This window comes from Pseudomonas pseudonitroreducens, from assembly GCF_021603645.1.
Lineage (GTDB): Bacteria > Pseudomonadota > Gammaproteobacteria > Pseudomonadales > Pseudomonadaceae > Pseudomonas > Pseudomonas pseudonitroreducens.
Genome location: NZ_BQHJ01000006.1, coordinates 1 through 114254, shown reverse-complemented (window position 1 = coordinate 114254; position 114254 = coordinate 1). Strand labels below are relative to the sequence as shown.

The window sequence follows — 114254 nt, the reverse complement described above, 5'->3', positions numbered from 1 at the left end:
CTACCGCTACACCCGTCGTTTCGACGCCCAGCGCGGCGAGAACGGCGGCAGCAAGGACTGCACGGGCGCCAAGGGCGACGATCTCGTCCTGCCCGTGCCGGTCGGTACCACCATCATCGATGCCAATACCCAGGAGATCATCGGCGACCTGACCGTTGCCGGTCAGCGCATCATGGTTGCCCAGGGTGGTTGGCACGGCCTGGGCAATACTCGCTTCAAGTCCAGCACCAATCGCGCGCCGCGCCAGACCACTCCAGGTAAGCCTGGCGATGCGCGTGATCTCAAGCTGGAGCTGAAAGTGCTGGCGGACGTCGGTCTGCTCGGCCTGCCCAACGCCGGCAAGAGCACCTTCATCCGTGCGGTGTCTGCCGCCAAGCCGAAGGTCGCCGATTATCCCTTCACCACCCTGGTGCCGAACCTGGGCGTGGTCAGTGTTGGTCGCTTCAAGAGCTTCGTGGTCGCCGATATTCCTGGCCTGATCGAGGGTGCTGCCGAAGGTGCCGGCCTGGGTATCCGCTTCCTCAAGCACCTGGCGCGTACCCGCCTGCTGCTGCACATCGTCGACATGGCGCCGCTGGACGAAAGTGACCCGGCCGATGCTGCGGAAACCATCGTCCACGAGCTGGAAAAATTCAGCCCGGCGCTGACCGAGCGTGATCGCTGGCTGGTGCTGAACAAGATGGACCAGATCCTCGAGCCCGAGGAGCAGGAGCGTCGCAAGCAGGCTGTGGTCGAGCGCCTCGGTTGGGAGGGGCCGGTCTACGTGATTTCTGCTCTGGAGCGCGAAGGCACCGAGAAGCTGAGCCAGGACATCATGAAATACCTCGACGAACGCACTCTGCGGATCGAGGAAGAGCCGGCCTATGGCGAAGCCCTGGCGGCCCTGGATCAGCGCATCGAAGACGAGGCTCGCGCCCGTCTGCAGGCTCTGGACGACGCCCGTGCACTGCGTCGCTCTGGTCTGAAGAATGTCGACGATGTGGATGACGATGATTTCGAGGATGACGAAGACGACGGCGATGGGCCGGAAATCTTCTACGTGCCTTGATCGGAGCTGCGCCCGCCGGTCCGGATGAAACGTGTGAAGCCTGACTTCTAGAGCCTGTTCAAAGTCTCGCCGAGCGCAGCTCAGGCAAGGCAAAAGCAGGTGAAAAAGCGCAGTTTACGAGTGGTAAATGAGCATTTTGAGCCTGCTTTTAACGCAGCATGGGCAAGCGCAGGCAGACATTGGACAGGTTCTAAGGTTGAGGGTATGCGTGAGAAGGTAACTGGCGCCAAGCGCTGGGTAGTCAAGATTGGCAGTGCGTTGCTGACCGCCGATGGTCGCGGTCTGGATCGCGACGCCATGGCGGTCTGGGTCGAGCAGATGGTCGCGCTGCATTGCGCGGGCGTCGAGCTGGTGCTGGTGTCTTCCGGTGCTGTGGCGGCGGGCATGAGTCGCCTGGGTTGGGTTGCTCGACCTAGTGACATGCACGAGCTGCAGGCGGCCGCCGCGGTGGGGCAGATGGGTCTGGTGCAGGCCTGGGAGTCGAGCTTCGGCGTGCACGGCTTGCAGACCGCTCAGGTGCTGCTGACCCATGATGACCTGTCCGATCGCAAGCGCTACCTGAACGGGCGCAACACCTTGCGCACGCTGGTGGATCTGGGTGTGATTCCGGTGATCAACGAGAACGACACCGTGGTCACCGACGAGATCCGCTTCGGCGACAACGACACCCTGGCGGCGCTGGTGGCCAACCTAGTCGAGGCTGACCTGCTGGTGATCCTCACGGATCGCGATGGCATGTTCGATGCCGATCCGCGCAATAACCCCGATGCCCAGCTGATCTTCGAGGCTCGTGCCGATGATGCGGCGCTGGATGCCGTGGCTGGCGGTACGGGCGGTGCGCTGGGGCGTGGCGGTATGCAGACCAAGCTGCGCGCGGCCCGTCTCGCGGCGCGTTCCGGTGCGCATACGGTCATCGTTGGTGGTCGTATCGAGCGCGTGCTGGATCGCCTGCGTGTGGGTGAGCGTCTCGGTACGCTGCTGACTCCCGAGCAGAGTCGCAAGGCCGCGCGCAAGCAGTGGCTGGCCGGCCACCTGCAGATGCGCGGCACCCTGGTGCTCGACGATGGTGCGGTGAAGGCGCTGTCGCAGGATCACAAAAGCCTGCTGCCGGTCGGTGTGAAGGCTGTGCAGGGCAGTTTCCGGCGCGGTGAGATGGTGGTTTGCGTGGATCAGCAGGGGCGCGAGATCGCCCGTGGGCTGGCCAACTACAGTGCGCTCGAGGCGCAAAAGATCATCGGCCAGCCGACCGACGCGATCGAAGGTCTGTTGGGTTATGTCGATGGTCCGGAGCTGGTGCACCGCGACAACCTGGTTCTGGTCTGAGGAGCGTTCGCATGCGCAAGGGATTGATCGCTGCACTGCTGTTGCTGCCGGCATTGGCCCGCGCCGATGTGGTCGGTGAGGTGTCCACTGTTTTCAAATGGGTCGGGCCTAACGACAAGATCGTCGTTGAGGCTTTCGATGATCCCAAGGTGGAGGGTGTCAGTTGCTACCTGTCGCGAGCCAAGACTGGCGGTGTGAAGGGTGGTCTGGGACTGGCGGAAGATCGTGCCGAGGCATCGATCTCCTGTCGCCAGGTGGGGCCGATCCGCTTTGCAGGTGAGCTCAAGGACGGCGAGGTGGTGTTCCAGCAGCGTACCTCTCTGGTGTTCAAGACCATGCAGGTGGTGCGTTTCTTCGACAAGAAGCGCAATGCGCTGGTCTATCTGGTCTACAGCGACCGGGTGATCGAGGGCAGTCCGCAGAATGCGGTGACGGCGATCCCGATCATGCCGTGGCCTGAGAAGTAAGAAAGAAAAGGGCGGGTTGACCGCCCTTTCTTTTTGCCTGCAGAAAAACAGCCCTGTGGATAAGTGTCCGGCAGGCAAATCGCAGGCAATAAAAAACCGGCCCTGGGGCCGGTTTTTCAAGAACGGAACGCTTACGCGGTGGCCAGGGCCTTCACGTGGGCGTTCAGGCGGCTCTTGTGGCGAGCGGCCTTGTTCTTGTGGATGATGCCTTTGTCAGCCATGCGGTCGATGACCGGTACGGCAGCAACCAGAGCGGCCTGGGCCTTCGGCAGGTCCTTGGCGTCGACTGCTTTGACTACGTTCTTGATGTAGGTACGAACCATGGAACGCAGGCTGGCGTTGTGGCTGCGACGCTTCTCAGCCTGTTTGGCGCGTTTTTTGGCGGAAGGTGTGTTGGCCACCGTCGAGCTCCTCGAAAAAAACTTGGGATGTTGCGAATAAATTAAGGCCGCGAATAATGCCGTTGCATCAAGGCCTTGTCAAGGGTATGGGCAACCTCCGACGAGTGGTGCGACGGGCGCACACTGGCCGGTGGACGGGGTGATTTATTCGCACCGCGGCCCTACACTGCTGCGCTTCGCCTGGCGCTCGAGCAGTCGCTCGAAGCCAGTGCCGCGCCCGGCAGGGGCGGCCATTCTACCTGTTTTGGACGCTATGAACCTACTCAAATCGCTGGCCGCGGTCAGCTCGATGACCATGATCTCGCGGGTGCTCGGCTTCGTGCGTGACACGATCGTCGCGCGCATGTTCGGCGCCGGCATGGCCACCGACGCCTTCTTCGTCGCCTTCAAGCTGCCCAACCTGCTGCGCCGCATATTCGCCGAGGGCGCCTTCTCCCAGGCTTTCGTGCCGATCCTGGCGGAGTACAAAACCCAGCAGGGCGAGGAGGCGACGCGCACCTTCATCGCCTATGTGTCCGGTCTGCTGACGCTGATCCTGGCGCTGGTCACCGCACTGGGAATGCTGGCTGCACCCTGGGTGATCTGGGTGACGGCGCCCGGCTTTGTCGATTCGCCGGAGAAGTTCGAACTCACCAGCTCCCTGCTGCGGGTGACCTTCCCTTATATCCTGCTGATCTCGCTGGCCTCCCTGGCGGGGGCGATCCTCAATACCTGGAACCGCTTCTCGGTGCCGGCCTTCGTGCCGACCCTGCTGAACGTCAGCATGATCCTCTTCGCGCTGTTCCTGACGCCGTACTTCGACCCGCCGATCATGGCGCTAGGCTGGGCGGTACTGGCTGGCGGCCTGGCGCAGCTTCTTTATCAGCTGCCGCACCTGAAGAAGATCGGCATGCTGGTGCTGCCGCGCATCAACCTGCGCGATTCCGGCGTCTGGCGCGTGATGAAACAGATGGGGCCGGCGATCCTCGGTGTCTCGGTCAGCCAGATTTCGCTGATCATCAACACTATCTTCGCCTCGTTCCTGGTTGCCGGTTCCGTGTCCTGGATGTACTACGCGGATCGTCTGATGGAGCTGCCGTCCGGCGTGCTCGGCGTGGCGCTGGGCACCATCCTGCTGCCTTCGCTGGCCAAGACCTACGCCAGCGATGACCGTCACGAGTATTCGCGGCTGATGGACTGGGGCTTGCGCCTGTGCTTCCTGCTGGTGTTGCCGTGCTCCCTGGCGCTGGCCGTGATCGCCGAGCCGCTGACCGTCGCGCTGTTCCAGTACGGCAAGTTCAGCGCCCACGACGCCCTGATGACCCAGCACGCGCTGATCGCTTATGCGGTCGGCCTGCTCGGCATCATCCTGGTGAAGGTGCTGGCGCCGGGCTTTTATGCGCGGCAGAACATCAAGACACCGGTGAAAATCGCGCTGTTCACCCTGGTTTCCACCCAACTGATGAACCTGGTGTTCATTGGCCCGCTCAAGCATGCGGGCCTGGCACTGGCCATCAGCCTGGCGGCCTGCCTGAATGCCGGGCTGCTGTTCTGGCAGTTGCGCAAGCAGCAACTGTTCGAGCCGCAGTCGGGCTGGGGCAAGTTCATCGGTAAATTAGTCGTAGCTGTACTGGTGATGTGCGCGGTGCTGATTGGCATGATGCACTTCATGCCGGCCTGGGATCAGGGCGGCATGCCGATTCGCCTGGTGCGCCTGGGTGCGCTGGTGGTGGCCGGTGTGGTCGCCTATTTCGGTATGCTGGCGCTTCTCGGCTTCCGCCTGCGGGACTTCTCCCGCCGCGCGGTGCTGTAGCCTTCGCCGGGCAAAGCATTGCATCCGTTTGCGGCGACGGCATTTTGCCTGTCGCGCGGCGGCGGGTGCGGGTATAATCGACCACTTTCTGAGCAATACGCGCGCTATGCAGCTGCTTCGAGGCCTTCACAACCTGCGGCCCCTGTCCGGGGGCTGTGTCGCCACCATCGGTAATTTCGACGGCGTCCATCTCGGCCACCAGGCTATCCTGGGGCGTCTGCGCGAGCGTTCGCTGGAGCTGGGCGTGCCCAGCTGCGTGGTGATCTTCGAGCCGCAGCCGCGCGAATATTTCGCGCCCGATGCCGCGCCGGTGCGCCTGAGCCGCCTGCGCGAGAAGCTCGAACTGCTGCGCCAGTACGGCGTCGACTTTGTCCTCTGCCTGGCGTTCAACCGCCGTCTGCGCGAGCTGTCGGCCGCCGAGTTCGTTCGCCAGGTGCTGGTGGAGGGCCTGCGCGTTCGCCATCTGGAAGTGGGCGATGATTTCCGCTTCGGCTGCGACCGTTCCGGCGACTTCGCCTTCCTGGTCAACGCCAGTGCGGAGCAGGGCTTTACCGTCGAAGCCGCGACCACCGTGGAAGTCGACGGCATGCGTGTGAGCAGCTCGCGTATCCGCAAGGATCTGGCCGACGGCGACCTGCACATGGTCGAGCGCCTGCTGGGTCGCCCGTATCGCCTGAGCGGCCGCGTGCTGCACGGACAGAAGCTGGGGCGCACGCTGGGTTCGCCCACCGCGAACATCCAGCTCAAGCGCCGCAAGGCGCCGCTCAATGGCGTTTACCTGGTCAGCACGATGGTGGCTGGCCTGCGCCAGAACGGGGTTGCCAACATCGGCACCCGGCCGTCCGTGAATGGCGACGGTCGGCCCCATCTGGAAGTGCATCTGCTGGATTTCGCCGGCGATCTGTACGGCCAGCACCTGGATATCACGTTCCACCAGACGCTGCGTGATGAGCAGCGTTTTGCCTCGCTCGAGGCACTCAAGGCGGCCATCCTCGCCGACATCGCCGCCGCCCGAGCCTACTGGCTGGGCCAACCGCTTGATTGAAGATCCTGAACAGGCCCTGAGATGACCGATTACAAAGCCACTCTGAACCTTCCCGAAACCGACTTCCCGATGAAAGCCGGCCTGCCGCAGCGCGAGCCGCAGACCCTGAAGCTCTGGAACGACATTGGCCTGTACCAGAAGCTGCGGAAGATTGGCGAAGGTCGCCCGAAATTCATCCTGCACGATGGCCCGCCCTACGCCAACGGCAGCATCCACATCGGTCACGCGGTCAACAAGATCCTCAAGGACATCATCGTCCGCTCCAAGACCCTGGCCGGCTACGACGCCCCTTATGTGCCGGGCTGGGACTGCCACGGCCTGCCGATCGAGCACAAGGTCGAGACCACCCACGGCAAGAACCTGCCGGCGGACAAGACCCGCGAGCTGTGCCGCGAATATGCTGCCGAGCAGATCGAAGGGCAGAAGGCCGACTTCATCCGTCTGGGTGTGCTGGGTGACTGGGACAACCCCTACAAGACTATGAACTTCTCCAACGAGGCTGGCGAAATCCGCGCCCTCGCCGAGATGGTCAAGCAGGGCTTCGTGTTCAAGGGCCTGAAGCCGGTGAACTGGTGCTTCGACTGCGGTTCGGCCCTGGCCGAGGCGGAAGTCGAGTATGCCGACAAGAAGTCCGACGCCATCGACGTCGCCTTCCCGGTGGAAGACGAAGGCAAGCTGGCCGCCGCCTTCGGCCTGGCCAGCCTGCCCAAGCCGGCCGCCATCGTCATCTGGACCACCACCCCCTGGACCATTCCGGCCAACCAGGCGCTGAACGTCCACCCCGAATTCACCTACGCCCTGGTCGATACCGGCGAGCGCCTGCTGGTGCTGGCCGAGGAGCTGGTCGAGTCCTGCCTGCAGCGTTATGGCCTGGAAGGCAAGGTCATCGCTACCGCACAAGGCGAAGCGCTGGACCTGATCCGTTTCCGTCATCCGTTCTACGAGCGCCTGTCGCCGGTCTACCTGGCCGAGTACGTCGAACTGGGCGCCGGCACCGGCGTGGTTCACTCCGCCCCGGCCTACGGTGAGGACGACTTCCGTACCTGCAAGCAGTACGGCATGGTCAACGACGACATCCTCAGCCCGGTGCAGAGCAACGGCGTGTACGTGGCCGACCTGCCGTTCTTCGGCGGCCAGTTCATCTGGAAGGCCAACCCGAATATCGTCGCCAAGCTCGACGAAGTTGGCGCGCTGCTCAAGCACGCGGCCATCAACCACAGCTACATGCACTGCTGGCGCCACAAGACCCCGCTGATCTACCGCGCCACCGCGCAGTGGTTCGTCGGCATGGACAAGCAGCCGCAGACCGGCGCCACCCTGCGCGAGCGCGCGCTGGAAGCCATCACCCAGACCGAATTCGTGCCCAACTGGGGCCAGGCGCGCCTGCACGGCATGATCGCCGGCCGTCCGGACTGGTGCATCTCGCGCCAGCGCAACTGGGGCGTACCGATTCCGTTCTTCCTGCACAAGGCCACCGGCGAGCTGCACCCGCGCACCGTCGAGCTGATGGAAGAAGTGGCCCTGCGCGTCGAGAAAGAGGGCATCGAAGCCTGGTTCAAGCTCGACGCCGCCGAACTGCTGGGCGATGAAGCCGCGCAGTACGACAAGATCAACGACACCCTGGACGTCTGGTTCGACTCCGGCACCACCCACTGGCACGTGCTGCGCGGCTCCCACGCCGAGCTGGGCCATGCCAGCGGTCCGGCCGCCGATCTCTACCTGGAAGGTTCCGACCAGCACCGCGGCTGGTTCCACTCGTCGCTGCTGACCGGCTGCGCGATCGACGGCCATGCGCCGTACCGCCAACTGCTGACCCACGGCTTCACCGTGGACGAGTCCGGCCGCAAGATGTCCAAGTCCCTGGGCAACACCGTGGTGCCGCAGACCGTGATCGACAGCATGGGCGCCGACATCCTGCGCCTGTGGGTTGCGTCCACCGACTACTCCGGTGAGATCGCCGTTTCCCAGCAGATCCTCCAGCGCAGCGCCGACGCCTACCGTCGTATCCGCAATACCACGCGCTTCCTGCTGTCCAACCTGTCCGGCTTCGACCCGGCCAAGGACCTGCTGCCCAACGACCAGCTGCTGGCCCTGGACCGCTGGGCCATCGACCGCGCGCTGCAGCTGCAGCGCGAGCTGGAAGAGGCCTACCGCGACTACCGCTTCTGGAACGTCTACTCCAAGGTGCACAACTTCTGCGTGCAGGAGCTGGGCGGCTTCTACCTGGACATCATCAAGGACCGCCAGTACACCACCCAGGCCAACAGCGTTGCCCGCCGTTCCTGCCAGACCGCGCTGTTCCACATCGCCGAGGCCCTGGTGCGCTGGATCGCGCCGATCATGGCCTTCACGGCCGAGGAAATCTGGAGCTTCATGCCGGGCGAGCGCGCCGAGTCGGTGATGCTGACCACCTGGTACGACGGTCTCGCGGAACTGCCGGCCGACGCCGAGCTGGATCGCGCCTACTGGGATGAAGTCATGGCTGCCAAGGCCGCCGTGAACAAGGAACTGGAGAACCTGCGCAGCGCCAAGACCATCGGCGGCAACCTGCAGGCCGAGATCACCCTCTACGCCGAAGACTCCCTGGCCAAGCGCCTGGAGAAGCTGGGCAACGAGCTGCGCTTCGTGCTGATTACCTCCGCCGCCACCGTCGCGCCGCTGTCCGCCGCGCCCGCCGATGCGGTAGCGAGTGAACTGCCGGGCCTGAAGCTGCAGGTGGTGAAGTCCTCCCACGCCAAGTGCGGCCGTTGCTGGCACTTCCGCGCGGATGTCGGCAGCAATGCCGCTCACCCGGAACTGTGCGGCCGCTGCGTCGAGAACATCGAAGGCGCGGGCGAGGTGCGTCACTATGCCTAACGCCGATCGCTTCGGTCGCCTGCCCTGGCTGTGGATCACCGTGCTGGTGTTCGTCCTGGATCAGGTCTCCAAGGCCTTCTTCCAGGCTGAGCTGACCATGTACCAGCAGATCGTGGTCATCCCCGACCTGTTCAGCTGGACCCTGGCCTACAACACCGGCGCCGCGTTCAGCTTCCTCGCCGACAGCTCCGGCTGGCAGCGCTGGCTGTTTGCCCTGATCGCCATCGTGGTCAGCGTCGTGCTGGTGGTCTGGCTCAAACGCCTCAAGCGCGGCGAGACCTGGCTGGCCATCGCCCTGGCCCTGGTGCTGGGCGGCGCGCTGGGCAACCTGTACGACCGCATGGTCCTGGGCCACGTGGTGGACTTCATCCTCGTCCACTGGCAGGACCGCTGGCGCTTCCCGGCCTTCAACCTGGCCGACAGCGCCATCACCGTCGGCGCCATCATGCTGGCGCTGGACATGTTCAAATCGAAAAATTCCGGAGAGACCGCCAATGGTTGATGTCCGTATTGGTGGTGATTCCCAAGTCACCCTGCATTTCGCCCTGAAACTCGAAGACGGCAACGTCGTCGACAGCACCTTCGACAAGCAACCGGCCACCTTCAAGGTCGGTGACGGCAACCTGCTGCCGGGCTTCGAGCAGGCGCTGTTCGGCCTCAAGGCTGGCGACAAGCGCACCCTGACCATCGAGCCGGAGGCGGGCTTCGGCCAGCCTAACCCGGCCAATGTGCAGGTGATGCCGCGCGACCAGTTCCAGGGCATGGAACTGGCCGAAGGCCTGCTGGTGATCTTCAACGATGCCGCCAAGACCGAGCTGCCGGGCGTCGTCAAAGAGTTCGACGAGCAACACGTCACCATCGACTTCAACCATCCGCTGGCTGGCAAAACGCTCGCCTTCGAAGTCGATATCATTGATGTGAAATCAGCCTGATCGTGCGCCTGGCCCGGATTCAGTGGGCCGTTTCGCATCAGGCGATGTATTCCTACCGGCCCCTCGTGGGCCGGCTTGCGTAGCACCCGAGGCCACCATGCAAATCAAACTCGCCAATCCCCGCGGCTTCTGCGCCGGCGTCGACCGGGCGATCGAGATCGTCAACCGCGCCCTCGACGTCTTCGGCCCGCCGATCTACGTGCGCCATGAAGTGGTGCACAACAAGTTCGTGGTGGAGAACCTGCGCAACCGCGGCGCCGTGTTCGTCGAGGAACTGGACCAGGTACCGGACGACACCATCGTCATCTTCAGTGCCCACGGCGTTTCCCAGGCCGTGCGCAAGGAGGCCGAGAACCGCGGTCTGAAGGTCTTCGACGCGACCTGTCCGCTGGTGACCAAGGTGCACATGGAAGTCGTGCGCTACAGCCGTGACGGCCACGAGTGCATCCTGATCGGCCACGAAGGTCATCCGGAAGTGGAAGGCACCATGGGCCAGTACGACGCCTCCAACGGCGGTGCCATCTACCTGGTGGAAGACGAAGACGACGTCACCGCGCTGGAAGTGCGCAACGCCGAAGCGCTGCATTTCGTCACCCAGACCACCCTGTCGATGGACGACACCTCCAAGGTGATCGACGCACTGCGCGCGAAATTCCCACACATCCAGGGCCCACGCAAGAACGACATATGCTACGCCACCCAGAACCGCCAGGACGCGGTGAAGGAACTGGCCGACCAGTGCGACCTGGTGCTGGTGGTGGGCAGCCCGAACAGCTCCAACTCCAACCGCCTGCGCGAACTGGCCGAGCGCATGGGCACCCCCGGCTACCTGATCGACGGTGCCGAGGACATGCAGAAGGAATGGTTCGATGGCGTGCAGCGCATCGGCATCACCGCCGGCGCCTCGGCTCCGGAAGTGCTGGTGCGTGGCGTGATCCAGCAACTGCGCGACTGGGGTGCGGAGCCTGAAGTGGAGCTCGACGGGCGAGAGGAGAACATTACCTTCTCCATGCCCAAGGAACTGCGCGTCAAGGCGCTCTGAGCGCGGATTAGTCCTGGCAATAAAAAAGCCCGATCAGTTGATCGGGCTTTTTTGTTGGGCACTTACTTCCAGCAGTCTGTGACGCTGGCGCCTGTAGCGCTTACGCCTTTGACTCCAGCACCGTTGAGCGTGAGGTTGCCGCAGGCTGTATCAGCAACCTGGGAGCCTGCTCGAGTGGCTGTCAGGATGTAGCCGCTGTTATCGGTGCCAACGCTCAAGGTGTACTTCCCGGTGTCCGACTTGACTGCCGTCGAGCTACCGGTGCCCGTGGTGTTGCGCATACCGAGCTTGCCCAGATCGGTAGCGCTGACGACATAGGCGTAGTTCTGCGCGTAGTAGCGCTCCTGCCGCGCAGCAGCGTCATTGAGCATTGACTGAGCTTCACTGCGATTCGCGCGCAGAACATAGTTTGCATAGCTTGGGTAGGCGATGCCCGCCAGGACGCCGATAACCGCGACCACGATCATCAACTCCATCAGCGTGAAGCCTGCGGACATGCTTGCAGAGGTTTTCATCGTGCTTCCTCAGGGATGGCTCGCCAAGTCTGGCGCCCGGTGGAGGTCGGGCCAGAGCTGTACATCATGCCGCTGCCCAGACCTGGAGAGGTGTAAATCTCACCATTGTTGGTAGTGAAACCGCCTGCGCCGGGTTTCTTGTAACCCGACACCACGCTGTTACCACTACCGTAGGTGTCACCATCATTAATGGTCTTGTCATTGTTCAAGTCGAACACGTTGTACTTGGTCCGACCACCTGTGTACGGGTCGAGACCATAGATCCACGAGTCGACACCTTCCTTGCATGGGTCGGCATTGGGAGTCAGCGTGTTGACCAGTAGTGTCGTGCCGCGAGTCGACATCGGGTTGATCATCATTTCGCCGCTCAGGGTGCTCGAGCCATCGATCTTCAGGTCCAGGACCCAACCCCACTTGTTCACGCTGCTGTCCGTCGTGTCGGTGGCGTTGGTGGTGTACCACTGGATCGAGTTCTGACTGACTGTGCGAATACCCTCTACGTTGGTATTGCTGGCGAACGGATTGTTCGCAGCTTCCTCGGTGATGGTCTGGGTAACAAGATTGCTGCGCGCCAGTGCCGGGTTCGGGGCCGAAGTGCTTTGCGCGCGGGTCTTGCGGTCCCAGATGCCGTAGATGCTCTGGGCTCGGGTCGAATCGACGTTGCCGTCAGTGGTTTCGAAGTATTTACCGGTTCCGAAGATCACGAGGTAGCCCAGGGTCGTCGGATGCCGTACCAGCGACGGTGCCGCCATGATGGTCTGTGCAGTCGCGCCGGTAGCGCGGCTGTCCTTGGCGGTGTAGAGCGGCTTTCCACCGTAGGAGACGGCGAAGTCATTGGCATTGCTTGTGGAATCCACGATCCCCCCGGTACCGCGCTTGAAGGGATCGGTTCCGCTGTTGTCGCGGGCGCTGGCGGGGAACAGATCGAAGCGCCAGAGGTTGCCTTGCAGGTCGCCCGCGTAGGCGTAGTCGGCCACGCCATCGCTGTTGTTATCGGCCAGCTTCACGCTGGACATGCCGTTGGCCTTGGTATTGTCGCCGGTGACGACCAGCTCCTTGATCATGTCGCCGGTTTGCACGTCCAGGATCATCAGCGATGCCTTGTCGGCGTCGGTTGCGCTCTGGTTTCCGTAGCCGTTGCCGGTGACTACCGCCCATTTGCCGTTGTGCAGGCGGGCAATGGACGGCGTGGGGAAGGTGTAGCCCATGTTGGTGTAGGTGCTGCTGGTATCGAAGCTCTTTTCCCAGAGCAGGGTGATGGCATCCGGATTGGTAATGTCCAGCGCGAACATCGAGCGGCCGCCAGCGCGGAGGGTACCGACCAGCACGGTATGCCAGGCATCGCCGTAATAGACGTCCGATACCACAGGCGTGCCGTCGACAAAGAACTGGTGAGCGCCGCCCTTGTACTTCTTGGCGGGCAGCTTGTAGAGGTTCTCGATCACGGCGCTGGGCACGTAGGAGAAGACTTCGGCCCCGGTGCGGGTGTCGAAACCATGCAGCATGCCGTCGTTACTGCCGACGTAGACCATCGGACGGCGGGCCGGGTTGGCGCCCTCCGCGCTATTGGCGGTACGGAACGCCGCGTATTTGCTGCTTCCATCCGTGGTGGCGCCATCGATTGCGTCGGCAAGGTAGGCCAGATACTTCGGTGTACCGACGAGTACCGGCGACGAGTTGATGATGTCGCCAACGACGCTGCTGCGCTCGCGGAACTGGCCGGAGGCACTGCCTTCGTTGCTCTGGTCGCCACGTACGTAGGCGACGCGCTGGGCACCCTTGGTATCGGCAGTGGAGTTGGTGGTGTCGTAGTCGCGGTTCAGCAAGGTCTGCTGGGCTGTGCTGAGGTTTGCCCAGGTGAAGTCCTTCAGCTTGCTGGTGCCCGAGCTGCTGAACATCTTGATATTGCGGGTCGAGGCCTGCACGCCATTGAGGGTCGTTGCCAGGTCCCAGGATTGCGTGCGAGCCCCATTGCTGTCGATGGTGTATTTGATCAGGTTGCCGGACCAGTCTTCGCTGTTGAACTGGGTCTCGTAGACCTCGCGAGTAATGGTGTCCTCTACCACCGAGGCAGTTACGCCCGGGGCGCTGGCCGATGCAGTGCGGTTACTGATGCGGTTGATGATCGTGCGGAAGGCTTCGACGATCTTGTCCGGGCTGTCGGCGCTGAAGAACTCGCCGCGGGAGTTGATTGCGGTGTGCCAGAGGTCGTAGACGTTGTTGGCGCTGTCCGCACTGGCTGCCGGCCAGGCGGTGCCATTCTTCAGCGCGGTATAGCCTGCGCCACCATAGGTGTCGCCACTCCACGGAATGCCCGGCTTGTCGAGGGCGCTGGTCAGGCCCAGGCCGATGGTGTAGTTCACCAGGTGTTGCCAGGTGGCCGGGTCGTTACGCGGGTCCCAGTACTCGGCGGTCGCATCGCTGGTGTTGGGGGCGACCAGAAGCGGCTTCACATCGTTGTCGAGGCTGGTATTGGCGTCAGTCGCCCAGTAGTGGAAGGCCAGGTCGGCCAGGGTGTTCTGGGTCGCGTCGTTGAACGGCGCCTGCTTGCTGTAGGTCTTGCTGTCGGGCAGGGTCGTGTTGTTCTGGTCAGGCTTGAGGGTGGCGCTGGTGGAGCCGTTGTCGCCGTTCCACATACCGTCAGTCATCATGATCTGATAGCTGGGGCGGCAGGCGTAGGTCGGACTTTGCACCGTGGTGCCGCGGCCGCCACTGGAGGTGAACGGGTTGGGGTCATATGCCCAGGCGTCCGAGGTCTTCAGGAACTCGCCGGCACGGCTCATGGCCAGGCGCAACGAGGTGCCGTCCACGAAGGGAACACCCGCCAGCCAGGTGAAGAAATTGCCCCGGTGCTGATCGGAAAACTTGCGGAAGTAGTTCGTGCCGCAACTGCTGGAGTTCAGAGTGGTGCAGCTGTTCAGTGTCTGCCAGGTCAGGCGGATGCTGGTGGGCAGGCTGTTGAAGGCCAGGTTTGCCGCGCTGAGGGTGGCGAGGGCGCGAGTACGATAGAACGAATACCAGATGGCGAAGTTCTGGCGTTCGTCCGTATTTCCTACACCGGAGGTGGCGGATACCGTAACCAGTCGATAGCAGTTGTCGTCGGCAGTGCTGGAGGTACAGCCAGTCAGGGTCGAGTCATAGACGTAGTAGTACGCCGGTACTCTGCTCTGGGTACGATCTGGGCTGCTGACTGTGGTGGTGGTAGTGGTGGTGGTCGTCGCGTTGACGATGAGTGTGTAACGGTTGCTACTGCCGCTGTTCTTCTTGCAACTGACATAGGCGTAGGTGGTGGTCGTGCTGGTGTCGACCTTGGTGATATTGCCGTCGCTCCCCGTGGTCGAGTTGGAGTTCGTCGAGGTGTCGGGGTCCACCGTGTTGTTGCTGGGGCAGCTACGCAGGTTGGTACTGTAGGTGTAGTTGTTGGTGACTTGCGGATTGCCCGTCGTGGTGGTCTGGCTCAGGACCCTGGGGCCGAAGTCGGCGTCGGGGTTCTGGACATACTGACGCCAGCCGTAAGTGGGGTCGGTGGAGGTGAAGTTGGAGCCGGGGGCGCTGGCTGGGTCGGAGTTGCGTGTGACCCAGTAGGAGGTGCTCAGGTCCGTGGTGCCAGTACTGGTCTTCAGACCGTTGGAATAGGCCGCCGTAAAGGAAGTCGAGTAGCCCGGATTTGCCCGCGAGCCGTCACTGTTCACCTTGGTCGGGATCAGATAGGTCACTGCCGGGTTGTAGTACATCGGGTTGAACACAGCTGCCTTGAAGCGTCGGTAGGCGCCATTGTCACCCATGCTGTCCGGCGCAAAGGCGTAACGCATACTGCCCGAGTCATCCAGGGTGAGGACGAGGTTGGGGGCAACCGATTCGGAAAGGATCAACGGCGATTGCGCGACGTTGAGCAACGTTGCCTGAGCTTGTTGAGTGCCGCCGAACAGTGCCGAGCAGGTCAGCAGGCTGATCGCTGCTTTGCGAGAGAAAGTCGTCAGTTTCATCAACGGTCACCGTTGTCGAAAAGTTTGGCGGTGGTCGAACGCAGGTAAGCGGCATTGCTCGTGGTGGTCGTCGAAGCCTTGGCATTGACTTCGTAACGGAACGTGCCCGTCTGGTTCATCATGTTGCCGTACTCGGGGTTCTCGGCTTCGCCGGATTCCGCACCGCCTGGCGCAGGTAGTGCGTACCAGACGATGGGCATTCTGCTATCGGCTTGCGTACCGTCCTTGGGGTAGTACGCGCGCGACAGACCTGCGGTTGCGAACAGCAGCGAATAGGTGGCGGTGTTATTGCGCAGCTTGAGCAGGCACGGGTCCGGCACGGTGCCGGCGGCGGCTGTTGCGCAGGACGCTGTCGGCTCCAGCGGACGCAAGCGGTTGATCATCGAGTATTCGCCATCGCGCAGACCTGCCTCGGCACCGTTCGACAGGCGCTGCTGTTCCACGAAGTTGGCAGTAATGCGCGACTCCAGCGCCACTTCTCGAGTGCTGGAGAGAGCCAGCAAGGTGACCAGCAGCAGGATAACCAGCGCGATGAACAGCGAGGCGCCGGTTTGCTTGTTCCGCGAGCCGTAAGACTTGCTGAGGGGCTTTGCGGTCATCATGGCGTCAGGTTCCTGAGAGTGACGGTGTTCTGGCTGAATTGATAAAGCTGGCTCTTGTCGGCGTTTTTCAGCGCGGTGACTTCGGCGGCTGTAGCGCCGCTGTAATCCTTCCAGTTCTGCAGGGCGTTGTCGGCAGTGCTGGCATCGCGCACATAGTTGGAGCTGCTGCGAGTCAGCGTGATGAATCGCACAGCAAGAATCGGCTGGGTCGTAGTGGGGCTCGCCGTGTATTGAGTGATGTTGCGCGGGCTGGCGGCGCTGCCGACGCCGAAAACGAAGCGAAGGTCTGCCAGGCCGCTCATCATGATCGCGTCCTTGGTGGTGGTGCCGGCCTGGCGTGTGCACACCAGATTGTTGTTGGCACTGTCGAACCAGATCCGCTCTACGAAGTTCTCGGTCGACTTGGTGTAGGGCGATGTGAAGTCGGCGGCGGTTGCGACTGCGTTGCCCTGGCAGTCTCGATCATTGCTATCGCGCGGCTGGTAGCGGATGCAGACCGAACTGGCGCTGATGCGCATCACGGTCTGGCCGGCGGCGAAGTTGCAGCCTGACAGGTTTTCCGCCTTGAATGCCGAATCGATCGGCTCATCCGGGCGGCGGCGGTAACCTGCCTTCGCCAGCTCCTGCTGCAGGAAGATCAGGGAATAGCGAGACCCTTCCTGATTCTCCGACTGGCTTTGCTGGAAGGTATAGCTGCGCTTGTTATCAATGTAGATCTGAGTAACCCCTACGATGAGAAAGCTGCTGATGGCCAGCGCGACCATCAGTTCGATCATCGAGAGGCCGCGCTGCAGGTGTCGGTTGTTCATCTCGAATTCCTAGATTTCGGTGCGCAGGCGGTAATAACAGGTGGTTGCCGTACTGTTATCCATGCACTCTCCGGGCTTGACGGTCCATGCCAGCTGGATCTCTACGGCCGAGCCGTCGCCACAGCTGTTGGCGTTAAGCGATCGGCACACGTAAAAGTCGCTGGTGAGCAGCGAGCTGGCACCGGGCAGCAGCTTTCCGGCCTTCTGTCCCCAGCAGGCCAACTGTTCTGACGGAACATTGGTGGGGGTGCTGCAACCAGCGGTAGGGGCGTCGGGGAAGGCGCTGTTGGCAGCCTTGTAGAACCCCGAGCTTGCTGGCAGGCCGGTCGGGTTGGCACGAATCATTTCGACCAGATCATTGGCCAGCGCGGCGGCAGTATTGCGCTGCACTGAGTCCTGGGTGTAGCTCACGGTCCGTCCCTGCAGGGCGACCATGCCGAGCACGCCGATGCAGACCAGCACCAACGTGATGAGTACTTCGATCATGCTGAAGCCGCGAATATTCTTCATCGTGGATCTCACGAAGGGGTGCAGGAGCTCAGGGCGGCGCTACCGTCCTTGCCCTGGGCGTTGAGTTTCACGAAACCGCTGGCCTGAATGCTCAGCTTGTAGCCGGACGAGGCCGTGCTGTTCGCGCAGGCGATGAGATCCGCGGAGCCGCTGGCGGTACCATTCGAGCGGAAAGTCAGGCTGGTTACCGATGCCGACACCGTGACGCCGGTGGGTGGGGTAAATGAACGCAGGACAGTTGCACTGGCGTCGGTGCAACTCTTGCGAACGCTCCATACGCCGCTGCTGGCACAGATGTTCATGCTCTGATTGTTCTGTACCGCGGCGCTTCGCGCGTACTGAATCAGACTGGCCAGTTCGTTGCTGGCTGATTGAAGGCGGGAGTTGGTGATGGCGGTGCTGAAGCTTGGTAGTGCAACGGCGACGAAGATCGCCGCGACAAACACCACCATCATCAGCTCGATAACGGTAAACCCCGCCGATGCCTTACGGCGCGACATGGCGCATTCCTCGCTTTTTAGATAGCGGCAATGCTGCCTTGTCTTGTGGGAAATGTCCTTTTTCTATGGATGACCGTTCGCGATAGGGCGATATCCGGTCATGTGCGCCAGGGTTGTGTGAACTGTGTCGCTGGGGGACTGCGAAGTCGATCAGCGGGAGCAGAACTCCTCGGTGCTTCCTGATTCCGTGCGAATGCGCCCCACCTTGTTGAACACGACGCGAAAGCTCGACTGACCCTCACCGCAGATGGTCAGTGTGCTCGAGTGGAACGCGCCATTGGGCTGGATCGCGTTACCGCGTGGGGTGAAGTGAATGTAGCGGCGCGAGGTGTTGTCGGTGCGGATGCTGATGCCGTTCAGTGGGCCGTGGGCGGCGAGCGGTGATAGCGACGACTCTCGTGTTCCGCGGTTGCCGGAATCGGCGAAGACCTCCCAGCCGGCGGCCCAGTCGCCGCTGATTGCGGCGATGCTGGTCGGTTGCCCGCTGTGTGCGGCGGACTCACGGGTGTAGTCCAGGGCGTTGCGCAGCTCCTGGGCAGCAGTAATGGCGCGCTGGTTCTTCAGCATTTCGCTGAATGACGGTGCCGCGATGGACAGGGCGATGGCAAGGATCGCGAGCGTGAAAAGCAGTTCGATGAGGGTGAAGCCTTTTCCCCTGGGCATGGTTCATTTCCGGGCGACCGAGATGGGGGAAGTATTGGCGGCGACCCGGTTGGCGCTTGTCGTCGAGTTGGACACGCTGTGTAGGAGTGGTCCGATGCCGCACCGACTTCTGTCTGGCTCCGTCAGCGACTCATGCCCGGTATAGTGTGCGGCCGGCGATGGGCCGTTGAATTTCCTGTGATGTGGGGCGTGGTATGCCGGACATGATCGTAGTGGGCGGTGGCGTAGTCGGGATGCTGACTGCCTGGACTCTGGGGCAGGCGGGCGCCGAAGTGGTACTGCTGGAAAAAGGCGAGACCGGTCGCGAGGCCTCCTGGGCCGGCGGCGGTATCGTTTCGCCGCTCTATCCGTGGCGTTACAGCGCGGCAGTTGCCAACCTGGCCCACTGGTCGCAGGACTTCTACCCGCGACTGGGCGAACGGCTGCTCGCCGACACCGGGCTTGATCCGGAAGTGCATGTCACCGGCCTCTACTGGCTGGACCTCGATGACCAGGCCGAAGCCCTGGCATGGGCCAAGGCCCATGGCCGCCCGCTTGCGGAAGTGAACATCGGCGCCGTGCGGGAAGCCGTCCCGGTGCTGGGGCAGGGGTTCGAGCGCGCCGTGTACATGTCGGGCGTGGCCAACGTCCGTAACCCGCGCCTGGCCAAGTCGCTGCGCGAGGCGCTGCTGCGACTGCCGAACGTCAGCGTACGCGAGCAGGTCGAGGTGGTCGGCTTCCTCCGCGAGGGTGAACAGGTGAAAGGCGTGCGCACCGAGCAGGGCGATTTCGCTGCTGATGCGGTGGTGCTGGCTGCTGGCGCCTGGAGCGGTGAGCTGCTGGCAAAACTGGGCCTGGTGCTGCCGGTTGAGCCGGTGAAGGGGCAGATGATCCTCTATCGCTGCGCCGCGGATTTCCTCTCCAGCATGGTGCTGGCCAAGGGGCGCTACGCGATTCCGCGCCGCGACGGGCATATCCTGGTGGGCAGCACGCTGGAGCATGCCGGTTTTGACAAGACTCCGACGGGCGATGCCTTGAGCAGCTTGCGCTCCTCGGCGGAAGAACTGATTCCCGCGCTGGCGGGCAGGGAGCCGGTGAATCACTGGGCCGGATTGCGCCCGGGCTCGCCGCAGGGTATTCCGTTCATTGGCGAGGTGCCCGGTCATTCGGGGCTGTGGCTGAACACCGGCCACTACCGTAACGGCCTGGTGCTGGCGCCGGCGTCCTGCCAGTTGCTGGCGGATCTGATGCAGAAGCGCTCGCCGATCATCGAGGCGGCGCCGTACGCGCCCGAAGGGCGCCTGGTGGCGACGCCCATCGTCTAGGGGCGGCTGGGGATCAGTCGATCCCCAGTTTCTTCAGGCGATAGCGCATGGAGCGGAAGGTCAGGCCCAGGCGCTGCGCCGCCGCGGTGCGGTTCCAGCGAGTCTCTTCCAGAGCCTGCATGATCAGCTTGCGCTCGATGTCCTCGAGGTAGTCCTCGAGGTTGTCGATCTGCGCGAGGCTCGCTTCGCCGCCGCTGTCCGCAGTGCTGGTCTCGGCCAGTCGCAGGTCGTGGGGCTGGATGACGTCGTCCTCGCAGAGCGTGTAGGCGCGCTCCAGCATGTTCTCCAGCTCCCGCACGTTGCCTGGGAAGCGATAGCTCTTGAGCTTCTCCAGCGCGTCGGCGCTGACCGAGGCCGCCGCCAGCCCGCTGTCGCCGGCGAGGCGCTTGAGTACGCGATCGGTCAGCAACGGGATGTCTTCCCGGCGCTCGCGCAGGGGCGGAACCCGCAGTTCGATGACGTTCAGGCGATAGTAGAGGTCCTGACGGAAGCGCCCGGCGGCCACTTCGGCGGCCAGGTCCTTGTGGGTCGCGCAGAGGATGCGCACGTCCACCGCGACTTCCTGCTGGCCACCCACGGCGCGCACGGCCTTTTCCTGGATGACCCGCAGCAGCTTGACCTGCATCGGCAGCGGCAGGTCGGCAACCTCGTCGAGGAACAGGGTGCCGCCGTTAGCCGCCTGGAACAGGCCGAGCTTGTCTTCCACGGCACCGGTGAAGCTGCCTTTCTTGTGGCCGAAGAACTCGCTTTCCATCAGCTCGGAGGGAATGGCGCCGCAGTTGACCGGCACGAAGGTCTGCACCTCCCGTGGGCCCTGCTCGTGGATCAGCCGCGCCACCAACTCCTTGCCGCTGCCGGACTCGCCGCTGATGTACACCGGTGCCTGGCTACGGGCCAGCTTGGCCACCTGGTTGCGCAGTGTGCGCATGGGCGGGGAGTCGCCGAGCAGGCGGCTGTCCACCGGGGCTTCCTCGGCTTCCGGCGCGCGCAGGCGCAGGGCGGAGTTCACCAGCTCGCGCAGGCGGGCGAGGTCCACCGGCTTGGTCAGGAAGTCGAAGGCGCCAGCCTTGAGCGCCTGTACGGCGGTGTCCAGGCTGCCGAACGCGGTGATCATCGCCACCGGCATCTGCGGATGGCGCTGCTGGATGTACTGCACCAGGTCCAGGCCGGTGCCATCGGGCAGGCGCATGTCGGTGAGGCAGAAGTCGAACGGCTCGCGGGCCAGGAAGTCGCGGGCTTCCTTGACGTTGCGGGCGCTGCGGGTATCCAGCTTCATGCGGCCGAGGGTGATTTCCAGCAGTTCGCGGATATCGGGTTCGTCGTCGACGATCAGGGCTTTTTGACGGCTCATGTTCTTTGCGTCTTCTTAGCTTTGTTTGCGCGGGTGGGCGAAGGTGATGCGGAAGCAACTACCGCCTTCGTCACGCGTCTTGTAGTCCAGTCGAGCCTGATTGCTTTCGCACAGCTCGCGGGAGATGTACAGGCCAAGGCCCGTGCCCTTGCTTTCGGTGGTGAAGAACGGCTCGAACAGCTTCCCCCGCTGTTCGGCGGCAATGCCGGGGCCGTCATCGAGCACTTCGAGTACCGGCAGGTCGGTCTCGCTGTCGCGGAACAGACGCAGCCAGACCTGTCCGGTGCCGTTTTTCTGAGTGCTGTACCGTAACCCATTCTGCACGAGGTTGGTCAGTACCTGCGTCAACTGGTGGGGGTCCATGCGCGTCTGCACTGTGCCTGAGCCAGTTTCGACATGGATCTGCTGGCCATCGCGCAGGCTCTCGCGCAGTTCTCCGGCGTAACGGTGAAGCCAGTATTTCAGGTCGAGCAACTGCGGCTCGGCCTGGCGCCGGCGCGACAGCTGGAGGACGTTCTCAATGACCAGGTTCATGCGCCGCGACTGGTCCTGGATGATCTGCGTCAGGCGCCGGTCGGGCTTGTCCAGTTCTTCCGATTCCAGCAGCAGTTGCGCTGCGTGGCTGATCGCCCCCAGCGGGTTGCGGATTTCGTGGGCGATGCCGGCGGTCAGCCGGCCGAGGGCGGCGAGCTTGAGCTGTTGCGCCTGCTGGGCGATCTGCGAGATGTCCTCGAGAAACATCAGGATGTGCTGTTCATTGCCCCGGCGCAGCGGGATGAAGCTCGGCTGCACGGTAGGGCCGGATTCCAGCGGTTGCAGGCTTGGCGGGCGCAGGGCGGGGTTCTGTTGCCATTGCTGGAGGCTGGAGACCAGTTGCGGACTGTACTCGGCCAGCGAGTGGCCGGGCAGGTCGTGGCCCCCCAGCAGGGTCGTCGCACTCTGGTTGGCCAGCAGCACGCGGTGACGGTCGCCCAGTACCAGGATGCCGGTGCGCATGCGCTGGAGGATCAGCGCATTGAGCTCTTCGAGGTTGGCTACCGTGGTCGCTCGCTGTTCGGCAATGCTCTCGACGATCTGCTGGCGCCGGGCCAGGGCCTGGATCAGCAGGGCCGAGGCAAAGCTCAGGGCCCCCAGGCCGCCGGCCTGCACGTAGTGGTTGATCGCCGTGGGCTGGCTGAGGCTCAGATAGAAGGTCAGGTAGATCAGGCCGATGGCGGCGATGGCCGCGATGAGCAGGCCGACGCGACCGCGCAGGAGGATATTGGCAATGGCGACGGCGACCACCATCAGGTTGCCGATGCCGCTGGGAATGCCGCCGGCGGTATAGAACAGCGCACTGAGCAGGAGTATGTCCAGTGCCGCCAGGAGGAAGATGGGCAGCAGCTGGCGCGGTGTTGGCATCAGCACCGCGATCAGGATGTTGAGGACCAGGTAGACCCAGCAGCCGATGTGAAAGAGTTCGGGGTGGGCGAGCTTGAGGAGTTCATCGTCCAGGCTGCTGGAGATCAGCAGCACCAGCACCAGCCCGATGGTCAGGCGGTACAGATGGTACAGGCGCAGGACCCGCAGGCCCTGGCCCGTGAGCGAGATGCCTTCAGCGACCACGGTCGGTGTGGTCCTGTTCGAGGTGCGCCCGGCTGCAGTACCACTTGCTCTCATCCTTGAGGGCATGGCTCTGCGGCACATGCACGCCGCACTGTGCGCAGCGAACCATCGGCGCAGCCTGGTCGTCACCCTTGGGTTTCTCCACGGGGCGCGCCGGCCGGGTGGCCTTGCGCCACAACCACCAGCCCAGGGCGAAGAGGGCGATCCAGAACAGCAGACGAGTCATGGCAATCCCTTGAACATAAAGACCGGCAGTTTATCCAAGCCGCGCGATGCCGGACAGTGAGCTTGCGCGCGCACCCTCCGATCCTGGGTGAAAGACCCGCCATGGCCAGCCGGGATGAAAAAAGGGAGGCCGAAGCCTCCCTTTTTCGTCGAGCCCGACGGTATCAGTCGAAGATACCGAAGGTCATGTAGCTGAACCAGGAACGGTCGCTGCCGCCGGCGTTGCCTTCGGACTCGTGCTGTTCCTCTTCCACGTCGCTCTGATTCTCGGGCTTGAGCTCGGCGGGGATCTGCTGTTCGGCGTCCTCGTACTGCTTGATCACGTCCTTGGATGCCTGGGTTTCCATGTGCGGCGGGGCATCGTTGGTCTCGATCAGGCCCAGAGTGGCCTTGGCCAGCCAGGAACGATTGTCGGCTTCGTCTTCACGCGGAACGAACTGGCCATCCTTGAGGCTGGGGTTGTCCGGGTAGTTCGCTTTCAGGGTCTCCAGGCTGGAGTCGGCCAGGTCGTTCAGGCCCAGGCGCTGGTAGGCCTCGACCATGATCGCCAGGCCATCGCCGACGGCCGGGGTTTCCTGGAAGTTCTCGACCACGTAGCGACCACGGTTGGCGGCGGCGACGTAGGCCTGGCGCTTGAGGTAGTAGTGGCCGACGTGCACTTCGTAGGCGGCCAGCAGGTTGCGCAGGTAGATCATGCGCGCCTTGGCGTCCGGGGCGTAGCGGCTGTTCGGGTAGCGGCTGACCAGTTGGGCGAACTCGTTGAAGGAGTCGCGGGCGGCGCCCGGGTCACGCTTGGTCATGTCCAGCGGCAGGAAGCGCGCCAGCAGGCCGCGGTCCTGATCGAAGGACGCCAGGCCCTTGAGGTAATAGGCGTAGTCGACGTTCGGATGCTGCGGGTGCAGGCGGATGAAGCGCTCGGCAGCGGCACGGGCGGCCTCGGGCTCCATGTTCTTGTAGTTGGCGTAGATCAGCTCCAACTGGGCCTGCTCGGCGTAGCGGCCGAACGGATAGCGGGACTCCAGCGCCTTCAGCTTGGCGACGGCGTTGGTATAGCTCTTGTTATTGAGGTCGTCCTGGGCCTGCTGGTACAGCTGGCTTTCGCTCAGGTTCTCATCCACCTTCTCACCCTTGGAGGAGCAAGCGGTGACGAAGGCTAGGATGGCGATCAGCAGCAGGTGTTTCACTTGCATGGCGGCTTGCGTCCCTGGACGGTCGGCTGTCGCGGCCGCAACCGTCTGTTATGATTGGCGCCCCAGGGGTACCCCTGGGACAAAGGCCCCGTATTTAACCACAGCGTGCCGCTGAACCAAAAGGCCGCGCGCCCTTCGTGTCCCGTCATGTCCAATATGATCCAACTCGCGGCAGAAGTGCCGTTCGACCTCGGTGGTCAGCGTCTCGACCAGGTCGCCGCCCAGCTCTTCTCCGACCACTCCCGTTCCCGCCTGGCTGGCTGGATCAAGGACGGCCGTCTCAAGGTCGACGGCGCCGTGCTGCGTCCGCGCGATATCGTCCATGCCGGCTCGCGCCTGGAACTGGATGTCGAGCTGGAGGCCCAGGGTGAATGGGTCGCCCAGGACATCGAGCTGGACATCGTCTACGAAGACGAGCACATCCTGGTCATCGACAAGCCGACCGGCCTGGTGGTTCACCCCGCCGCCGGCCACCAGGACGGTACCCTGCTCAACGCGCTGCTGCACCATGTGCCGCACCTGGCCAACGTGCCGCGCGCCGGCATCGTGCATCGCCTGGACAAGGACACCACCGGCCTGATGGTGGTGGCCAAGACTCTGGAAGCCCACACCAATCTGGTCGCCCAGTTGCAGGCGCGCAGCGTCAGCCGCATCTATGAAGCCATCGTCACCGGCGTGATCGTCGCTGGCGGCACCGTCGATGCGCCCATCGGCCGCCACGGCGTGCAACGGCAGAAAATGGCGGTGATCGAGACCGGCAAGGTCGCCATCAGCCATTACCGCGTACTGGAGCGCTTCCGCGCGCACACCCACACGCGGGTAAAGCTGGAGACTGGGCGTACCCATCAGATCCGCGTCCATATGACGCACATCGGCCACCCGCTGGTGGGCGATCCCACCTACGGCGGGCGCTTCCGGATTCCGCCGGGTGCCAGCCCGACACTCATCGAATCCCTGCGCGACTTCCCCCGCCAGGCCCTGCACGCGCGCTTCCTGGAGCTGGACCACCCGGCTACCAACGTGCGCATGAAATGGGAATCACCGCTGCCGGACGACTTCACCTGGCTGCTGAGCCTGCTGCGGCAGGACAACGAGTCGTTCGTATGAGCCCCTGGCTGACGCCCGACTGGCCGGCTCCGGCGAACGTCCGCTCCTGCGTGACTACCCGTGCCGGCGGCGTCAGCGCCTTGCCTTTCGACAGCTTCAACCTCGGTGACCACGTTGGCGACGCCCCCGCCGCCGTGGCCGAGAACCGTCGCCGCCTGACTGACGAACTGGGCTGCCAGCCGGCCTGGTTGAGCCAGGTGCATGGTATCGAGGTGGTCGAGGCTGACCCGTCCGCCGTCGCTACGGCGGACGCCAGTTGGAGTGAAACCCCCGGCGTCGCCTGCGCCATCATGACCGCCGATTGTTTGCCTGCCTTGTTCTGCGATCGAGCCGGCACTCGCGTCGCCGCCGCTCACGCCGGCTGGCGTGGCCTGGCCAGCGGCGTGCTGGAGGCAACAGTGGATGCCATGGGCGTCGCGCCGGCAGAACTGCTGGTCTGGCTGGGTCCGTCCATCGGCCCGCAGGCCTTTGAAGTCGGCCCGGAAGTGCGTGAGGCATTTCTGGCCGAACATGCCGAGGCCGAACGAGCCTTTGTGCCCAGTGCCAATGCCGGCAAGTACATGGCTGATATCTATGAGCTGGCGCGCATCCGCCTCGCCGCAAAAGGCGTCACCGCGGTCTACGGTGGAGACTTCTGCACCTTCACAGACGCCGAGCGCTTCTATTCCTACCGCCGCAGCTCGCGCACCGGCCGCCTGGCCAGCCTGATCTGGCTCGCCTGACGCCCTATTCGTAGGAGCGGACTCTGTCCGCGATGGTCTCAGGCGCGATGCAGGCCTATCGCGGACAGAGTCCGCTCCTACGATCATTTCGAGAGCATCATCTGACGGGTGTCATGGCCAAATGGCTTGAACCGACCAAAATCGTCCTTATCTATCTGGCATCCCGGCGGGTTAGTCGTGACCAGGGGCACTCATCGCTCCGGCCCGCTCTAGACAGGAAGGACGACCCTCATGCGAATCGACCGTTTGACCAGCAAGCTCCAGCTTGCCCTCTCCGACGCCCAGTCCCTGGCCGTTGGACATGACCACCCGGCCATCGAGCCGGTGCACCTGCTGTCCGCGCTCATCGAGCAGCAGGGCGGCTCCATCAAGCCCCTGCTGATGCAGGTCGGCTTCGATATCCCCGCGCTGCGTTCCTCTCTTAATAAGGAGATGGACACGCTGCCGAAGATCCAGAACCCCACTGGCGACGTAAACCTGTCGCAGGACCTGGCGCGCCTGCTCAACCAGGCCGACCGCCTGGCCCAGCAGAAGGGCGATCAGTTCATCTCCAGCGAACTCGTACTGCTCGCCGCCATGGACGACAGCACCAAGCTGGGCAAACTGCTGACCAGCCAGGGTGTCTCCAAGAAGGCCCTGGAGAACGCCGTGGCCAACCTGCGCGGCGGCGAGGCGGTAAACGATCCCAACGCCGAAGACTCGCGCCAGGCCCTGGACAAGTACACCGTCGACATGACCAAGCGTGCCGAGGACGGCAAGCTTGACCCGGTGATCGGCCGCGACGATGAAATCCGCCGGACCATCCAGGTCCTGCAGCGCCGCACCAAGAACAACCCCGTGCTGATCGGCGAACCGGGCGTCGGCAAGACCGCCATCGTCGAAGGCCTGGCCCAGCGCATCGTCAACGGCGAAGTGCCTGACGGCCTGAAGGACAAGCGCCTGCTGGCGCTGGATATGGGCTCGCTGATCGCCGGCGCCAAGTTCCGCGGCGAGTTCGAGGAGCGCCTGAAAGCCGTGCTCAACGAGCTGTCCAAGCAGGAAGGCCGGATTATCCTGTTCATCGACGAACTGCACACCATGGTCGGCGCCGGCAAGGCCGAGGGCGCCATGGACGCCGGCAACATGCTCAAGCCGGCCCTGGCCCGCGGCGAGCTGCACTGCGTGGGCGCCACCACCCTGGACGAATACCGCCAGTACATCGAGAAGGACGCCGCCCTGGAGCGCCGCTTCCAGAAAGTCCTGGTGGATGAGCCGAGCGAGGAAGACACCATTGCCATCCTGCGTGGACTGAAAGAGCGCTACGAGGTGCACCACGGTGTCACCATCACAGACGGCGCGATCATCGCCGCGGCCAAGCTCAGCCACCGCTACATCACCGACCGCCAGTTGCCGGACAAGGCCATCGACCTGATCGACGAGGCTGCCAGCCGCATCCGCATGGAGATCGACTCCAAGCCGGAAGAGCTCGATCGCCTGGATCGCCGCCTGATCCAGCTGAAGATCGAGCGCGAGGCACTGAAGAAAGAGGATGACGAGGCCACCAAGAAGCGCCTCGCCAAGCTCGAAGAAGACATCGCCAAGCTCGAGCGCGAGTACGCCGACCTCGAGGAAATCTGGAAATCGGAGAAAGCCGAGGTTCAGGGTTCCGCGCAGATTCAGCAGAAGATCGAGCAGGCCAAGCAGGAAATGGAGGCCGCGCGGCGCAAGGGCGACCTGGAAACCATGGCGCGCATCCAGTACCAGACCATTCCGGACCTGGAGCGCAGCCTGCAGATGGTCGACCAGCACGGCCAGACCGAGAAGCAGTTGCTGCGCAACAAGGTGACCGACGAGGAAATCGCCGAAGTCGTCGCCAAGTGGACCGGTATTCCGGTGTCCAAGATGCTTGAGGGTGAACGCGAGAAGCTGCTGCGCATGGAAGACGAGCTGCACAAGCGCGTCATCGGTCAGCACGAAGCCGTGGTGGCCGTCTCCAATGCCGTGCGGCGTTCCCGCGCCGGCCTGGCCGACCCGAACCGCCCCAGCGGCTCGTTCCTCTTCCTCGGCCCGACCGGGGTGGGCAAGACCGAGCTGTGCAAGGCGCTGGCCGAGTTCCTCTTTGACACCGAGGAAGCGCTGGTGCGCATCGACATGTCCGAGTTCATGGAGAAGCACTCGGTGGCCCGCCTGATCGGCGCACCGCCGGGCTACGTGGGTTACGAAGAGGGCGGTTACCTGACCGAAGCCGTGCGCCGCAAGCCTTATTCGGTGGTGTTGCTGGACGAGGTCGAGAAGGCCCATCCGGACGTCTTCAACGTCCTGCTGCAGGTGCTGGAAGACGGCCGCCTGACCGACAGCCATGGGCGTACCGTGGACTTCCGCAACACCGTGGTGGTGATGACCTCCAACCTCGGTTCGGCGCAGATCCAGGAGCTGGTGGGTGACCGCGAGGCGCAACACGCTGCGGTCATGGATGCGGTGAATGCGCACTTCCGTCCGGAATTCATCAACCGGATCGACGAAGTCGTGGTCTTCGAGCCGCTGGCCCGCGAGCAGATCGCCGGTATCGCCCAGATCCAGATGGGGCGTCTGCGCAAGCGCCTGGCCGAGCGCGAGCTGAGCCTGGAGCTGAGCGACGAGGCAATGGACAAGCTGATCGCCGTCGGTTTCGACCCGGTGTATGGCGCGCGACCGCTCAAGCGCGCGATCCAGCGCTGGATCGAGAACCCGCTGGCGCAACTGATCCTGGCCGGCAGGTTCAACCCGGGGGCGAAGATCAGCGCCAAGGTAGAGAACGACGAGATCGTCTTCTCCTGATCGACAAACCAGCAAAAAGCCCGCCAATTGGCGGGCTTTTTCATGGCTCCCTGTAGGAGCGAGCTTGCTCGCGAACACCCCCGCTGCCGGGCCGATAGTTCGCGAGCAAGCTCGCTCCTGCATGAAGAGTCCTGAGCGTCAGCCGGTCTCGCGGGCACCACCGAGCATGACCAGCAGTTGCTCGAGCAGCTCGGCCTGGTCTTCGGCGATATCGATGATGTGGAAACCGGCCCAGCCCAGTTGGCCATCGGTGCCGGCACGGCTCCACAGGCAGTCGGCACCGAGTTGGATTTCGCCGATTTCGTCCAGCGGCGGTGCTGGCACGAGCTGACAGTCCCAGACGGAGTCAGCTTCCGGAACCTCCACGCCGCAGAGCATGAAACCCTCTGCGGACAGATCGGCAAGGCGGCCCAGGCTGCGCCCGGAATGGCGGTCGAAGACTTCCACGGTCAGCCCGGTCTGCTGCCGGCTGTGCTGGCGACGTTCTCCCATCGACTGCTCCTTCAGGTCTGTGCCGGGCTGCGCCCGGAAGTAAAGCGTTGCAGGACCCGGTAGATCGCGTTCAGCGCACGATCCATCAGCGGGGCGGACTGTTCCGTCGGTACCAGGCGGACCTTGCCCGCTTCCATTTCCTGGGCCAACTGCACTATCGGTTTGACCGCTACCCGCTGCCCGGTGTGGTCGACGAACATATAGTTGCGCGTGGTCGGGCTGAACCACGAAAGCTTGAGGCGGCGTGCCGGTGTGGTGTCGCTGAACTCGAACCAAGTGCCGAACTCCAGGTGGCTCAGTTCCTTCATCAGTACCCGCACGCGTTCGGACAGGGGCTCGGCGCTGGGTTTGCTGAGCGTATGGCCTTCGGCGCCGAGCATGGCGCCCAGCGGGCTTTCCGGCAGCTCCTGCTTGAGCTGTGCGGCAATCTGCGGCTGCTGGGCCTGGATCGCGTGCTGGCAGGCGACCAGGTCCTGCAGCAGGCGACGAATGCCGTCCTCGTGGTATCCGCCCAGGACTTCCAGGCCCTTGCGCAGTTCTTCCAGCAGCGCCAGGCGGATGGCCTGCAGGTGCTCACGGCCGGCGGCGTCCAATGGCGTCACGCTCCACGCCAGTTGCTCGCCGACTTCGCAGGCGCGCCGCCATTCATCGCTGTGTTCGCCGCTGCGCAAGACAATAAAGGTGAGAGCATCGCACCAGCTCATTTCGAGGAAGTTACGTACCAGCTCCGGCAGTTCGCGGTCGTGGGTCACCTTGGCGATGGCATCCAGTGCCTGCTCCCGTGCCGCCAGCAGACGGTCACGGCCACGGGCGGCTTCCATGGCGCGTCGTTCGCGCAACTCGACCTTCTGCCGCAGGTTGGTGACGTACTCGTTGAAGTCGCCCAGCAGGTTGTCGAACAGAGCCAGGTCGCCAACGAAGTCCTGGATCACCCGCTCGACCACCCAGTGCATCTTCGCCAGCAGGGCGCGCTCCTCACCTTCTCCGCCGTAAAGCACACCGGCCTGGGCCATGGCGTTGAGCAGCTTGCGCGCGGGATGGTGGTGCTGGGTGAACAATTGCTTGTCCAGCAGCGCCACCTTGAGGAAGGGCGTGTGCAGGTGGGAAAGCGTGGTCTTGCAGCTATCAGGCAGGTTTTCGTCGTCGAGGATGAAGTCGAAGACCATGCCCACCAGGTCGATGACATCGGCTTCCTGGTCGGTCAGCCGGGTGTTGTTCGGTTGCGCGCTGCCGGCTTCCAGCTGGCGCTGCAGATTGGCCTTCAGGGCGTCGACCGGTTGCGGTTGGCGCAGGCGATGTGCCAGCTCCTGGGCGGATTCGCGCTGCAGGCGATTCAGTGCCTCCAGCAGTTCGTTGGCGCTGTAGGTTGTCGTGGCCGAGCTCGGGCCGAAGCTGACGATGCTCTGGGTGTTGCCGAACAGCGTCGCCTTGTTGCCGCGTCGGCGATGCTCGGCGAGCAGCACCGCGAGTCCGCCGAACAGGGCATTGCGGTCGCCGGGGGGCATGTCCGGCAATTCGCCCGCCGTGTAGGGCGCAGATGCCGCTGGCCCGCCCTCGGTCGTCACGGTGTTCTTCTCGGGCGGGGCCGAGCGGGGTGTTGGCGCCGAACGCTGCCCCTGTGGGCGGTATTTCAGGTTTGGCAGGATGCCGCCGTCGGCCAGGCGCTTGTTCAACTGTTCATACAAAGGCAGCAGGTGCTGCATCACCTGCTGGTCGAACAGGACATAAAGGATGGTCTTGATCCGCAGCGGGAAGTCACTGCGTGCCAGGGTGTCGCGGAAGGCCTGGGCAATTGCCTGGGGGCCGAAGGGGTTGCGATCTTCCCCCAGCTTGCTGCCATTGTTGAGCAGCGCCAGGCGCTGATCCAGGGCGAACAGCGGCTGGGCGCAGTGGGCCCGCACCTGGTTGACCATGTTGGTCACCAGCAGCGTCTCTTCATACTCATCGTTGCCGACCAGGGTCAACTGGTCCATGTCGAGATCTTCCAGCGGCGCTGCGAGTGGCAGTTTGCCCTCGAGGAAGTCGCTCAGCCCCTGGGCTATTCGCTGGTGATAGAAGCGCTCGAGATTTGGCCGCTCTCGGCGGACTTCGCGCATGGCGTCGAAGAACAGTGCCTGGACCTGATTGTTCTCGGCCTTCTCGGCGCATTCGAAGAGCGTGTCGTCCACCTGGGCGAAGACATTCCCCAGGAGCTCGGCGAGGTGGTTCATCGCCAATTGGCGGCAGCCCTGTACCAGTTCGCCGAAGCGGGGCTGGATTACCCGGCTGGCGATAGGGGAGGGCGGTGGGGTGTCCTTGTTGCTCATGGCCATCCTGTGCGTGATCGTTCCGTTTACACCCGCGGCGGATCACTTGTGCTTTTCCATGCACATATAGCAACCAGCCCGGCCACCTGCAAAGCAGAGAAAAACTTTTTGGATCAGAGTGTTGACAGGCGTTTCGATATACGTAAAATGGCGCGCCTCTGATACGGGATTCCGGTGAAGCCGGAAGCGAAGTGGAGGAGATTGAAAGGTTCATCGTTCCGCGATAGCTCAGTCGGTAGAGCAAATGACTGTTAATCATTGGGTCCCTGGTTCGAGTCCAGGTCGCGGAGCCAACTTTCAAACGGGGTATAGCGCAGTCCGGTAGCGCGCTTGCTTTGGGAGCAAGATGTCGGGAGTTCGAATCCCCCTACCCCGACCAAATTTTGGGTCGTTAGCTCAGTCGGTAGAGCAGTTGGCTTTTAACCAATTGGTCGTAGGTTCGAATCCTACACGACCCACCATATTCAAGGCATCTACTTGTAGATGCTGGAAGCGGGTTAAACCGTTTCAAAAAAAGCCCACCTGATGGTGGGCTTTTTTTTGCTCTCAATTCTTCACCATTGCACTAATTGTCATGGCGGCTTGGTATCGATTCGCTTCGACTTCCCGGTCGTGGATCCTTTATGAAAGTGGCTCATCCGCCCTGACCTGCTTTCGTCATTCGCCATTCCTGGCGGCCTACGGCGCCGATCAGAAAAGCCAAGTGCTTTGTCAGGACATTCTGATCTGCCGGGCTGTGGCGAAAATTTAAGCTGCTCACCTCACAAAGCGTGTACCCGAGGTGGGTCAAATGGCAATTGAAAATATCGGTGTTATCGCCGCAACCGAGAGCGCGTCGAAGAAAATTGCGCTCAAGTCTGGCGATAAGATCAAGGCAAAAGCAGGCACCAAATACCTGCTCCAGGTCGACAGCAAAGACGTCGCTCCCGAAAACGTCACGGTCAAACGGGTCGGCAAGGACCTGCAGATTTCGTTCGAAGGCAGCGAAAAGCCTGACCTGACCATCGAAGGTTTCTTTGCCGAAGGTATGGACGGCCAGTTGTATGGCGTGTCCGAGGACGGCCAGCTCTACGCGTACGTGCGTACAGACGGCGAGGGCTATGCTGGCCCGCTGCTGATGCTCGATGGCGAGTCCGCCCCGATTGCCCTGGGTGGCGATGGCGTGGCGTACAACGCCGCCCTCGTTGGCGATTCCGACGATGCATTCGGCTTTGCCCTGTGGCCGCTGCTGGCCGGCCTGGCCGGTGTGGGCGCCGCTGCTGCCATCATTCACAACAACCGGGATGATGGCCACAAGAGCACGACCAAGACCAGTCCCGCGCCGACCAATGCCAAGGTTACCGACCACGTCGGCCCGATCCAGGGCGATCTGGCCAATGGCGCAGTCACCGATGACCCCCGCCCGAGCATTTCGGGCGAAGGCGTGCCTGGCGCAATCATCCATATTGCCGATAATGGTGTCGAAATCGGCACCACCACGGTCGGCCCGGATGGCAAGTGGGAGTTCGTTCCCACCAGCGATCTGAGCGACGGTGGTCACAGCATCGATATCACCCAGAACGTCCCCGGCGAAAACCCCAGCGCTCCGGTGCATGTGATCGACTTCGATGTCGATACCATCCCGCCCGCCGTTCCGGTAATCGGCGACATCACCAATGATCTCGACCCGGCGCACCCGATTCACGTCGAGCCTAACGCCCCGACCAACGACAACACCCCGGTGATTTCCGGCGGTGGTGCCGAACCGGGCGACACCATTCATGTGATCGACAACGGCACCGAAATCGGTACTGCCGTGGTGGATCACAACGGTAACTGGAGCTTTACCCCGGATTCGCCGCTGGCCGATGGCGAGCATGACATTACCGTGGTCGCCGAAGACCCGGCGGGTAACTCGAGCGAGCCGTCGGCTCCGTATCCGATCGTTATCGATACTGTCCCGCCTGCCGTTCCGGCGATCAGCGACATCATCAATGATCTCGATCCGTCTAACCCGGTTCACGTCGAGCCTAACGCCCCGACCAACGACAACACCCCGGTGATCTCCGGCGGTGGTGCCGAACCGGGCGACACCATTCATGTGATCGACAACGGCACCGAAATCGGTACTACCGTGGTGGATCCCAACGGTAACTGGAGCTTTACCCCGGACTCTCCGCTGGCCGATGGCGAGCATGACATTACCGTGGTCGCCGAAGACCCGGCGGGTAACTCGAGCGAGCCGTCGGCTCCGTATCCAATCGTCATCGACACAACTCCTGTCGTTGGCGGGCTGACATTTGATGTCGTGGCTGGCGATGACATCGTCAATGCGGCCGAAGCCGCCGCCATGCTGACCATCTCGGGCGGTTCTACCGGCGCGCGCGCCGGGGATGTGGTGACCCTGATCATCAATGGCAACCACTACAGTACAACTGTCGGTGCGGACGGACGCTGGAGCATTGCCAATGTTCCGGGTTCCGATCTTGTCGCTGACACCGCCCATCGTATCGAGGGTGTGCTGGTCGCGACCGACGCGGCGGGCAATCGGGATGTCGTGGTCGCCTACCATCTCTACGACGTGGACACCCAGGCACCTGCCGCGCCGGATGCCTGGCTCGACCCGGACTCCGATACCGGGGTCAAGGGCGACGACATCACCAGCGAGACCAAGCCGACCATCGACGGCAAGACCGAACCGGGCGCTGACGTGGTCGTTACCTTCCCCACTGGCGAAGTGGCAACCACCACCGCCGATGAGAACGGTGATTGGTCGGTAACCCCGACCCAGCCGCTGCCTGAAGGCAATAACGACATCACCGTCGTGGCGACTGAGCCGCCGGTAGCCGGCCTGATCATCAACGTGATCGCTGGTGACGACGTCGTCAACATCGAGGAATCGAAGGTCAACCAGATCATCAGCGGCAAGGCTACCGGCCAGTTCAAGGCCGGGGATCTCGTCAGCTTCAGCCTCAACGGCCATGCTTACAGCGCCGCCGTCAACGCCTCGGGGGACTGGAACGTCTCCGTCAGCGGTGCCGACCTCGCCAAGGGCAGCAGCATCAACGCCACCCTGGTGGCGCACGATGGCGCCGGCAACGCCTCCGAAGTCCCGGCTAGCCGTCCGTACGGTGTCGACCTGACTCCGCCGGTTGCCACCCTCGCCGGGCGCGAAGACATCATGAAGCGCACAACGCTCACTTCGCCCATGAAGGGCATCGTCAAGAACGTCCGCGTGACCACCATCGGCGGTGTGATTCAGCAGGGCCAGGACATCATGGAAATCGTCCCGCTGGAGGATCGCCTGCTGGTCGAGGCGAAGGTCCTGCCATCGGATGTGGCCTTCCTGCGCCCAGGGCTTCCCGCCACGGTGAAGATTTCCGCCTACGACTACGCCATTTACGGCGGCCTGCGCGGCAAGGTCGAGCTGATCAGCCCCGACACCATCAAGGATGACGAGAAGACCCGCCAGGGCAAGCCGGATTCGTATTACCGCGTGCTGATTCGTACCGATGCGGCCGAACTGGTCAAGGGTGACAAGCACTTCCCGATTATCCCGGGCATGACTGCGGTGGCAGACATCCGCACCGGCGAAAAAACCATCCTGGACTACTTACTCAAGCCCGCGCTCAAGGCGCGTGAGGCGTTCCGCGAGAGATGATGAAATGAAAACCCGCAAATTTCCTACGCGTCAAAGCAAACCCTGGAGGTTCTGTCGCTCGGCCCTGGTCATCGCGATGACCTCGCTGTCCGGCCTGGCCAGCGCCGCGTCTTCAGACAACCTGGAAGGAGCGCTGAGCTTCTACTCCAAACCCAAGGGCGCTGCCAATCAGGTGGCCGGCACCGATCCCAATGCCAGTGGCGTGACGGTGACCGCTGCCCCGGCCGTTCCCGCCGCAGCGGTAGCCAGGGCTCCGAAAGTGGAGCTTGCCCCCGTGGCGGCTGCTCCAGTGGTGACCACGCCACCAGTGAAACAGGCTGCGGCACCCAGGCTGGACTTGAGTTTGCCGGCCGGTATGGGCGCCGGTACTTCGTTTGGTGCTGGTAGCGGTGTGGCTGCTTCCAGCCTGGGTGACGCAGAAGCCTCGCTGGCCTACATCCGCCAGATGGTGGGGACCGCGCTGCAGATCAGCCCGGAAATGAAGCAGGCCGACGCCAACTGGCAGGCCGCCAAGGGCGATGTGGACCAGGCCAAGGGCGCTCGTTGGCCGCAGGTCCAGGTCAGTGCCGCGTCGAAGTCCTGGCAGAGCAAGAAGTCCGACGATTACGACAATAGCGGTAGCACTACCGTGCAGATGACCACGCCGATCTACGACTTCGGCGCGATCGGCCATAGCATCGACAGCCGTGAGAAGACGGCGAATGCGCAGGAAGAGGCGATGGCGCAGTCGGAGGTAACGGTTGCCTATAACACGGCTACCTCCGTGGTTGAACTGGCCCACCAGCAGCAATCGCTGGAGATCAGCGATCGCTATGTAGCACGCATGCGCGAGCTGGTAGACATGCTCTCGCAAATTGCCGAAGTTGACCCGGGGCGCAGAAGCGAGGTCACTCAGGCGCGCTCACGCCTGCTGCAGGCGGAGACCGCACGCGACACCGTGCAATCCAAGCTGCAGGAAGTGAGAACGACCCTGGCCAAACTGGTTGGCGAAGATGTAACGGTCCCGGCGAACGCGAAATGGGACTGGGCACCCATGCCGTTGGAAGAGGCGCTGGCACAATTGTCGGATACGCCTTCCATTCGCCAGGCGCGCTGGGAGAAGGATGCGGCACTGGCCAATGCCGACGCGGTGAAGTCCTCGCGCATGCCGAAGCTGAACTGGGTGGTAGGACGCAGCGCAGGCGGCAATATGCTGAACAACGACGTGCCCTGGTCGACCGGCCTGGCCGTGGAGTGGAATGCCTTCTCGGGTGGTTCGGCTTCGGCGGCACAGCGTGCAGCCTATTCGCGAGCCAGTGCGGCCGAGCAGAAGATGGAAGCAACCCGTCGCGAGTCGGAGTACCTGATCCGCAACCTGGCCGAGCAGCGGGACCTGTCGATGGAGCGCGTAGGCGACTACAAGGAGTTGCTGGGCGAATCCGACCGTGTTCGGAAGATGTTCTATGACCAGTGGTACCACCTGGGCAAGCGTACGCTCCTCGACGTGCTGATTGCCGAGAACGAGTACTACACGCACCAGATCGCGGCGTCCGACACCTACTACAGCGCCAAGGCTTCCGACCTGCGTATCCGTGCGGCGACCAGCGGCCTGATGGCCTGGCTGGCTCCGGCCAGCCACTGATTTCACGGTCGGCCGACGATCGTTCCCCCCTGAGATATCTCTGCTCTCCCGGCATGTCCGCTTCGGTGGTCATGGAGGCCTGCCTCGTCCTTCCTCGAGGTGCTCATGCCGGGGCATTTCCCCTGATCGTTGCAAGTACGATCGTCACAATTTGAATGACTTTGCCCCTTGCTAAAGTCGCTGTGCGTCGATGTGTCGCAGGGTGCGCAGGGGGATTTCTCGACTTTCGCAAAGGTTCTTGATCGTCATCATGGCAAGGTCTTTGCCGACGGTTCCTGGCCCTCATGCGCAGCCGTTGAAAGTCTGCTGCAAGCCCCGTTCTTCATGGATTTGACACACTTCCATGGCATGCCCGCGCAAGCCCCTGGCAGGGAGGGAATAACCCTGCACAAGTCCTGTGAATTGGTTGTTTTCTGAGCGATTCTGCCCGGGACTGTTTCTCTGCCTGAGAAAATATCTTGTTAAAAATGAGTGGAATGGGCCTTGAAAGGCGTTTCTGAAATGCTTTGTAATACCCGCCGTCCATTTCCTACCCCCAAATCGCTGAGTCGCACTGACGCAGATCATTGCCAGTGTTCACCCTTCGGTGCAGCGGCATAACAACAGGGGGCTGCCATCGGTGGGCTCCTGTCATAAGACGAGTCGGGCAATCCGCTCGTGCATCCGGTGTGCGACGTGCGCGCTCTAACGGGCCGCCAGTCCAGACACCACACGCTGAATAACACGGAACGAATCAGCTGACGAAATCGGTTTCGCATCGCGAAGACCGGGCGACCTCCCTTTGCCTGGAATCCTTGCGGCCGCGTTCGTGAATCCATGACAGCCCTGGCAGGCGGCTTGGAAAAGTCGCGGGTAACGAGTCGTCGAGCATGCGTGGCGAAGGCTCATGGGCGGTGAAGCGATTTTCATCCACTAAGGCCGCAAGATGAAAAAAGAGCAGTACACAGGAATTTTGAAGAGACTTGCGTGGCTGCCGATGCTGATGCTCGGTGGTTGCAACATGGCGCTGTTCGACCCGAAAGGGCAGGTCGGCGCTGACGAGAAGTCCCTGATCATCACGGCAACCCTGCTGATGCTGATCGTGGTGGTGCCGGTCATCCTGATGACCCTCGGGTTCGCCTGGAAATACCGGGCTTCGAACACCAAGGCCACCTACATGCCGGACTGGTCTCACTCGACCAAGATCGAGCTGGTGGTATGGCTGGTTCCCTGCCTGATCATCGCCGTGCTCGGCTGGATCACCTGGGAGAGCACCCACAAGCTGGACCCTTACCGTCCGCTGGACTCCGAGGTCAAGCCGGTGACCATCCAGGCCATCTCGCTGGACTGGAAGTGGCTGTTCATCTACCCGGAACAGGGTATCGCCACCGTCAACGAAATCGCCTTCCCGAAAGACACTCCGGTGAACTTCCAGATCACCTCGGATTCGGTGATGAACTCGTTCTTCATCCCGCAACTGGGTAGCCAGATCTACTCCATGGCCGGAATGATGACCAAGCTGCACCTGATCGCCAACGAAGAAGGCGTGTTCGACGGTATCTCCGCGAACTACAGCGGCGGCGGCTTCTCGGGCATGAAGTTCAAGGCCATCTCCACCTCCGAGCAGGGCTTCCAGGATTGGGTCGCGAAGGTCAAGGCCTCGCAGCAGACCCTGAACCTGGACCAGTACCCGGAGCTGGTGAAGCCGACCGAGAACGTCCCGGCGACCTACTTCGCAACCGTCAGCCCCGAGCTGTTCTCCCATGTGCTGAACAAGTGGGAACACGCTGGCCACGCGATGGCCAAGGCCCACGAAGCCAAAGAACAGGCCGAGAAGGGCGAGCACGGCGAAGCGCATGAAGAGGCCGCCATGGCGGGCCACGACATGAGCAACATGCAAGGCATGCAGGGCATGCAAATGAATCCGAGCCAGGAGTAACCGCAGATGTTCGGGAAACTGACACTGTCGGCCGTGCCGTATCACGAGCCGATCATCGTCATCACGCTGGCCGTCGTCGCCCTGTTGGGCCTCGGTGTGTTCGGCGCGATCACCTACTACCGCAAGTGGACCTACCTGTGGACCGAGTGGCTGACGTCCATCGACCACAAGAAAATCGGCGTGATGTACATCATCGTCGCCCTGGTCATGCTGCTGCGCGGCTTCGCCGACGCCATCATGATGCGCGGCCAGCTCGCGCTGGCTGAAGGCGCCAACCACGGCTACCTGCCGCCGGAACACTACGACCAGATCTTCACCGCTCACGGCGTGATCATGATCATCTTCATGGCCATGCCCTTCATGACCGGTCTGATGAACCTGGCCGTGCCGCTGCAGATCGGCGCACGCGACGTGGCGTTCCCGTTCCTGAACTCGCTGAGCTTCTGGCTGCTGGTCGTCAGCGCCATGCTGGTGAACGTATCCCTGGGCCTGGGCGAATTCGCCCGTACCGGCTGGGTCGCCTACCCGCCGCTGTCCGAGCTGGCCTACAGCCCGGGCGTGGGTGTGGACTACTACATCTGGGCTCTACAGATATCGGGTATGGGTACCTTGCTCACGGGTATCAACTTCCTGGTGACCGTGTTCAAGATGCGCACCCCCGGCATGAAGCTGATGCAGATGCCGATCTTCACCTGGACCTGCACCTTCGCCAACATCCTGATCGTTGCGTCGTTCCCGATCCTGACCGCGGCCCTGGGCCTGCTGTCGCTGGACCGCTACTTCGACATGCACTTCTTCACCAACGAGCTGGGCGGCAACGCCATGATGTACATCAACCTCTTCTGGGCCTGGGGCCATCCTGAGGTGTACATCCTGATCCTGCCGGCTTTCGGTATCTTCTCCGAAGTCACCGCGACCTTCGCCGGCAAGCGCATGTTCGGCTACACCTCGATGGTGTGGGCGAGCGCCGCGATCACCTTCCTCGGCTTCACCGTGTGGCTGCACCACTTCTTCACCATGGGTTCGGGCGGCGACGTCAACGGCTTCTTCGGCGTTGCGACCATGCTGATCTCCATTCCGACCGGGGTGAAGCTGTTCAACTGGCTGTTCACCATCTACCGTGGCCGCCTGCGCTTCGATACCCCGATCCTGTGGACCCTGGGCTTCATCATCACCTTCACCATCGGTGGCATGACCGGCGTTCTGCTGGCCATTCCGGGTGCTGACTACCTGCTGCACAACAGCCTGTTCCTGATCGCCCACTTCCATAACACCATCATCGGTGGTGCGGTGTTCGGCTACCTGGCCGGCTTCGTCTTCTGGTTCCCGAAAGCCTTCGGCTTCAAGCTGGACGAGAAGTGGGGCAAGCGTTCCTTCTGGTGCTGGCTGGTCGGCTTCTACATGGCCTTCATGCCGCTGTACGTCCTCGGCTTCATGGGCATGACCCGTCGCCTGAACCACTATGAAAACCCGATGTGGCAGCCGTACATGGTGGTGGCTTTCTGCGGCGCCGTGCTGATCTTCTTCGGCATCGCCTGCCAGCTGATCCAGCTGCTGGTGTCGATCAAGAACCGCAAGGCCCTGGCAGACGAGACTGGCGACCCGTGGGGTGGCCGTACCCTGGAGTGGTCCACTTCCTCGCCGCCGCCGTACTACAACTTCGCCGAACTGCCGAAGGTCAACGACATCGACGCGTTCCACGAGATGAAGCAGACCGGTACCGCGTACCGCAAGCTGCCGGCCTATGCACCGATCCACATGCCGAAGAACACTGCCGCTGGCTTCTCCATCGCCGTGTTCGCCTTCCTCTTCGGCTTCGCCGCCATCTGGCACATCTGGTGGCTGGTGGGTGTTGGCTTCGTCGGCATGATCGCTTCGGTCATCGTGCGCAGCTACATCACTGACGTGGACTACTACGTCCAGCCGGATGAGATCGAGCGCATCGAGAACGCCAACTTCCAGAAACTCGCCTCCGCGCAGCAGGTATAAAACCATGTCGACGGCAGTACTGAATCAACACCTGGTCGATACGCACGAAGCGGCGCACGACCACGACCACGCCCACGACAGCGGCGGCATGACGGTCTTCGGCTTCTGGCTGTACCTGATGACCGACTGCATCCTGTTCGCGAGCGTCTTCGCCACCTACGCCGTGCTGGTCAACCACACGGCCGGCGGCCCGAGCGGCAAGGACATCTTCGAGCTGCCCTACGTGGCCGTCGAAACCGCGATCCTGCTGATCTCCTCCTGCACCTACGGCCTGGCCATGCTGGCCGCGCACAAGGGTGCCAAGGGCAAGGCCATCGCCTGGCTGGGCGTGACCTTCCTGTGTGGCGCCGCGTTCATCGGCATGGAGCTCAACGAGTTCCATCACCTGATCGTCGAAGGCTTCGGCCCGAGCCGCAGCGCCTTCCTGTCGTCCTTCTTCACCCTGGTCGGCATGCACGGCCTGCACGTATCGGCTGGCCTGCTGTGGATGCTGGTGCTGATGGCGCAGATCGGCACCCGTGGCCTGACCGCGCAGAACAACACCCGCATGATGTGCCTGAGCCTGTTCTGGCACTTCCTGGACATCGTCTGGATCTGCGTCTTCACCGTCGTCTACCTGATGGGGGCTCTGTAATGTCCGCTGCTGCACATCATCACGACTCCCACGGCGCCCACGGCCACGATTCCCACGGTGCCGGCCACGGCAGCCTGGGTTCGTACGCCATCGGCTTCGTGCTCTCGGTGATCCTCACCGCGATCCCGTTCTACATGGTCATCGACGGCGGCTTCTCGCGTCACGCCACCCTGCTGACCATGGTGATCCTGGGCCTGGTTCAGGTCGTCGTGCACCTGATCTGCTTCCTGCACATGAACTTCAGTTCCGAAGGCCGCTGGAACGTCATGGCATTCATCTTCACCGCCATCATCATCCTGCTGGTGGTCGGTCTGTCGCTGTGGATCATCTACACCGCAGACACCCTGATGATGCCGATGCCCTGAGGGCCGATGCCGTGAAACTCAAGCGTTATCTCCTGGTCGCCAAGCCGGGCATCATCTTCGGAAACCTGATCGCGGTGGCGGGGGGATACTTCCTCGCCGCTCGCGGCAGCGTTGACCCGATGCTGCTGCTGGCCACCGTGATCGGCCTGTCCCTGGTCGTTGCCAGCGGTTGTGTGTTCAACAACTGCATCGACCGCGACATCGATCGCTTCATGGAGCGTACCCGCAGCCGCGTCACCGTGACCGGGCAGATCTCGCTGAAGGCCGCCCTGGCCCACGGTGTGGTCCTCGGCGCGGCGGGCTTCGGCCTGCTGGCGTGGAAGACCAACGTGCAGGCGACCCTGCTCGCTGCGTTCGGCTTCTTCGTCTACGTCGTGCTCTACAGCCTCTGGCTCAAGCGCAGTTCGGTCTACGGCACGCTGGTTGGCAGTCTCTCCGGAGCCATGCCGCCGGTGGTGGGCTACTGCGCTGCCAGCGGTCACTTCGACATGGGCGCGGCGGTGCTGCTGCTGATCTTCTGCCTCTGGCAGATGCCGCACAGCTACGCCATCGCGATCTTCCGCCTCAACGACTACCGCGCCGCCGGGATTCCCGTGCTGCCGGTGGAGCGGGGCATCGAAGCGACCAAGAAGCAGATCCTCTACTACGTCGTGGCCTTCGGCCTGGCGACCCTGCTGCTGACCGTGACCGGCTTCGCCGGCTACGGTTACCTGGTGGTGGCGCTGGCCGTCAGCGCCTGGTGGCTGTTCATCGCGGTGAAAGGCTTCAGTGCCGAAGACGATCGCCGCTGGGCCCGCCAGTTGTTTGCCTTCTCCATCATCGCGATCAGCGTGCTGAGCCTGATGATGTCCATCGACTTCCAGGCCATCCCGGCCCAGTCGATGCTGGCGGCGCTGTAAGGCTGCTCTGCTGCAACGAAAAAGCCGCCCCTCGGGGCGGCTTTTTTGTGCCTGGGATTTCTCAGCGACGGTTTTTGTAGGAGCGAGCTTGCTCGCGAACCGCCCCAGCGTTGGATCTGACCGGAAGAGCGTTCGCGAGCAAGCTCGCTCCTACAATGGGGTGGCTCCCTCGCAGAAGCAACTGTCTTTCCCGGGAAGCCCGTGCCGATGCTTTCCCCTCACCCCAGCCCTCTCCCGGGGGAGAGGGAGCAGTCCGTACGGGCTGACACCCGGGATTCATCCTGCACCGAACGTTCCCCTCTCCCCTTGGGAGAGGGCTAGGGTGAGGGACGGCCCAAGCGCAGAGGCATCTCGCTGGAGCGGGCCCCGTCCGCGATGCTGGTGTAAACGACCCAATGAAAAAAGGCGGCCACCTTTCGGTGGCCGCCTTTCTCTATCCCGCTGGATCAATGCAGCTTCAAGCGCGGCTCCGTACTGCGCCCGATCCGATCGGCAATCATCAGCAACGCCGTGCGAAACGGCCCGTACAGCGCCATCTGGTGCATGCGGTAGAGCGATACATAGAACATCCGCGCCAGCCAGCCTTCCAGCTTCACGCTGCCCATCAGGTTACCCATCAGGTTGCCCACCGCGCTGAAGCGCGACAGCGAGATCAGCGAGCCGTAGTCGGTATAGCGGTACTCCGGCAGCGGCTTGCCATCGAGCTTCGCGACCAGTGCCTTGGCCAACAACGAAGCTTGCTGGTGAGCGGCCTGGGCGCGCGGCGGCACGGTGCGCTCGCTGCCATCGCCCAGCGGGCAGGCGGCGCAGTCACCGAAGGCGAAGATGTTGTCGTCGCGGGTGGTTTGCAGGGTAGGGCGCACCACCAACTGGTTGATGCGATTGGTCTCCAGGCCGTCGATGTCCTTGAGCAGGCTTGGTGCGCGGATGCCTGCTGCCCAGACCTTCAGGCTCGCCGGAATGAACTCGCCTGCTGCCGTGCGCAAGCCGTCGGCCGTCACTTCCTGTACCGCCGAACCAGTGGCTACGCGTACGCCGAGCTTCTCCAGCGTCTGGTGCACCGGCTGGCTGATGCGTTCGGGCAGCGCCGGCAGCACACGCGGGCCGGCCTCGATCAGGGTAATGCGCATGTTCTGCGGCTGGATGCCGGTCAGCCCGTAGGCCGCCAGTTCCTGCGCCGCGTGGTGCAGTTCGGCGGACAGCTCGACACCGGTGGCGCCGGCACCGACGATGGCAACGCTGATCTGGTCGTCCTTGTCCTGCCCGGCGTGGGCGCGCAGGTAATGAGTGAGCAACTGCTTGTGGAAGCGTTCGGCCTGCTCGCGCGTGTCGAGGAAGATGCAGTGATCCGCGGCGCCTGTGGTGCCGAAGTCGTTGGTGGTGCTGCCGATGGACACGACCAGTGTGTCGTATTCCAGGCTGCGCGCCGGCACCAGTTCCTCGCCCTGCTCATCGAGCGTGGCGGCGAGCTGAATGCGCTTGCTCGCGCGATCCAGGCCATCGAGGCGGCCGAGTTGGAATTCGAAGTGGTTCCATTTCGCCTGGGCGACGTAGTTCAGCTCATCCTCGGAAGAGTTGAGCGAGCCAGCGGCGACTTCGTGCAGCAGGGGTTTCCAGATGTGGGTGAGGTTGGCGTCGACGAGCGTAATGCGCGCCTTGTCCTTTTTACCCAGGGTGCGGCCGAGACGGGTCGCGAGCTCCAGCCCGCCGGCGCCGCCGCCGACGATCACGATACGATGGGACATGGTGCATTCTCATAGCTTAAGGAATCCTGTATCGGCCCGTGGCGGCACGGCGCTCACGCAAGGTAGGCCAGGAGGCGGCTCAGCAAACCCAGGGCGATGACCACAGCAAGCAAGGCCCCCATCATCAGCCAGGGCTTGAATGGCGCACGCTGGACCTGGTGTACGGGGGAGCTGAGGTACTGATCGACCTTCTGCTGGTCTTCGGGGCTCAGGCGACTGGGCATGGGCGGCCTCCGTTTATAATGTCGAGCATTCTAGTAGGGCTTGGGCGGCCTCTCAATGCGCCGCCGATCAATGCAGCATTGCATGAGCGCCTATTTACAGGCCGACGCCCATGTCGAAAAGGATGCTTCGGCCCAGGCTGCCGCGCAGGAAGTCCGGGGCGTCACTGTGGGCGAACAGCACACGGGCGAAGGTCGGGCCGACTACCGACAGTGAGCGCCAACCCTGGCGCAGGTACTCGGTAGGCGGCGGAAAGGGTGTGTTGAAGTCCGGCGTCTCGCGCTTGAGGCTGACGAAGGCGAGCAGGTCCAGTTCGCGCGGGTCGATACCGCGCTCGGTGTAGTTGTGTGCTTTCTTGCGCAGCGTCGGTGCCAGCCGCGCCTGCAGCTCCGCGCAGGGAATCCGTCGCGGCCGCTGCTCACGGCGGATCAGTTGGTTGATGCTCTGGGCCATGCGTCGGCGCAACAGTTCTTCCTTCCACTCCTCGTTGAGCCGGCGGCCCTGGTCGAGAACGAAGAACACCTCGAAGGTGGCATCACGAAACAGCACGTCCGGCGGCTGCTGGGTTGGCGCAACGAAATCTTCCTGGCGATACGGCACCTTCAATGCCTGCAGCAGTCGCTGGCAGGCCCAGCACTCCCGTTCCCACTTGCGGGCATTGGAGAGGAAGTCATTGGCTTGTTCCGCCTGGCGCGTCAGCAGGCGCAGATAGTCGGACTCGTTCATGCCTAAAGCATAGTTGCTGCGAAGCGCGGGCGGGTGGCAGAGGCGCGTGTAGACTGTTGCCAATCGTTGATGCCAGGGCTGAGGGGGAAGCGTGAAACGACTGTTGAGCGGGTTGCTGTTGATGGTGCTGGCGAGCCTGGCGACGGCGCAGGAGTCGCCAGCCATCGGCTGGACGCTGTTGGACCAGTTCGACAAACCCTACACGGCGAACGCCGATCTGAAGGTATTGCTGGTCGCCCACGACATGGCCGGTTCGAAGCTGGTAAAAGCGGCTCTGGCGGATCGTCCGCAGGGTTACCTGGAGTCGCGTGGCGCCGCTTTCGTCGCTGACATCAGTCGCATGCCGGCACCGATCTCGAGCATGTTCGCCATCCCCGCCATGCGTGACTACTCCTATCGCGTGCTGCTCGACCGCGAGCCGCGCGTGGCCAGTCGCTTCCCGGCCACGGCAGATGCGGTGACCTGGTTGCAGCTGGAACAGGGCAAGGTCGTCGCCAGCCACAGCTTCGGCTCGGCAGATGCACTGCGCCAGGCGCTGGAGCGGGGCACGCCGTGATCGCCGCACAGCTGCTGTCCGAAGAAACCCTTGAGCTCGGCTGGGCGATCTACTTGCCCGTCGTCGCCTGGGCCATCTGGCGCGCACCGTGGCTGGAACTGGTCAGCGATTTTCGCCGCCAGCACCTGGTGTTCGGCACCATGCTCGGACTATTCCTGCTGTGGCTGGTGCGGCGGGACTTTGCTTCCGGGGTGTCTTTCCATTTCATTGGCATGACCGCCGTGACCCTGTTGCTGGATTGGCCGCTGGCAATCATCGTCGGGCTGGTCGCGCAGATCGGCCTGTGCCTGATCGACCGACAGGATTGGGCCGCCATCGGTGTCAACGGCATCCTGCTGATCCTGATTCCGGTGCTGATCACTGAAGTGGCGGCGATCCTCGTCGAGCGCCGGCAGCCGCGGAACCTGTTCGTCTACATCTTCTGCTCGGGTTTTTTCCCGGCGGCACTGGCGGCGGTCTGCAGTCTGTTGCTGGGGCTCGGCCTGCTGTGGATGGACGGGTTGTTCCCGATGCCGCCGTGGATCGAGGATTTCATCGGCTACCTGTGGCTGATCATGTTCCCCGAGGCCTTCATCAACGGCACCATCGTCACCGGGCTGGTGGTCTTCTATCCGGACTGGCTGGAAACCTTCAACCGCACGCGCTACCTGCAGGCTCCGTGGAAGGACGATGATGAGTCGCGCTGATGCGCGACCATCGACCGCCCGCATCGTCCGCGTGATTTGATCCAGGTCAGTTCGGGAACCTCCTACGATCAGGGAAGCTTGGCCCCCCATTCGCAAGGAGATTGCCGATGAGCATTCACAGCTGGGCCGAACAACGCCTCCACGAACTGCTGATCGAAGCCGAAGCGGCGGGCCAGGACCCGCAAATGGTCTTGCGCGCCATGCTCAGCGCCGTGGTGCGCGCCAACGCCCAGGTGCGCACTCAGGAGGATCTGGCGCACGAGCTGCAGTTCCTCGCCGACAACCTGGATGACGAGCGGGATTACGCCTTCATGCGTCCCTGACGCCAGCGCTCGTCTGGATTTCCTGTAGGAGCGAGCTTGCTCGCGAACGCTTTTACCGGCAGGCGCCGTGATCGCGCGATTCGCGAGCAAGCTCGCTCCTACAAGATCCAGACCGCTTGGGCCTGAAGAAGATGGCCGAAAAAAAGCCGCCCCTCGGGGCGGCTTTTTCCTTACGGCTCAATGCCCGCGCGGCGGTTTTTCCAGATCGCCGGAGAACAGCTCGTCTTCCTGATTATCGCCGGGAATAGCGTGTTCTTCCGCGGCCCAGGCGCCGAGGTCGATCAGTTTGCAGCGGTGCGAGCAGAAGGGGCGGAACTCGTTCTTGGCGTTCCATTCAACAGGGGCGCCACAGGTGGGGCATTCCACGGTCAGGGGTTGGCTCATGGTTGTCCTCCACGCAGGCCTAGATAGATCTGATGCAGACGCTCGACCTGCTGGTGCAGGTGGCTGAGGTCGCCATCGTTAAGCAGCACGTCGTCGGCGTGCTTGAGTCGGTCGTCGCGCAAGGCCTGGGCCTTCAGAATCGCACGGACCTGTTCTTCGGACACCTGGTCGCGGCGCATCGTGCGCTCCAGTTGCAGGTGTTCGGGGGTATCCACGACCAGCACGCGCTGGGTCATGCGGTACTGCCCGGACTCCACCAGCAGCGGCGACACCAGGATGGCGTAGGGCGACTGCGCCTGCGCCAGGTTGCTGGCGATCTCCTGGCCAATCAGCGGGTGCAGCAGTTGCTCCAGCCAGCGACGTTCGTCTTCCGCCTTGAAGATGCGCTCGCGCAGGGCGGCACGGTTGAGCTGGCCGTCCGGCAACAGCACGGCTTCGCCAAAGCGTTCGACGATCTTCGCCAGGGCAGGGCGGCCGGGCTCGACCACCCAGCGCGCGGCGTGGTCGGCGTCGACCATGTGTATGCCCAGCGCGGCGAAATGCTCAGCGGCGGCGCTCTTGCCGCTGCCAATGCCGCCGGTGAGACCGAGGATCCAGGGTTTCATGCTTCTCCTTTCAGCCGGCCCGGTGGCCGTCCAGATGCGCCGACGAAACTCGGCGCGGGAGAAGGCTAGCGGAAACCGGCGAACTGCAGATAGGTCGCGGTTATTTGATCACCCCAGAGCAGCGCAATCCAGCCGGCGATGGCCAGGTAGGGACCAAAGGGGATCGGCGTACTGGTTTCGGCGTTGCGCAGGCGCAGCATGATCACGCCCAGCACCGCACCCACCAGCGACGACAGCAGGATGGTCAGCGGCAGCACCTGCCAGCCACCCCAGGCGCCGAGCATGGCCAGCAGCTTGAAGTCGCCGTAACCCATGCCTTCCTTGCCGGTGAGCAGCTTGAACAGCCAGTACACCGACCACAGGCTCAGATAGCCAAACACTGCCCCCCAGAGCGCATCGCCCAAGTTGGTGAACAGACTGAAGTAATTGACGATCAGGCCCAGCCACAGCAGTGGCAGCACCAGGGCGTCCGGCAGCAGCTGGTGGTCGACGTCGATCATGCTCATCGCCAGCAGGCCCCAGCTCAGCAGCAGCATCGCCCCGGCCTGCCAGCCGAAGCCGTAGTGCCAGGCGATGAAGGCCGAGAGCGCGCCACAGGCCAGCTCGATCAGCGGATAACGCTTGCTGATCGGTGCCTTGCAGGACGAACACTTGCCCCCCAGAACCAGCCAGCTCACCACCGGAATGTTCTCCCAGGGCTTGATCTCGTGGGAGCAATGTGGGCACTGGGAATTGGGTAGGACCAGGTTGTAGGTCGGACGCTTCTCGTCCTCCGGCAGGCCCAGGGTCTCCCGCGCCTGCTGCTGCCAGTCCAGCTCCATCATCCGCGGCAGACGGTGGATCACCACATTGAGGAAGCTGCCGACCAGCAGACCGAGGAGGGTCACGCACAAAACAAAGGCCAGCGGAGTGCTGGCCAGGAACTCGAGAACAGGCATAGATTAGACGACAGAGCCCAGTTGGAAGATCGGCAGGTACATGGCAATGATCAGGCCGCCGACCAGAACGCCCAGGACAGCCATGATCATAGGCTCCATAAGGGTGGTCAGGTTGTCGACGGCATTATCGACCTCTTCCTCGTAATAGCTGGCCACTTTATCGAGCATGGCGTCCAGCGAGCCCGACTCTTCGCCGATCGATGCCATCTGGATGGCCATGCTCGGGAAAACGCCAGTCGTGCGCATCGAGAAATTGAGCTGCGTGCCCGAGGAGACGTCCTGTTTGATCTTGTTCACTGCGTTGCGGAACACCACGTTGCCGGTTGCGCCGGAAACCGAGTCAAGCGCCTCGACCAGTGGAACGCCGGCGGCAAAGGTTGTTGACAGCGTGCGGGCGTAACGCGCTACGGCGGACTTGTACAGGATATCGCCGACGATCGGCAATTTGAGGATGGTGCGGTCTGTCCCATCCCTGAATTTCTCCGAGCGGCGGTGGAATTCTCGCAGAGAGAATGCAATGACGAATATTCCTATCAAGAAGGCGAACCACCAAGCCTGAAGAACTTCAGAAAGAGCGATTACCATTTGCGTAAAGGCTGGGAGTTCTGCTCCGAAACTGGAGAAAACGCTTTGGAATTGCGGAACCACCTTGATCAACAGAATGGACGAAACGATCACTGCCACGACGACTACCGCAATTGGGTAGGTCATGGCTTTCTTGATCTTGGCCTTGAGCGATTCGGTTTTTTCCTTGTAGGTGGCGACCCGGTCCAGCAACGTTTCCAGGGCACCGGATTGTTCGCCGGCGTCGACCAGGTTGCAGTACAGGTCATCGAAATACATAGGCTTCTTGCGCAGCGAGTTGGCCAGGCTGTTACCTGCGGCAACCTCCTGTTTGATCTCATCTACCAGTTTGCGCATGTTTGGGTTATCGAAGCCTTCGGCAATGATGTCGAAGGACTGCAACAACGGAACGCCAGAACCCATCATGGTTGCCATCTGCCGGGTGAAGAGCGCGATGTCCATGGGCTTGATCTTTTTACCAGCACTCAGCAGGGAGATGCCCTTCTTGCGCACCTTGATCGGATTGATCCCCTGTTTGCGCAGTTGGGCCTTGATCAGCGCAGTGTTGACTCCGGAGAGCTCCCCTTTGACCTTGCCGCCCTTGCGATCAGTGCCTTCCCAGGTAAAGACACTGTTCTTCAATGCTTTTTCCGCCATGGATTAATCCTTGGTCACGCGGTTGACTTCCTCGAGGCTGGTAATGCCTTGCATGGCTTTCAGCAGGCCCGAGGTGCGCAGATCGTTGAAGCCTTCTTTGCGGGCTTGCTCGGCGATCTGAATGGAGTTGCCCTCCTCCATGATAATGCGCTGCAGGGCCGGCGTGATTTTAACCACTTCATAAATACCTAAGCGCCCTTTGTATCCATTCTTGCAATTTTCACACCCTACTGGTGCGTAGAGCTTGAAGGTGCCGATCTTTTCTGCCGGGAAACCTTCGTGCAGCAGCGCTTCCTGCGGGACATCATGCTCTTTTTTGCAGTGTGCGCAGAGTTTGCGTGCCAGTCGCTGGGCAATGATGAGGTTAGTGGAAGTTGCCAGGTTGAACGAAGCAACTCCCATGTTGAGCAGGCGAGTCAGCGTCTCGGCGGCGCTGTTGGTGTGCAGGGTCGACATCACCATATGGCCGGTCTGGGCGGCCTTGATGGCGATTTCGGCGGTTTCCAGGTCGCGGATCTCGCCCACCATGATCACGTCCGGGTCCTGGCGCAGGAAGGCGCGTAGGGCCTGGGCGAAGTCCATGCCTTGGCGCGGGTTGACGTTGACCTGGTTGATGCCCTCGAGGTTGATCTCCACTGGGTCTTCGGCCGTGGAGATGTTGATGTCCGGGGTATTGAGAATGTTGATACCGGTGTACAGCGAGACGGTTTTGCCCGAACCGGTGGGGCCCGTCACCAAAATCATGCCTTGCGGCTGCTTGAGAGCATCGAGGTAGAGTTGCTTCTGCGGCTCCTCGTAGCCGAGGGCGTCAATGCCCATCTGTGCACTGGACGAGTCGAGAATCCGCATCACGATCTTCTCGCCCCAAAGAGTGGGTAAAGTGTTGACGCGAAAGTCGATGGACTTGGTTTTGGATACCCGCATCTTGATGCGGCCGTCTTGGGGTTTGCGACGTTCAGAAATATCTAGGCCGGCCATCACCTTCAAGCGTGCAGAAATCCGGCTGGCCAGTTGGATAGGCGGCTTGGCGACCTCGTGCAGCATGCCGTCGGTGCGGAAGCGCACGCGGTAGACCTTCTCATATGGCTCGAAGTGAAGGTCGGAGGAGCCACCTTTGATAGCGTCCAGCAACATCTTGTTGACGAAGCGCACCACTGGGGCGTCGTCGGCGGCTTCGCCGACACCGTCGTCCTTGGGCTCAATGTTGCCGCTTTCGATATCCAGTCCTTCGAGATCAACATCGCCGAGGTCATCGAGGCCTCCGGAGACGCTCTCGAAGACCTTCTCGATCATCTCGCCAAGCTTGTCGTCTTCAACAAGGATGGCTTCGGTGGTCAGGCCAGTGCTGAATTGAACATCGGTTATCGCCTGGTGATTGGTCGGGTCTGACAAGCCGACGAAGAGTTTATTGCCTCTCCGCCAGAGTGGGATCACCCGGTGCTGGCGGATAAGCTTCTCGCTGACCAACTCTTTAGGAATTGCTTCTCGATCAATGCCCGACAGGTCGCAGTAAGCGATGCCGAATTGGTCCGCCGCTAGCTCTGTCAGTGGGCGGCTCTTCACCAGCTTGTTCTGCACAAGGTAAGTGACCAGCGACAATTTGTTCCGCTGTGCCTGCAGTTGAGCTTGCTGGGCGCTCTTTTCGTCCAGAAGCTCGGAGTGCACCAATTGTCGGGCGAGTCCGGATAGTACGACTTGATCGTTCATTGCAGGTGGCCACACGAGGAGTTGTGTGCCTTATATCGTAGATGCTCTTGAGTTCCAAATGTGGCTAAAGGGGCTGCCCAAAAATGTCACTTCCTGCGAAATTTCGTATTTGTTTGTCTCCTGATTCTCTGGAAGAGCGGCATATCGCTGGGCTGGGGTAATTGGCATGGAAGCTGCTTGAGGGTGATTAGGTCTCGTGGCCTCGTCTAAAATCCTGGAGAGAAACATGAAAGCTCAAAAAGGCTTTACTCTGATCGAATTGATGATCGTTGTTGCGATCATCGGTATCCTGGCTGCCATTGCTCTGCCGGCCTATCAGGACTACACCGTTCGTGCTCGCGTATCTGAAGCTCTGGTTCTGGCTGCTGCCGCCAAAACTACCGTTGCCGAAAATGCCACTAGCGGCGTTTCTACCCTCGGCCTGGGCTACACCTTCGCTACCGCCACTAAAAATGTATCTACCATCACCGTCGCTGCCGGCACCGGCGTGATTTCGGTGACGACCACCGCAACGGCGGGCGCCGTCACTCTGACCCTGACCCCGAAATCTGCCGGTACCGGTCTCACCGGAGGCAATATTCCGACCGCTCCGATCGAATGGACTTGTGCCGTCAGCAACGCGGCTTCCAATAAGTACGTTCCTGCTGAATGCCGCATCTAACGGCTAAGCACTTTTGATCTTGATCAGGCCCCGCTAGTCGGGGCCTGATCTTATCTGCGATCTGGAAATATGGAACTGACGATTTTGATGCCCTGCCTCAATGAGGCGGTCACTTTGCAGCGATGTATCCAAAAGGCCCGGCGATTCTTGTTGGATAACAATATCGACGGCGAAGTGCTGATTGCCGACAACGGGTCCACAGATGGTTCGCCTGAGTTAGCCAGGAGCGAGGGGGCCCGCGTTGTACACGTGCAAAGCAAGGGCTATGGCAGTGCCTTGAAGGAAGGCATCCGGTCGGCCCAGGGGCGATTCGTGATTATGGGTGACTCCGATGATAGCTACGACTTTTCGCGCATGGAGGGATTCGTCAGCAAATTGAGGGAGGGATATCAGTTGGTAATGGGGAACCGCTTTCGCGGTGGGATTGCTAAGGGGGCTATGCCTCCACTGCACCGTTACCTGGGGAACCCTGTCCTGAGCTTCATTGGGCGTCTGCTTTTTTCGACCCCGGCGAGAGATTTTCATTGTGGCCTTCGCGGCTTCGAGCGAGAGGCAATTCTTCGTTTGGGGCTTGCCTCTGGCGGAATGGAGTTCGCCAGTGAAATGGTGGTTAAGGCATCTTTGCAGGGGCTGCGTGTTTGTGAGGTCCCAACAACCCTTTCCCCGGATGGGCGTGATCGTGCGCCGCATTTGCGTAGCTGGCGGGATGGCTGGAGGCATCTGCGTTTCCTCCTGATGATGAGCCCGCGTTGGTTGTTGTTGTATCCCGGGGTGTTTCTGTTGCTGGTAGGCGGGCTGGGGCAGTGGCTGATTTATCAGGATACCGTTGTAATCTCGCATGTTGGTTTTGATATCAACACTATGTTGTTCCTTTCCAGTCTTACAGTGCTGGGAGTGCAGTTGACGTTATTCGCATTAATCGCCAGAGCCATCGGTTGTGTGAAGGGGCTGCTGCCCTTCGCTGGAGTGAGTCTCAGGTTTTTCCGGGCTTTTACTCTGGAGCGAGGGATATTTCTGGGGCTGATAGTGTTCTTGTTAGGTGCGGGGCTGGCTGTATTGGCTGTTTATTTTTGGGCAAAAACTGGTCTTTCTGCATTGGACCCGCGCGGGATGATGCGAATCACGATCCCATCGATTACCTTGATTCTTGCTGGTCTGGAAGTGATTTTCGCTTCATTTGTCCTAAGCTTCATCGATCCTCTGTCGATCTACGATAAAAAATAAAGGATATAATTCGGTGAAGGGGGTTCGCGAGTTTTCAGCAGTTTTCGGGGTAGGGGCAGTTGTTTGTGTACTTGTTGCGTTATATTTTGGAAAGGATATAAACTGGGATCAGTTAAATTATCACGTTTATTCTGGTTTCAGTGCTTTCAATGATCGGTTTTCCCGGGATTTTTTTGCGGCCAGTTTCCAGGGGTACTTGAATCCTTATGCGCACTATCCATTTTACTGGATGGTTATGCATGGTGTTGCTCCTTGGTTGATCGTTTCTGTCCTTGCTGTCTTTCACTCCATTAATCTCGGGTTAGTCTATTTCATTGCCCGAGAGCTTGTGCCCGATGAGGGGAAATGGCTCGCCGTTTTCGCCGCCATCCTTGCATTCCTGAATCCGATATTCCTGCAGGAATTGGGTTCGACATTTTCGGATATTACCGTCGCTTGGTTGGTTCTGCTTGCCTGGTGGCTTCTTCTCTCTGGTTGGCGGAAAGGCCTCGGCGTGCTATGCGCGGGCGGGCTTCTAGGGATTGCCTTTGGCTTGAAGATGAGCAACGGGCTGTTTGCTCTGGTGAGTGTGGTCTTGCTGGGAAGGGGGGCAACTGGCTTTTCATCTTGGGTGACTTCTCTGCTTCTGTTTGCAATGGGTGGAGTGATCGGTTGGCTTCTTGCTGATGGATATTGGGCCTGGCGGCTTTACACGGAGCTTGGTAACCCACTTTTCCCGATGTTCAACGGCGTCTTTCACTCTAACGCCATGACTGTCGAGCCGTTCAAAGACACGCGCTTCATTCCCGGAAGCTGGCTGGAGCTGGCGCAAAGGCCATTCCGCATGATATTGCCTTTGCGCTTGATTCACACCGAACCGGCGGCGCCGGATACGCGCTATGCCTGTCTGATCGTGCTGGCGGTGGCGTACCTGATATTGCTCAGGCTCAGGAGTGACGCTACGGGCAAAACATTGCGTGCGCTGCTTATGTCTGGCGTAGGTTTGGTTCTGTGGCTGCTTTTGTCGGGGAACAGTCGGTATTTTATGCCGATGGCCGCATTGGTGGGAGCGTTGGTCATTGCTTTGGCTTGCCAGGTATTCCGTGGTCGACCTCGCTTGGTCGGATACTTACTGGTTCTTCTCATGGGGCTGCAGGGGGCTGCTATCTATTGGGGGGGGCAGCTTCGTTGGGCACCTCATCCTTGGGGGCGGCAGTGGTTCGACATTACTGTTCCAGAGCCATTGAGGGTGCAGGCAAATCTGTATCTGTCCACTGATGTTCAGTCTGCTTCGTTCCTTTTGCCTTTCCTGGGGCAGGATGCTGCTCTAATGAATCTCTCAGGACAGTACGTGCTAGCGCCCGATCTCCCTGGTGGCCAGCAGGCGAAGGCCTTGATTGCCCGCTATGAGGGGCGGCTGAGGACGCTGTCCGCGCAAGGCATCACTATACGGGGAGGCGATCAGGGGGTTTTGGACCGCAATAAGGCGGCTCTGAGGTTTGGGCTGGTGCCTGATCTTTCTGACTGCCGGTACATATTTGCCGAGGGGTTGTCTATGTCGGATGTTCGGCTTTCCTCTGAATCAGAGGCCCCACCTGGGCAGTATTTTGAAAGCTGTGCGCTGAAAAGGGCTTCTATCGACGAGGTAAATGCGCTCCGCGAGCAGGATCGACTGGCCTCGACTGTGTTTGATGCTGTTGAGGCGGCATGCCCGGGAGTCTTCCAGCCGAAGGGGCTGGCGAACAGTTGGCGAGGAGGTACGCCGGGGCGCAGTTATGCCAATACCGGTATGCAAATGTATATCACTGCTCAGGACGAGGTTAAGTATATGAACGTGGTGATGGGTGGTGATTCGATATCGGCGGGGATGGCCTCCACATGGCGGAATGGAAACGGCGTTGTCGATTGCAATAAATTACATGCGTCACCATTTGGCGGGATGTTCAAAGAGCTTCGCTAGAAAATCGATAGCCGTCGATTTGGTTATGCTTTCGATGTGGCTACTAAATCTGCTGATGCCGAGGTCAGAGTGAACGCTTACAGAGTGCGGGTTCTAAACTGTTTGTCTCCAATATTGGCCGACCTGGAAGGGGTTGAGCACGCCCTCGACTTCGGAAGTGGCGATGGCTGGTTCGCCAGCCAAATCAGTCGAATGAGTGAAGTGGGGCAGTTGACTGCTATTGATGTGAGGCGGCGGCCTGACGTTCATTTCGAACCGATGATCTATGAGCCTGGGGCTCCTCTACCGTTCAAGAATGAGAGTTTTGATCTGGCATACTCAATAGATGTGCTGCATCATTGTGCTGATCCGCTATTTCAACTGAATGAGCTTTGTCGTGTGTCGCGAAAGTATATTCTCATAAAGGATCATACTTACAGGACATTCTGGGGGAGGTGGGCTCTCGCTGTGCTGGATGAGGTCGGCAATAGAAGGTTTGGAATCCCCTCGCCGTACAATTATCAGATTGGTGATAGCTGGACAGAACACATGAACAAGAGGGGGTGGTCTGTAAAGCTATCGATTCCAGATGTTCAATGCCACGTAGGGCTGCTCGGGATTATGACTAACAGCTTGCAGTGCCTGCATCTTTACGAGCGTGCCTACTAGACTTTCTTGAAGCTCCAGTCGCGGTGGATGATGAAATTCACGGCGGTCATGCCGATAGCAATCACTGCGCTGGCAACAAGATAGTTTATGCCTAGGCCTGAAACCAGAAGCGCCATCAGAGCCATGCTTGCGAGGAAAAGCAGCATATTTGCCGAGAAGTACTTGAGGAATTCCTTGGTGGCGGGGAGCCCTGAAGGTGAAAATGTCCAGCGTCTGTTAAGTGCCCAGCCTGTCGTGTTGGCAATTACGATGGACGCCAGCATGGATGCCAGATAATGAACGCCAAGAACTCCGGTTAGGATATACAGGGTGGCCAGGTTTATGCCAAAGCAAAGGCCGCCTACCATAATGAATTTATAGTATCGACGGTCTTGGAGTAATTTAAATGCTTCGATCAATTGGTTCGTCTGTAGGAGGGTGCTGTGGCTGGTAGGTTGAACTCGCCGATCTGGCGCCATGATGCCTTTGTCCTTAGGCGTTTGCAAACTGCTATACAGGCCGTGGTGTCGAAATTAGATTCGTGCGGGGTATTGAAGAAGGAGGCTCTTGTTGTGGACTTTGGTTCCGGTGAGGCTCCGTACAAGAGTTTATTCGAAGCTTCTTCCTGTGACTACTTGCGATGCGATCTGGAGGGAAATCCACTGGCAGATGTGCATTTCAAAGAGGGCGGACGGCTGCCTTTTGATGCGGGATCCGTAGATTGCGTAGTCTCCTTCCAAGTGCTCGAGCATGTCTGGGAAGTTCAACAGTATCTGGCTGAATGTAAGCGAGTGCTCAGAGTGGATGGGCGCCTGGTGCTGTCGACTCATGGTGTCTGGTTGTATCACCCCCATCCTGGAGACTATCGCAGGTGGACTGCGGATGGGCTTCGCAAGGAGCTTGAGTTGGCGGGGTTGGAAGTGCTGGAGACTCAGCCGATAGTTGGCCCCCTTGCGTGGACGACTCAGTTTCGCAGCCTAGCGTACCATCACCTGTTTTCGCGCATGGGATCGCTGGGTAAAGTGTTATCAGCGGTCGTCTGTACCTTTATGTATGCGCGGATGTGGATTGAAGACAAGATTACTCCTGCCTCCATCAGAAATACCAATGCATCCGTCTATTTGCTTGTTGCCAGGACAGTGGTGAAGTAGTTGTCAGTAGACGTAGCGTTGTCCAGAGTTCTTCAGGTCAGTGCCTTCTATCCCGCGCATGGCGGGGGGATCGAGGTCGTGGCAGGTAAGCTGGCCGAAGGCTTGGTCAACGAGGGTATTCAACTGACCTGGATGGCAGGTGGGGCTGTGGAAGAAGAGCCGGCAGAGCGCAATGATATGCAGATCGAGCGAGCTGCCTCTGTCGATTTCTGTGAGCGGTACTTGGGCCTGCCGCTGCCCTTGTGGGGGCTGGCAAGCTTGCGCAAGCTATGGAATGAAGTTCACCGCGCTCAACTGGTTCAGGTTCACGATTATCTCTATTTTCCTTCCCTCATTACTCTATTGTTCGCGTGGTGGTTGCGGCGTCCAGTAGTGCTGACCCAGCACATTGGCTGGATCGAGTTCAACTCTGTTGTTGCCCGGTGCATCTTGCGTTTGCTCAACCACACTTTAGGCCGACTTGTGCTCTCTCGGGTCGGGAGGGTGATCTATGTATCGCGTCCCGTAGCGGATTACTGGGCTGCCGTTCTGCGTACCGAGCAGTCAGGTAAAGTCATCGCCAATGGCGTCGATCATCAGCGCTATAGCCCGTCAGCGCGTGCACCAGGAAAGGGAGTATTGGAGTTCCTCTTCGTGGGCCGGTTTGTCGAGAAAAAAGGTATCGACCTGCTGAAGTCATGCTTGGATATTCCGGGTGTTCACTGGACCTTCGTCGGCAGGGGGCCGCTATCGCCCAGACAATGGAAAGAGGCTGAGCAGATTACGGTACTTGAGGGGCTGAGGGCGGAGGAGGTTGTTCGCTATTATCAGCAGGCTGATCTTCTGGTCCTTCCTAGCAAGGGAGAAGGTTTTCCCCTTGTCATCCAGGAGTCACTGGCTTGTGGCACGCCGGTATTGGTCAGCGACGAGGTGAGGCTCGCGTTTCCTCATGTAGATGAGCGTTGTGTATTCTCAGCTGACGTCTCTGGGCGGGATGCAGAGAACCAGCTGCGCCAGACATTGCGGCAATTGGCGGGTGCACCAGAGGACCTGCGCCAGGCGAGAAGCTTTGCGGAACGGCTTTCGCGGCAATGGTCCTGGGAGTGCTGTGTTAAGGCATACTTGCGCAGCTATCGCGAGCTTGTGTGTTCGTTCTCGGGCTGCAATTGATTAGCGCATAGGTCGCTGATAAAGTGCCTCCGCCGCCGGTGTAGCTCAGTCGGTAGAGCAGCTCATTCGTAATGAGAAGGTCGGGGGTTCGATTCCTCTTACCGGCACCATCTTCAGCAAAAAGCCCCGCTTTCGAGCGGGGCTTTTTGTTTTCCGGCGGCTGCGGCGTCAGGCGTAGCCGTTGGGGTTCCGGCTCTGCCAATTCCAGGCGTCGCGGCACATGTCTTCGATATCGCGGGTGGCACTCCAGCGTAGTTCGTTGCCTGCCAGGGCAGGGTCGGCGTGGTAGCTGGCGATGTCGCCGTCGCGACGCGGGAGGAACTGGAAGGGCAGTTCCCGGCCGCAGGCCTTTTCGTAGGCGCGGATGATTTCCAGCACGCTGTAGCCGCGGCCGGTGCCGATGTTGAAGGTCTTTGCGCCGCTGGCGCCGTCCAGCCAGCGCAGGGCGCTGAGGTGGGCGCTGGCCAGGTCGGCGACGTGCAGGTAGTCGCGCACGCCGGTGCCATCAGGAGTGGGGTAGTCGTTGCCGAATACGCGGATGAAGGGTTGCTTGCCGGTGGCGACCTGGGACACATAGGGCATCAGGTTGTTGGGGATGCCGTTGGGGTCTTCGCCAATGCGGCCGCTGGCGTGGGCGCCGACCGGGTTGAAGTAGCGCAGGATGGCCATTTTCCAGTCGGGATCGGCGTTGGCGATATCGCGCAGGACGATTTCCGCCATCAGCTTGGACTGGCCATAGGGGCTGGCGGGGCCAGTGGGGGCGTCTTCGCGGATCGGGCTTTCGGCAGCCAGGCCGTAGACCGTCGCCGAGGAGCTATAGATGAAGCGCTTCACCCCGTGGCGCTGCATGACCTGGCAGAGGGTGACGGTGCCGGTGAAGTTGGTCTGGTAGTAGGCGATCGGGTCGGCCACCGATTCGGCGACGGACTTCAGGCCCGCGAGGTGAATGGTGGCGGCGATCGGGTGCTCGCGGAACAGGCGGTCGAGTACGTTCTCGTCACGGACATCGCCTTCGATGAACGGAATGTCCTGGCCGGTCAGCTCGCCGATGCGCTGCAGCGGGATAGGCGAGCTGTTGCTGAGATTGTCGAGGACAATCGGGTGGAAGCCCTGCTCGATCAGCTCCAGGCAGATATGGGAGCCGATGTAGCCACAGCCCCCGGTCAGCAGAATCCTTTTGGTCATGATCGCGCTCTTGCTCCCTTCGCTGTTCGCCGATTCGTGAGCGTCTGAGTATGTCAGAGGCTCGTGAGTCGGCACTATCGAGGGCGGCGTGACCGTTTCGGCAGGTCTGGAAAGTTGTACGAAAACCTACAGGCTCAGACGCATCGACAGGTCCAGGGCCTTGATGTCCTTGGTCAGAGTGCCGATGGAGATGTAATCCACGCCGGTCTCGGCAATGCTGCGCAGGGTGCTTTCGGTGATGCCGCCGGAGGCCTCGAGCTTGGCGCGGCCGGCGGTGAGCGCGACGGCGGTGCGCATGTCGTCCTGGCTCAGCTCGTCGAGCATGATGATATCGGCGCCCGCGTCGAGGGCCTGGCGCAGCTCGGCGAGGTCTTCCACTTCGATCTCTACCGGCTTGCCCGGGGCGATACGGTGGGCCGCTGCGATGGCCTGGGCGATGCCGCCGCAGGCGGCGATGTGGTTTTCCTTGATCAGGAAAGCGTCGAACAGGCCGATACGGTGGTTGTGGCAGCCGCCGCAGGTGACCGCGTACTTCTGCGCCAGGCGCAGGCCGGGCAGGGTCTTGCGGGTGTCGAGCAGTTTCACGCCGGTGCCGTCTACCAGGTTGGCATAGTGGCGGGCGCGGCTGGCGGTGCCGGAGAGCAGCTGGAGGAAGTTCAGTGCGCTGCGCTCGCCGGTCAGCAGTGCGCGGGCCGGGCCCTCCAGGGTGAACAGGGTCTGGTCGGCGCTGACCTGCTCGCCATCGCGGACCTGCCATCGCACCTGCACGCGCGGGTCGACCTGGCGGAAGACCTCGTCGACCCAGGCGGTACCGGCGACGGTGGCGTTCTCGCGGGTGATGATGCGGGCGCTGGCATCGCGCTCGGCAGGGATCAGCTGGGCGGTGATGTCGCCGCTGCCGACGTCTTCGGCCAGTGCGGCGCGGACGTTGGCCTGGATTTCCGCGGAAAGCTCGGCGAGGGTGAGGTTCGGCATGGAGGACTCCTGTTCGCAGTGGCGCGATTATACGGAGGAGGCCGGCTGGCGGGCAGTGCTCCGATCTTTTTGCGTCGCCACTCGATTTGTCTGACGGACGGCGGCTTTCCTACTGTGAATTTCTTCAAGAATGCGTGAAATGTCTCTTGGTTGTGTAAGAAGCTTCCCTATAATGACGTTGAAGATTTCCGCTTTTTGACGCCACGAATTTGACGTTACGGATGACGCCTCGATGACTGTTGGTGCCGCCAGAAAAGTCTGACGGCAGGAGACTTGCGATGCAGAACGACGCGAACGTAGTGCCGCTGAACAAGCCGGCCACGGAACCCTCGCAGACTTCCTTCGCTGGACGCGTTCCGGCGGGGCTCGTCGCTGTCCGCGATAAGGTCGCCGTTCAGTTGCGTCACGCCATGCAGGCCCTGTTCGACAATGCCGACGACACCCTGTTCGAGATGGCCGATCGCGCCGCCAACAACGCCGAACAGAGTGCCTATTTCGAAGCCATGCGCGACCTGCGCCTCAAGCGCAAGGGAATCGAGCGCGGCTTCCTGCAGAAGGTTTTCGAGAATTTCGCCAACCTGAACCAGTATGAAATCGGCCGTGCGCCGGTGCTGGATACGGTTTCCTACGAGAATCTCACCCTGGTGCAGAACGACGAACTGGAAGAGTCCGTCGCCCTCGACGCCATGGTCGCCAAGGTGGTGAGTCGCGACGGCGTCGCTCTCACGCACCTCACCACCCGCTTCAATACCCTGGTCAGCAAGAAGGTCGAGGACAAGAGCAACCCGCTCGGTCCGCGCCAGCTCTGCGAGGCCTTCCTCGAGGCCTGCCGCGGCCTGGGCGTGGAGATCAAGGTCAAGCTGATCATCCTCAAGCTCTTCGAGAAGTACGTGCTGGCCGATGCCGAGCACCTCTACGCGGAAGCCAACCAGACGCTGATCGCCCTGGGCGTGCTGCCCGAGCTGAAATCCGTGCCGCTGCGTCGCCCGCCGCAACGTACCGTGCCCAGCAGTCAGGGCGCAGCGCCCGCCGCTGCCGCCGAGGCAGGTGAGCAGGCTGCCGGCCAGCAGATGGACGCCGACAGCCAGGCCGCCTTCGCCGCCCTGCGCGACCTGCTCTCGCAAGTGCGTGGCAGCGCATCCCCTGCACGTCCGATGCCGGCCGACGCGGTGCCGATTTCCAGCAACGACCTGATGCGTCTGCTGTCCCACCTGCAGTCGCATCTGCCGGCGCAGAGCATCGACGAGATCGACGTACGTCAGCATCTGGATCACCTGCTGACCCGCGTCAGCAGCAAGAGCGGCCGTTCCCGTGTGGTCGGCCAGGTGGATGAGGACGTCATCAACCTCGTCTCTATGCTCTTCGAATTCATCCTCGACGACCGCACCCTGCCGGATTCGCTGAAGGCCCTGATCGGCCGCATGCAGATTCCGATGCTCAAGGTCGCGGTGCTCGACAAGAACTTCTTCAGCCGGGGCAGTCACCCGGCGCGTCGCCTGCTCAACGAGATCGCTTCGGCCGCCCTGGGCTGGGCCGAGCAGTCGGACGGCCAGCGCGACCACCTGTACCAGAAGATCGAGCAGGTGGTGATGCGCCTGCTGAACGACTTCGTCGACGACCCGGCGATCTTTTCCGAGCTGCTCGACGAGTTCATCTCCTTTACCGGCGACGAGCGCCGCCGCAGCGACCTGCTGGAGCAGCGCACCCGTGATGCCGAGGAAGGCCGCGCCCGCGCCGAACTGGCTCGTCAGGACGTGGAAGGCGTACTCAATGAGAGGCTGCTCGGCCGCACTCTGCCCGAAGTGGTAGTGCGCCTGCTGCAGGAGGCCTGGAGCCAGGTCCTGTTGTTGACCTGCCTGAAACACGGCACCCATTCCGCTGAGTGGGAAGCCGCCCTGGCAACCATGGACGACCTGATCTGGAGCGTGGAACCCCACGAGGACCCGGACTCACGCCTGCGTCTGCTGGAGATGGTGCCGCAGTTGCTCAAGTCGCTGCGTGAAGGCCTGGCATCGGCCGCCTTCGATCCGTTCTCCACCGGCGAATTCTTCAGCCGCCTGGAAGGGCTGCATGTGCAGGCCTTCCAGCGCTACAAGCAGGTCGAGGAAGCACCGCTGCTCGACCTCGACGACGACCTGCCGTTGCTCGATGATCCGCTGGATGCGCCGGCAGCCATCGCACCCGCTGCGGCGCAGCCGGCCATGGTCGCGGTCGTGGAGGAGATCGTCCTCGCCTCGCCGGAGCCGGCCCGTGCGGTAGAGCCCGAAGAGGCCTTCGCCGATGACGACGAGTCGCTGCGCAAGGTCGATGACCTGCGTGTCGGCAGTTGGGTGGAGATCCAGGAAGACGAAGAGCACAAGCTGCGTTGCAAGCTGGCGGCGGTGATTCGCCCGAGCGGTCGCTACATCTTCGTCAACCGCACCGGCATGAAGGTGCTGGAGAAGACCCGCATGAGCCTGGCCGTCGAGTTCCGTCGCAACGCCGTGCGCCTGCTCGACGATGCGCTGCTGTTCGATCGTGCCCTGGAGTCGGTGATCGGTAACCTGCGCCGTCTGAAGAACGCCTGAGCCCGCTGGCCCCGCGCCAGCGAGTGCATTTCCCCCGTCGCCTGCTTTAGAGTGGGGCTCTGCCAAGGAGTCTCCATGCAGATCGACCCCGAATCCGGCTGGTGCCGCGAAGCCCAGCATTGCCCCTCGCCGAACTTCAACGCCCGCCCCGAAGGCGAGGAAGTTTCGTTGCTGGTCATCCACAACATCAGCCTGCCGCCCGGCCAGTTCGGCACCTGCAAGGTGCAGGAATTCTTCCAGAACCGCCTGGACGCCGATGAGCATCCGTACTTTGCCAGCATCTGCAGCCTGACGGTCTCCGCGCATTTCCTCATCGAACGCGACGGCTCGCTGTTCCAGTTCGTTTCCTGCAACTCGCGCGCCTGGCATGCCGGTGTGTCGACCTTCGACGGGCGGGAGAACTGCAACGACTTCTCCATCGGCATCGAACTGGAAGGTACTGACATCGAGCCCTACAGCGACCGCCAGTACGAAGTGCTGGCCGAGCTGACACGGCAGTTGCGCAAGGTTTATCCCGCGATCACTGCAGAACGCATCCAGGGGCATTGCGACATCGCGCCGGAGCGCAAGACCGACCCCGGCGAGGCGTTTGACTGGACGCGCTTCCTGGCGGATATCGGTGCGAAGAAGGAGTCGACATGAGTTTCCTGGTGCTGTTGCTGGTCCTGCTGGTCGAGAAGTTCTCCAACTGGCGTGCGCGGGTGCAGCGTGACGGCTGGTGGCTCGGCTGGCTGGATACCGTGGGTGGCGTGAAGTCCCTGGTGGCGCAGCCCTGGCTCGGCCTGCTGGTGGCCATCCTGCCGCCGCTGCTGTTGCTGGCGCTGCTGCTGACCATTCTGGAGCCGGTGGCCTACGGCCTGCTGGCGCTCCCGGTGCAACTGCTGGTGGTGGTCTGGAGCCTGGGGCGCGGCGATGTGCTGCGTGCCATCGGGCCGTTCCGTGATGCCTGGCGCCGTGAAGATGCCCAGGCTGCCTACCACGTCGCCGAGCGTGACCTGGGTGTGCAGGTCCAGGCCGATGGTGACGACGATCTGTTCGCCGTGGTGCAGGGCACGCTGGTGTGGGAGGCCTACCAGGCCTTCTTTGCGGTGATCTTCTGGTACGCGCTGCTCGGCCCGGTGGCCGCGTTGGCCTATCGGCTGCTCGCCATCGCCGCCGAGCGGGGGCGCCAGCCGGCACTGCGCGAGCGTGCCGCGCAACTTCGGCATGCCTTCGACTGGCTGCCGGCGCGGGCGCTGGTGCTGAGTTTTGCCCTGGTCGGCAATTTCGTCGCAGTGACCCGCACCCTGCTGCACGACCTGCTGGCCTGGGACGTGCCTGCCGCTCGTCTGCTGGCGCGTGCCGGCTACGTGGCCGAAGACTTCAACGAGGGCGGCCTGGGTGCCAAGGGCGTCGCCAGCCTGGATGCGCTCTGGCAGTTGCTGGTGCGCTCTGCGGTGCTCTGGTACGCGGCCTTCGCCATCTGGACATTGCTGCTCTGATCCCGCGAGTCGGGCCGGCTGCCGCCGGTCCGATGATGGCATTTTAACCTTAAGTTACAGAACTCCCCGCCGATATCAGGTACACATCGATTCCAGAGCGCGAGATGACGGCCGCAGCATGACAGTGGCCGCGCTGCCGAGCGCACGTGGCGACAACCCGTCCAGGGGCGCGCCGCACCATCCCCGACAAGCGACATAACAATAACGGGAACAGGAGACGTCTTTCGTGAGGACCGTGCTCTATCCGGCCATCGCGCTGATGAACCGTCTGAGCTTCGGCATGAAGTTCAGCCTGATCAGTGTGCTGTTTTTCCTGCCGATGCTGATTACCAACTTCTACCTGGTGCGCGACTCCTACGGGCAGTTCGTCAGTACTCGCGCCGAACTGGAGAGCCTCCAGTTGATCGGCAACGGTCTGCAGGTGCGCCGCCACCTGGAGTCCTACAACGATCTGTTGCAGATCAACGGGATTCTCGGCCAGTCCAGCAAGACCGCCGGCCTCGACTCGCGCATCAGCCAGTTGCACAAGGACCTGCAGGCGCAGATCAGCGCCCTGCAACCGGTCACCCAGGATGCCGAGCAGATCACCGAGTTCAATGCCAAGCGCGATGAGCTGCTGGCCAGCCTGAAGGGCGTCGACGCCGAGGGCTCGCTGCAGAGCAAGTCGGCCATGGCGTCGCGCCTGCTCAGCGAAGTACAGGTGTTCAACAAACTGCTGGTGTCCCAGGCTGGCTTGAGCCAGGACGACGCCCGCGACCTGCGTCAGCTTGCCGAACTGATCACCTCCGGCACTCCGCAAGTCACCGAGACCCTCAGCCAGGGCCGCACCATGGGCGCCGGCGCGCTGGGGCAGGGGTTCCTCAATTCCTCCACCAGCAGCAAGCTGGATGACCTGCTGCAGGAACTGGAAAAGCTCCACGCCGAGTACGGCCTCAAGCTGCAGGACGCCCTGGGTGCCAGCACGGCGGCGCAGAGCGCGTTGTCTGCGGATGCCCAGGCCAGCCGTGAAACCATCAAGAGCATGGGCAAGCTGTTCGAGGACAAGGTCGTCATGGCCGATACCCTCGATACGCCGTGGGCGGAGTTCTATGAGCAGGTCAGCAAAGCGATGGAGCAGACCTATCGCCTCGATGACCACGTTCTGCAATACGTCGACGGCGCCCTCCAGGCGCGCCTGGCCAGCAAGCAGCGGCAGATGCTGCTGCTGGTCGTCGCCCTGCTCGTGGTGTTCGTCTCCATCGTCTACCTCTACGGTGGCTTCTACGTCTCCACCCGCACCACCCTGAAGAGCCTGGGCAAGATGATGGAACGCGTCGCTTCCGGCGACATGACCGTCAACTTTCAGGCCCAGAGCCGCGACGAACTGGGCGAACTGGGCGATGCCTTCAACCAGACCGTATCGAAGATCCACGACCTGATCGAGCAGGTCGGCCGCACCGTCAGTGAAGTGGAGCGGCAGACCGTGCGCGTGGAGTCGGTGTCCGCCGAAAGCAATCAGGCGGTGGCTGGCCAGCGCAACCAGATCGAACAGGTTGCCACGGCGATGAACCAGATGGCCGCAACCGCCCAGGAAGTCGCGCGCAGCGCTGCCGTGGCGGTGGGTAGCGCGCACAACGTGAATCAGGAAACCACCAGCGGTCGTGCCCTGGTGGAGTCCCAGGTGGGCAGCATCCAGCGCCTGGCGGGGGAGATCGACGAGTCGGTGGCGGTGATCAACCAGCTGGCCGCCGACAGCGCCTCCATCAGCCGCGTGCTGGACGTGATCAAGGGCATCGCCGAGCAGACCAACCTGCTGGCGCTCAACGCCGCCATCGAGGCCGCGCGCGCCGGCGAGCAGGGCAGGGGCTTCGCCGTGGTCGCCGACGAAGTGCGTACCCTGGCCAAGCGCACCCAGCAGTCCACCGAAGAGATCGAGCAGATGATCGCGCGCTTGCAGAACGGCGTGGGCGCGGCGGTGAAGGCGATGGGCAGCAGCCATCAGACCGCCGACGGCACCGTCAGCCAGTCGGCCCAGGTGCAGCAGGCGCTGGAGAATATCCTCAGCGCGGTCGGCGCCATCGTCGATCAGAACCAGCAGATCGCCGCCGCGGCCGAGCAGCAGACTGCTGTGGCCCACGACATCGATCAGAACATCGTCGAGATCAACCAGGCCGGCGAGCGCACCTCCGAAGGCGCCAGCGAGACCGAGCGCGCCAGCCGCGAACTGGCCGGGCAGGTGGTGGAGCTCAAGCGACTGATCGGCGCGTTCCGCGTCTGATCTGCAAGGATTCGGGACGGGCTCGGTGGCCCGTCTCGTGACAGGGTTTTCGCCAGCAGACCGATGTCCGTGGGTCGCACGGATGCACCCCATCTCACGGGCATCGGTTTGTCGGTGAATTCGACATGCGGCTTTCTGTAGGGCGGTTCAGCGCCAGCCGAACAACTCCATCGCGTTGCGCGTGCTGGCGTTGGCCAGCTCTTCCGCGCTGATGCCCTTCAACTCCGCCAGTGCCACGCAGATGTCCGGCAGATGCTCCGGGCTGTTGCGCACGCCGGGGTACATCGACGGCGCCATGTCCGGCGAGTCGGTCTCCAGCACGATGGACTCCAGCGGAATCTCCGGCACCACCTTGCGCAGGCGATTGGCCTGCGGCCAGGTCGGCGCGCCACCCAGGCCCAGGCGGAAGCCCAGCTTGAGGTATTCGCGGGCTTCCTCGCGGCTGCCGGCGAAGGCGTGGACGATGCCCTGGCGTTTGGGCTTGTAGCGTTTGAGCGTGGCAATCATTGCCGCATGGGCGCGGCGTACGTGCAGCAGCACCGGCAGTTCGAAGTCGATGGCGAGGCGCAGCTGTTCCTCGAAGATTGCCTGCTGGCCGTCGCGGTCGAGGTCTTCGAGGTAATAGTCCAGGCCGATCTCGCCCACCGCGCAGAGCTTCGGATGACCGACCAGGCGCTCGAGCCATTCGCGCAGCGCAGCGAGATGCTCCGGCCGGTGTCGCGCCAGGTAGATCGGGTGCAGGCCCAGAGCGGCGTAAAGGTCCGGTTCGTTTTCCACCAGTGCCCAGACGTCTTCCCAGTTCTCGCGGAACACCCCCAGCAGCACCTGCCGTTCCACTCCCCGTTCGCGGCTGCGTTGCAGCACCGCGGCACGGTCCTGCTCGAAGTCCGGGCAGTCGAGGTGGTTGTGGGTGTCGATCAGGCGCATCGGCTTACTCCGTGCGCAGTTTGAGGTTGCGCGGGATCGGGTGTACGCCGGGGGTGTAGCTGTTCTGCTCGATGGCGGCCAGCGCCAGGTCCAGCGCGCGCTCGGCGATCAGCGCGTGCTGCTGGGAGATGGCGTTGACCTTCAATGGCACGAAGTCCAGCAACTGGGTGTCGCCGAAGGTGGCGATGCGCAGCTCCGCCGGCCAGCCGCTGGGTAGCGCCTGGAGCACGTCGAAGACGCCTTCGAGCAGTACGTAGGAGGTGGTGATCAGCGCGTCGGGCAACTGCCCCTGGCCGGCCAGCAGCTCTTCCATCAGGCGACGGCCGCAGGGGCGGCTGAAGGTTTCGCCGTGCTCGATCAACACCTGGCCCTGGTAGTCGCGCAGGGCGCTGCGGAAGCCGGCGGCGCGCTCCTGGGAGATGATCAGTTCCGGTCTGGCGCCGAGCAGCGCGATGCTGCGCGGCGCCGGTTTCAGCAGGCTGGCGGTGAGGCGCTGGCTGGCGTCGCGGTCGTCGCTGACTACCGAGCAGAAGCGTTGCGGGTCGAGCTGGCGATCCACCGCGATGATCGGCACGCCGTCGGCTTGCAGGCGCGCGTGGCTGTCATCACCTGCAGGCAGGCAACTGGCGACGATCAGTGCGTCGCAGCGTCGCGCGCGGAACAGGTTGAGCACCTGACGCTCGGTGTCCGGCTCGTCGTCCGAGCAGGCGATCAACAACTGGTAGCCACGTGCGCGCGCGCCTTGCTCGAGCAGCTTGGCGAGCTTGGCGTAGCTGGGGTTCTCCAGGTCCGGGAGGACGAAGCCCAGGGTCCGGGTCTGCCCGCGGCGCAGGCTGGCGGCCTGCTGGTCCGGGTGGTAGCCATGTTCCTCGATCACCGCGCGCACGCGTTCCACCGTGGCGGCGCTGATGCGGCGCTGGATGGCCTTGCCATTGATCACATAGCTGGCGGTGGTGACCGATACACCGGCCAGGCGGGCGATATCACTGAGTTTCAACGCGGGATGCTGCCGACAATTGGGGGCTTCAAGGATCACGCATTATCGAGTAACGTGCCAGTCTCAATAGGTGAAACGATTCAGCATTGCGCACGCAGTATTGCCTGAACCCTGTTCCTGCGCCGCAACCTCTAAGCTGATCACCGTACAAGCGGATAACCGCCCCAGCGCCGGCGTGCGCGAACGCCGGTGAGGAGAATGCGATGCTCGAATTCAACGCGCAGCAGGTCCGAATGGGCCAGCGCGCTGCCGACAAGCAGGCCGCCCTGGCCATGCTTGGCGCTGTCCTCGAAGACGATGGGTTGGTCGCCGAAGGCTATCTGGCTGGCTTGCAGGCCCGCGAGGCACAAGGCTCCACCTACCTTGGGCAGGGCATCGCCATCCCCCACGGCACCCCGGAAACCCGGCACCTGGTGCAACGCACCGGCGTACGCCTGATGCACTTCCCCGAGGGGGTGCAGTGGGGCGATGGGCAGACCGTGCACCTGGCGATTGCCATCGCGGCCAAATCCGACGAACACCTGCGGCTGTTGCAGTTGCTGACCCGTGCGCTGGGCGACGGCGAAGTGGGCGCGGCATTGCGCGCGGCGCAGCAGCCGGATGACCTGATCCAGTTGCTGCAAGGCGGAGCGCCACAGCCGCTGTTGTTCGATGAGCACCTGGTCGGGCTGGGCGTTGCCGCCGAGGACTTCGACGAGCTGGCGCTGGTTGGCGCCCGCCGCCTGAAGAAGGCCGGCTGCGTCGTGCCCGGCTTCGCCGCCGCGCTGCATGACCAGGAAGCCCTGCCGCTGGGCGGTGGGCTCTGGTGGCAGGACAGCGAGCAATGCGTCACTCGCCCCGGTCTGGTCTTCGTCACCCCGGTGCGCGAGCTCAGCCACGCCGGCCAGCCGGTGCGTGGCCTGTTCTGCCTGGCCCGCCAGGGCGACGCCCACGAGGAGGTGTTCGCGCGTCTGTGCGACCTGCTGGTGGATGGCCGGGCTGCCGAGCTGGCGAGCGCTACCTCCGTTCGCCCGGTGCTGGAAGCCCTGGGCGGGGAGTTGCCGGTGGATTGGCCGAGCATCCGCGTGCCGCTGGCCAATCCGCATGGATTGCACGCGCGCCCGGCGCAGGTGCTGATGCTGCTGGCGCGGGACTTCAGCGGGGAAATCCGCGTGCGCCTCGCCGAGGGCGAGAGCGCTGCGGTGTCGATCCGCAGCCTGAGCAAGCTGCTCAGCCTTGGCGCACGACGCGGACAGATGCTGGAGTTCTTTGCCGAGCCGGAGATTGCCGAAGCCGCACTGGCCGCCGTGCGCACGGCCGTGGAACAGGGCCTGGGCGAAGAGGTCGAGCCGCTGCCGGAAAGCATCGAGCCGAGCGTCGAAAGCGTGCAGCCGGACGAGCCCGAGTCGCCGGCGGTGCGAGCTCCCGAAGCTGGCGCGCAGCTCCAGGCTATCCCGGCGTCGCCGGGCATTGCCCATGGGCCGGCCTACGTACAGGTGGTCCGTGCTTTCGAGTTCGCTGCCCGCGGCGAGTCCGCGGAAGCCGAGCGGCAGCGACTGGATGCGGCGCGTGCGGTTATCAGCGAGGAGATCGACAGCCTGGTGGAACGCAGCCAGGTCAAGGCGATCCGCGACATCTTCGTCACCCACCAGGCCTTGCTGGACGACCCCGAACTGCTCGACGAGGTGCAGGCGCGACTGGTCGAAGGTGCCAGCGCCGAAGCGGCCTGGAGCCAGGTGATCGAGCGTGTGGCCGGCGAGCAGGAGGCCCTGCGCGATGCGCTGCTGGCCGAGCGTGCGGCGGACCTGCGCGATGTGGGCCGGCGTGTGCTGGCGCGCCTGTGTGGCGTGGAAAGCGCGCTGGAGCCTGGCGAAGCCTACATCCTGGTGATGGATGAAGTCGGCCCGTCGGACGTGGCGCGGCTCGACCCGGAGCGGGTCGCCGGCATCGTTACCGCGCGCGGCGGCGCCACCTCGCACAGCGCGATCATTGCCCGGGCATTGGGTATTCCCGCGCTGGTGGGCGCCGGAGAGCGCGTGCTGGCGCTGGAGTCCGGAACGGCCTTGCTGGTGGACGGCGAGAAGGGCGAGCTGACAGTCGCCCCCGATGCACAAACGCTGCACGGCGCTGCCGCCCGGCGCGACTTGCGCGAGCGCCGCGCTGCGCAGGCCGAGGCTCGCCGTCATGAACCGGCGGTGACCCGCGACGGCCATGCCGTGGAGGTCTGCGCCAACCTTGGCGACACTGCCGGGGCGGTGAAGGCCGTGGAGCTGGGCGCGGAAGGCGTGGGCCTGCTGCGCACCGAGTTCGTCTTCATGGACAGCCCCCAGGCGCCGGACCAGGCGACCCAGGAGATCGAATACCGTCGCGTCCTCGATGCCCTGGAGGGGCGTCCGCTGGTGGCCCGTACCCTCGATGTGGGGGGCGACAAACCGCTGCCCTACTGGCCGATTCCCGAGGAAAGCAACCCTTACCTGGGTATCCGTGGCGTGCGTCTCACGTTGCAGCGTCCGCAGATTTTCCGTACCCAGCTGCGTGCCTTGCTGGGCGCCGCCGCAGGCCGCCCGCTGCGCATCATGTTTCCCATGGTCGGGCAGGTGGAGGAGTGGCGTCAGGCCCGCGACCTGACCCACGAGCTCTGTGCGGAGCTGGGTGGCGAGCATGATCTGCAACTCGGCATCATGGTCGAGGTTCCGTCCGCCGCGCTGCTGGCGCCGGTGCTGGCGCGCGAGGTGGATTTCTTCAGCATTGGCACCAATGACCTGACCCAGTATGCCCTGGCCATCGACCGTGGCCATCCGAGCCTGTCCGCCCAGGCCGACGGCCTGCACCCGGCGGTGCTGCAACTGATCGACATGACGGTGCGCGCGGCGCATGCCCATGGCAAGTGGGTAGGAGTGTGCGGTGAGCTGGCCGCCGACCCGCTGGCGGTGCCCTTGCTGGTCGGCCTGGGCGTGGACGAGCTGAGCGTCTCGGCGCGCAGCATTCCGCTGGTGAAAGCGCGGGTACGTGAACTGGACCTGCCGACTTCCCGCGAGCTGGCGCAAGCGGCACTGACCCTGTGCTCGGCGGCGGACGTGCGCCAGAGCGTGACCCTCGCACTGCCGGAGGTGCACTGATGGCGCGGATTCTTACCCTGACCCTGAACCCGGCGCTGGACCTCACCGTGCGCCTGCCGCAGATGGAACCCGGCGAGGTGAACCGTAGCGAATCGGCGCTCAGCCAGGCGGCCGGCAAGGGCCTGAACGTCGCCCAGGTGCTCGCCGACCTGGGCCATTCGCTGACCGTCAGCGGTTTCCTCGGCGCTGACAATGCGCTGCCGTTCGAGGCGCTGTTCCGTCGGCGCAGGTTCGTCGATGCCTTTGTTCGCGTGCCGGGGGAGACGCGGCGCAACATCAAGATCGCCGAAGGCAGCGGCCGTATCACCGATATCAACGGTCCCGGCCCGGAGGTCAGCCCGAGCCAGCAGGATGCGCTGCTGGATCGCCTGGACCTGATCGCCGCCGATTTCGACATCGCCATCGTTGCCGGCAGCCTTCCGCGCGGCATCGATCCGCAGTGGTTGCGCGAGTTGTTGCTGCGCCTGCAAGGACACCGGCTGAAGGTCGCCTTCGATTGCAGCGGTGCGGCCCTGCGGGCCGGCATCGAGGCCGCGCCCTGGCTGATCAAGCCCAATGACCAGGAGCTGGGCGAGGCCTGTGGAAAACCCGCCGCCAGCGAGGCGGAGCGGGTGGCGCAGGTCGAGTCGCTGCGCGCGCGCGGCATCCAGCACGTAGTGCTTTCCCAGGGGGCCGAGGGCGTGCGCTGGTTCGGCCCGCAAGGTGTCTGGCAAGCGGTTCCGCCGAAGGTGGAAGTGGCCAGCACCGTAGGCGCTGGCGATTCGCTGCTGGCCGGCATGGTCCACGGCCTGCTCGCCGGTTGGCCGGCCGAGCGCGTGTTGCGCCAGGCGACGGCGGTGGCGGCACTGGCGGTCACCCAGTTCCAGTTCGGCATCGGCGACGCGCAGCGACTCAAGCGCATCGAGGACGCGGTGCAGGTTCAGGCGTTGGCGCCGTGCCAGCCCTGAGCGATAGAACAACAAGAGGTATGACGATGAACCTTGCCCTGATCACGGCCTGCCCCAATGGCCAGATAGCCAGCGTACTCAGCGCTCGCCTGCTGCGTGCGGCGGCCGAGCGACTGGGCTGGTCGGTGTGTGTCGAGCAGCGCGACCCGCAGCATCCCGAACGTCAGTTGAGTGAAGGGCAGATTGCCGCAGCTGACTGGGTGCTGGTGGTCAGCGCGCAGCCGCAGGATCTCTCGCGCTTTGTCGGCAAGCGGCTGGTTCAGGCTCGGCCTGCCGAAGCGCTGGCCGAGCCTGCCGCCTTCCTTCGGCGCGCGCAGGAAGAGGCGCAGGTCTGGCAGCCCGGTGAGTCCTCAAGCGCACCTGCCGCCGTGCAGCGCGCGGCGAAAGTCGTCGCGGTGACCGCCTGCCCGACCGGTGTGGCGCACACCTTCATGGCGGCCGAGGCGTTGCAGCAGGCAGCGCAGCAGATGGGCATCGAGTTGCGGGTGGAAACCCAGGGCTCGGTGGGCGCGCGCAATCCGCTGAGTGCGGAGGAAATCGCTGCTGCCGAGGTGGTCCTGCTGGCGGCGGACATCGAGGTGAACCCCGAGCGCTTTGCCGGCAAGCGCATCTTCCGTTGTGGTACGGGCGTTGCGTTGAAGCAGCCGCAAGCGACTATCGAGCGCGCGTTGCAGGAAGCGACGGCGGAGTCCGTTTCGTCTGCCGGCGGCAGCGTGGCGCCGACGAAAAGTGAAGCACGCGGCGTCTACAAGCACCTGCTCACCGGCGTGTCCTTCATGCTGCCGATGGTGGTGGCTGGCGGCCTGTTGATCGCGCTGTCGTTCGTCTTCGGCATCGAGGCGTTCAAGGAGCAGGGCACGCTGGCGGCGGCGCTGATGCAGATTGGCGGTGACGCGGCGTTCAAGCTGATGGTGCCAATGCTGGCGGGCTACATCGCCTGGTCCATCGCCGACCGTCCGGGGCTGGCGCCGGGGATGATCGGCGGGCTGCTGGCGAGCACGCTGGGTGCGGGTTTTCTCGGTGGCATCGTCGCCGGTCTGCTTGCCGGCTATTCGGCACGGGCGATTGCCCAGTGGATTCCGCTGCCGGCCAGTGTCGCGGCGCTCAAGCCGATCCTGATCATCCCGCTGCTGGCCAGCCTGTTCACCGGGCTGGTGATGATCTACGTGGTGGGCTCGCCGGTGGCGGCGATGATGGGCGCGCTGACCGATTTCCTCGCCGGCATGGGCACCACCAATGCCATCCTGCTCGGCCTGCTGCTGGGCGGGATGATGTGCGTGGACCTGGGTGGGCCGATCAACAAGGCCGCCTACGCCTTCTCGGTCGGCCTGCTCGCGTCGCAGAGCTATGCACCTATGGCGGCGGTGATGGCCGGCGGCATGGTCCCGCCTATCGGCATGGGCATCGCCACGCTGCTGGCGCGGCGTAAGTTCGCGCAAAGCGAGCGCGAGGCCGGCAAGGCGGCGCTGGTACTGGGCTTGTGCTTCATCTCCGAGGGCGCGATTCCGTTCGCCGCCAAGGACCCGCTGCGGGTGATCCCGGCGAGCATCGCCGGTGGTGCGCTGACCGGTGCGCTGTCGATGCTGTTCGGCTGCAAGCTGCTGGCGCCCCACGGCGGGCTATTCGTGCTGCTGATCCCCAACGCGATGAACCATGCGCTGCTCTACCTGCTGGCAATTGCCATCGGCAGCGTGGTGACCGGGGTGCTCTATGCACTGCTCAAGCGTGGCGAGGCGGCGCCGATGATGGTGATGGGCGAGCAGGCGCCGGGGCGGGGTTGAACCGGAGCTCCCGGGCGCGTAGGAGCGGACTTCGTCCGCGATAGGTTTATCCACGCGCCAGGCTAACCCGCGAGCGCCCGATGGGACATCGCGGACGGAGTCCGCTCCTACGTCAGGTCAGGCGCTACGGCGCGGGCGTTGTTCGACGACCTGCGCCGGTACCGGCAGGCGGTGCGAGTCGCCACGGCCCATGGGGAAGTACTCGAAGCCGTAGCGCGCCACGCGCTCGGGGTCGAACAGGTTGCGGCCGTCGAAGATCACCGGTGCCTTTAGGCGGCTGGCCACCAGGTCGAAGTCCGGTGCCTTGAACTGCCGCCACTCGGTGCAGATCACCAGGGCGTCGGCGCCGCCCAGGGTGGCTTCCGGGGTGCCCATCAGGGTCAGGCGCTCATCGTGACCGTACAGGCGCTGCGCCTCGGGCATGGCTTCGGGGTCGAAGGCGCGGACCTTGGCACCGGCGGCCCACAGGGCTTCCATCAGGGTGCGGCTGGGGGCGTCGCGCATATCGTCGGTGTTGGGCTTGAACGACAGGCCCCAGAGCGCGAACGTACGACCCTTGAGCTTGCCGCCGTAGTAGCTGCGGATGCGCTCGAAGAGCTTGCTCTTCTGCCGCTGGTTCACCGCTTCCACCGCGCGCAGCAGGTCGCTGGAGCAGTGTGCTTCATCGGCGCTGTGGATCAGTGCCTGGACGTCCTTGGGGAAACACGAGCCGCCGTAGCCGCAGCCCGGGTAGATGAAGTGGTAGCCGATGCGTGGGTCGGCGCCCATGCCCTGGCGCACGGCTTCGATGTCGGCGCCCAGGTGCTCGGCCAGCTCCGCCATCTGGTTGATGAAGCTGATCTTGGTGGCGAGCATGCAGTTGGCGGCGTACTTGGTCAGCTCCGCGCTGCGCAGGTTCATGCTGAGGATGCGGTCGTGGTTGCGGTTGAACGGTTCGTAGATCTCGCGCATCACGTCCAGCACCTCGGGGCTTTCGCAGCCGATGACGATGCGGTCGGGTTTGCGGCAGTCGGCCAGCGCCGAGCCTTCCTTGAGGAACTCTGGGTTGGAGACGATCTCGAAGTCCAGGCTGCGGCCCTGCTCGGTGAGCACCGCGAGCACCTGGGCTTTCACCCGGTCACCGGTGCCCACCGGCACGGTGGATTTCTCGACGATGATCACCGGTTGGGTGCGATGGCGCGCGATGCCTTCGGCCACCGCCAGCACGGCGCGCAGGTCGGCCGAGCCATCGGGCAGCGGCGGGGTGCCGACGGCGATGAACTGTACGCGACCGTGGGCGGCGGCTTCGGCGACGTCGCTGGTGAAGCGCAGGCGTCCGGCTTCCAGGTTGTCTTTCACCAGCTCGGCCAGGCCCGGCTCGAAGATGCTGATCTGGCCGCGCTTGAGCTTGGCGATCTTGTCCTCGTCGATGTCCATGCACAGGACATCGTGGCCCACTTCGGCCATGACCGCGGCCTGCACCAGGCCCACATAACCGATTCCGAATACGCTGATTTTCATGATGTGCTCTCCCGAAAAGGGACTCGAAGCGGGATTGAGGTCAGTCGAACTGCGCGTGCTCGGAGCGAGCGTCGCTAGGTTTGATGACGGTTGTTCTGTCAGGTCGGCGTGGTGCGTTGATCGCGATCACGCCGGCAATCACCAGGCCGACGCCCAGGGTGCGCGGCAGGCTCAGGGGTTCGCCCAGCCCCGGCAACAAGGCGGCGCCGAGGTAGACCAGGGCGTAGCTCAGGCTCAGCCACGAATAGGCGCGGCTCAGCGGCAGGTGTTTCAGCGCGAGCAGCCAGCAGAGCATCGACAGCGCATAGGCCAGTACCGCGCCGCCAAGCGCCAGCAGGGCGGCGAGGTGGAGTTGCGCCAGGTCGAACGGCCAGTGCGACGGCAGGCGCGTCACGCTCCAGCGCATGCCCAGTTGCGCGCCGCTCACCAGCAGGACGCTGCCCAGGGCGAAAGCGATGCCGCGCTTCACGAGTGCATCCCCAGCAGGGCGACGCCGGCGACGATCAGTGCCACGCCGAACCAGTGGCGCGCGTCGATACGTTCACCGAACAGACGGCCAGCCAGCAGCGTCACCAGGACGAAGTTGAGGCTCAGCATCGGATAGGCGACGCCCACGTCCAGGCGCTGCAGCACCAGCAGCCAGAGCAGCAGGCTGCCGCCCAGGCAGGCGACGGCCAGCAGCAGCCAGGGCGAGAAGAGTTTTGCCGCGATGCCCAGCGGTGCATCGCGCCAGCTTTCCACGGCGAATTTCTGCGCCAGCTGGCCCATGCAGGTCAGCAGGCAGACGCAGGCCAGCAGCAGGGCCGTCATGGGCTGGCCTGCGGAATCAGCAGCACCACCAGGTGGTTCTGCCGGTAGCTGATGGCGTCGCTGGGTAGCAGCGCCAGGTCCTTCTCGTCGGCGTCGTCGTTGACCCGCATGACCACGCCGATGGAGCCCTCGGCACGGGCGCGGTCGATCCAGGCGCGTATGTCCTTGGGCGCGATGCTGCGGCCCTGACCTTCGGGGTAGGCCAGGCCGTACTTCAGCTCGCCCTCGGTATTGAACAGGGTGATGTCGCTGCGCCGGGTGCGCCAGGCCAGCGAGGTCGCCGCCCCCAGGTCGTTGCTCAGCAGGCTGCGGGCGCCCTGGAGCTGATCGAGGTGTTCGGCGATGAACTGGTCCGGCATCTTGCTGTTGACCAGCTTGTTCGGCATGGCGTTGGGTACCAGCGCCACCAGCAGCCAGGTCGCGAACGCCGGCGCCGCCCAGAGGCGATTGGGGCGCAGCAGTTGCAGCAGGCCGGACAGCAGCCAGGCGGCGCAGACCAGGACGATCATCAGCACGCTGGGCAGTTCGTCGTGATACTGCGGATGGCGGGCCTGCATGAACAGCAGGCCGGCCAGGGCGCTGCTGCCCAGCAGCAGGTTGAGCGCGCCGTTGAGTTTCAGCACGAGCAGGTTGCGCTGCTGCAGGGCACGCCCGACGGCGTCGGCCATCAGCAGGGCCAGCGGGGCGAAGCAGGGCATGATGTAGGTCGGCAGTTTGCCCTTGGCCAGGCTGAAGAACAGGAAGGGCATGGCGAACCACAGCAGCAGGAACAGCAGCCTGGAGTCGCGCCAGCCTTTGAGTCCGTTGCGCAGGGCCGGGAAGATCAGCAGTGCCCAGGGTAGTGCGCTGGCGAACAGCAGCGGGACGAAGAACCAGAACGGGCGGCCGTGCTGGGCGTCGTCGCCGGCGAAACGGCGGATGTGCTCGTGCCAGAAGAAGAAGTTCCAGAAGTCCGGCTCGCGGACGTGGATCATCAGCACCCAGGGGGCGCAGACCAGCGCGGCCACCAGCACGGCCAGCGGCCCGTAGCGCAGCATCTCGCCGAAGCGTTTCTGCAGCACGGCGTAGGGCAGGCCGACGATCACCGGCAGCAGGAAGGCAAGGAAGCCCTTGGTCATGAAGCCGAAGGCGCAGGCGGCGCCCAGCAGGCTCCAGGCGGCGAAGCGCCCACGGCTGCTGGTCGCGTCGAAGGCGAACCACAGGGCGCCGATGCTGAGGTTCACGCAGAAGGTGAACTGCGGGTCGAGGTTGGCGTAGCCAGCCTGCCCGGCGATCAGTCCGAAGCTCAGGTACAGCAGGCCCGCAGCCCAGGTACGGCGCGGGTCGTTCCACAGTCGGCGGGCGACCAGTATCACCAGCAGGGTACTCAGCGCGGTGACCAGCGCCGAGGCGAAGCGCACGCCGAACAGGTTCTGTCCGAACACCGCCTGGCTGGCCGCGATCAGCCAGTAGCCGCCGGTGGGCTTCTCGAAGTAGCGCAGGCCGAGTAGGTGCGGGGAAACCCAGTCGCCGCTCTGCAGCATGGCCTGGGTGATCTGCGCGTTGCGCGATTCATCGGGGATCCACAGGCCGTGGAACGCCATCGGCAGCAGGATGCACAGGACGAAGGCGGCGAGCAGTGCCGGGTAGGCCAGGCGCTTCATGCGTGCTGCACCCCCAGCCAGCCTTCGCGGCCGGCCAGTTCGCCGCGCACCAGGCTGGCGACGGGCAGGGCAGTCAGGTCGTCCGGCAGCAGCCGGCCCAGCGGAACGAAGCGGATGCCGCCGGCCCGTGCCTGGGCCAGCAAGCGGCGGAAGTCGTGGGCCATGAGAATGCCCTCGACCTCGGCGTGAATGGTGTACACGTTCAAGGCGTCCATGTCGAAGCGGGAAAGGATGTAGTCGTTGAAGGCAGACGGAGCCACCTGCGGGCCAACGACCTCGTCGAAGGTGGGCATGTCCACCGGGATCTGCGGGATGCCCGCACGGCCGTCGGCCAGGCGCGGGCGGAACAGCGAGCGGCCCCGGCAATCGCTGTTGTAGCGGAAGCCGAAGCGCTCCTTGGCTTCCACGGTGCGCTCGTCGGCGCGCCAGCCGGCCACCGCCGAGCACTCCACCGGGTTGCCGAGGATGTCGGCGAGGGTGTCGACGCCACGACGGATCTGTTGTTCCAGCTGCTCAGCTCTCCAGCGGCCGGCATTGGCCTGCCAGCCGTGGTGGTCCCAGGCGTGCAGGCCGACCTCATGGCCGGCGTCCTGGGCGCGCCGCATCAGGTGACCGAGGTCGCGACCGATCGGCTTGCCCGGCCAGGCGGTGCCGGCCAGGAGGATGTCCCAGCCGTAGAGGCCGGCGGCGTTGGAGCGCAGCATCTTCCAGAGGAACTGCGGGCGGATCAGGCGCCACAGATGCCGGCCCATGTTGTCCGGGCCGACGCTGAAGAAGAAGGTCGCCTTGACCTCGGCCTCGTCGAGCATGTCCAGCAACCGCGGCACGCCGTCACGGGTGCCGCGGTAGGTGTCGACGTCGATGCGCAGTCCCGCTCTCATCAGGCGATGCTTTTCTTCAGCGGAAAGGCATGCGGCAGGCCGCCCGCACGTTCGGCCAGGGCCTCACGGAGGAAGAAGTCCAGAGTCTTGCCGATGGTCTCGGCCAGCTCCACGCTTGGCTGCCAGTTCAGCAGGCGCCGGGCATTCTCGATGCTCGGCTTGCGGTGCGACACGTCCTGGTAGCCGTCGCCGTAGAAGCTGCGGCTTTCCACTTCGCGGAAGCCGGCGAAGGGCGGGAACTGGTCGCGCAGCGGGTGCGCCTCGAACTGCCGCAGCAGCTCCTCGCCCAGCTGGCGGATGCTCGCTTCGTTGTCCGGGTTGCCGATGTTGACGATCTGCCCGTCGCAGCGGCTGCCCTCGTTATCGATGATCCGCGCCAGCGCCTCGATGCCGTCGTCGACATCGGTGAAGCAGCGCTTCTGCTCGCCGCCGTCGACCAGGCGGATTGGCGTGCCTTCCACCAGGTGCAGGATCAGCTGGGTGATGGCGCGGGAGCTGCCGATGCGTGCCGAATCCAGGCGGTCCAGGCGCGGGCCCATCCAGTTGAACGGACGGAACAGGGTGAACTTCAGGCCCTTCTGGCCGTAAGCCCAGATGACGCGGTCGAGCAACTGCTTGGAGACCGAGTAGATCCAGCGCTGCTTGTTGATCGGGCCGACGATGAGGTTGGACTTGTCCTCGTCGAAGTTGGCGTCGGTGCACATGCCGTACACCTCGGAGGTGGACGGGAAGATCACGCGCTTGTTGTACTTCACGCAGTAGCGGACCAGCTTGAGGTTTTCCTCGAAGTCCAGCTCGAACACGCGCAGCGGGTTGCGGGTGTATTCGATGGGCGTGGCGATGGCCACCAGCGGCAGGACCACGTCGCACTTCTTGATGTGGTACTCGATCCACTCGGTGTGGATGCTGATGTCGCCTTCGACGAAGTGGAAGTCCGGGTTGCCCTTCAGGCGTTCGATGGCGTCGGAGCCGATGTCCAGGCCGTAGACCTCGTAGTTGCCATCACGCAGCAGCCGCTCGGAGAGATGGTTGCCGATGAAACCGTTGACCCCGAGGATCAGCACGCGGGTCTTGCGCTTGGGCTTGCCGGTCGCGCCGTGCAGGCGCGAGCCATCCACCAGGCCCATTTCGCGGGCCAGCTGCGGGCCGGCGAGGAACAGGCCGCTGTCGCCCTGCTGGCCGGAGAGGATTTCCAGCGAGTCTTCGCCACAGGCGATACGCAGCGGATCGACCGCTAGCACCGAACCAGGCGCCTTGCCGTTGTTGCCGGCGACCACGCGCGAGCTCCAGACGATCAGCTTGCGATCGCCCACCGGGGCGAATGCGCCGGGGTAGGGCTGGGTCACGGCGCGTACCAGGTTGTGCAGTTCGCGAGCCGGGCGCTGCCAGTCGAGCTGGCCGTCCGCCGGGGTGCGGCGACCGAAGTAGCTGGCGCGGGATTCGTCCTGGGCGACTTCCTGCAGCTCACCGCGAGCCAGGCGCGGCAGCGCGGAGGCGAGCAGCTCGCGAGTGGCTTCGCGCAGCTTGCCGTGCAGCACCAGTGCGGTGTCATCCGGACCGATGGCGACGCTTTGCTGGGCGAGGATGCCGCCGGCGTCGGCGCGCTTGACCATGCGGTGCAGGGTCACGCCGGTTTCGCTCTCGCCGTTGACCAGCACCCAGTTGGCCGGGGCGCGGCCGCGGTAGCGCGGCAGCAGCGAACCGTGCAGGTTGTAGGCGCCCTTGCTGGCGCAGGCCAGCAGCTCTTCGCTGAGCAGGTGGCGATAGTAGAAGGAGAAGATGTATTGCGGCTGCAGTTCGCGGATGCGCGCGACCCACAGTGGGTGGTTGACGTCTTCCGGGGCATGTACCGGGATGCCCAGGCGTGCGCAGAGCTGGGCTACCGATCCGTAGAAGCGATTCTCCTTGGGATCGTCGGCGTGGGTGAAGACGGCGTCGATCTGGTAACCGGCGGCGAGCAGCGCCTCGATGCCGGCGCAGCCGAAGTCGTGATAGGCGAAGACGATGGTCTGCTGGGTCATGGCTGGATGGACTCGAAAGAAGGGGAGGAAGTGGACATCTGGGCACGCGGCGCGTCGGCGCGGACGATGCGTTCGATGAAGAAGCGCGGGCGTGCCCGCACGTCGTTGTACATGCGGCCTAGGTACTCGCCGAGCAGGCCCATGCCGACCAGCTGCACGCCGGTGAACATGAACAGCACGGCGAACAGCACGAACACACCGTGGCCGGCCCAGGCGGCGCCGAACAGCAGGCGCAGCACCAGCAGCATCAGGGCGAAGGCGAAGCCGGCCACCGCCATGCCACCGCCGACGAAGGACAGCAGGCGCAGCGGCGAGGTGGTCATGCAGGTGACCAGGTCGAACATCAGGTTGATCAGGCGCAGGAAGTCGTACTTCGACTCGCCGTGCTCGCGCTCGGCGTGGGCGACGTGGATTTCGCTGGTATGGCGGGCGAAGCTGTTGGCCAGGATCGGGATGAAGGTGCTGCGTTCGCGGCAGGCGAGCATCGCCTTGACGATGCTCGCGCGGTAGGCGCGCAGCATGCAGCCGTAGTCGTTCATCGCCACGCCGGTGGAGCGCTGCACGGCGAGGTTGATCAGCTTCGACGGCCAGCGGCGCAGGGCGGAGTCCTGGCGTTGCTGGCGCACGCTGCCGACCACGTCGTAGCCCTTGGCGGCTTCTTCCACCAGGCGCGGGATTTCTTCCGGCGGGTTCTGCAGGTCGGCGTCGAGGGTGATCACCAGGTCGCCCTGGCACTGCTCGAAACCGGCCATGATCGCCGCGTGCTGGCCGTAGTTGCGGTTGAGGATCACCGCCACCACATGGCTGCCGGGAGCCTCGGCGGCTTCCTGGAGCAGATCGGCGGAGCTGTCGCGACTGCCGTCGTCGATCAGCACGATCTCGTAGTCGCGGCCCAGCTGTTCGCAGGCGGCAGTGGTGCGGCGCAGCAGCTCGGGCAGGCTGGCCTCTTCGTTGTACACCGGGATGACGATGGACACACGGTTGATCGGATAGGCTTTCACGGTGGCGTTACCGGAGCAGGGTTTCGATGGCGTCGACCACGCGGTCCTGGTCGGCCCGGGTCATGTCGGGGAACAGCGGAATGGAGACGATCCGCGAGGAGTTCCATTCGGTGTTGGGCAACTGCACGTGCGGGTAGCGCTGGCGGTAGTAGCTGTGCAGGTGACTGCCGATGAAATGGATGCCGCTGCCGATGCCGCGCTGCTGCAGGCCCTGCATGAAGGCATCGCGGTCGATGCCGCAGCGCTCCTGGTCGATGCGCAGGACGTACAGGTGCCAGGCGTGCTGCTGCGGGTAGTCCGGCAGCGCCAGCGGTTGCACGGGCAGGTGTGCCAGGCGCTCGGCGTAGCCGGCGGCCAGTTCGGCGCGGCGGGCGTTGATCGCTTCGAGCCGGGGCAGTTGCACCAGGGCGATGGCGGCGTTGATGTCGGTGAGGTTGTACTTGAAGCCCGGCTCCACCACCTGCGCCTGCGGCTTGCGGCCGTGGGTCAGGCGGTCGTAGGCGTCGACGCCCAGGCCGTGGAACTTCAGGGTGCGCACGCGGTTGGCCAGGGCCTCGTCGTCGGTGACGAACATGGCGCCCTCGGCGCAGGTCAGGTTCTTGATCGCGTGGAAGGAGAAGATCGCGGTGCCGCGCTGACCCACCGGCCGGCCACGGTAGAAGGTGCCGGCGGCATGGGCAGCATCCTCGATCACCGGAATCGCATGGCGCAGGGCCAATTCGTTGATCGGGTCCATGTCGCAGGCCGCGCCGGCGTAGTGCACCGGGATGATGGCGCGGGTGCGCGGGGTGATCGCCGCTTCGATGCGTGCGGCGTCGGTCATCAGGGTGTCGCGGTCGACATCGACGAAGACGGGGGTGGCGCCCAGCAGGCAGATCATGTTGGCAGTGGACACCCAGGTCTGCGACGGGGTGATCACCTCATCGCCTGGGCCGATGCCCAGGGCCAGCAGGGCCAGGTGCATGCCGCCGGTGGCCGAGGAGAGTGCCACGGCATGGCGGCAGCCGATGGAGTCGGCGAAGCGTTGTTCCAGTTCCTGGTTCTTCGGCCCGGTGGTGATCCAGCCCGAGCGCAGGACTTCGTTGACTGCCTGGATCTCTTCTTCGCCGATGCTGGGGCGCGAGAAGGGGAGGAAGGGCGTTTCCATGTGGTGTTCCAAAGGCCGCGACGGCTCTGTCAGGGGGTGAGAGAACGCTACGGGGGAGATCGTTAAGAAGCCGTTAAGTGGATGTCGTTATTCCGTTCGTCGGTCGTACTTGCGATAAGCAGCACCCGAAGATTGGAAGGGAGGGGAGTGAACGGTCTGAAAACGACATATCTGATGTCGGAAAACGCTGTTGAACACTCGTTCATCCTTGGCTATGGTGGCCCAACGCTCCTGCGGACCCTCCCGCAGGACATTCCGTCATTCGGATGAGGCCCTTGCATGCGTTATTCGTCGCTTGTGGACAGGATGGTCGGACCCGGCGTTGCCGCCTGGGACATTCATTACGCCGCCATCGCTGCCCAGCGAGCCGGCCGCGACGTGATAGTGCTCAGCGTCGGCGACCCCGATTTCGCTACCCCGGACTTCATCACCGATGCCGCCGTTTCCGCTTTGCGCGACGGCGACACCCATTACAGTGATGTAGCTGGCCGCCCGGCACTTCGCCAGGCGATTGCCGAACTACATGGGCGGCGATTCGGCCAAACAGTGGCCGCCGAGAACATCATCGTGGTCGCCGGCGCGCAGAACGGCCTGTTCGCCGCCGCGATGTGCCTACTGGAAGCGGGCGACGAGGTCATCACCTTCGATCCGGTCTACGTCACCTACGAGGCCACGCTGAAGTCCACCGGTGCCGTGCTGGTGGGGGTGCCGACCCGCCCGGAAAACGGCTTCCGCCCGCTGGCTGCGGATATCGCCACAGCGATCACGCCGCGCACCAAGGCGATATTCCTCGCCAACCCGAGCAACCCCACCGGTGTCGTGCTGGACCGCGACGAGCTGCTGGCGATCGCCGAACTGGCCGAGGCTCACGACCTCTGGGTGGTGGTGGACGAGGTCTACGAAGGGCTGACCTTCGAACGCGAGCACCAGAGCTTCGCCGCGCTACCCGGCATGGCCGAGCGCACCCTGAGCATCGGCAGCCTGTCGAAGTCCCACGCCATGACTGGCTGGCGCGCCGGCTGGATAGTCGCCAACGAGGTCCTGGTCGGGCACCTGGAAAACCTCGCGCTGAACATGTTCTACGGCCTGCCGGGCTTCGTGCAGGAGGCCGCGCTGGTGGCAGTGCAGCGCCACGACGAGGTGGTATCGGCGATGCGCGAGATCTACCGCCGCCGCCGCGACCTGGTAGTCGCCGCGTTGAGCGATTGCCCGCGGCTGAAGGTGCTGTCGCCCGAGGCCGGGATGTTCGTCATGGTCGACGTGCGCGACACCGGCCTCAGCTCGCTGGATTTCTCCTGGCAGCTGTTCCACGCCACGGGCGTTTCGGTGCTCGACGCGGCGGCCTTCGGTCCGCAGGCGGAGGGCTTCGTGCGGCTGTCCTTCGGCTTGAGCGACGAGAGCATGGCTGAGGCCTGTGCGCGGATCATCCGCTTCGTCGAATCCCTTCCCGCACGTGCCGAATCAACTGTAGGAGCGAGGGGGACGCCATCGTTATTGCTCGCGAACGCTCCTGATGCTTCTGCGGATGTGGCTGGTTCGCGAGCAAGCTCGCTCCTACAGAAAGCAGGTCCGTCAACGGCGAAGCCGGTGATCGAAGTGCGCGATATCCACAAGCGCTTCGGCGACTTCGAGGTGCTCAAGGGCGTATCGCTGTCGGCCCGCGAAGGCGAGGTGATCTCGCTGATCGGCGCCAGCGGCTCGGGCAAGAGCACCCTGCTGCGCTGCATCAACATGCTGGAGATTCCCAACCAGGGCTCGGTCACCGTCAACGGCGAGACCATCAGCCTGACACAGAACCGCCACGGCGAGCCGCAGGTGGCCGACCAGAAGCAGCTCACGCGCATCCGCTCGCAACTGGGCATGGTGTTCCAGAGCTTCAACCTGTGGCCGCACCGCACCGTGCTGGAGAATCTGATCGAAGCACCGACCTTCGTCCTCCACGAGAGCAAGACCGAGGCCCGCGAGCGCGCCGAGGCGTTGCTGGAACGTGTCGGCCTGGCGGAGAAACGCCACGAATACCCGGCCTTCCTTTCCGGTGGCCAGCAGCAACGCGTGGCCATCGCCCGCGCGTTGGCTGTGCGGCCGAAAGTGATGCTGTTCGACGAGCCGACCTCGGCGCTGGACCCGGAGCTGGTGGGTGAAGTGCTGCGGGTGATCCGCTCGCTGGCCGAGGAGGGGCGCACCATGATCCTGGTCACCCACGAGATGGCCTTCGCCCGCGACGTGTCGAGCCATGTGGCGTTCCTGCACAAGGGCCTGATCGAGGAGCAGGGCACGCCCGAGGAAGTGTTCTCGCGCCCGCGCAGCGAACGCTGCCGGCAGTTCGTCAACGCGCACCAGAATCGCTGACCGATGCCGCGCTGTCGGCGCATCGATGAGCGTGACCCAACACTAAATAAAACAATGCAGGGGATCACGATGAACAAGAAAGGTCTGTGCAATCTGATGGTGGGTGCGGCGATGCTGGTGGCCGGCGTGGCGAGCGCCCAGGCCGAGACGATCCGCTTCGCCCTGGCCGCCGAACCCTATCCGCCGTTCTCGCAGAAGCAGCCCGATGGCAGCTGGGTCGGCTTCGAGCCGGACCTGATCCACAAGGTCTGCGCCGAGATGAAGGCAACCTGCGAAATCGACGAAGTGGCCTGGGACGGCATCATCCCGGCGCTGCTGGCGAAGAAGATCGACGTGATCTTCAACTCGCTGTCGATCACCGAGGAGCGCGAGAAGCAGATCGCCTTCAGCCGTCCCTACTACGACACCCCGGTCGCCGTTGCCGCGCCGCAGGCGGTGGACGTGCAGATCAGCCCCGAAGGCCTGAAGGGCAAGGCCATCGGCGTACAGATATCCACGGTCAGCTCCAACTACCTGAAGAAGTACTACGAGAAGATCGCCGACGTGCGCTACTACGACACCCAGGACTCGGTGAACGCCGACCTGGTGGCCGGGCGCATCGACCTGATGATGGCCGACGGCATTGCCGTGGCGTCCTTCGTCAAATCGCCGGATGCCCAGGCCGCCGGCATCGTCAACAAGGGCGAGGTGAAGTACGACCCGCTGTTCGGCCGTGGCGTGGGCGCGGGCATGCGCAAGGGCGATACCGAGCTGAAGGCGAAGATGGACGAGGCCATCGGCAAACTGCTCGCCAGCGACGACTACAAGGCGCTGTCGGACAAGTACTTCGGCATGAGCGTCGCGCCCAAGCAGTGACCCCGGCGCGAGCCGCTTCCGTGCCCACGCGCCGATCCGGCGCGCGGGCACGAACCTGAGCCTCCCACCCTGGAGACGGCCATGCAAAGCATCTTCGACCTGATCGGCTTTGGTCCCAGCGGCTGGGGCCCGGCCCTGCTCAAGGGGTTGCTGGTCACCCTGCAGATTTCCGTCGGCGCCTTCCTGGTCGGCCTGCTCATCGGCCTGGCCGCGGCCAGTGCCAAGATCGGCGGCCCGCGCCCGCTGGCGATACTCGCGCGCGGCTACACCACACTGTGCCGGGCGGTGCCGGAGCTGCTGCTGATCCTGCTGCTGTTCTACGTCGGCTCCATGGGCCTGAACCAGTTCTTCGAGTGGCTCGGCTACGGCCAGGTGAAACTGAACGGCATGATGGTGGCCATCGTCGTGCTCGGCCTGGTGCAGGGCGCCTACGCCTCGGAAATCTTCCGTGGTGCCATCCAGTCGATTCCATTCGGCCAGATCGAAGCGGCGCGCGCCTACGGCATGCACGGCTTCGGTCTGTTCCGCCGGGTGACCCTGCCGATGATGGCGCCCAACGCGCTGGCCGGCATGGCCAACCTGTGGGTCAACCTGATCAAGGACAGTGCGCTGATCAGCGTGGTCGGCACCAACGAGCTGCTCTACACGGCCAAGCAGGCCGCCGGCTCGACCCGCCATTACCTGACCTTCTACCTCACCGCGGCGGCGCTGTACTACGTGCTCACCGTGCTTTCCAACCTGTTCGCGGGCTACCTGGAGCGACGTTTCCGTCGCTGGATTCCGGCGGTCTGAGCGAGGCGCGGCGATGAACGAACACTGGCTATTCGTCTACGGTGCCCTGCTGCTCAAGGGCCTGGGCACCACCCTGGTGATCCTGCTGATCTCCGCCATTCTCGGCTTCGCCCTGGCGCTGGTTGTGGCGCTGGCGCGGATGTCGCGCAACTTCCTGGTCTCGCGCCTGGCGCTGGCCTACACCAGCGTGATCCGCGGCACGCCGCTGCTGGTGCAGATCTACATCTTCTACTACGGCCTGGGCAGCCTGTTTGCGCAGTTCCCGCTGATCCGCGGCAGCTTCCTCTGGCCCTACCTGCGCGATGGCTTCTGGTACATCGTCATCGCGCTGATCCTCTCGGTCGGCGCCTACGTCGGCGAGGTGGTGCGCGGCGGCCTGAAGGCGGTGCCGCGCGGTGAGCTGGAGGCCGCTTCGGCGTTTGGCATGAACCGCTCGCTGGTGCTCTATCGCGTGTGGCTGCCGCGTGCGATTCGACTGCTGCTGCCGACCCTGGCGGGAGAGAGCGTGATGCTGCTCAAGTCCACCGCACTAGCGTCCACCATCGCCGTGGTCGACCTGCTCGGCGCGGCCAACGTGGTGCGCGCGCAAACCTTCCAGGTGTATGAGCCGCTGCTGCTGGTGGCGGCGATCTACGTTTGCCTGACGTTCATCATCGAGGCGCTGTTCGCCGTACTGGAGCGCACTACGCCGGTCCGCCGCGAAACCCAGAAGTCGGCGCAGCGATCATGGTTGGGCAAGCGCAGGACAAGGACGGCAGTTTGATAATGCATAGTTCACCTTACGATCTTGCGAGCTAGAGCTGGATTAGGCGGGCGGCGCTCGAAGAGCGGAGTCTGCGCCAGTAAATGAGCATCTGAGGGCGGCGCCCAACGACATCCAGCCGACGCGCAGCAGATCGTCAGGCGTAGGCGCCGCGACGGAGGCCTTCGACCCAGCAGCGGCTGAGTTCGAGGCCATCGGCGGCGCTGAAGTTGGTCGGGTTCAGGCACCACTCCAGCCACAATCCGTCGAGCATGGCAGAAAGGCCGATGGCGGCCAGGCGCGGGCGCGCCACGCTGAAGTTTTCGGCGTGGGCGAGCTCGCTGATGAGTGTTTCGAGGATGGCAAGGTAGCTCTGATAGCCGCGCTCGTGCGCCTCGTTCACTGGCGGCGAGTGGCGGATCAGGCTCCAGAACACCACCCAGGGGCTGAGTAGGTCGGGGTCCAGCACTTGCGGTGAGAAGGAGCCGGTGAGGAAGGCTTCCATGCGCGCAGCGGGGTCGCCACCGACGGCGTCCACCTGCTGGTAGAGCGCCTGGGTAACCTCGCTGGCGAGGGTTTCATAAGCCTGGGCGACCAGCGCATCGATGCTGCCGAAGTGGTGATTGACCAGACCCACGGCGACCCCGGCTTCCCTGGCGATGCGGCGCACCGAGATACCCGCGTGGCCATCGGCGACCAGGCACTTGAGGCAGGCGCGGACGAGATGGTCGCGGCGTTCCTCGGGTGTGACGCGCTGGGCTTTCTGGCGGGGGATATCCAAGGGCTGGCGTCCTTTTGCGGCGTCGCTGAAATCGGCAAGTGGTTCCGATACTAGGAGGCGCCGCCGAAGATTTCCATGGGCGATTCGGACAGAGGAGAGGGCTTGATGATCGAGGATGTGTCCTTCAGCGTGGCAGGGGACTCGGGCGCGGAGTTGCGCGTTCTGGCGTGGCGTATCGATGGCGGCAGGCCGGGCCCCAGGGTGCACCTGCAGGCCGGCGTGCACGCCGATGAGATCGCCGGGATGCTGGTGCTTCACGAACTGTTGCCGCGCCTGCGCGAGGCGGCCGAGCGCGGTGTGCTCAACGGCAGCGTGACGGTCGTGCCGCAAGCCAATCCCATCGGCATCGGGCAGTTCCGCCAGGGGCGGATTCTCGGTCGCAACCACGACGCGACCTCGCGCAATTTCAACCGCGGCTTCATCGCCTCGGCAGCGGCCAGCGGGACCCTGGACAACCTCACGCTGTGGCAGAAGCGCCTGGCCGAACTGGCCGCGCCGGCGGACATCGTGCTCGACCTGCACACCGACGACGAGGCGCTGCAGTATGTGTATGTCCACGAGTGCTTCTGGCCCGCCGCGCAGGACCTCGCTGCGGCGTTGCGCGCGGAGCTGGCGATCATCTGGGAAGGCGATGGCGACGGTGCTTTCGAAGAGGTAGTGATCGCGCCCTGGTTGGCTGAACAGCGCTTCGCGGGGCGGCTGGTTGCAACCGTCGAACTGCGTGGCCAGGGCGACGTCAGCGACGCGCTGGCGCGGCAGGATGCCGAGGGAATCTACCGTTTCCTCGGCGCGCGCGGTGTGCTGGGCGATGCAGGTCCGTTGCCGGAATGGAAGGGCGTCGCGACGCCTATGGGCTTCATGGAAACCGTGTTTGCACCGGCCGCTGGGGTGCTGGTTTTCGAGCGTGAACTGGGCGAGTTCATCGAGGCGGACGAGCGCTTCGCGCGCATCATTTCGCGCCCCGGCGATGCCAGTAGCGAACATATCCTGCGGGCGCCGCAGAGCGGACTGTTCGCCACCCGTTACCGTGACCGCCTGATTCCCCTGGGCGCCATCGCGGGCAAGTTCACCGGTACCGCGCCGTCCAGCACCTGGAGCTCCGGGGCGCTCGACCCGTAAGGGCTGCTCTTCGTAGGAGCGAGCTTGCTCGCGAACACCTTGACCCCGCTGCGGAGGGCGGTTCGCGAGCAAGCTCGCTCCTACAGGGCTATGCGTTACAGCCAGACGGCGTTCCAGAAGGGATAGTTTCGAACAGAGCGAACAAGTCCGGCGCGCACGGGGTTGGCGACCAGATAGCGGGCTGCCGCTTTCAAGTCTTCATCGCGGCGTAGGGCGTGGTCATGAAAACCGGACTGCCAGACTTTGCCCGTGCGCCCTAGTGTCTTGTTGAGTGATATCGCGGTGATGGATTTCAGCCGCTGCATGAAGTCACTCAATGAATCGTTTTCGAGTTGGACCAGACAGTGAAAATGATCTGGCATCAATACCCACGCGAGGAGGTTGGGCTGTGCGACTTGGTGGATCGCTCGGGCAACGGCGCATGATGCGCTCCATTGCGTGAACAGGGACTCGCGTTGGTGAGTGACCGCGGTCACCAGATAAATCTGCCCGGTGATCGAGTGACGTCCACTGCGCAAATCCTTGCAATGAAATCCCATCTCGAATCTCCTCTGCGTATTGATGGATACGGTGCAGAGGTGTGGAGGCCTGACTGTAGGAGCGAGCTTGCTCGCGAACCTGCGGGGGCCGGTTCGCGAGCAAGCTCGCTCCTACAAAAACAAACGGCAAAAACAAAAACGCCCGCGCAAGGCGGGCGTTTTCGTGAGCGGCGAACTCAGTGGTGTTCGCGGGTGGCGCGGAAGGTGACGTCCGGCCAGCGCTCTTCCATCAGGCTCAGGTTGACGCGAGTCGGGGCCAGGTAGGTGAGGTGGCCGCCGCCGTCCACGGAGAGGTTCTCGAAGGCCTTGTCCTTGAACTCCTTGAGCTTCTTCTCGTCCTTGCACTCGATCCAGCGCGCGGACCAGACGTTGATCTGCTCATAGGCGCACTCGACCTTGTATTCCTCTTTCAGGCGGCTGGCGACGACGTCGAACTGCAGCACACCGACGGCGCCGAGGATGATGTCGTTGTTGCGCTCGGGGAAGAACACCTGCGTTGCACCTTCCTCGGCCAGTTCCTGCAGGCCCTGGCGCAGTTGCTTGGATTTCAGCGGGTCTTTCAGGCGTACGCGGCGGAACAGTTCCGGGGCGAAGTGCGGGATGCCGGTGAAGCCCAGCGCCTCGCCTTCGGTGAAGGTGTCGCCGATCTGGATGGTGCCGTGGTTGTGCAGACCGATGATGTCGCCGGCGAAGGCCTCTTCTAGCTGCTCACGCTCGCTGGAGAAGAAGGTCAGCGCATCGGCGATCTTCACGTCCTTGCCCAGGCGCACGTGGCGCATCTTCATGCCCTTCTCGTACTTGCCCGAGCAGATGCGCATGAAGGCGATGCGGTCGCGGTGTTTCGGGTCCATGTTCGCCTGGATCTTGAACACGAAGCCGGAGAACTTCTCCTCGGTCGGCGCCACGGTGCGCTCGTGGGCGCCACGCTCCAGCGGTTGCGGTGCCCAGTCGACGATGCAGTCGAGCACCTGGTCGACTCCGAAGTTGCCCAGCGCGGTACCGAAGAACACCGGGGTCATCTCGCCCTTGAGGAAGGCGTCCTTGTCGAACTCGTGGCAGGCGCCCTGCACCAGTTCCAGCTCTTCGAGGAAGTTGTCGTAGAGGTCGCCCAGGTGCGCGCGGGCTTCGTCCGAATCGAGTTTGTCGATGACCCTGGTCTCGATGCGCTCGTGGCCGTGGCCCGGCACGTAGACGATGATCTTGTCCTGGGCGAGGTGGTACACGCCCTTGAAGTCCTTGTAGCAGCCGATCGGCCAGGTGATCGGCGCGGCCTTGATCTTCAGCACCGCTTCGATTTCGTCGAGCAGCTCGATCGGGTCGCGGATGTCGCGGTCGAGTTTGTTGATGAAGCTGACGATGGGCGTGTCGCGCAGCCGGCAGACTTCCATCAGGGCGATGGTGCGCGGTTCGACACCCTTGCCGCCGTCGAGGACCATCAGCGCCGAGTCCACCGCGGTCAGGGTGCGGTAGGTGTCTTCGGAGAAGTCTTCGTGGCCGGGGGTGTCGAGCAGGTTGATCATGTGCTCGCGGTAGGGGAACTGCATCACCGAGGTGGTGATGGAGATGCCGCGCTGCTTCTCCATCTCCATCCAGTCGGAGGTGGCGTGGCGGTCGGACTTGCGCGACTTCACGGTACCGGCGACAGCAATCGCCTTGCCCATCAGCAGGAGCTTCTCGGTAATGGTGGTCTTACCGGCGTCGGGGTGGGAAATGATCGCGAACGTGCGGCGCTTCGCGACTTCGGCGGCTTGGATGCTCATGGATGGGTGCCTGGTCGATTCGGTGAAGACGGGCGGCAAGCGGCCCGAAAAGCGCGGGATTATAGCCTGAATCGAGGCGCCGCCGGCAGACCCGGCGACGCAAGGCTCCAAGCCATCAGTGCGGGGTGTCGGCGGCGGGCTCGGCGCCCTTGTAGATGCGCCGCACCAGCGGGCCGATGGACAGGCCCTGGAGCAGGATCGACACCAGCACCACCACGTAGGTCAGGCTGAGGATCAGGTCGCGTTGCTCGCCCAGCGGCAGAGACAGCGCCAGGGCTACCGAGACGCCGCCGCGCAGGCCACCCCAGACGAGGATGCGGATGGTCCCGGCGGGCACCTGGCGGCGGCCGTTGTCGGTCTGCCGCAGCACGACGATGGCCGGGGCCACGGTGAGCAGGCGCGAGATCAGTACCGCGCCGCCGAGGACGAAGGCGGCGACCACGTGCAGCCAGTTGAATGGCAGCAGGAGCAGCTCCAGGCCGATCAGGGCGAACAGCAGGGCGTTGAGGATCTCGTCGATCAGCTCCCAGAACTTGTCGATGTAGCGTCGCGTTTCGTCGGACATCGCGTACTGCCGCGCCTGGTTGCCGATGATCAGGCCGGCCACCACCATGGCGATCGGCGCCGATACGTGCAGCCGCGCGGCCAGCGCCGCGCCGCCGATCACCAGGGCCAGGGTGAGCATGACTTCCACCTGGTACTGGTCGATGCCGCGCATCATCAGGAACACCCCGTAGCCCAGCGCCGCGCCGAACAGGATGCCACCGATGGCTTCCTGCACGAACAGCCAGGCGATGCTGGAAGCGGTGGGCGTTTCGCCGGCCAGCAGGATGCCCAGCAGGATGGTGAACACCACCACGGCAGTGCCGTCGTTGAACAGCGACTCGCCGACGATGGTGGTGGCCAGCGGCTTGGGCGCGCCGGCGGACCTGAGGATGCCAAGCACCGCGATGGGGTCGGTGGGCGAGATCAGCGCGCCGAACAGCAGGCAGTAGATGAAATCCACGTGCCAGCCGAAGAGGGCGAAGGTGTAGTAGGCCAGGTAGCCGATCACCGTGGTGGCGATCAGCACGCCGAAGGTTGCCAGCAGGCCAATGGGCCACTTGTAGTTGCGCAGGTCGGCGAGGTTCACGTGCAGGGCGCCGGCGAACAGCAGCGCGGGGAGGAACCAGGTCATCAACACATCGGAGAAGTCGATGCGGCTGATGATCTGCTGCATCTCGACCTCAAGCACCGGATAGCCGATCAGCGACATGCCCTGGGCGATGAAGGAAAAGATCAGCGCGGTGGCCATGACGCCGATGGTTGGCGGCAGGCGGATGAAGCGGTAGTTGACGTAGGTGAGCAGGGTGGTCAGCGCGATGAACGCCGCAGCCAGATCAAGCATGGCGATGAATCTCCGTGGTAGGCAAGAACGCCGGCCCCGAGTGACCTATCCATGGGTCGGGGGCACGCGAAAGGATCCCGATGATAACCGCTGAGCGAATCTGCGTGCGTTTTCGCCGGGCGCATCCGCCGTTGGGCAAGTAGCGCAGGGTGATGGTTCAGCCTGATCGCGACTTTTTTCAAAAAAAAGTTTGTCCGCCACAGCCCCCGGACCATGGGGGCTGAAGCCGAATGCGCGGCCGCGCGATGGCACAAGGATGGCAATTTTATTGAACGTAACGGCACGTACGGGGGTCCACCCCTTCGCGACGACAATCCGCAGGCGCTTTCGCAAGTACTTGATTCTCGTCGCGTTTAATCGAGGTCCCAGGTAAGTCTCAGGACGGGATCGAGCGTCACTTGAGCGCGGCGATGCCAGTCGCCGCGCACCCGAAGGGAGTCCCCCAACCATGGTGAAGTCCACCACGGGCAAGGCCCTGTTCGGCGTCTGCTTCGCAGTCGTTGTGCTGGCTTTGCTGATCCACTGGATCACCCCCGCCACTCTGTGGCAGTACCGCGAAGACCTGCTGTTCTACCTGCAGGCGCACCTGATCCTGGTGTTCGCGTCCATGTTTGCCGCCATCGTGGTCGGCATCCCCGCCGGCATGCTGCTCAGCCGGCCCGCCCTGCAAGGACAGGCCGAGCGCCTGATGCAGGTATTCAACGTCGGTAACACCATCCCGCCGCTGGCCGTACTGGCCATCGCCCTGGCGATAGTCGGGATCGGCAACGGCCCGGCGATCCTCGCGCTGTTCCTCGCTTCGCTGCTACCCATCGTGCGCAATACCTACGAGGGCCTGCGCGCCGTGCCGGCCTCGCTCAAGGAAGCGGCCACCGGCATCGGCATGACGCCGCGGCAGGTGCTGCTGCGGGTCGAGTTGCCCAATGCGGTGCCGTTGATCATGGGCGGCGTGCGCATCGCCCTGGCGCTGAATGTCGGCTCCGCGCCGCTGGCCTTCCTGATCGGCGCCAACAGCCTGGGCAGCCTGATCTTCCCCGGCATCGCCCTGGACGACCAGTCCAAGCTGCTGCTCGGCGCCGTGTGCACCGCGCTGCTGGCGCTGGTGCTCGACGGCCTGGTGGTGCTGTTCAGCCGCGGCTTCCTGGAACGGGGGCTGGTGAAATGACCATGGCCTATCTGAAAGGAGCCCGCATGACACGACGTCTGCTCGGCGCGCTGGGCCTCGTGCTCGCCGCTTCAACCGGTCTCGCGCAGGCGGCCGATGTGATCCGCATCGGCGGCAAGCCGTTCACCGAGCAGCGCCTGCTCACCGCCATCACCGCGCAGTACCTGCAGAGCAAGGGCTACGAGGTGAAGGTCACCAATGGACTGGGCAGCACCCTGGCGCGCAGCGCGCAGCAGAGCGGCCAGCTGGACCTGGTCTGGGAGTACACCGGCTCGTCGCTGATCGTCTACAACAAGGTCAAGGACAAGCTCGATGCCAAGCAGTCGCTGGCCAGGGTCCGCGAACTGGACGGCAAGAAGGGGCTGGTCTGGCCCACGCCTGCACCGTTCAACAACACCTATGCGCTGGCGATGCCCGAGGAGCAGGCCGAACAGCTTGGGGTGCGTACCCTCAGTGACCTCGCCCGGGTAATGAAAGAGCAGGGCGACAAGCAGACCCACCTGTTCGCCATGGACCCGGAGTTTGCCGGCCGCCCGGATGGCCTTGCGCCGATGAGCGAGCTGTACGGCTTCCACTTCACCCGCGACGACGTGCGGCAGATGGATGCCGGGCTGGTGTACACCGCGCTGAAGAACCGCCAGGTGTTCGTCGGCCTCGTCTACACCACCGATGGCCGCCTGAAGGACTTCAAGCTGCGCGTGCTGGAAGACGACAAGCAGTTCTTCCCGTTCTACAACGCCGCGCCGGTGATGCGTGCCGACCTGCTGCAGAAGCATCCCGAGCTGAAGACGCTGTTCGACCCCATCGCCAGGCTGCTCGACGACAAGACCATGCAGGCGCTCAACGCCCAGGTCGATATCCAGCAGGAGCCGGTGCAGCGTGTGGCGCAGCAGTTCCTGCGCGAGCACCAGCTGATCGGCGACAACGCGCAGACCACGCAGAAGCAGCCTGCCGGGGAGGAGAACTGACATGGACTTCATGACCGTGATTTCCCGCCTCGACTGGGTGCAGGTCGGCCAACTGACGCTGCAGCACCTGATGCTGGTGTCCGTTGCCGTAGGCCTGGCGATTGTCGTCGGCGTGCCGCTGGGCGTGCTGATGACGCGCTTCAAGTGGCTCGCCGGGCCGTTGCAGGGCGCCGCTACCGTGGTGCTGACCATCCCGTCCATCGCGCTGTTCGGCCTGATGCTGCCGCTCTACTCGAAGATCGGCCAGGGCCTCGGCCCGCTGCCGGCGATCACCGCGGTGTTCCTCTATTCGCTGCTGCCGATCCTGCGCAACACCTACCTGGCGCTGACCAACGTCGAGCCCGGTATCCGCGAAGCCGGCAAGGGTATCGGCATGACCTTCTGGCAGCGCCTGCGGATGGTCGACATCCCCATCGCCGTGCCGGTGATTCTCGCCGGCGTGCGTACCGCCGTGGTGATGAACATCGGCGTGATGACCATCGCCGCGGTGATCGGCGCCGGCGGCCTGGGCGTGCTCATCCTCAATTCCATCAGCCAATCCAACATGCCCATGCTGGTGGTCGGCGCGGTCCTGGTGAGCCTCCTCGCCATCGCCGCCGACCTGCTGCTGCAGTGGCTGCAGCGTGCGCTCACCCCGAAGGGCCTGCGCCCGCAGACAGGAGACTGAACATGATCGAACTCGACCAACTGACCAAGACCTTCACCCTCAAGGACGGCAAGGAATTCCGCGCCGTGGACAAGGTCAGCCTGACCGTGGAGAAGGGTGAGATCTGCGTGTTCCTCGGCCCCTCCGGCTGCGGCAAGACCACCACGCTGAAGATGATCAACCGCATCATCCAGCCTACCTCCGGGCGTGTGCTGATCGACGGCCAGGACACCCGCGAGCTGGACGAAGTGACCCTGCGCCGCCACATCGGCTACGTGATCCAGCAGATCGGCCTGTTCCCCAACATGACCATCGAGGAAAACATCATGGTCGTGCCGCGCCTGCTCGGCTGGGACAAGCAGAAGTGCAAGGACAAGGCGCGCGAGCTGATGGCCATGGTCAAGCTCGAACCCAAGCAGTACCTGTCGCGCTATCCGCGCGAGCTGTCCGGTGGACAGCAACAGCGCATCGGGGTGATTCGCGCGCTGGCGGCGGATGCGCCGCTGCTGCTGATGGACGAGCCGTTCGGTGCGGTGGACCCGATCAACCGCGAGTCGATCCAGAACGAGTTCTTCGAGCTGCAGCGCAAGCTGGGCATGACCGTGATCATGGTCAGCCACGACATCGACGAGGCGATCAAGCTGGGCGACAAGGTGGCGGTGTTCAAGAGCGGCCGCCTGCTCCAGTTCGATCATCCGGACACGCTGCTGGCGCACCCGGCTGACGAGTTCGTCAGTGCCTTCACCGGCCAGGACAGCACGCTCAAGCGCCTGCTGCTGGTGCGCGCCGAGGATGCCGCGGACAGCAGCATCGTCACCGCCAACCCGCAGACCACGGTGGCAGAAGCGCTGGAGAAAATGGAGGAGGACGACCGCCGCTACCTGGTGGTGGTCGACGCCAACGGCAAGGGCCTGGGCTACGTGCGGCGCAAGGACATGCGCCGCAAGGATGGCGTGTGCAGCGACTTCCTCAACGAGTTCCGCGTCACCGCCAGCCACGACGAGCACCTGCGCATCCTGTTGTCGCGCATGTACGAGTTCAACAGCTCGTGGCTGCCGGTGCTCGATGCGGACGGACAGTTCCTTGGCGAGGTGACACAGGAGTCGATTGCCGATTACCTGAGCTCGGGGCGCTCGCGTGGGCGCAAGACCAATATCGTCTCGCCGGCGGAAGTCGCCCAGGCATCGTAGGGGGCTACCTGTAGGAGCGAGCTTGCTCGCGAACCCGATTCCCTGCTGCGGGGCCAGGTTCGCGAGCAAGCTCGCTCCTGCAAAAGCTTCTTTATCCCACTCGTAAACGTTCTCCCGCACCACCCATCCCGAACAGCTGAACTCCCCCCTCTGTCACCGGTCGTTAACTCAGTAGGCCGATGATGCTGAAACCCGTCGAAAGCCCCGTTCTGTGCGGTATTCCGTGCATTTTGTTGAGTATCCAAAACAGTCAACCGGCAGTGCGACAAAGGGATGTAAAAAAGCGGCAATTCAGGGTTGAACTCATGAACTTCAGGTCCTAAAGTTCGCGCCCGAACGTCCATGCTGGAAACGATCCATCCGGCTCAAGTACTGACGACGAGAGATAGCCGGTGCCTTGCCCCGGTATCGGTAATGCTCGGCGACATGCCTTGGGAAGTAGGCGAACCAAAGTGGGGAAACGGATTCGACGTTCAGCTTCACCCCTACGAATAACCTGTTCTGCCATTTGGAGTCCCAACCATGTCCATCAAGGTCGAGGATTACTTCGCCCCCGAAACCTTCCAGCGCATGAAGGCATTCGCCGACAAGCAGGAAACCCCCTTCGTCGTCATCGACAAGCAGACCATCGCCGATGCCTACGACCAGCTGACCGGCTGCTTCCCGTTCGCCAAGATCTACTACGCGGTGAAGGCCAACCCCGCCACCGAGATCACCGAGTTGCTGCGCGACAAGGGCTCGAACTTCGACATCGCTTCCATCTATGAGCTGGACAAGGTGATGAAGACCGGTGTGCGCGCCGAGCAGATCAGCTACGGCAACACCATCAAGAAAGCCCGCGACATTCGCTACTTCTACGAGAAGGGCGTGCGCCTGTTCGCCACCGACTCCGAAGCCGACCTGCGCAACATCGCCAAGGCCGCGCCGGGCTCCAAGGTCTACGTGCGCATCCTCACCGAGGGCTCCACTTCCGCCGACTGGCCGCTGTCGCGCAAGTTCGGCTGCCAGTCCGACATGGCCATGGATCTGCTGGTGCTGGCCCGCGACCTGGGCCTGGTGCCCTACGGCGTGTCCTTCCACGTTGGCTCGCAGCAGCGCGACATCGGCGTGTGGGACGCAGCCATCGCCAAGGTCAAGGTCATCTTCGAGCGCCTGAAGGAAGAAGACGGCATCGAACTGAAGCTGATCAACATGGGCGGCGGCTTCCCGGCCAACTACATCGCCAAGACCAACAGCCTGGAAACCTACGCCGAAGAGATCATCCGCTTCCTCAAGGAAGACTTCGGCGATGAGCTGCCGGAAATCATCCTCGAGCCGGGCCGCTCGCTGATCGCCAACGCCGGCATCCTGGTCAGTGAAGTCGTGCTGGTGGCGCGCAAGTCGCGTACCGCGGTGGAGCGCTGGGTGTTCACCGACGTGGGCAAGTTCTCCGGCCTGATCGAAACCATGGACGAGTCCATCAAGTTCCCGATCCACGTGGAGAAGGCGGGCGAGCTGGAAGAAGTGGTGATCGCCGGCCCGACCTGCGACAGCGCGGACATCATGTACGAGCACTACAAGTACGGTCTGCCGCTGAACCTGGCCGCTGGCGACCGCCTGTACTGGTTGTCCACCGGCGCCTATACCACCAGCTACAGCGCGGTGGAATTCAACGGCTTCCCGCCGCTGAAGGCGTTCTACCTGTAAGCCCAGCTTCAATGAAAAAGCCCCGCTGATGCGGGGCTTTTTCATTTCGTGTGCGGTGGGCTGGTGCTCCGTCGCAGGAGCAACTGTCTTCTCTGGATAGTCCGCCGCTGCGTCTTCCCCCTCACCCCAACCCTCTCCCAGGGGGAGAGGGAGCCGTCCGTGCCGGCTGTTGCCGACGTTTCATCCTGCACCGAACGGTCCCCTCTCCCCTTGGGAGAGGGCTAGGGTGAGGGTGGCCCAAGCGCAGAAGTATCTCGTAGGAGCGGACTGCGTCCGCGATCGATTCAAGACCGCCGAGGACATCCAGGGAGCACGATGCCCTTGTAGGAGCGAGCTTGCTCGCGAACACCTTGACCCCGCTGCGGAGGGCGGTTCGCGAGCAAGCTCGCTCCTACAGAGGACCCTGTGATCATGCCAGGCAGAATGAAAAACGCCCCGCGTTGCGGGGCGTTTTTCATGACATCAGCAAAGACTCAACCCTCGTTGGGCTGCGCCTTCACCGGTGCCTGTGCGGTGGCTGGCGCCTTGGTGCCGGTGGCGATTTCCTGCTGTTGTGCGGCCTTGTCCAGCGGCAGCTTGTCGAACTCGTGCAGGCCGTCCTTCTTGTACGGGTCGCCGATCCAGCGCGGCGCAGCGGCGAACTGCTGGTTCACCAGGCTCTTGGCCGGCTCGAAACGGTCATAGCTCAGGCCGGCGAGGTCCGACAGGGTGTGGATCAGGTGCGAGCTGCTGTAGGAGCGGTTGGCCACCGCCTGCAGGTCGCGGGGGTGCTCCGCCTGCCAGCTCGGCGAGGTCCAGACCATGAAAGGAATGGTGTACATCGGCCGGGTCGGGTCCATCTCGTTGCGGCCCAGGCGATCATGGTTGCCCGAGCTGTAGACCTCTTCGCCGTGGTCGGAGAGGTAGAGCATGAAGCCATTGGCGTTGGCGGCCGAGTAGCGCTTGATCAGGCTCGACACCACGAAGTCGTTGTAGCGCACCGCGTTGTCGTAGAAGTTGTAGGTCTCCACCTGGTCATCCGAGAGTGCCGAGGGCGCGCCCTGGCGGTCCTTGAAGTAGGCGAACTCGTCCGGATAGCGATAGCGGTAGTCCATGTGCGTGCCCAGCAGGTGGACGACGATGAACTTCTTCTGCGCCGGGTCCTTGAGGGCCTTCTCGAACGGGTCCAGCACCACGCCGTCGTACTGGCTGGCGTTCTGGTTGCGCTGGTTGTTCAGGTACGCCTGCTCGTCCGTCTGCTGGGAGAAGGTGGTGAGCATGGTGTTGCGCTTGGTCATCGTCTGCTGGTTGGTGATCCAGAAGGTCTTGTAGCCTGCCTGTTTCATCAGGTTGATCAGCGACGGATCAGTGAGGAATTTGTCCGGGTTCTGCTCATCACCGAAGGTGAGGATCTGCTGCATCACCTCGATGGTATAGGGGCGCGGTGCGACCACGTTCTGGAACACCGTCAGGCCCTGGCCGCTGGCGGCGAGGGCGTCGAGGTTCGGCGTGGTGTCGCGGCCGTAGCCGTACAGGTGCATGTGCTGGCGAGTGGTGGATTCGCCCAGCACCAGTACCAGGGTGCGCGGCGCGTCGCCGCTGCTGTCCTTGAGGTTCTGCAGGGGCGGCAGGGAGGCGTTCTGCTGCAGCAGCTTCTGCATGTTTTCCAGCTGCTGGCGGTACTGGACATAGCCGACCACCAACTGCCAGGGCACCGCCGGCTCCATGCGCGACTGTACCTTCTCCACGGCCTGGGCGAAGGTGCGCTCCTGGGTGACCATCTGCTTGTAGAACGGATAGACCAGGTTCAGCGCGACCAGCAGGATGGCCAGCGGTACGCGGGCATAGGCCGGCATGCTGACCGGGCGGATGCGCCTCCACAGCAGTACGGCGACCACGCTGTAGGCCAGCAGGGCCAGGCACAGCCAGAGGCTGAAGTACTGGCTGAAATACTCGCCGGCCTCGGCGGTGTTCGACTCGAACATCACGAAGATGACGCTCTGCGAGAACTCCTGCTTGTAGATGCCGAAGTAGCTCAGCCCCACCAGCGAGGCGCCCCAGAGCACCAGGCCGATGATCGCGGCGATGCCCTTGGTGAAGCGCGGCAGCAGCAGCGGCGGTGCGAGCCACAGGCTGCTGAGGAAGAACGCGTCGCGGAAGCCGGCGAAGCCGGTAGTGCCGCTGAACAGGATCAGCGCCTGGGTAACGCCGGAGAAGTACCAGAAGAACAGCAGGAGCCAGCCCAGGGCGGCCCAGTCCACGCGTTTGCGCGCTGCGGGAGATGATGTGTTCGACACTTGCGCCTCGTCGTTGCCAGGCGGCTGCCGAACGTTCCGGCAGCCAGGTTAGCCGGCGAAGCTAGCAAGACGGGCGTGAAAATTACGTCAAAGGGTGTCAGGCGACACCCATCTGTTTGGCAAGGTGATGCAGGTCCGACTCATCGCCCAGTTCGGCGGCGCGCTGGAAGTAGGCCAGGGTCAGCTCCCGCAGGCTGGGCGGCATGGAGGCGGCGAGCTGCTCGCGGGCCACGCGGAGGAAGTTGAGGTTGCCGCCTTCCAGCGCACGTTCCAGCCAGATACGCGCGGCTGGCAGGTCGCCACGCTCGGCAAGCACCGAGGCGTGGCTGAACTGGCCGCGGAAATCACCGGCTTCGGCCGACCGACGGTACCACCGGTGGGCGGCATCCAGGTCGCGCGGCACGACCAGGCCTTCCTCGTGGAAGCGCCCGACCAGGTTCATCGACTTGGCATGGCCCAGCGCCGCTGCGCTCTGGTACAGCGCCAGCGCGCGGGCGTCGTCGCGCTCTACGCCGCGCCCGGTGGAGAGCAGGTTGGCCAGGTTGTACATCGCCCAGTCGAGCTTGCGCTGCGCCGCTATCGCGTAGTGACGGGCGGCAGCGGCCTCATCCTGCGGGCAGCCCCAGCCGTGCTCCAGGCAGCGTCCGAGCATGTTGCGCGCCATGGCGTGGCCACGCTCGGCGGCGATGCCGAACCAGGTCAGGGCGAGGCCGGCATCCTGCTCGATGCCGTGGCCGTCGAGGAGGATCTGGCCGAGCAGTGCCTGGGCTTCGAGGTCGCCATCGCGGGCGCCGGCAAGGATCAGCCGGGCAGCCTGTCGTGGGTTGTCGGCGAGTTGACCGGTGAGGTCTTCGGCGTTGATTTCTTCAGTGCGGCGCAGGACAAAGCTCATGGCGGGTCAGACGTCCACCCAGCGGCGCAGCAGGTTGTGGTAGGTGCCGGTCAGCTCGATCAGCGCCGGATGCTCCGGCACATCGCGGGTCAGCGCCTGGATCGACTGGTCCATCTGGAACAGCAGGGCGCGCTGGCTGTCTTCGCGCACCAGGCTCTGGGTCCAGAAGAACGAGGCGATGCGCGCGCCGCGGGTCACCGGGTTGACCTTGTGCAGGCTGGTGGCGGGGTAGAGCACCAGGTCGCCGGCCGGCAGCTTCACCTGCTGGGTGCCGTAGGTGTCCTGGATCACCAGTTCGCCGCCGTCGTAGTCATCGGGGTCGCTGAAGAACAGCGTCGAGGACACGTCGGTGCGCACGCGCTCGCGGCCGCCCTGGGTGTCTCGCACGGCGTTGTCGATGTGGAAGTCGAACGAACCACCGCCGGTGTAGCAGTTGAACAGCGGCGGGAAGACCTTGCTCGGCAGTGCGGCGGACTGGAACAGCGGGTTGCTCCACAGGCGCTGCAGCATGGCCTCGCCGATCTCGCGGGCCAGCGGATGGTCCTGCGGCAGTTGCAGGTTGTGCTTGGCGCGGGACGACTGGTAGCCGGCGGTGACCTTGCCGTCGGCCCACTCGGCCTGCTCCAGGGCGGCGCGGATGCGCGCCACCTCATCGCGGGTGAAGACGCCAGGAATGTGCAGCAGCATGGGCCGGTTCCATCAGGTTCGATAATTTGCCAATGATAATGATTTGCAACAGATCGGTACAACCGCCATACCCCTACTTCCGACAGGGAGAAAGTGTAAAAGTTGTAAATCATCTGCGTATGGTAATGAATGTGAATTGATACAAATTCTTATTTGCAATAGATTGCGCGGCCTTCATGAGCCCCTGGGGAGGGAGTTTCGATGTCGCGTCAATCCACCGAGTTCGCCGGCAGCAAGCCGCGCCTTCTAGTCAGCGCTGTCGGCGTGGCGATCACCGCCATGTCCGGTACCCATCTGGCCCACGCCGCCGAAGCTTCGTCGAAGAAGTCCGGCCAGGACGTGCTGTCCCTGGACGCCGACACCGTCGTCGGCACCCAGCAGCAGGACCCGACCACCTACAACGTCGAGAAGTCCGCGTCGAAGAAGTACACCGCGCCGCTGCTGGATACGCCGCGCTCGGTAACCGTGGTGCCGCAGCAGGTGATCAAGGACACCGGCGCGCTGACCCTGCAGGACGCCCTGCGTACCGTGCCGGGCATCACCTTCGGCGCCGGCGAGGGTGGTAACCCGACGGGTGACCGTCCGTTCATCCGTGGTTTCGACGCACAGAGCGACACCTACGTCGACGGCGTGCGCGACACCGGCGCGCAGTCCCGCGAAGTCTTCAACCTCGAACAGATCGAAGTCAGCAAAGGCCCGAACTCGGCCTTCGGTGGCCGCGGCTCGGCCGGTGGCAGCCTGAACCTGATCAGCAAGCAGGCCAAGGCCGGCAACTTCACCGACGGCAGCTTCACCTACGGCTCCGACCAGACCCGCCGCTACACCCTCGACACCAACCAGGAATTCCTCGACGGCAACGCCGCCTTCCGCCTCAACCTGATGACCCACGACCAGAACGTCGCCGGTCGCCAGGCGGTGGACGCCAGCCGCTGGGGTATCGCGCCGTCGCTGACCTTCGGCCTCAACGGTCCGACCCGCGTCACCGTCAGCCACTACCACCTGGAAAGCGACGACACCCCGGACTCCGGCATCCCCTACGCCAAGAGCGCCGACCGCAGCAAGCACAACCCCGACAAGCCGGTGAATGTCGACCGCGACAACTACTACGGCCTGGAGGACCGCGACTTCCAGAAGAGCCGCATCGACACCAGCACCATTACCTTCGAGCACGACTTCAACGATGCCCTGGGCCTGCGCAACACCCTGCGCTACGGCACCGCGCACCAGGACTACATCTGGACCCAGCCCGACGACAGCCAGGGCAACATCAACAACGGCACGGTCTGGCGCCGCAACAACAACCGCGTCAGCACCACCACAACCGCGACCAACCAGACCGACCTGTTCGGCGAGTTCTACCTGGCCGGCTTCAAGAACAGCTTCACCACCGGCCTGGAATTCACCCGCGAGGACAGCAAGCGTGACGGCTATACGGTGAACACCAACACCGGTTCCAGCGCTGGCGCCAACAAGTGCCGCCCGGCCATCGTCGGCGCGCCCAGCGGCTACAACTGCACCAGCCTGGAAAACCCGAACCCGCACGACCCGTGGAACGGCAGCATCGTCCGCAACTACAAGCCGCTGAACACCGTGGCCACCACCAAGGCGATCTACGGCTTCGATACCATCGACCTGAACGAGCAGTGGCAGGTCAACGTCGGCGCGCGCTTCGACAGCTTCGAGACCACCGCGAAGAACCATGGCGTGTCGCCGACCACCAAGTTCGAAGACAGCTCCAGCTTCTGGAACTGGCAGGCTGGCGTGGTCTACAAGCCGGCGCCCAACGGCAGCATCTACGCCTCCTATGCCACCTCCGCGACCCCGCCGGGCTCGATGCTGGACAACGGTGACACCGGCAACGCCGTGGACACCTTCGCGGTGAAGAACAACCTGGAGCCGGAAGAAACCACCAACTACGAAATCGGCACCAAGTGGAACTTCCTCGATGAGCGCCTGGAGCTGACCGCAGCGATCTTCCGCACCGACAAGGACAACGCCCGCGTACTGGTCGCCAACCAGACCTACGACAACGCCGGCCAGTCCCGCGTCGACGGCATCGAGCTGTCCGCCAGCGGCAAGATCACCGACAAGTGGAAAGTCTTCGCCGGCTACAGCTACCTCGACAGCGAGCTGGTCAAGGCCGGCAAGGCGGGTCGTACCGGCACGGTGAACGCCACTGCACCGTCCAACGACGGCAACAAGATGCCTAACACCCCGGAAAACAGCTTCAGCCTGTGGACCACCTACGACGTCCTGCCCAATGCCACCATCGGCGGCGGCACCTTCTACGTCGACAAGGTGTACGGCGATGTGGCCAACACCATGTATGTCCCGGACTACTGGCGCTACGACGCGATGGCTTCCTACAAGCTGAGCAAGAACCTCGACTTCCAGCTCAACGTGCAGAACGTCTTCGACAAGCAGTACTTCGACAAGGCCTATGCCGCGCACTACGCGTCGCAGGCGGCCGGCCGCACCGTGCTGCTGTCCACCAACTTCCACTTCTAAGGGCGCGCACTCCTGGCGACCCGCCCCGGCCGATGCTCCTCGGCCGGGGTTTTTCTTTGTCCGGGCCTTTTCCGCTGAGGGTAAGGCCAGGGTAAAGATTGTTAAAACGGCTGCGTTTGCGAGCCATTCTCATTAAAATGCCCGCCCTGCGTGATGGGTGTCCGAAGGTGAAGCCGCGGTGTTGAAGAAAGTCCTTTTCCAGTTGCATTGGCTGTTCGGTATCAGCGCAGGACTTGTGCTGGCGCTGATGGGCATCACCGGGGCGATGCTGTCGTTCCAGGACGAGATCCTGCGCGCCATCAACCCCGACAGCCTGGTGGTGGAGAAGCGCGCCGAGTCCGTGCTGCCGATGGACGAACTGATCCGCCGGGTGGAAAGCGCCGAACCAGGCAAGAAGGTCGCCTTCTTCTGGCTCAAGACCGAGGGCGTGGAATCCGCGCGCATTTTCTTCACTCCGCCACCGGGCCAGCGCCGTGGCGAATCCCTGTATGTCGATCCCTACACCGCAGAAGCCCTGCCCGCGCCAGTGGGCGAGGGCGCCTTCATGTTCATCATGCAGCTGCATCGCTTCCTCGCCGCCGGCGAAGTCGGCCAGCGGATCACCGGCGCCTGCACCCTGATCCTGATCTTCTTCTGTCTCTCTGGCCTGTACCTGCGCTGGCCGCGCAAGGCGCTGAACTGGCGCACCTGGCTGACCTTCGACTGGCGCAAGAAAGGCCGCGCCTTCAACTGGGACCTGCACGCCGTGGCCGGTACCTGGTGCCTGGTGTTCTACCTCCTGGCCTCGCTGACCGGCCTGTACTGGTCCTACGAGTGGTACCGCAACGGCCTGTTCAAGCTGCTCGACGACGCCCCCGCCGGCCAGGCCAAGGGCGGCCAGCGTGGCGGCGGTAAACGCGGCCCGGCGCCCGAGGGCCCGCCGCCGGTAGTCGATGCCACTGCCATCTGGAACACCATCCAGCAGACCGGCGGCTCCGCCATGACCGCCTACAACCTGCGCCTGCCGCCGGTGAAGGGCCAGCCGGCCACCGTCTTCTACCTTCTCGATGACGCTGCCCACGAGCGCGCCTTCAACGAGATGACCATCGACCCGGCCAGCGGCAAGCTGCTCAAGGACCGCCGCTACAACGACAGCAGCGCCGGCAAGCAACTGCTCACCAGCGTGTACGCCCTGCACGTCGGCAGCTATTTCGGCCTCACCGGACGCATCCTGATGATGCTCGCCAGCCTGGCCATGCCGCTGTTCTTCATCACCGGCTGGCTGCTCTACCTTGATCGCCGCCGCAAGAAGCGCGCAGCGCTGGCCGCCCGCGGCGAGCTGGGTACTACGGCTGGTGGTGCCGACTCCTGGTTGATCGGCTACGCCAGCCAGAGCGGCTTCGCCGAGCAACTGGCCTGGCAGAGCGCCGGTCAGCTGCAGGCTGCTGGCCTGCCGGTACGCGTCGAACCGCTGGGCAAGCTGGACCGCGTGCAGCTGGAGCAGACCCGCAATGCGCTGTTCGTGGTCAGCACTTTCGGCGAAGGCGAGGCTCCGGACAGCGCCCGTGGCTTCGAACGCCAGGTGCTCGGCCAGGCCCTCGGCCTCAACGACCTGCGCTTCGCCGTGCTGGCCCTGGGCGACCGTCAGTATGAGCACTTCTGCGGCTTCGCCCGGCGCATGCAGGGCTGGTTGCAAGGGCAGGGCGCGCGCCCGCTGTTCGATGGCGTGGAAGTGGACAACGGCGACGCCGCCGCGCTGCATGACTGGCAAGTGCGCCTGGCCGAACTCTCCGGCACCGCGCCGCAAGCGGCCTTCAGCGCACCAGCCTTCGAGGTGTGGACGCTGAGTGGTCGTGAGCACCTCAATCCTGGCAGCCAGGGCGAGTCCACCTGGTTGCTGCGCCTGACTGCGCCCAGCGATTCGCAGGTCGACTGGGCCGCCGGCGACCTGGTGGAAATCCTTCCGCGCCAACCGGAATTCCTCGTCAGCCAATGGCTCGAACGCCTCGGCCTCGACGGCTCCGGCAGCGTGCAGGTGGATGGCCTGGCCATGCCACTCAAGGACGCCCTGGCCGGCTGCCTGCTGCCGGGCAACCTCGAACATCTGGTCGGCCAGCACGGTCAGGCAGTGGTTGATGCGCTGATCAAGCTCTCGGTGCGCCAGTACTCCATCGCTTCGCTGCGCAGCGAAGGCGCCCTGGAGCTGATCGTGCGCCAGGAGCAGCACGCCGACGGTTCGCTGGGCATCTGCTCCGGCTGGCTGACCGAGTACCTGCCCGAGGGCGGCAGCCTGCTGCTGCGCTTGCGCCGCAACCGCAGCTTCCATCTCACCGAGGATGACCGTCCGCTGATCCTCATCGGCAACGGTACCGGCATCGCCGGCCTGCGCGCGTTGCTGCAGGCGAGCGTAGCCGAAGGCCGCTCGCGCAACTGGCTGCTGTTCGGCGAGCGCAACATCGCCCACGACTTTTACTGCCGCGACGAGCTCGAAGGCATGCTCGCGCGCGGCGAGCTGCAGCGCCTGGACGTCGCCTTCTCCCGCGACCAGGCCGAGAAGGTCTACGTGCAGGACCGCCTGCGCGCCAGCGGCGAAGCGCTCGCCCAGTGGCTGCAAGAGGGCGCGGTGATCTACGTCTGCGGTAGCCTGCAAGGCATGGCCGAGGGAGTCGATCGCGCCCTGCGCGAGATGCTCGGCGATGCCGAGGTCGAGATGTTGCTGGAGAGCGGTCGCTACCGGCGCGACGTGTATTGAGCGGGCGTTGGGCGTAGCCCATCGCGGACGGAGTCCACTCCCGCGCTCAGAATGACCGGCTTTTCGTAGGAGCGAGCTTGCTCGCGAACGGATTTGCCGGCGACTCCAGCGCCGGACGGGTTCGCGAATTTCGTAGGGCGCATAACGCGTCAGCGTTATCCGCCGATTGGCAGCCGAGCCGGCGGATAACCTGTTCCAGGTTATTCGCCCTACGCAGGGCTCCTCACATGGCGCAAACAAAAAGGCCCCCGCGAATGCGGAGGCCTTTCTTTTGCTATCGGAGCGTTTGAATCCAGCCGCTCAGATCCACAGGAACAGCGCCAGCACCGCCGCGAAGAAGCCCCATTTCTGCAGGTAATACAGCTTGCGGTTGCGCTTCTTCAGGGCCTTGCCCTGCAGGCGGATCTTGTACAGCGAGGCGAAGGCGCGGTTGATGCCGCCGGTCTTGTCGCCCGCGTCGTTGGGCGAGGCGGCAGCGGCCATTACGTTGCGGCTGAACCAGCGGTTGAACGCCGTCACCCAGCCGTACTTCAGCGGCCGCTCGATGTCGCAGAAGAGAATCACCCGGTCATGCTCCGTGGTGTTCTCGGCGTAGTGGATATAGGTTTCGTCGAACACCACCGCCTCACCGTCGCGCCAGTGGTAGCGCTCGCCGTCCACTTCGATGAAGCAGCCCGGATCGTTCGGCGTCAGCAGGCCCAGGTGGTAGCGCAGCGAACCGGCATAGGGATCGCGGTGGCGCACCAGGCGCGAGCCCGGCGGCAGCTCGGCGAACATCGCCGCCTTCACCGACGGAATCTGCCGCAGCAGCTCGGTGGTCTTCGGGCACAGGGCGTCGGCGGACGGATGGCTGTCGTCGTACCACTTCAGGTAAAAGCGCTTCCAGCCGGTCTTGAAGAACGAGTTGAAGCCAACGTCGTTGAGCTGGTCGGAGCGCTTGATGCTGCCGGCGTCGCGCAGGTGCAGGGCTTCGCTGCGGATGGCTTCCCAGTTCTCGGTCAGCAGGCGCATCTCCGGGAACTGCTCGGTCGCCAGGTACGGGCGGCTGGGTACCCTGGAGAACAGGTACATCAGGCAGTTGATCGGCGCCAGGAAGCTGGAGTGGTCGCTCAGCTGGCGCGTGAACTTGTGGCGCACCCGCCCACGCAGGTGGACATAGACGATGCTCAGGCCGAAGGCGGCCAGGATGGCGGCTTTGATCATTCGGAGGAGGTATCCGCTACTACAGACCGTGGATAGTACTCCTCCTGAACGTGACTGAGTATTCTCCGAAGGCCAAAGGCCATGCTCTGCTTTAACCTGTAGAAAATCTGGAAGGATGGCGACACCGATGAGCGAGCGCACGACGCGAATCCTGCTGAACTGCGACATGGGCGAAAGCTTCGGCGCCTGGCGCATGGGCGATGACGCCCACGCCATGCCGCTGATCGACCAGGCCAATCTCGCCTGCGGCTATCACGCGGGCGACCCGCTGACCATGCAGCGCACCGTCCGTCTGGCGGTAGAGCAGGGCGTCAGCATCGGTGCGCACCCCGCGTACCCGGACCTGGCCGGCTTCGGTCGCCGCCACATGAACTGCTCACCCGAGGAGGTCCACGCCCTGGTGCTCTACCAGATCGGCGCGCTGGACGCTTTCTGCCGCGCCGCCGGCACCCAGGTGGCCTACGTGAAGCCCCACGGCGCGCTGTACAACGATCTGGTGCGCGACGATGCGCTGCTCGCAGCGGTGCTCGATGCCTGCTCTGCCTACCGCAAGCGCCTGCCGCTGATGGTGCTGGCCCTGGCCGACAACAGCCGCGAGCTGCAACTGGCGGATGCCGCCGACGTGCCGCTGATGTTCGAAGCCTTTGCCGACCGCGCCTACCTGCCCGATGGCCAGCTCGCCCCGCGGCGGCTGGCCAACGCCGTGCACCACGAGCCGCAACGCATCCTCGACCAGGCCCTGGCTATCGCCCGTGGCGAAGCCTTCCCGGACATCGACGGCAACCCGCTGCGTCTGCGCGCCGACAGTCTCTGTGTGCATGGCGACAACCCCGAATCCCTGGCGGTGCTGCGGCGCCTGCGTGGCCTGCTGGACCAGGCATGATCCGTATCGAAGCTTTCGGCGCCACGGCGCTGCTGATCACCCTCGCGGAGCAGCCCGACGATACCCTGCTGCTGCGCATCGCCTGGCTGGCCGAGCGCCTGCGCATTGAGTTGGGGGCGGCGCTGACCGATTGCGTGCCGGGCTGGACCACGTTGCTGCTGCACTACGACCTGCTGCGCATCGACCTGCCGCAACTGCAAGGCCACGTGCAGGCCGTGCTCGCGCAGTGGCCCGATGACTCCCACGCCGACCGTGCCGGGCGCCTGCATGATATTGCCGTGTGGTATGCCGGCGAGGATCTCGCGGAAGTCGCCCGGCTGTGCGGGCTTACCTCCGCCCAGGTGATCGATCTGCACGCCGGTCGCGACTATCGCGTCGGCGCCATCGGGTTCTCTCCCGGCTTCGCCTACCTCGGCGAGCTGGACGAACGTCTCGCCCTGCCGCGTCGGCCGACACCGCGCACGCACGTGCCTGCTGGCAGCCTGGCGATTGCCGAGCGGCAGACGGCGGTTTATCCACAGGCCTCGCCCGGCGGTTGGCATCTGCTGGGGCGTACCGCGCAGCGCCTGTTCGATCCGCGCGAGGAGCCACCCTGTCCGCTGGCCGTGGGCGATCGGGTGCGCTTCGTGCCTATCGACGAAGCGGCCTTTCGAGCTGCGGGCGGTGTCGCATGAGCCTGAGGGTCAGCGCTTGCGGCCCGCTTTGCCTGCTGCAGGATGGCGGGCGCCAGGGCTGGCAGCGGCTCGGCGTATGCCCCGGCGGCCCTGTGGATAAGCAGGCCGCGGCCTGGGCCAACCGCCTGCTCGGCAATCCCTGTGGCAGCGCGTTGCTGGAGATTGCCCTGGGCGGCCTGGAGCTGGAGGCGCAGGACGATACCTGGCTGGCGCTGACGGGAGCCGAGCTGCCGGCGACTCTCGATGGTGAGCCCCGGCAGGGCTGGTCGCGCTTTCGCGTCCGTGCCGGGCAACGCCTGAAGCTGGGCTTCGCCCGTGCCGGGCAGCGTGCCTATCTGGCCGTCGCTGGCGGTTTTTGCGCGGCTCCCGTGTTGGGCAGCGTTGCAACCCAGACGCGGGAACGGCTCGGCGGCCTTGCCGGTAATGGCGAGCCGCTGGCCGCAGGGGATGTGCTGGCGTGTGCCGCTATCGGCGAACAATTGCTGCGCGGTGCCAGCGTGCCCTGGCCTTATCGACCGGACTACTGCGAGCCCCCAATCCTGCGCGTGCTGCCCGGTCCGGATGCTTTCAGCGAGGGGCAGCGCCAGGCCTTCTTCGAGCAGAGCTGGCAGGTCAGCCCGCAATCCGACCGCATGGGCGTACGGCTGCGCGGCGAGGCGCTCAGCGCGCCTCGCCGGCAATGGTCGCTGGGGATCGTGGAGGGGGCCATCCAGGTGCCGCCGGACGGCCAGCCGATCATCCTGCTGGCCGACCGCCAGAGCATGGGCGGCTACCCGTTGCTGGGCGTGTTGCACCCGCTGGACATCGGCCGTCTGGCGCAATGCCCGGCGCGCAGCCAGGTGCGCTTCGTCCCGGCCAGCGTGGAACAGGCGCAGGCGGACCTGCGCGCGTTCCTGAGGTTTTTCGCTACTTAGGCAGATGCCGCAGCGGCAGCGGCGCAGATTCCTTCACCGTCTGGATGGCGAAGTTGCTGCGGATGTCGCTGACGCCCGGCAGCTTGAGCAGCGTGCCGGTGAGGAACTGTTCGTAGGCGCGCAGATCGGGCAGCACCACCTGCAGGAGAAAGTCTGCCTCGCCGCTGACCAGGTGTACCGAGATGACTTCCGGCAGGTCGATCACCGCCTGGCGGAAGGCGGCGGCGCTGGTGTTGCTGTGGCGCTCGACCTTCACCCCGACAAACACTGTCAGGCCCAGGCCGACTTCGTCACGGCCCAGCGCGGCGTGGTAGCCACGGATCATCCCGGCCTCTTCCAGGAGGCGCACCCGGCGCAGGCAGGGCGAAGGTGACAGGCCAATCTCTTCGGCGAGCTGGACGTTGGTCAGGCGGCCATCGCGTTGCAGAGCGGCGAGGATACGGTGGTCGTAGGCATCCAGTTTCGGGGTTGGCATGGGTGGCTAGTCGATTGCTTCAAGATTGGCAGGACATGCCAAATTGATGCCTGATACTGGTCGAATACGCAAGCACCTGCCCTGGGCTTCAGGCATAGAATCCTTATCCGCAATGACTTCTTCGGAGTGGCGATTGTGGATATCGGTGTCTTCCTGCTGGCCTTGGCGATGGTCTACCTGCTGCCCGGGCCGGACATGCTTCTCCTGCTGCACACCGGTGCCCGCGATGGTTGCCGCGTCGCTCTGGCAACCGCCGTGGGTCTCGGCGTGGCCCGTGGCTGCCATGTCGCCCTGGCCGCGACCGGGCTGGCGCTGCTGTTCCGCAGCGCGCCGTGGACGTTCGATGTGGTACGCATTGGTGGCGGGTGCTACCTGGCCTGGATCGGCCTGCAACTGCTGCGTGCGCCGGTGGGTTTGCCGGTGGCACCGAGCGCGGCCGGGTTATCCGCCGTCAGCTACCGGCGCGCATTTCGCCGGGGCCTGCTGACCAACCTGCTCAATCCCAAGGCGTTGCTGTTCTGCTCGGTGCTGCTGCCGCAATTCATCCATCCGCAGAATGGCCCGCTGGCGCTGCAATTCGGACTGTTGGGCGGCGCACTGGTGGTGGTCGGGCTGGGCTTCGACAGCTTCTACGCCGTCAGCGGCGAGCGCATGGGCCGCTGGCTGGCGCGGCACCGGACGATGCAGCGCGTGCAGCAGTGGGGCTTCGGCGCCGTCCTGCTGGGTTTCGGCGCGCGCCTGGCGCTGATCCGTGATCTGTAGGGACAGTTTCGGTGCGGTGGTGAGCCAGTTGGAGAACAGCGCAAACGGCTCTTCGTAGGAGCGAGTTTGCTCGCGAACTGATTCCGTCGCTGGGCCTGTTCGCGAGCAAGCTCGCCCCTACAGGTCTTCCGGGAGGATTTTCCACAGGCGTGCCACGGACGGCTTCTGTGGATTGCGTGCAACCACCAGCAGGCCGACGTCGCCACCGCGCAGCTCTCGCACCAGCTGTTCGCCCCTGCGCTGCTGCATGCCTGCGGCGAGGTATCCCAGGGCGATACTCGCGGCGGCGGGATGGGTGGCGACCGGCACGTAGCTGCCGTCGTCCATATCCAGCACCACATGCTGTTCGCCGGGTTCCGGAGTGGGGAGGTGCAGGTTGGCCTTGAGCAGGTGCGCCAGGGCCTCTCTGCGATGTGCGGCGGACATCTGCTCCCGGAGGGCGCGCTCCAGTGGCAGGAATTCGTCCCTGGCCGCCACTTTCGGCTTCACCTCAGGGAGTGGCGCAGGTAGCTCGGCCTTCACGGGGGCGGGTT

At 63.7% G+C, this 114254-nt stretch carries 97 protein-coding genes, 4 tRNA genes and 1 pseudogene (1 of these 102 running past the window's edge); 57 read left to right on the top strand and 45 right to left on the bottom strand.

Annotated elements, in window-relative coordinates; translation table 11 throughout:
• From cgtA to L6D89_RS15890, 3 genes are all read left to right on the top strand, one after another.
• Positions 1-1048 carry the 3' portion of an Obg family GTPase CgtA gene (cgtA, locus tag L6D89_RS15900; protein WP_024763079.1) on the top strand. It extends 173 nt beyond the left edge of the window, so only the last 1048 of its 1221 coding nucleotides appear in the window; its start codon lies off the left edge, out of view; the stop codon is at positions 1046-1048.
• A gap of 204 nt (positions 1049-1252) precedes the next feature.
• Entirely contained in the window at positions 1253-2371 is a 1119-nt protein-coding gene (gene proB, locus L6D89_RS15895) for a glutamate 5-kinase (RefSeq protein ID WP_226045985.1), read from the top strand.
• A gap of 11 nt (positions 2372-2382) precedes the next feature.
• Positions 2383-2838, top strand: a complete 456-nt coding sequence (locus L6D89_RS15890; protein WP_226045986.1) for a CreA family protein — start codon at positions 2383-2385, stop codon at positions 2836-2838.
• A gap of 131 nt (positions 2839-2969) precedes the next feature.
• Here the strand turns inward: L6D89_RS15890 and rpsT are convergent, their stop codons facing one another.
• On the bottom strand, positions 2970-3239 hold the full coding sequence (gene rpsT / locus L6D89_RS15885) for a 30S ribosomal protein S20 (RefSeq protein ID WP_009617555.1): 270 nt from the start codon (positions 3237-3239) through the stop codon (positions 2970-2972).
• A gap of 253 nt (positions 3240-3492) precedes the next feature.
• Here rpsT and murJ point away from each other — a divergent pair, with 253 nt between their 5' ends.
• From murJ to ispH, 6 genes are all read left to right on the top strand, one after another.
• A complete protein-coding gene (gene murJ / locus L6D89_RS15880) occupies positions 3493-5031 on the top strand; it encodes a murein biosynthesis integral membrane protein MurJ (RefSeq protein ID WP_226045988.1) in 1539 nt (512 codons plus the stop codon).
• Between the two features lie 106 nt (positions 5032-5137).
• A complete protein-coding gene (gene ribF / locus L6D89_RS15875) occupies positions 5138-6076 on the top strand; it encodes a bifunctional riboflavin kinase/FAD synthetase (RefSeq protein ID WP_236200428.1) in 939 nt (312 codons plus the stop codon).
• A 21-nt stretch (positions 6077-6097) separates the two neighbouring features.
• The gene (ileS, locus tag L6D89_RS15870) at positions 6098-8932 is read left to right on the top strand and encodes an isoleucine--tRNA ligase (RefSeq protein WP_226045989.1); all 2835 of its coding nucleotides are present in this window, start codon (positions 6098-6100) and stop codon (positions 8930-8932) included.
• The gene (lspA, locus tag L6D89_RS15865) at positions 8925-9434 is read left to right on the top strand and encodes a signal peptidase II (protein ID WP_226045990.1); all 510 of its coding nucleotides are present in this window, start codon (positions 8925-8927) and stop codon (positions 9432-9434) included. The genes ileS and lspA overlap by 8 nt, the downstream gene beginning before the upstream one ends.
• Positions 9427-9864, top strand: coding sequence for an FKBP-type peptidyl-prolyl cis-trans isomerase (fkpB, locus tag L6D89_RS15860; protein ID WP_226045991.1), 438 nt, complete (start codon positions 9427-9429; stop codon positions 9862-9864). Before lspA ends, fkpB begins: the two co-directional genes overlap by 8 nt.
• A 97-nt stretch (positions 9865-9961) precedes the next feature.
• Entirely contained in the window at positions 9962-10906 is a 945-nt protein-coding gene (ispH, locus tag L6D89_RS15855) for a 4-hydroxy-3-methylbut-2-enyl diphosphate reductase (RefSeq protein ID WP_236200427.1), read from the top strand.
• Positions 10907-10968: 62 nt separating this feature from the next.
• Here ispH and L6D89_RS15850 read toward each other — a convergent pair whose 3' ends face one another.
• From L6D89_RS15850 to L6D89_RS15820, 7 genes are all read right to left on the bottom strand, one after another.
• A complete protein-coding gene (locus L6D89_RS15850) occupies positions 10969-11421 on the bottom strand; it encodes a type IV pilin protein (RefSeq protein WP_236200426.1) in 453 nt (150 codons plus the stop codon).
• Positions 11418-15407, bottom strand: coding sequence for a pilus assembly protein (locus tag L6D89_RS15845; protein WP_236200425.1), 3990 nt, complete (start codon positions 15405-15407; stop codon positions 11418-11420). The genes L6D89_RS15850 and L6D89_RS15845 overlap by 4 nt, the downstream gene beginning before the upstream one ends.
• Entirely contained in the window at positions 15407-16009 is a 603-nt protein-coding gene (locus L6D89_RS15840) for a PilX N-terminal domain-containing pilus assembly protein (RefSeq protein ID WP_236200424.1), read from the bottom strand. Before L6D89_RS15840 ends, L6D89_RS15845 begins: the two co-directional genes overlap by 1 nt.
• Positions 16006-16818 (bottom strand): PilW family protein, encoded by an 813-nt coding sequence (locus L6D89_RS15835; RefSeq protein WP_276574805.1) that lies wholly within the window; start codon positions 16816-16818, stop codon positions 16006-16008. Before L6D89_RS15835 ends, L6D89_RS15840 begins: the two co-directional genes overlap by 4 nt.
• Positions 16819-16827: 9 nt before the next feature.
• The gene (pilV, locus tag L6D89_RS15830) at positions 16828-17328 is read right to left on the bottom strand and encodes a type IV pilus modification protein PilV (RefSeq protein WP_236200422.1); all 501 of its coding nucleotides are present in this window, start codon (positions 17326-17328) and stop codon (positions 16828-16830) included.
• An 8-nt stretch (positions 17329-17336) separates the two neighbouring features.
• Complete coding sequence (locus tag L6D89_RS15825) at positions 17337-17828, bottom strand: GspH/FimT family pseudopilin (protein WP_236200421.1); 492 nt, start codon at positions 17826-17828, stop codon at positions 17337-17339.
• Between the two features lie 150 nt (positions 17829-17978).
• On the bottom strand, positions 17979-18491 hold the full coding sequence (locus L6D89_RS15820; protein WP_236200420.1) for a GspH/FimT family pseudopilin: 513 nt from the start codon (positions 18489-18491) through the stop codon (positions 17979-17981).
• 194 nt (positions 18492-18685) lie between these two features.
• Between L6D89_RS15820 and thiO the strand changes: the two genes are divergently transcribed.
• Positions 18686-19795: a glycine oxidase ThiO gene (gene thiO, locus L6D89_RS15815; RefSeq protein WP_236200419.1), complete on the top strand. Its 1110-nt coding sequence runs from the start codon at positions 18686-18688 to the stop codon at positions 19793-19795.
• A 13-nt stretch (positions 19796-19808) separates the two neighbouring features.
• Here the strand turns inward: thiO and L6D89_RS15810 are convergent, their stop codons facing one another.
• The 4 genes from L6D89_RS15810 to L6D89_RS15795 form a co-directional block, all read right to left on the bottom strand.
• Positions 19809-21146 (bottom strand): sigma-54-dependent transcriptional regulator, encoded by a 1338-nt coding sequence (locus L6D89_RS15810; RefSeq protein ID WP_236200418.1) that lies wholly within the window; start codon positions 21144-21146, stop codon positions 19809-19811.
• 15 nt (positions 21147-21161) lie between these two features.
• Positions 21162-22751, bottom strand: a complete 1590-nt coding sequence (locus tag L6D89_RS15805; RefSeq protein ID WP_236175526.1) for a sensor histidine kinase — start codon at positions 22749-22751, stop codon at positions 21162-21164.
• Positions 22741-22977, bottom strand: a complete 237-nt coding sequence (locus L6D89_RS15800) for a PP0621 family protein (protein WP_275094733.1) — start codon at positions 22975-22977, stop codon at positions 22741-22743. Before L6D89_RS15800 ends, L6D89_RS15805 begins: the two co-directional genes overlap by 11 nt.
• Before the next feature lie 163 nt (positions 22978-23140).
• Positions 23141-24166 (bottom strand): outer membrane protein assembly factor BamD, encoded by a 1026-nt coding sequence (locus tag L6D89_RS15795; protein WP_236175527.1) that lies wholly within the window; start codon positions 24164-24166, stop codon positions 23141-23143.
• Positions 24167-24313: 147 nt separating this feature from the next.
• On the opposite strand from L6D89_RS15795, the gene rluD reads away from it, so the two are divergent.
• The 3 genes from rluD to clpB all read left to right on the top strand — a co-directional run bounded on the left by rluD (position 24314) and on the right by clpB (position 28791).
• The gene (rluD, locus tag L6D89_RS15790; RefSeq protein ID WP_236175528.1) at positions 24314-25273 is read left to right on the top strand and encodes a 23S rRNA pseudouridine(1911/1915/1917) synthase RluD; all 960 of its coding nucleotides are present in this window, start codon (positions 24314-24316) and stop codon (positions 25271-25273) included.
• Positions 25270-25995 (top strand): peptidoglycan editing factor PgeF, encoded by a 726-nt coding sequence (pgeF, locus tag L6D89_RS15785; protein ID WP_236200417.1) that lies wholly within the window; start codon positions 25270-25272, stop codon positions 25993-25995. The genes rluD and pgeF overlap by 4 nt, the downstream gene beginning before the upstream one ends.
• A 231-nt stretch (positions 25996-26226) precedes the next feature.
• Complete coding sequence (clpB, locus tag L6D89_RS15780; protein ID WP_236175530.1) at positions 26227-28791, top strand: ATP-dependent chaperone ClpB; 2565 nt, start codon at positions 26227-26229, stop codon at positions 28789-28791.
• A 138-nt stretch (positions 28792-28929) separates the two neighbouring features.
• Here the strand turns inward: clpB and L6D89_RS15775 are convergent, their stop codons facing one another.
• A complete protein-coding gene (locus L6D89_RS15775; protein ID WP_236175531.1) occupies positions 28930-29283 on the bottom strand; it encodes a PilZ domain-containing protein in 354 nt (117 codons plus the stop codon).
• A gap of 11 nt (positions 29284-29294) precedes the next feature.
• A complete protein-coding gene (locus tag L6D89_RS15770; RefSeq protein ID WP_236200416.1) occupies positions 29295-31589 on the bottom strand; it encodes a DUF1631 domain-containing protein in 2295 nt (764 codons plus the stop codon).
• Between the two features lie 217 nt (positions 31590-31806).
• On the opposite strand from L6D89_RS15770, the gene L6D89_RS15765 reads away from it, so the two are divergent.
• The 10 genes from L6D89_RS15765 to cyoE all read left to right on the top strand — a co-directional run bounded on the left by L6D89_RS15765 (position 31807) and on the right by cyoE (position 42655).
• Positions 31807-31882, top strand: a tRNA-Asn gene (locus L6D89_RS15765).
• 9 nt (positions 31883-31891) lie between these two features.
• Positions 31892-31968 (top strand) — tRNA-Pro (locus tag L6D89_RS15760).
• 6 nt (positions 31969-31974) lie between these two features.
• Positions 31975-32050, top strand: a tRNA-Lys gene (locus L6D89_RS15755).
• 329 nt (positions 32051-32379) lie between these two features.
• Complete coding sequence (locus L6D89_RS15750) at positions 32380-35229, top strand: Ig-like domain-containing protein (protein WP_373874958.1); 2850 nt, start codon at positions 32380-32382, stop codon at positions 35227-35229.
• Positions 35230-35305: 76 nt separating this feature from the next.
• Positions 35306-36850 carry a TolC family protein gene (locus L6D89_RS15740; protein WP_236200415.1) on the top strand — a complete coding sequence of 515 codons (1545 nt, stop codon included), beginning with the start codon at positions 35306-35308 and terminating at the stop codon, positions 36848-36850.
• Between the two features lie 925 nt (positions 36851-37775).
• Entirely contained in the window at positions 37776-38768 is a 993-nt protein-coding gene (gene cyoA, locus L6D89_RS15735; RefSeq protein WP_236175763.1) for a ubiquinol oxidase subunit II, read from the top strand.
• Between the two features lie 6 nt (positions 38769-38774).
• Positions 38775-40757, top strand: a complete 1983-nt coding sequence (gene cyoB, locus L6D89_RS15730) for a cytochrome o ubiquinol oxidase subunit I (RefSeq protein WP_236200414.1) — start codon at positions 38775-38777, stop codon at positions 40755-40757.
• Between the two features lie 4 nt (positions 40758-40761).
• Positions 40762-41391 carry a cytochrome o ubiquinol oxidase subunit III gene (gene cyoC / locus L6D89_RS15725; RefSeq protein WP_015475724.1) on the top strand — a complete coding sequence of 210 codons (630 nt, stop codon included), beginning with the start codon at positions 40762-40764 and terminating at the stop codon, positions 41389-41391.
• Positions 41391-41756, top strand: coding sequence for a cytochrome o ubiquinol oxidase subunit IV (cyoD, locus tag L6D89_RS15720; RefSeq protein WP_024765643.1), 366 nt, complete (start codon positions 41391-41393; stop codon positions 41754-41756). Before cyoC ends, cyoD begins: the two co-directional genes overlap by 1 nt.
• Before the next feature lie 11 nt (positions 41757-41767).
• A complete protein-coding gene (gene cyoE, locus L6D89_RS15715; protein WP_081517366.1) occupies positions 41768-42655 on the top strand; it encodes a heme o synthase in 888 nt (295 codons plus the stop codon).
• A gap of 446 nt (positions 42656-43101) precedes the next feature.
• Here cyoE and L6D89_RS15710 read toward each other — a convergent pair whose 3' ends face one another.
• From L6D89_RS15710 to L6D89_RS15700, 3 genes are all read right to left on the bottom strand, one after another.
• The gene (locus L6D89_RS15710) at positions 43102-44400 is read right to left on the bottom strand and encodes an NAD(P)/FAD-dependent oxidoreductase (RefSeq protein ID WP_236200413.1); all 1299 of its coding nucleotides are present in this window, start codon (positions 44398-44400) and stop codon (positions 43102-43104) included.
• A gap of 53 nt (positions 44401-44453) precedes the next feature.
• Positions 44454-44624 carry a DUF3094 domain-containing protein gene (locus L6D89_RS15705; protein WP_017516731.1) on the bottom strand — a complete coding sequence of 57 codons (171 nt, stop codon included), beginning with the start codon at positions 44622-44624 and terminating at the stop codon, positions 44454-44456.
• A gap of 94 nt (positions 44625-44718) precedes the next feature.
• Complete coding sequence (locus L6D89_RS15700; RefSeq protein ID WP_169941845.1) at positions 44719-45348, bottom strand: DUF1780 domain-containing protein; 630 nt, start codon at positions 45346-45348, stop codon at positions 44719-44721.
• Between the two features lie 121 nt (positions 45349-45469).
• On the opposite strand from L6D89_RS15700, the gene L6D89_RS15695 reads away from it, so the two are divergent.
• From L6D89_RS15695 to L6D89_RS15685, 3 genes are all read left to right on the top strand, one after another.
• Positions 45470-45904, top strand: a complete 435-nt coding sequence (locus L6D89_RS15695) for an FAD/FMN-containing dehydrogenase (RefSeq protein ID WP_236200630.1) — start codon at positions 45470-45472, stop codon at positions 45902-45904.
• Positions 45901-46590 (top strand): energy-coupling factor ABC transporter permease, encoded by a 690-nt coding sequence (locus tag L6D89_RS15690; protein WP_236200412.1) that lies wholly within the window; start codon positions 45901-45903, stop codon positions 46588-46590. Before L6D89_RS15695 ends, L6D89_RS15690 begins: the two co-directional genes overlap by 4 nt.
• A gap of 107 nt (positions 46591-46697) precedes the next feature.
• Positions 46698-46913 (top strand): hypothetical protein, encoded by a 216-nt coding sequence (locus tag L6D89_RS15685; RefSeq protein WP_236175759.1) that lies wholly within the window; start codon positions 46698-46700, stop codon positions 46911-46913.
• Positions 46914-47090: 177 nt separating this feature from the next.
• On the opposite strand, the gene yacG is transcribed toward L6D89_RS15685, so the two are convergent.
• From yacG to pilB, 5 genes are all read right to left on the bottom strand, one after another.
• Positions 47091-47297, bottom strand: a complete 207-nt coding sequence (yacG, locus tag L6D89_RS15680; RefSeq protein ID WP_236175758.1) for a DNA gyrase inhibitor YacG — start codon at positions 47295-47297, stop codon at positions 47091-47093.
• Positions 47294-47902 carry a dephospho-CoA kinase gene (gene coaE / locus L6D89_RS15675; RefSeq protein ID WP_236200411.1) on the bottom strand — a complete coding sequence of 203 codons (609 nt, stop codon included), beginning with the start codon at positions 47900-47902 and terminating at the stop codon, positions 47294-47296. The genes yacG and coaE overlap by 4 nt, the downstream gene beginning before the upstream one ends.
• A 65-nt stretch (positions 47903-47967) precedes the next feature.
• Positions 47968-48840: a prepilin peptidase gene (locus L6D89_RS15670; RefSeq protein ID WP_236200410.1), complete on the bottom strand. Its 873-nt coding sequence runs from the start codon at positions 48838-48840 to the stop codon at positions 47968-47970.
• 3 nt (positions 48841-48843) lie between these two features.
• Complete coding sequence (locus L6D89_RS15665; protein ID WP_236200409.1) at positions 48844-50061, bottom strand: type II secretion system F family protein; 1218 nt, start codon at positions 50059-50061, stop codon at positions 48844-48846.
• 3 nt (positions 50062-50064) lie between these two features.
• Complete coding sequence (gene pilB, locus L6D89_RS15660) at positions 50065-51768, bottom strand: type IV-A pilus assembly ATPase PilB (RefSeq protein WP_236200408.1); 1704 nt, start codon at positions 51766-51768, stop codon at positions 50065-50067.
• 226 nt (positions 51769-51994) lie between these two features.
• Here pilB and L6D89_RS15655 point away from each other — a divergent pair, with 226 nt between their 5' ends.
• The 4 genes from L6D89_RS15655 to L6D89_RS32815 all read left to right on the top strand — a co-directional run bounded on the left by L6D89_RS15655 (position 51995) and on the right by L6D89_RS32815 (position 56240).
• Positions 51995-52429, top strand: coding sequence for a pilin (locus tag L6D89_RS15655; RefSeq protein WP_236200407.1), 435 nt, complete (start codon positions 51995-51997; stop codon positions 52427-52429).
• 69 nt (positions 52430-52498) lie between these two features.
• Positions 52499-53653 (top strand): glycosyltransferase family 2 protein, encoded by a 1155-nt coding sequence (locus L6D89_RS15650; protein WP_236200406.1) that lies wholly within the window; start codon positions 52499-52501, stop codon positions 53651-53653.
• A 13-nt stretch (positions 53654-53666) separates the two neighbouring features.
• Positions 53667-55592, top strand: a complete 1926-nt coding sequence (locus L6D89_RS15645; RefSeq protein ID WP_236200405.1) for a hypothetical protein — start codon at positions 53667-53669, stop codon at positions 55590-55592.
• A gap of 36 nt (positions 55593-55628) precedes the next feature.
• Positions 55629-56240: a methyltransferase domain-containing protein gene (locus L6D89_RS32815; protein ID WP_373874957.1), complete on the top strand. Its 612-nt coding sequence runs from the start codon at positions 55629-55631 to the stop codon at positions 56238-56240.
• Here L6D89_RS32815 and L6D89_RS15640 read toward each other — a convergent pair.
• Positions 56237-56638 carry a GtrA family protein gene (locus tag L6D89_RS15640; RefSeq protein WP_236200404.1) on the bottom strand — a complete coding sequence of 134 codons (402 nt, stop codon included), beginning with the start codon at positions 56636-56638 and terminating at the stop codon, positions 56237-56239. The two genes, L6D89_RS32815 and L6D89_RS15640, sit on opposite strands and share 4 nt — an antisense overlap.
• A gap of 36 nt (positions 56639-56674) precedes the next feature.
• Between L6D89_RS15640 and L6D89_RS15635 the strand changes: the two genes are divergently transcribed.
• From L6D89_RS15635 to L6D89_RS15625, 3 genes are all read left to right on the top strand, one after another.
• The gene (locus tag L6D89_RS15635) at positions 56675-57370 is read left to right on the top strand and encodes a class I SAM-dependent methyltransferase (protein WP_236200403.1); all 696 of its coding nucleotides are present in this window, start codon (positions 56675-56677) and stop codon (positions 57368-57370) included.
• On the top strand, positions 57371-58519 hold the full coding sequence (locus tag L6D89_RS15630) for a glycosyltransferase family 4 protein (RefSeq protein ID WP_236200402.1): 1149 nt from the start codon (positions 57371-57373) through the stop codon (positions 58517-58519). It abuts the gene before it with no gap.
• 34 nt (positions 58520-58553) lie between these two features.
• Positions 58554-58629: transfer RNA gene (locus L6D89_RS15625), tRNA-Thr, on the top strand.
• Positions 58630-58687: 58 nt separating this feature from the next.
• On the opposite strand, the gene galE is transcribed toward L6D89_RS15625, so the two are convergent.
• Both galE and nadC read right to left on the bottom strand, forming a co-directional pair.
• Positions 58688-59704, bottom strand: coding sequence for a UDP-glucose 4-epimerase GalE (gene galE / locus L6D89_RS15620; RefSeq protein ID WP_236200401.1), 1017 nt, complete (start codon positions 59702-59704; stop codon positions 58688-58690).
• Between the two features lie 126 nt (positions 59705-59830).
• Positions 59831-60679, bottom strand: a complete 849-nt coding sequence (gene nadC, locus L6D89_RS15615; protein ID WP_236200400.1) for a carboxylating nicotinate-nucleotide diphosphorylase — start codon at positions 60677-60679, stop codon at positions 59831-59833.
• A gap of 278 nt (positions 60680-60957) precedes the next feature.
• On the opposite strand from nadC, the gene L6D89_RS15610 reads away from it, so the two are divergent.
• The 5 genes and pseudogenes from L6D89_RS15610 (at position 60958) to L6D89_RS32805 (ending at position 66984) form a co-directional block, all read left to right on the top strand.
• On the top strand, positions 60958-63246 hold the full coding sequence (locus L6D89_RS15610; protein ID WP_236200399.1) for a DUF1631 domain-containing protein: 2289 nt from the start codon (positions 60958-60960) through the stop codon (positions 63244-63246).
• Positions 63247-63321: 75 nt separating this feature from the next.
• Positions 63322-63888, top strand: a complete 567-nt coding sequence (gene ampD / locus L6D89_RS15605; protein WP_236175747.1) for a 1,6-anhydro-N-acetylmuramyl-L-alanine amidase AmpD — start codon at positions 63322-63324, stop codon at positions 63886-63888.
• Positions 63885-64727, top strand: coding sequence for a regulatory signaling modulator protein AmpE (gene ampE, locus L6D89_RS15600; RefSeq protein ID WP_236200398.1), 843 nt, complete (start codon positions 63885-63887; stop codon positions 64725-64727). The genes ampD and ampE overlap by 4 nt, the downstream gene beginning before the upstream one ends.
• 259 nt (positions 64728-64986) lie before the next feature.
• Positions 64987-66126, top strand: a pseudogene (locus tag L6D89_RS32810) (HAMP domain-containing protein); the annotation flags it as partial.
• A gap of 144 nt (positions 66127-66270) precedes the next feature.
• A complete protein-coding gene (locus L6D89_RS32805; RefSeq protein ID WP_373874415.1) occupies positions 66271-66984 on the top strand; it encodes a methyl-accepting chemotaxis protein in 714 nt (237 codons plus the stop codon).
• A 147-nt stretch (positions 66985-67131) separates the two neighbouring features.
• On the opposite strand, the gene L6D89_RS15590 is transcribed toward L6D89_RS32805, so the two are convergent.
• The gene (locus L6D89_RS15590; protein WP_236200396.1) at positions 67132-67911 is read right to left on the bottom strand and encodes a TatD family hydrolase; all 780 of its coding nucleotides are present in this window, start codon (positions 67909-67911) and stop codon (positions 67132-67134) included.
• Positions 67912-67915: 4 nt separating this feature from the next.
• Complete coding sequence (cra, locus tag L6D89_RS15585) at positions 67916-68908, bottom strand: catabolite repressor/activator (RefSeq protein WP_236200395.1); 993 nt, start codon at positions 68906-68908, stop codon at positions 67916-67918.
• Positions 68909-69111: 203 nt separating this feature from the next.
• On the opposite strand from cra, the gene ptsP reads away from it, so the two are divergent.
• Genes ptsP through L6D89_RS15570 form a run of 3 tightly spaced genes read left to right on the top strand, consistent with a single transcriptional unit; the run spans position 69112 to position 74734 of the window.
• Positions 69112-72006, top strand: coding sequence for a phosphoenolpyruvate--protein phosphotransferase (gene ptsP / locus L6D89_RS15580; RefSeq protein ID WP_236200394.1), 2895 nt, complete (start codon positions 69112-69114; stop codon positions 72004-72006).
• Positions 72006-72953: a 1-phosphofructokinase gene (gene pfkB / locus L6D89_RS15575; RefSeq protein WP_236200393.1), complete on the top strand. Its 948-nt coding sequence runs from the start codon at positions 72006-72008 to the stop codon at positions 72951-72953. The genes ptsP and pfkB overlap by 1 nt, the downstream gene beginning before the upstream one ends.
• Positions 72954-72979: 26 nt before the next feature.
• A complete protein-coding gene (locus tag L6D89_RS15570; RefSeq protein WP_236200392.1) occupies positions 72980-74734 on the top strand; it encodes a PTS fructose-like transporter subunit IIB in 1755 nt (584 codons plus the stop codon).
• 117 nt (positions 74735-74851) lie between these two features.
• Here L6D89_RS15570 and L6D89_RS15565 read toward each other — a convergent pair whose 3' ends face one another.
• The 8 genes from L6D89_RS15565 to arnB are packed head-to-tail and all read right to left on the bottom strand — an operon-like array spanning position 74852 to position 83737.
• Entirely contained in the window at positions 74852-76234 is a 1383-nt protein-coding gene (locus L6D89_RS15565; protein ID WP_236200391.1) for a UDP-glucose dehydrogenase family protein, read from the bottom strand.
• A gap of 40 nt (positions 76235-76274) precedes the next feature.
• Positions 76275-76640 (bottom strand): 4-amino-4-deoxy-L-arabinose-phosphoundecaprenol flippase subunit ArnF, encoded by a 366-nt coding sequence (gene arnF / locus L6D89_RS15560; protein ID WP_373874964.1) that lies wholly within the window; start codon positions 76638-76640, stop codon positions 76275-76277.
• 59 nt (positions 76641-76699) lie between these two features.
• Positions 76700-77044, bottom strand: coding sequence for a 4-amino-4-deoxy-L-arabinose-phosphoundecaprenol flippase subunit ArnE (gene arnE, locus L6D89_RS15555; protein WP_236200389.1), 345 nt, complete (start codon positions 77042-77044; stop codon positions 76700-76702).
• Positions 77041-78687, bottom strand: a complete 1647-nt coding sequence (arnT, locus tag L6D89_RS15550) for a lipid IV(A) 4-amino-4-deoxy-L-arabinosyltransferase (RefSeq protein ID WP_236200388.1) — start codon at positions 78685-78687, stop codon at positions 77041-77043. The genes arnE and arnT overlap by 4 nt, the downstream gene beginning before the upstream one ends.
• Positions 78684-79571 (bottom strand): 4-deoxy-4-formamido-L-arabinose-phosphoundecaprenol deformylase, encoded by an 888-nt coding sequence (gene arnD, locus L6D89_RS15545; RefSeq protein ID WP_373874963.1) that lies wholly within the window; start codon positions 79569-79571, stop codon positions 78684-78686. The genes arnT and arnD overlap by 4 nt, the downstream gene beginning before the upstream one ends.
• Entirely contained in the window at positions 79568-81589 is a 2022-nt protein-coding gene (arnA, locus tag L6D89_RS15540) for a bifunctional UDP-4-amino-4-deoxy-L-arabinose formyltransferase/UDP-glucuronic acid oxidase ArnA (RefSeq protein WP_236200386.1), read from the bottom strand. The genes arnD and arnA overlap by 4 nt, the downstream gene beginning before the upstream one ends.
• A complete protein-coding gene (arnC, locus tag L6D89_RS15535) occupies positions 81586-82590 on the bottom strand; it encodes an undecaprenyl-phosphate 4-deoxy-4-formamido-L-arabinose transferase (protein WP_236200385.1) in 1005 nt (334 codons plus the stop codon). Before arnC ends, arnA begins: the two co-directional genes overlap by 4 nt.
• A gap of 7 nt (positions 82591-82597) precedes the next feature.
• A complete protein-coding gene (arnB, locus tag L6D89_RS15530; protein WP_236200384.1) occupies positions 82598-83737 on the bottom strand; it encodes a UDP-4-amino-4-deoxy-L-arabinose aminotransferase in 1140 nt (379 codons plus the stop codon).
• 279 nt (positions 83738-84016) lie between these two features.
• Here arnB and L6D89_RS32615 point away from each other — a divergent pair, with 279 nt between their 5' ends.
• The 4 genes from L6D89_RS32615 (at position 84017) to L6D89_RS15505 (ending at position 88496) form a co-directional block, all read left to right on the top strand.
• Positions 84017-86086 (top strand): aminotransferase class I/II-fold pyridoxal phosphate-dependent enzyme, encoded by a 2070-nt coding sequence (locus L6D89_RS32615; RefSeq protein ID WP_275094736.1) that lies wholly within the window; start codon positions 84017-84019, stop codon positions 86084-86086.
• A gap of 69 nt (positions 86087-86155) precedes the next feature.
• Positions 86156-86941, top strand: coding sequence for a transporter substrate-binding domain-containing protein (locus tag L6D89_RS15515; RefSeq protein WP_236200383.1), 786 nt, complete (start codon positions 86156-86158; stop codon positions 86939-86941).
• 81 nt (positions 86942-87022) lie between these two features.
• Complete coding sequence (locus L6D89_RS15510) at positions 87023-87733, top strand: ABC transporter permease (protein ID WP_236175601.1); 711 nt, start codon at positions 87023-87025, stop codon at positions 87731-87733.
• A gap of 13 nt (positions 87734-87746) precedes the next feature.
• Positions 87747-88496, top strand: coding sequence for an ABC transporter permease (locus L6D89_RS15505; RefSeq protein ID WP_236200382.1), 750 nt, complete (start codon positions 87747-87749; stop codon positions 88494-88496).
• Positions 88497-88632: 136 nt separating this feature from the next.
• Here L6D89_RS15505 and L6D89_RS15500 read toward each other — a convergent pair whose 3' ends face one another.
• The gene (locus tag L6D89_RS15500; protein WP_236200381.1) at positions 88633-89256 is read right to left on the bottom strand and encodes a TetR/AcrR family transcriptional regulator; all 624 of its coding nucleotides are present in this window, start codon (positions 89254-89256) and stop codon (positions 88633-88635) included.
• A 105-nt stretch (positions 89257-89361) separates the two neighbouring features.
• On the opposite strand from L6D89_RS15500, the gene L6D89_RS15495 reads away from it, so the two are divergent.
• Positions 89362-90375, top strand: a complete 1014-nt coding sequence (locus L6D89_RS15495; protein ID WP_236200380.1) for a M14 family metallopeptidase — start codon at positions 89362-89364, stop codon at positions 90373-90375.
• A gap of 95 nt (positions 90376-90470) precedes the next feature.
• Here L6D89_RS15495 and L6D89_RS15490 read toward each other — a convergent pair whose 3' ends face one another.
• The 3 genes from L6D89_RS15490 to L6D89_RS15480 all read right to left on the bottom strand — a co-directional run bounded on the left by L6D89_RS15490 (position 90471) and on the right by L6D89_RS15480 (position 94061).
• Positions 90471-90914, bottom strand: coding sequence for an REP-associated tyrosine transposase (locus L6D89_RS15490; protein ID WP_236200379.1), 444 nt, complete (start codon positions 90912-90914; stop codon positions 90471-90473).
• Positions 90915-91090: 176 nt separating this feature from the next.
• Positions 91091-92674 (bottom strand): peptide chain release factor 3, encoded by a 1584-nt coding sequence (locus L6D89_RS15485; RefSeq protein WP_236175606.1) that lies wholly within the window; start codon positions 92672-92674, stop codon positions 91091-91093.
• Positions 92675-92789: 115 nt separating this feature from the next.
• The gene (locus L6D89_RS15480; protein ID WP_236175607.1) at positions 92790-94061 is read right to left on the bottom strand and encodes a cation:proton antiporter; all 1272 of its coding nucleotides are present in this window, start codon (positions 94059-94061) and stop codon (positions 92790-92792) included.
• A gap of 448 nt (positions 94062-94509) precedes the next feature.
• Here L6D89_RS15480 and L6D89_RS15475 point away from each other — a divergent pair, with 448 nt between their 5' ends.
• From L6D89_RS15475 to L6D89_RS15455, 5 genes are all read left to right on the top strand, one after another.
• Positions 94510-95226: an ABC transporter permease gene (locus L6D89_RS15475; RefSeq protein WP_236200378.1), complete on the top strand. Its 717-nt coding sequence runs from the start codon at positions 94510-94512 to the stop codon at positions 95224-95226.
• A 26-nt stretch (positions 95227-95252) separates the two neighbouring features.
• Positions 95253-96194, top strand: a complete 942-nt coding sequence (locus L6D89_RS15470; RefSeq protein ID WP_236175609.1) for a glycine betaine ABC transporter substrate-binding protein — start codon at positions 95253-95255, stop codon at positions 96192-96194.
• A gap of 1 nt (position 96195) precedes the next feature.
• Positions 96196-96861 carry an ABC transporter permease gene (locus L6D89_RS15465; protein ID WP_236175610.1) on the top strand — a complete coding sequence of 222 codons (666 nt, stop codon included), beginning with the start codon at positions 96196-96198 and terminating at the stop codon, positions 96859-96861.
• A gap of 2 nt (positions 96862-96863) precedes the next feature.
• Positions 96864-98030: an osmoprotectant ABC transporter ATP-binding protein OsmV gene (locus tag L6D89_RS15460; protein WP_045209530.1), complete on the top strand. Its 1167-nt coding sequence runs from the start codon at positions 96864-96866 to the stop codon at positions 98028-98030.
• A 522-nt stretch (positions 98031-98552) separates the two neighbouring features.
• Positions 98553-99716: a type III PLP-dependent enzyme gene (locus L6D89_RS15455; RefSeq protein WP_045209531.1), complete on the top strand. Its 1164-nt coding sequence runs from the start codon at positions 98553-98555 to the stop codon at positions 99714-99716.
• A gap of 473 nt (positions 99717-100189) precedes the next feature.
• Here L6D89_RS15455 and L6D89_RS15450 read toward each other — a convergent pair whose 3' ends face one another.
• The 3 genes from L6D89_RS15450 to L6D89_RS15440 all read right to left on the bottom strand — a co-directional run bounded on the left by L6D89_RS15450 (position 100190) and on the right by L6D89_RS15440 (position 103571).
• Complete coding sequence (locus L6D89_RS15450) at positions 100190-101992, bottom strand: phosphoethanolamine transferase CptA (RefSeq protein WP_236175611.1); 1803 nt, start codon at positions 101990-101992, stop codon at positions 100190-100192.
• Between the two features lie 97 nt (positions 101993-102089).
• Positions 102090-102884: a tetratricopeptide repeat protein gene (locus L6D89_RS15445; RefSeq protein ID WP_236175612.1), complete on the bottom strand. Its 795-nt coding sequence runs from the start codon at positions 102882-102884 to the stop codon at positions 102090-102092.
• 6 nt (positions 102885-102890) lie between these two features.
• Positions 102891-103571 carry a Fe2+-dependent dioxygenase gene (locus L6D89_RS15440; protein ID WP_236175613.1) on the bottom strand — a complete coding sequence of 227 codons (681 nt, stop codon included), beginning with the start codon at positions 103569-103571 and terminating at the stop codon, positions 102891-102893.
• Positions 103572-103772: 201 nt separating this feature from the next.
• Here L6D89_RS15440 and L6D89_RS15435 point away from each other — a divergent pair, with 201 nt between their 5' ends.
• Both L6D89_RS15435 and L6D89_RS15430 read left to right on the top strand, forming a co-directional pair.
• Positions 103773-106079 carry a TonB-dependent receptor gene (locus L6D89_RS15435; protein WP_236200377.1) on the top strand — a complete coding sequence of 769 codons (2307 nt, stop codon included), beginning with the start codon at positions 103773-103775 and terminating at the stop codon, positions 106077-106079.
• Between the two features lie 181 nt (positions 106080-106260).
• On the top strand, positions 106261-108810 hold the full coding sequence (locus tag L6D89_RS15430; protein WP_236200376.1) for a sulfite reductase flavoprotein subunit alpha: 2550 nt from the start codon (positions 106261-106263) through the stop codon (positions 108808-108810).
• Positions 108811-109110: 300 nt separating this feature from the next.
• Here L6D89_RS15430 and lpxO read toward each other — a convergent pair whose 3' ends face one another.
• Entirely contained in the window at positions 109111-110010 is a 900-nt protein-coding gene (lpxO, locus tag L6D89_RS15425) for a lipid A hydroxylase LpxO (RefSeq protein ID WP_236175627.1), read from the bottom strand.
• 130 nt (positions 110011-110140) lie between these two features.
• On the opposite strand from lpxO, the gene L6D89_RS15420 reads away from it, so the two are divergent.
• Genes L6D89_RS15420 through L6D89_RS15410 form a run of 3 tightly spaced genes read left to right on the top strand, consistent with a single transcriptional unit; the run spans position 110141 to position 112484 of the window.
• The gene (locus L6D89_RS15420) at positions 110141-110896 is read left to right on the top strand and encodes a 5-oxoprolinase subunit PxpA (RefSeq protein WP_236200375.1); all 756 of its coding nucleotides are present in this window, start codon (positions 110141-110143) and stop codon (positions 110894-110896) included.
• Positions 110893-111570: a 5-oxoprolinase subunit PxpB gene (gene pxpB, locus L6D89_RS15415; protein ID WP_236200374.1), complete on the top strand. Its 678-nt coding sequence runs from the start codon at positions 110893-110895 to the stop codon at positions 111568-111570. The genes L6D89_RS15420 and pxpB overlap by 4 nt, the downstream gene beginning before the upstream one ends.
• Positions 111567-112484, top strand: a complete 918-nt coding sequence (locus L6D89_RS15410) for a 5-oxoprolinase subunit C family protein (RefSeq protein ID WP_236200373.1) — start codon at positions 111567-111569, stop codon at positions 112482-112484. Before pxpB ends, L6D89_RS15410 begins: the two co-directional genes overlap by 4 nt.
• Here L6D89_RS15410 and L6D89_RS15405 read toward each other — a convergent pair.
• Positions 112477-112959, bottom strand: coding sequence for an Lrp/AsnC family transcriptional regulator (locus L6D89_RS15405; RefSeq protein ID WP_236200372.1), 483 nt, complete (start codon positions 112957-112959; stop codon positions 112477-112479). The genes L6D89_RS15410 and L6D89_RS15405 overlap by 8 nt on opposite strands.
• A 135-nt stretch (positions 112960-113094) precedes the next feature.
• Here L6D89_RS15405 and L6D89_RS15400 point away from each other — a divergent pair, with 135 nt between their 5' ends.
• The gene (locus L6D89_RS15400) at positions 113095-113721 is read left to right on the top strand and encodes a LysE family translocator (protein WP_236200371.1); all 627 of its coding nucleotides are present in this window, start codon (positions 113095-113097) and stop codon (positions 113719-113721) included.
• Between the two features lie 117 nt (positions 113722-113838).
• On the opposite strand, the gene L6D89_RS15395 is transcribed toward L6D89_RS15400, so the two are convergent.
• The coding region (locus tag L6D89_RS15395; RefSeq protein ID WP_236200370.1) for a hypothetical protein at positions 113839-114254 on the bottom strand (416 nt) is incomplete at its 5' end.

Bases quoted from the DNA above. Each gene is read 5' to 3' on its own strand.
- L6D89_RS15685 (WP_236175759.1), top strand. From the start codon at position 46,698: ATGAGCATTCACAGCTGGGCCGAACAACGCCTCCACGAACTGCTGATC.
- L6D89_RS15510 (WP_236175601.1), top strand. From the start codon at position 87,023: ATGCAAAGCATCTTCGACCTGATCGGCTTTGGTCCCAGCGGCTGGGGC.
- nadC (WP_236200400.1), bottom strand. From the start codon at position 60,679: ATGCCGAACCTCACCCTCGCCGAGCTTTCCGCGGAAATCCAGGCCAAC.
- L6D89_RS15845 (WP_236200425.1), bottom strand. From the start codon at position 15,407: ATGAAACTGACGACTTTCTCTCGCAAAGCAGCGATCAGCCTGCTGACC.
- clpB (WP_236175530.1), top strand. From the start codon at position 26,227: ATGCGAATCGACCGTTTGACCAGCAAGCTCCAGCTTGCCCTCTCCGAC.
- arnB (WP_236200384.1), bottom strand. From the start codon at position 83,737: ATGGAAACGCCCTTCCTCCCCTTCTCGCGCCCCAGCATCGGCGAAGAA.
- L6D89_RS15810 (WP_236200418.1), bottom strand. From the start codon at position 21,146: ATGAGCCGTCAAAAAGCCCTGATCGTCGACGACGAACCCGATATCCGC.
- L6D89_RS15655 (WP_236200407.1), top strand. From the start codon at position 51,995: ATGAAAGCTCAAAAAGGCTTTACTCTGATCGAATTGATGATCGTTGTT.
- yacG (WP_236175758.1), bottom strand. From the start codon at position 47,297: ATGAGCCAACCCCTGACCGTGGAATGCCCCACCTGTGGCGCCCCTGTT.
- L6D89_RS15750 (WP_373874958.1), top strand. From the start codon at position 32,380: ATGGCAATTGAAAATATCGGTGTTATCGCCGCAACCGAGAGCGCGTCG.
- L6D89_RS15820 (WP_236200420.1), bottom strand. From the start codon at position 18,491: ATGCCCAGGGGAAAAGGCTTCACCCTCATCGAACTGCTTTTCACGCTC.
- pilV (WP_236200422.1), bottom strand. From the start codon at position 17,328: ATGAAGAATATTCGCGGCTTCAGCATGATCGAAGTACTCATCACGTTG.
- L6D89_RS15505 (WP_236200382.1), top strand. From the start codon at position 87,747: ATGAACGAACACTGGCTATTCGTCTACGGTGCCCTGCTGCTCAAGGGC.
- L6D89_RS15495 (WP_236200380.1), top strand. From the start codon at position 89,362: ATGATCGAGGATGTGTCCTTCAGCGTGGCAGGGGACTCGGGCGCGGAG.
- pilB (WP_236200408.1), bottom strand. From the start codon at position 51,768: ATGAACGATCAAGTCGTACTATCCGGACTCGCCCGACAATTGGTGCAC.
- L6D89_RS15705 (WP_017516731.1), bottom strand. From the start codon at position 44,624: ATGCCCAGTCGCCTGAGCCCCGAAGACCAGCAGAAGGTCGATCAGTAC.
- thiO (WP_236200419.1), top strand. From the start codon at position 18,686: ATGCCGGACATGATCGTAGTGGGCGGTGGCGTAGTCGGGATGCTGACT.
- L6D89_RS15420 (WP_236200375.1), top strand. From the start codon at position 110,141: ATGAGCGAGCGCACGACGCGAATCCTGCTGAACTGCGACATGGGCGAA.
- arnE (WP_236200389.1), bottom strand. From the start codon at position 77,044: ATGACGGCCCTGCTGCTGGCCTGCGTCTGCCTGCTGACCTGCATGGGC.
- L6D89_RS15440 (WP_236175613.1), bottom strand. From the start codon at position 103,571: ATGCTGCTGCACATTCCTGGCGTCTTCACCCGCGATGAGGTGGCGCGC.
- L6D89_RS15405 (WP_236200372.1), bottom strand. From the start codon at position 112,959: ATGCCAACCCCGAAACTGGATGCCTACGACCACCGTATCCTCGCCGCT.
- L6D89_RS15670 (WP_236200410.1), bottom strand. From the start codon at position 48,840: ATGCCTGTTCTCGAGTTCCTGGCCAGCACTCCGCTGGCCTTTGTTTTG.
- L6D89_RS15835 (WP_276574805.1), bottom strand. From the start codon at position 16,818: ATGAACAACCGACACCTGCAGCGCGGCCTCTCGATGATCGAACTGATG.
- pgeF (WP_236200417.1), top strand. From the start codon at position 25,270: ATGAGCCCCTGGCTGACGCCCGACTGGCCGGCTCCGGCGAACGTCCGC.
- ampE (WP_236200398.1), top strand. From the start codon at position 63,885: ATGAGTTTCCTGGTGCTGTTGCTGGTCCTGCTGGTCGAGAAGTTCTCC.
- L6D89_RS15515 (WP_236200383.1), top strand. From the start codon at position 86,156: ATGAACAAGAAAGGTCTGTGCAATCTGATGGTGGGTGCGGCGATGCTG.
- L6D89_RS15840 (WP_236200424.1), bottom strand. From the start codon at position 16,009: ATGATGACCGCAAAGCCCCTCAGCAAGTCTTACGGCTCGCGGAACAAG.
- L6D89_RS15700 (WP_169941845.1), bottom strand. From the start codon at position 45,348: ATGAACGAGTCCGACTATCTGCGCCTGCTGACGCGCCAGGCGGAACAA.
- L6D89_RS15590 (WP_236200396.1), bottom strand. From the start codon at position 67,911: ATGCGCCTGATCGACACCCACAACCACCTCGACTGCCCGGACTTCGAG.
- L6D89_RS15570 (WP_236200392.1), top strand. From the start codon at position 72,980: ATGAACCTTGCCCTGATCACGGCCTGCCCCAATGGCCAGATAGCCAGC.
- cyoC (WP_015475724.1), top strand. From the start codon at position 40,762: ATGTCGACGGCAGTACTGAATCAACACCTGGTCGATACGCACGAAGCG.
- L6D89_RS15465 (WP_236175610.1), top strand. From the start codon at position 96,196: ATGGACTTCATGACCGTGATTTCCCGCCTCGACTGGGTGCAGGTCGGC.
- cyoB (WP_236200414.1), top strand. From the start codon at position 38,775: ATGTTCGGGAAACTGACACTGTCGGCCGTGCCGTATCACGAGCCGATC.
- ispH (WP_236200427.1), top strand. From the start codon at position 9,962: ATGCAAATCAAACTCGCCAATCCCCGCGGCTTCTGCGCCGGCGTCGAC.
- L6D89_RS15480 (WP_236175607.1), bottom strand. From the start codon at position 94,061: ATGCTTGATCTGGCTGCGGCGTTCATCGCGCTGACCACCCTGCTCACC.
- cyoA (WP_236175763.1), top strand. From the start codon at position 37,776: ATGAAAAAAGAGCAGTACACAGGAATTTTGAAGAGACTTGCGTGGCTG.
- proB (WP_226045985.1), top strand. From the start codon at position 1,253: ATGCGTGAGAAGGTAACTGGCGCCAAGCGCTGGGTAGTCAAGATTGGC.
- L6D89_RS15445 (WP_236175612.1), bottom strand. From the start codon at position 102,884: ATGAGCTTTGTCCTGCGCCGCACTGAAGAAATCAACGCCGAAGACCTC.
- L6D89_RS15740 (WP_236200415.1), top strand. From the start codon at position 35,306: ATGACCTCGCTGTCCGGCCTGGCCAGCGCCGCGTCTTCAGACAACCTG.
- ampD (WP_236175747.1), top strand. From the start codon at position 63,322: ATGCAGATCGACCCCGAATCCGGCTGGTGCCGCGAAGCCCAGCATTGC.
- L6D89_RS15795 (WP_236175527.1), bottom strand. From the start codon at position 24,166: ATGCAAGTGAAACACCTGCTGCTGATCGCCATCCTAGCCTTCGTCACC.
- L6D89_RS15410 (WP_236200373.1), top strand. From the start codon at position 111,567: ATGAGCCTGAGGGTCAGCGCTTGCGGCCCGCTTTGCCTGCTGCAGGAT.
- L6D89_RS15435 (WP_236200377.1), top strand. From the start codon at position 103,773: ATGTCGCGTCAATCCACCGAGTTCGCCGGCAGCAAGCCGCGCCTTCTA.
- L6D89_RS15475 (WP_236200378.1), top strand. From the start codon at position 94,510: ATGGTGAAGTCCACCACGGGCAAGGCCCTGTTCGGCGTCTGCTTCGCA.
- pfkB (WP_236200393.1), top strand. From the start codon at position 72,006: ATGGCGCGGATTCTTACCCTGACCCTGAACCCGGCGCTGGACCTCACC.
- L6D89_RS15890 (WP_226045986.1), top strand. From the start codon at position 2,383: ATGCGCAAGGGATTGATCGCTGCACTGCTGTTGCTGCCGGCATTGGCC.
- fkpB (WP_226045991.1), top strand. From the start codon at position 9,427: ATGGTTGATGTCCGTATTGGTGGTGATTCCCAAGTCACCCTGCATTTC.
- L6D89_RS15565 (WP_236200391.1), bottom strand. From the start codon at position 76,234: ATGAAAATCAGCGTATTCGGAATCGGTTATGTGGGCCTGGTGCAGGCC.
- L6D89_RS15710 (WP_236200413.1), bottom strand. From the start codon at position 44,400: ATGTCCCATCGTATCGTGATCGTCGGCGGCGGCGCCGGCGGGCTGGAG.
- L6D89_RS15775 (WP_236175531.1), bottom strand. From the start codon at position 29,283: ATGGGAGAACGTCGCCAGCACAGCCGGCAGCAGACCGGGCTGACCGTG.
- L6D89_RS15470 (WP_236175609.1), top strand. From the start codon at position 95,253: ATGACACGACGTCTGCTCGGCGCGCTGGGCCTCGTGCTCGCCGCTTCA.
- cyoD (WP_024765643.1), top strand. From the start codon at position 41,391: ATGTCCGCTGCTGCACATCATCACGACTCCCACGGCGCCCACGGCCAC.
- L6D89_RS15610 (WP_236200399.1), top strand. From the start codon at position 60,958: ATGCAGAACGACGCGAACGTAGTGCCGCTGAACAAGCCGGCCACGGAA.
- coaE (WP_236200411.1), bottom strand. From the start codon at position 47,902: ATGAAACCCTGGATCCTCGGTCTCACCGGCGGCATTGGCAGCGGCAAG.
- L6D89_RS15770 (WP_236200416.1), bottom strand. From the start codon at position 31,589: ATGAGCAACAAGGACACCCCACCGCCCTCCCCTATCGCCAGCCGGGTA.
- lspA (WP_226045990.1), top strand. From the start codon at position 8,925: ATGCCTAACGCCGATCGCTTCGGTCGCCTGCCCTGGCTGTGGATCACC.
- L6D89_RS15665 (WP_236200409.1), bottom strand. From the start codon at position 50,061: ATGGCGGAAAAAGCATTGAAGAACAGTGTCTTTACCTGGGAAGGCACT.
- L6D89_RS15490 (WP_236200379.1), bottom strand. From the start codon at position 90,914: ATGGGATTTCATTGCAAGGATTTGCGCAGTGGACGTCACTCGATCACC.
- L6D89_RS15455 (WP_045209531.1), top strand. From the start codon at position 98,553: ATGTCCATCAAGGTCGAGGATTACTTCGCCCCCGAAACCTTCCAGCGC.
- murJ (WP_226045988.1), top strand. From the start codon at position 3,493: ATGAACCTACTCAAATCGCTGGCCGCGGTCAGCTCGATGACCATGATC.
- L6D89_RS15800 (WP_275094733.1), bottom strand. From the start codon at position 22,977: ATGACTCGTCTGCTGTTCTGGATCGCCCTCTTCGCCCTGGGCTGGTGG.
- L6D89_RS32805 (WP_373874415.1), top strand. From the start codon at position 66,271: ATGAACCAGATGGCCGCAACCGCCCAGGAAGTCGCGCGCAGCGCTGCC.
- arnA (WP_236200386.1), bottom strand. From the start codon at position 81,589: ATGACCCAGCAGACCATCGTCTTCGCCTATCACGACTTCGGCTGCGCC.
- galE (WP_236200401.1), bottom strand. From the start codon at position 59,704: ATGACCAAAAGGATTCTGCTGACCGGGGGCTGTGGCTACATCGGCTCC.
- L6D89_RS15650 (WP_236200406.1), top strand. From the start codon at position 52,499: ATGGAACTGACGATTTTGATGCCCTGCCTCAATGAGGCGGTCACTTTG.
- ribF (WP_236200428.1), top strand. From the start codon at position 5,138: ATGCAGCTGCTTCGAGGCCTTCACAACCTGCGGCCCCTGTCCGGGGGC.
- arnT (WP_236200388.1), bottom strand. From the start codon at position 78,687: ATGAAGCGCCTGGCCTACCCGGCACTGCTCGCCGCCTTCGTCCTGTGC.
- rluD (WP_236175528.1), top strand. From the start codon at position 24,314: ATGTCCAATATGATCCAACTCGCGGCAGAAGTGCCGTTCGACCTCGGT.
- L6D89_RS15485 (WP_236175606.1), bottom strand. From the start codon at position 92,674: ATGAGCATCCAAGCCGCCGAAGTCGCGAAGCGCCGCACGTTCGCGATC.
- L6D89_RS15695 (WP_236200630.1), top strand. From the start codon at position 45,470: ATGGTGCTGGCGAGCCTGGCGACGGCGCAGGAGTCGCCAGCCATCGGC.
- L6D89_RS32615 (WP_275094736.1), top strand. From the start codon at position 84,017: ATGCGTTATTCGTCGCTTGTGGACAGGATGGTCGGACCCGGCGTTGCC.
- arnF (WP_373874964.1), bottom strand. From the start codon at position 76,640: ATGCGCTGGAGCGTGACGCGCCTGCCGTCGCACTGGCCGTTCGACCTG.
- L6D89_RS15460 (WP_045209530.1), top strand. From the start codon at position 96,864: ATGATCGAACTCGACCAACTGACCAAGACCTTCACCCTCAAGGACGGC.
- ptsP (WP_236200394.1), top strand. From the start codon at position 69,112: ATGCTCGAATTCAACGCGCAGCAGGTCCGAATGGGCCAGCGCGCTGCC.
- pxpB (WP_236200374.1), top strand. From the start codon at position 110,893: ATGATCCGTATCGAAGCTTTCGGCGCCACGGCGCTGCTGATCACCCTC.
- L6D89_RS15850 (WP_236200426.1), bottom strand. From the start codon at position 11,421: ATGAAAACCTCTGCAAGCATGTCCGCAGGCTTCACGCTGATGGAGTTG.
- L6D89_RS15825 (WP_236200421.1), bottom strand. From the start codon at position 17,828: ATGTCGCGCCGTAAGGCATCGGCGGGGTTTACCGTTATCGAGCTGATG.
- ileS (WP_226045989.1), top strand. From the start codon at position 6,098: ATGACCGATTACAAAGCCACTCTGAACCTTCCCGAAACCGACTTCCCG.